The organism is Roseateles sp. P1_C1_2 (assembly GCF_056406535.1).
This window is the reverse complement of the sequence record NZ_JBFUAB010000019.1, coordinates 1-113,649: the sequence shown is the minus strand read 5'-3', so window position 1 is coordinate 113,649 and position 113,649 is coordinate 1. Positions and strand designations below refer to the sequence as shown.

The window sequence follows — 113,649 nt, the reverse complement described above, 5'->3', positions numbered from 1 at the left end:
GCGGCTCACGTGTCGAAGGCTCCGATCCACCACGATGTCCCCGAAGCTGAACACCGGGTCTCCATCGTTGCCCGCGCCACCGTGCCGGCGCAGTTGCACCCTCACGCGCGCGAGCAGCTCGGCCACACCGAAAGGCTTCACGAGATAGTCGTCGGCGCCAGCGTCCAAAGCCTGGACCTTGCGCTCCTCGCCCTCGCGGGCCGAGAGCACGAGGATGGGCGCGCTCGACCAACCACGGAACTCACGGATGAAGTCCAGGCCGTCCCCGTCGGGAAGGCCCAGGTCCAGCACAACCAGCTCGGGCCGGCGAGTAGCCGAGTCGATGAGCCCGCGTTGCAGCGTCCCCGCCTCGAAGACCTCCAGGCCTTCGCTTTCCAGCGCCATGCGAACGAAACGCCGGATCTCCGGCTCGTCTTCGATCATCAACACGCGTGCCGCAGCCATTCATGCCTCCTTCACTGATGCCGGAGGCTGGCCGAGAGGAAGCTCGACCCGCACGCAGGCGCCGCCACGGGCGACATTGTGGGCAGTGATACGCCCGCCGTGTGCTTCGACAATGGCTTTGCAGATGGCCAGCCCCAGGCCCACGCCGGGCGTCGCGCTCTCGCGGTCGCCACGCTCGAACTTGTCGAAGAGCTGAGTCTCGCGGCCGGCAGGGAAGCCCGGACCGGAGTCCGCCACGTCGATTTCCAGTTGTCGGCCCGCGACGCGAGCGCCAATACGGATGGGGCTGCCCGGCGGTGTGTACTTGGCCGCGTTCTCCAGCAGGTTGACCAGGACGCGCTCGATCAGCACCGCATCCAACTGGACCAACGGAAGATCCGTCGGCAGATCAACTGCAACCTCACGACCCGCAAGCACTTCGTCCAAGCTCGCCAACGTCGTGCCGACGACTTCCTGCAGTGGCATCCACTGGCGATTCAACTGCACGCTGCCGGACTGGAGCCTGGCCATGTCGAGCAGGTTGCTGACCAGCGCACTCATGCGCAAGGATGAACGGCGCATGGCCTCGGCCACCTCGGCCTGGGCTGGGCTCAGGGTGGGCGGAGCGAGCTTGAGCGCGTCCGCGAGGCCCACCAGGGCGGCCAGTGGTGTGCGCAGGTCGTGGGAAATGGCAGTCAGCAGCGAATTGCGCAGCCGCTCGGATTCGATCTGCAGCGTGCTGTGCTGAGCCACCTCGATGTAGTGGATGCGCTCCAACGAAATGGCCAACAGCGAGGCGCAGGTATCCAACAACTCTCGCTCATCCGGCAACCAGCGCCGGCCCGTGCTTTCCACGGCAAGCACGCCACGCAGCCGCATCGGGGCCGTCAACGGCAGCATCAGGCAGGCGCTGGCGGGCAAGGTGTCCGTGCCCTGTCCCGCGGGCTGGCCATGATCAAAGGCCCACTGGGCAACGCCCAGATCCGGCTGGGCGCTGGCGCCAGGCAGCACGGCCAGCACCTCGCGCCCGGTCGATGCCACCAGCGGCGGCGCCAGCACCGCTGAGGCGATGCCAAACTCCGCGCGCAGGAATCGCGCCGCGATCTCCGCCACCTGTTCGGGGACGAGGGCGGCGCCCAGGTCCCGCGACATGGCGTACAGCCCGCGCACACGGCGCTCGCGCTCCTGGGCCGCCTTGGCCTGGGCCTGCAGTCCAGCCGCCAGTTGACCGATGACCAGGCCGACGAGCAGCAGCACTGCGAAGGTGACCAGGTACTGTGCATCGGTCACGGCGAAAGACCAGCGGGGCTCGACGAAGACAAAGTCGAAGGCCGCCACGCCGAGAAGCGCCGACAGCGCGGCCGGCGCTCTACCGAACCTCAGAGCAACGCCAACGACGTTGAGCAGATACAGCATCGCGATGTTGGTCGGCGCGATGAACTCCAGCAACACCTGCACGATCAGCGTGGTCAAACCAACACCGACGAAGGACGCCGCATAGCCCCGCAGCGCGTGCGGTGCCAACCACCCACGCGCCTGCTGTACGGGTGCTTCACGCTCGCGCGTCGCGGTAGGCAGCGCCACCTGCAGCACGTCCATCTCTTGCGCTTGCCGATTCAAAGCCTCGGCCAACGAAGGCCGGCCGGGCCAGCGCCAGGCGTTCTCGCGGCGCCCGACGACCAGGCGCGACAGGTTGTGCTCGCGCGCATAGCCGACGAGGGCCGCCGCGACCTCGGGCGCCGAAAGCACGGCCGTGCGGGCACCGAGAGATTTGGCCAATTCGAGCGTCCGCTGCACCCTGAGCCGCGCCGCGTCGCCCAGCGCACGTGCCGTCTCCACATGCACGGCGTGCCAATCCAGCCCGAGCTGCTGGGCCAGCCGCGCGGCACTGCGCACGACCTTGTCGCTCGCGGCGCCGGGGCCGACACAGGCCAACAGCGATTCGCGATTGGGCCAGACCGCAGCAGCGCTGTGCTCGCGCCGGTAGGCCTGCATCTGGTCGTCCACGCGGTCGGCCGTGCGGCGCAAGGCCAGCTCTCGCAGCGCGAGCAGGTTGCCCTTGCGGAAGAAGTTCCTCGACGCGCGCTCGGCCTGGGCCGGCAGATAGACCTTGCCCTCCTTCAGCCGCTGCAACAGCTCGTCAGGCGGCAGGTCGACGACGACCACCTCATCGGCTTCGTCGAACACCTTGTCCGGCAAGGTCTCCCAGACGCGGATGCCGGTGATGCCGCCCACGACGTCGTTCAGGCTCTCGAGGTGCTGGACGTTCAGGGTGGTCCAGACCTCGACACCCGCCTCGCGCAGCTCCAGCGCGTCCTGCCAGCGCTTGGCATGGCGAGAGCCGGGTGCATTGCTGTGCGCGAGTTCGTCCAGCAGCAGCACGCCACCGGGCTCCTCGTGCCCCCAGGCCAGAGCGGCGTCGAGGTCGAACTCGCGCAGCGTCTGGCCGCGGTGTTCAATCTCCTTCAGCGCCAGGCGCTGCAGATCCCGCGCGATGGCCTCGGTGTCGGCACGGCCATGCGTCTCCACGACGCCCACCCGCACCGGCCGGCCCTGCAGCTTGGCCGCGTGGGCCGCTGCCAGCATGGCAAACGTCTTGCCGACGCCCGCATTCGCCCCGAAGAAGATCTTCAGCCGGCCACGCTTCGCGGCGGCTTCATCGAGCTGCACTTTGGCCAGCAAGGCATCAGGGTCGGGGCGCGTATCGGTCACGGCAGGGTCACAGCCTTTTTGGCGGCTCGGGGCGCTCGAAGCCCCGGGAAATCGTTGTTCATGACGCGCGTGAAACGCGCTTCTTCCTGGCACGAACGTCGCGTCGTGCCATCCATTCCATCACCCCCCAGACCGCTGCGAGCGGGAGGGCAACGACGCCCATCGCCAGCAGCGCGTACAGGTAGTCCACCGTCGCGCCTCAGCGAGCGGCCGCCGGTGCAGCCAACGCATCCAGTGCGAGGTTGAGTCGCAGCACGTGGACGCGCGGTTCGCCAACGAAGCCCAGCCAGCGGCCCTCGGTGTGCAGTTCCACGAGTGCCTGCACCTTCTCGACCGGCAGACCGCGCACACGGGCCACGCGGGCGACTTGATAGTCCGCTGCGGCGCGGCTGACGTGCGGGTCCAGGCCGCTGGCCGACGTCGTCACCAGGTCCACCGGCACGGGCTTGGTGTTGCCCGGGTCGGCGGCGCGCAGCGCTTCCACGCGCGCCTTGACGGCGTCCACCAGGGCCGGTGCGGTCGGCGAAAGGTTGGACCCGCCCGAGTTGCCGGCGTTGTAGGGCATGGGGCCGGTGGCCGACGGGCGGCTCCAGAAGTGGCCGGGGTCGGCGAAGGTCTGGCCGATCAGCGCTGAGCCGACGGTCTTGCCGTCATGGACGATGAGGCTGCCGTTCGCTTGACTCGGGAAGATCGACTGGGCCACGCCGGTGACAACCAGCGGGTAGGCCAGGCCGGTCACCAGGCTCAGCACGACGAACAGCGTCAACGCGGGGCGCCACAGCGGCACTTCCGTCGTGGCGGCCGTGGTGGCGGGAGTGGAAAGAGTCGTGGTCATGACGAAACTCCTGTTCAGAAGGTCTTCTTCAGGCCGACCACCAGCGTGGTCTTGCCCAAGAACTTGCCGTTGGCCGGGCTGGCGTAGAAGGTCTTGTCGGCATCGGTGCCGACGACGGCACCGCTCAGCACCAGACCAGAGAAGTCCTTGGCCAGCGTCAGCGAGTAGTCCGTGTACGAGCCCACCGCCAGATGCTTGATGGTTTGATGGCCGACGTGGGGCGACAGCGTGATGCCCTGAATGCCCACGTCCGCGAGGTCGAAGTTGGCCGTCACGTCGAAGTAGCCGCTGTTCTTGCTATTGACGTTGCCGAACAGGTTGGTCGTGCTGTGCGAGTACTTGGCCGTGACGGGGCCGTAGGTCAGCGCACCGTAGACCTCGAAGGTGTTGGCATTGGCGAAGCCGGGCACGTTCTTGAGCTTGTTGCTCGGGTAGAGGTAATACAGGCCACCGACGTCCAGCGTCAGGCCCTTGGCCACCTCGGTCTTGTAGCCGCCGTAGAGGTCAATCTCGACATCGCCGCCGCCGCCGGGGATGTCCTTGATCCACTTGATGGTCGACGCCCAGGTGCCGACGTAGAAACCACTCGGGGCCGCGTAGTCGATGCCGCCCTGCAGAGCAGGCTTCAGGCGGGTCTGGGAAATGCCGCGGTAGCGGTATTCGCTGACGGCGCCGACGTTGAACGACAGCGGGTCAGCCGGCGCCGCGGCCTCCTCGGCAAAGGCGGGACCGGCGGCGGCGAGGACGAGCAGGGAAACGAGAGTTTTCATGATGGGGGGAGAGAGATAGCGACGCTCAGGCAAGGCCGAGCGCAACAAGGATGAGGTCGATGGCTTTGATGCCGATGAAGGGCACGATGACGCCGCCCAGGCCGTAGACCAGCAAGTTGCGGCGCAGCAGCGCAGCGGCGCCGATGGCGCGATAGCGCACGCCCTTGAGGGCCAGCGGGATCAGCACGACGATGATCAACGCGTTGAAGATGACCGCGCTCAAGATGGCCGAGTTGGGGCTGGCCAGGCGCATCACGTTGAGCGCCGCCAGTTGCGGGTAGGTCGACACGAAGGCCGCCGGCAGCACGGCGAAGTACTTGGCCAGGTCGTTGGCGATGGAGAACGTCGTCAGCGAGCCGCGCGTCATCAGCATCTGCTTGCCGGTCTCGACAACCTCGATGAGCTTGGTCGGATTGCTGTCGAGGTCGACCATGTTGCCGGCCTCCTTGGCAGCCTGTGTGCCGGTATTCATCGCCACGGCCACGTCGGCCTGGGCCAGGGCCGGCGCGTCGTTGGTGCCGTCGCCCGTCATGGCCACGAGGCGGCCCTGGGCCTGGTACTCGCGGATCAGTGTCAGCTTGGCTTCGGGTGTGGCTTCGGCGAGGAAGTCGTCCACGCCGGCCTCGGCGGCTATTGCCGCGGCCGTCAGCCGGTTGTCACCCGTGATCATGACGGTCTTGATGCCCATGCGGCGCAGTTGCGCAAAGCGCTCCTTGATGCCGGGCTTGACGATGTCCTTCAGCTCGACGACGCCAAGCACCTGAGCATCGTCGGCGACGACCAGCGGCGTGCTGCCGCGGCGTGCGGCCTCGTCGACCGCGGACTGCACGCTGGTGGGCCAGCGGCCGCCCAGGGCCTCGACGTGGGCACGAACCGCGCTGCCGGCGCCCTTGCGGATCTGCCGGGCGCCGAGGTCCACGCCGCTCATGCGCGTCTGGGCCGTGAAGGGCACGAAGACGCTGTGCTCTGCAGCTGCGGCCTTGGCACCGAACTTGCGCTCGGCGAGCGCCACGATGCTGCGGCCCTCGGGCGTTTCATCGGCGAGCGAGGCCAGCCGAGCCACCTCGGCCAGTTGGGCTTCACTGGCGCCGTCCACGGGCCAGAAGGCATCGGCCTGACGGTTGCCGAGCGTGATGGTGCCGGTCTTGTCCAGCAGGAGCACATCCACGTCACCGGCAGCCTCGACGGCGCGGCCCGAGGTCGCGATGACATTGGCCTGCAGCATGCGGCTCATGCCCGCCACACCCACGGCCGACAGCAGGCCGGCAATGGTCGTCGGGATCAGGCAGACCAGCAGCGCGACCAGCACGACGAGGCTGACCGGCTGGCCCGCACCCGCCACGGCCACGCTGAACTGCGAGAACGGCAGCAGCGTGGCGCAGACGCCCAGGAACACCAGGGTCAGCGCGACCAGCAGGATGGTCAGCGCGATCTCGTTGGGCGTGCGCTTGCGCTGCGCGCCTTCGACCATGGCGATCATGCGGTCGACGAAGGTCTCGCCCGGGTTGACGGCGACGCGGGCAACGACCCAGTCCGACAGCACGCGGGTGCCGCCGGTCAGCGCCGAGAAGTCGCCGCCGCTCTCGCGGATGACGGGGGCGGATTCACCGGTGATGGCGCTTTCGTCCACTGACGCCACGCCGTCCACGACCTCGGCATCGGCCGGCACGACGTCACCGGTCTCGATGATCACCCACTCGCCCTTGCGCAGCGTGCTGGCCTCGCGGGGATGCCATTTCAGGCCTTCGCGGGCCGTGCCGGGCTTCCAGCCGTCGATGACCTTGGCCCAGGTCTCCTTCTTCAGGCCGCGCAGCGACGCGGCCTGGGCCTTGCTGCGCCCCTCAGCCAGCGCTTCGGCGAAGTTGGCAAACAGCACGGTGAACCACAGCCACACCGTCACGGCGATGACGAAGCCGTTCGGTTGCGCGATAGACAGTGCCGTCGTCAGCAGGCTACCCAGGTAGACCACGAACATGACTGGGTTGCGCAGCTGCGTGCGCGGGTCCAGCTTGGCAAAGGATTCGCCCAAGGCCTGGCGAGCCAGCTTGGAATCGAACAGGGAAAAACCAGCGCGACTCTCAAGAGAGCGACGGGCCGCTCCCGAGCTCTCTTGACCCCCTTGGGGGGCCTGGCGCGCAGCGACAGGTTTGGGGGCACTCATGACTTGCTCCAAAGGATCAGGTGATCGACGACGGGCCCCAGGGCCAGCGCCGGCACGTAGTTCAGAAGGCCGACCAGCAGCACGACGCCGATCAGCAGCGCGATGAACAGCGGGCCATGCGTGGGCAAGGTGCCCTCGCCGGGCGCCAGGCGCTTCTTGCCCACCAGCGAGCCGGCCATGGCCAGTACCGGCACGATGACGCCGAAGCGGCCGATCCACATGACGAAGCCCAGCAGCAGGTTGTAGAAGGGCGTGTTCGTCGACAGGCCTCCAAAGGCGCTGCCGTTGTTGTTGCCGGCGGACGAGAGCGCGTACAGCACCTCGCTGAAGCCGTGCGCGCCAGGCGCCGCGATGCCGGCCTTGCCGGGTTCCATGATGACGGCCAGGGCCGTGCCGATCAGCACCGCCAGCGGCGTCAGCAGGATGGCCAGCGACACCATCTTCATCTCATGGGCTTCGATCTTCTTGCCCATGTATTCCGGCGTGCGGCCGATCATCAGCCCCGCGACGAAGACGGACAGGATGGCGAACACCAGCATGCCGTACAGGCCCGCGCCGACGCCGCCGAAGACCACTTCGCCGAGCTGCATCATGACCATGGGGACGGCGCCGCCCAGCGGCGTGAAGCTGTCGTGCCAGGCGTTGATGGCGCCGCAGCTCGCCGACGTCGTGATGACGGCAAAGAGCGACGAGGCCTCGATGCCGAAGCGCACTTCCTTGCCTTCCATGTTGCCGCCCGACTGGCCGGCACTGGCCACGGCATCGACGCCCAGCTTCGTGAATTGCGGGTTCCCGGCCTGCTCAGCTGCCGTCGCGATGACGACCGCGACGACGAAAATCGCCGTCATCGCGCCCAGCAGCGCCCACCCTTGGCGCATGTCGCCCACCTGGCGGCCCATGACGAAGCACAGCGCGGCCGGAATCAGGAAGATCGACAGCATCTGCAGCGCATTCGTCGCCGCGCTCGGGTTCTCGAAGGGATGAGCCGAGTTGGCGTTGAAGAAGCCGCCACCGTTGGTACCCAGCATCTTGATGGCGAGCTGGGAGGCGACGGGGCCGACGGCGATGCTCTGGCTCTGGCCGGACTTGTCCTCCATGACGGGTTGGCCGTCGGCGCCCTTGAGCGGTTGGCCGGCCTCGTCGAGCTTCGGCTCCTGCCAGCTCTGCGCCTCGACGGTCGTCACGTCCTGGTAGGGCTTGAACGTCTGCACGACGCCCATGCCGGCCAGCACGAGAGCGAAGACGAGGGACAGCGGCAGCAGCACCCACAGCGTCGCGCGGGTGAGGTCGGTCCAGATGTTGCCGATGGCCTTGCCGCTGTGACGGGCAAAGCCCCGCAGCAGTGCGATGACGACGGCGATGCCGGTGGCTGCGGAGAAGAAGTTCTGCACCGTCAGCGCGAGCATCTGCGTCAGATAACTCATCGTCGTCTCGCCGCCATAGCCCTGCCAGTTCGTGTTGGTCACGAAGCTGACGGCGGTGTTGAAGGCCGAGTCCGGCGTGACCGCGCCCATGGCCTGCGGGTTCAGCGGCAGATACTGCTGCAGGCGCTGCAGCGCATAGACGGCCACAACACCCAGCCCGTTGAAGATCAACAGGCCCAGCGTGTAACGCAGCCAGCCCTGCTCGGCGTCGGCATTCACGCCGGCCAGCCTCAGCAGGCCGCGTTCGGCGCGGCGCAGCCACTCTATGCGGCCTTCCATGGCCGCATGAATCCAGCGCGCGAGCGGCCAGGCCAAGGCCAGCAGCACGACGAGGAAGGCGATCAGTTGAATCCAGGCGGAGGTGTTCATGTCAGATCCTCCGGAAACAGCAGGGCCCAGAACAGGTAGATCACGAGCACGATCACCAGTCCAGCCGAAACCCATTCAAAAACGCTCATGCGCGGCCTCCGTTGCGTTGACCGCGAAGACGCTCGCAGCCCCAAGCCGCCAGCGCCGTCACGAGGGCGAGGGCGACGCCCAGACCCAGAAAAACGATGTCCATGACACCTCCTATTGATGGGAGGAATTCTGGGAAATAGGACGTCAAAACGCTGAATAGATCAGCGCCGTCCATATCAAGATCGCATCAAGAAGCCGCCGGCAACCCTGTCCGTCAGAGCAGAAATCGGGCCGAGAGCCTCAAGAGGACAGTCGCGCACGACCACACGCGGTCGGGCACGCCGTGCCCATGCCTCAGCGTGCTTGATGCGAACTTGATGCGGCAAGCCAAAGTCTTGATCCGACTTTGACGCGCGCGGCGCTGCAATGCCTCCATCGCCAAAGCGCTTGCAGGAGGTGTTGCGATGAAAGGCTATCGAATACAACGCGTCGAAGACGCCGATCCCGTGATCGACCTCAGGTCGATGCTCCGGAGTGTTTTCGGCGGGAACCCGGAGGTGCGGCAACAGCAGCAGCAGCGCAGCATCAGCTTCGAAGCGATTGCAGACAGGCGGATGGTCGGGTCCATCACCCTGCAAAAGCCCGAGCTGCCGGCCACAGGCGACAGCCGCTGGCGCCCCGAGGTGGCAACGCTGCAGCGTCTGGAGGTGGAGCCCACGCACCAGGAGCTGGGCTGCAGTGAAGCCCTGCTCGACGTGGCTCAGCAATGGGCCCGAGCCAACGAGTACGCCGCGCTGGACGTGGTGGTTCCCTCCATGCCGGCGAGTGGCGCTGACTTCTACCTCGCGAATGGCTTTCACATCGTGGGCGGCACGCAGGAGTCCGGCTCCGACGCATTGAGCGTCGTGTTGAGCCTGCCGCTGGCCGAAGCGAAGCCGCACACCGACGCCTGGTACTCCAAGCACCACGGCGCCTGGTTCGCGTCCATGGCTTCCCATTGAGGCGGAACGTGAGCGGGCCGGGCCTCTCGTCACCTTCGCCGCTCGGGCTGACGCAGCCTGCGCGCTGCAGGAGGCCTTCCACCCCACTTACGGCCAGTCTCGGTCTTGAAGCTGTACAGACCCACGGTCGCTTCCAAACAGCAACCTGCAGCTTGGTCTGGGCCAAATAGGATCAGACGGTAGCGCTGGCGCTGTACGGCCTGCCGGCGCGACCGACCATACAAGGGCGCCTCGCATCGCAAGCAGCTTGGACCTCGGGTCCACTTCCAAACTTTGACATTCAACGCGGCCCACTGTTGCGCGCACCCGCGCAGAGACTTCGACACTTTGCGCGCCTGCCGTATCGAGGCGCCGACTCAGTCGTCATAGAGCGCCGAGTTCGAAACTTTGTTGTTAGCTCCCTCCGGCTTGTCCTTGCCCTCTTGCGGCGTCTTGGCCAGCGTCCAGCGGCCGCCGCCGGTCAGCTTCAACACATGGCGGTGGAAGCCCGCCACGGCGGCGCGGTGGGCGATGCTGATCAGCGTCGTGCCGCGTTCGCGCAGGCGCTCGTAGAGGCGCTTCTGATTGGCGTCGTCCAGCGCGCTGGTGGCCTCGTCCAGGATGGCCAGGCGCGGCGCATGCACCAGCAGTCGCGCGAAGGCCAGGCGCTGCTGCTCGCCGCCGCTGAGCAGCTTCTCCCAGTCCTCGCTGCGGTCCAGGCTGCCCTCGCCTTCGGCCAGATGGCGCAGCTGCACCTCGTCCAGCACCTTCAGCAGCGCGTCGTCGTCGAGCTTGGTCTGGGTGCTGGGGTAGATCAGCTGGCTGCGCAGCGTGCCGACCTGCAGATAGGGCCGCTGCGGCAGGAAGAAGACGTCCTCGCGCGGCGGATGCGAGACCTGGCCGCTGCCTTGCGTCCACAGCCCGGCGATGGCGCGCAGCAGCGAGCTCTTGCCGCAGCCGCTGGCGCCGGTGATGAGCAGCGAGCCGCCCTCGGGCACGCGCAGCGACAGCTTCTCGACCAGCACGCGGTCGCTGCCCGGCGCGTTCACGGTGAGGTCCTTGATGTCCAGCTCGTGCCCTTCCTGGCGGTCAATGCCAGGCTCGGGCGGCGCGGCGTCCAGCACCACCGCCATCACATGCAGGCGGTCGATGCCGGCAACGAAGCGCGAAAGGCTCTCGAAGTTGTCGATGATCAGCGACACCGCGCCCAGCACCGCCGCGAAGGCGCCGCCGGCCTGCACGGCCTGGCCCACTTCCAGCCGGCCGCCCAGCACATCGGCGGCCAGCACGACGGCGGGCACCAGCAGGCTGATCTGGCTGAAGCCGCGCTGGAAGAGGTTGAGACCGAACTGCGCGCGGATGAGCCTGCGCGTGTTCAGCAGCGTCGCGCGCAGGCGCTGCTGCAGTTGGTGGCGCTCCTGGTCCTCGCCGCCGTAGAAGGCGATGGACTCGGCGTTCTCGCGCACCCGCATCAGCCGAAAGCGCAGGTCCGCCTCGCGCTTGAGCTGCCAATAGTTCAGGCGGATCAGCGGGCGGCCGAACAGGCCCAGCGACAGCAGCGTACCGGCCAGCGCATAGGCCACCAGAAAGCCCACCAGCGTGTGCGACAGCGACCACAGCACCGTGCTGAAGGCCACCAGCTGCATCAGCGAGCCCAGCAGGATCAGCAGGAAGTGCAGGGAGCGGCCGGTGAAGGTGTTGATGTCCTCGGCGATGCGCTGGTCGGGGTTGTCGATCTCGTCGCCAGCGATGTGGAAGTAGCGCCGCTCGCGCAGATAGCCGTCCAGGAAGCGGTTGGTCAGCCAGCGGCGCCAGTCGTTGGCATAGGCGTCGCGGGCGTAGTAGTAGATGGCAAACACCGGCACCGCGAAGGCCATGATCCACAGCATGGCGCGCACCGCGGCCCAGAAGCGCGGCTCGTCGCGGGCGGCCAGTGCCGACGTGAGCTCGCCGGTCTGGTTGTTCAGCATGACGGCGAACTGCGTGTCCGCCAGCATCAGCACGATGAGGCCGACCAGGAAGGTCCAGGCCCAGACGCGCCGGTCGCCCACCCAATAGGGCTTGGCCACGGTCAGGAAACGTTGCAACGCGGACACGGGAGCGGCGGCCATGAGAGAAGGTGTGAGTTATGTAATCAAGGCTAGCGAGGGCGGCATGGCCAGCCTGTCGGACGGCATGCCGAGCGGGCAAAGCAAAGGCGCCCTCGTGGGGCGCAAAGCAAAGGCGCCCTCGTGAGGGCGCCTTGCGATGGAGCGGCGGCGATCAGCCGTTGCGCGTGACGACCAGCTGGTTGTTGACCTGCTTCACGCCGTCGACGGCGGACGCCAGCGTCGTGGCGCGTTCGCGCGACTTCGCGTCGGGCGCCTGGCCGGACAGCGTCACCTGGCCGTCGCGGGTGTCGACGTTGATCTGCGTCGCCTTGAGCTGGTCATCGGCCACCAGGGCGGCGTTGACCTTGGCCGTGATGCCCATGTCCGCCGTCACCTGGGCCGTCTTGTCGGCGGCGTCGCGGGCGGACATGCGGGCGTCGGCCATCAGCTCGCGGCTCTCGCGCTTGGTGTCGGCCGCGGCCTTGTCGACGCGCTGGCCGGCGCTCAGTTCATCGTCGGGTTGCTGGCGGCTGCAGGCGCCGAGGGCGGCGGCCAGGGCAAGCGCGGCCAGCAGGGGCAGTCGGGCGGTGGTGTGCGGCTGTTTCATCGGGAGGTCCTTTCCGGTGCAAGGCCATGAAGGCCGGTCCCCCTACTCTGGGCGCTGGTGGGCGCAGCGGCCTTCGGTGCAGGCGCCAATCGCCTGTCGGACCGAGCCGACAAGGCCGGTGTCAGCCCGCGTCCTACAGGCTCGGGACCCCTCGTCCCACGCTCGCGGAGGCCTGCGACCCCGAGCATGGCCGCATGAGAGTCGCCGTCACCATTGCCGGCGCCGTCGTGCTGGTCGTCGTTGCCGTCGTGGGCATGGACCTGGCCGGTTGGCCCGGGCTGGCACCCCGCCTTGCCGCTCAGGCCGAGCGTGGCCTCGACATGGACGACGGCGCCCGCCTCCACCTGCTTTGGAAACCCCGGCTCGAGGCGCCCCGGTTGCGCGTCAGCGGCACGCACGGCGAGGCTTTGGCCGATGCCCAGGACGTGCTGCTGAACTGGCAATGGGGCGACATCTGGGCCTGGCGCCGCGGCGCGCCTTTGCGGCTGCGGCTGGTGCAGGCCGAATCGCTGTCGCTGAACTGGCAGCGCGACGCTGCCGGCCACACGGCCTGGCCGGTGCAGCCCTCGGGGGCCCGCGACGAACCGGCCGAGATGCCGCAGATCGATCACCTCGTCGTCCGCCACGGCAGCGCCCATCTCGACGATGCCCCGCTGCTGCTGCAGGGCGACGCCAACTTCGCAACCCAGGCCGACGGCCACTGGACGGCCGACCTGAAGGGCAAGCTGCGCGGCCAGCAGCTGGCGCTCAAGGCCGAGGCCGGCGCCGGGCTGGCCCTGCTGGCCCCGGCCGACGCCGGCCTGCCGCCCGTGAAGCTGCGCGCCGAGCTGACCCAGCGCGACGGCCGCATCGCTTTCGACGGCACCGCCGCCTCGCTGCTGGACGCCCGCGCGCTGGACGGCCAGCTGCAGGTGCGCGGCAATTCACTGGCCGACGTCGGCCGGCCCTTCGGCATCGCCCTGCCCAGCACACCGCCCCTGGAGCTGTCGGGGCGGCTGCAGCACGCCTCGGGGGTCTGGCAGCTGGGCAACGCCAAGGCCCGCGTGGGCCGCAGCCAGCTGGCCGGCGACTTCAGCTACGACATGCGCCAGAAGCGCCCCCTGCTCAGCGGCATGCTGCGCGGCGGGCCGCTGCGCCTGGCCGACCTCGGGCCGGCCGTCGGCACGGACGCGCCGCCCAGCCGCCCGGGCCGCGTGCTGCCGGACCGACAGCTGGACCTGCCATCGCTGAACACGATGGACGCGCGCGTCGCCATCTCGCTGAGCCAGCTCGACCTGGGCACAGCCAAGCTCGCGCCGCTGGCGCCGGTGAACACCAGCGTGGTGCTGGAAGGCGGCGTGCTGACGCTGGAGAACTTCAACGCCGGCGTGGCCGGCGGCGAGCTGGCCGGCTCCCTGCGGTTGGACACCCACCCCAGCCCGCCGGCGTGGCAAGTGCACGCCAACGTGCGCGGCGTGGCCATCGAGCAGTGGTTCAAGTTCCAGGCCAAGAGTCTGAGCGACCATCCCATCACCGGCCGCATGCGCGGCGACGTCGATGTACAGGGCCACGGGCGCAGCACGGCCGAACTGCTGGGCAGCCTGAACGGGCCGCTGCGGCTGCAGCTCGACAAGGGCAGCATCTCCCATCTGCTGACTGAAGCCACCGGCCTGGACCTGGCCCAGGGCCTGGGGCTGCTGCTGCGCGGCGACAAGAACCTGGCGCTGAACTGCGCGCGCGTGGATGGCAACTTCAAGGCCGGTGTACTGAGGCCGCGCTCGGCCGTGGTGGACAACCGCGACAGCCGCATCGACATCGACGGCCGCGTCAGCCTGGCCGACGAAACCCTGGACCTGCGCCTGGTGGCCCGACCCAAGGACTTTTCGCTGCTGACCTTGCGCTCGCCGGTGCGCGTGCAGGGCACGCTGGGCGACCCGCGAGTCGCGCTGGAGGGCAAGGCCCTGGGTGGCAAGGCCATTGCCGCCATCGCCCTGGGCGCGCTGGCGCCACCAGCCGCCCTGCTGGCCTTCATCGACCCCGGCGAAGACCTGCCGCCCGTGAGCTGCGACGGCCCCGCTCCGGCAACGCGTGCCGATGCGGCGAGGCCAGCTGTAACGGCGTCGGCGCCTTCCTACCCGGCAGCGCGGCCGGGGCCGGCACCCCGGCAACAGGCCACGCCCTAGATTAGCGATGCCAACAGTCCAAGGAGAAACCTCATGCTGCGTTACGCGATCATCTTCTTCGTCGTCGCCCTCGTGGCGGCCCTGTTCGGCTTTGGCGGCATTGCCGCCAGTGCCGCAGGCATTGCCCAACTGCTGTTCTACGGCTTCATCATCCTGGCCATCATCAGCCTGGTGGTGGGCCTGATCCGAAGGTAGATGTGAAAACGGCGCGGCTTCAGGGCCGCGCCGTTTTTTTTCGTCCGTACTTTTCAGTCAGCGGCCACGGTGGGGTTGCTCATGGACCGCGTCGAGGAACTCGCGCAGGGTGCCGACGCAGGGGCCCTGCGGGCACAGGAACAGCCCTTCGGCCTCGGCCGGCACATCGGCCGGGAAGCCCAGCGTGCCCAGGGAGTTCATCGCGTCCCCACACAGGGCAACGGTGCGGCCGCAGCGCCAGGCCATCTTCAGCAGGGCCTGCAGCCGGGCGCAGCCGGTGGGTGCGGCCCAGGCGTCGGAATTCAGCACGATGAGGCCGTCGGCCCAATCGGCCTCCACGGGCGGCTCGCCGAACTCATCGTCCAGCCGCCAGTCCACGCGGCTGACGCGGGCATCTCCGCCCAGCACCGACAGATCATCCTCGCTCGCCTGCATCACCTCGGCCGTGCCGACGACGCAGATCATGACCTCGGGGGCCCGAGGTGCGGTTTCCTGAAGTTCGGGCGGGCAGTCCGTCGTCGCATTCATGATGCAGCTCCGCGGTTGAGGATGCTGCAACTCTGGCGCCGCCATGCCGGCCACGTCGTGAGCCTGCGGCGCAACCCCGTGTAGGACACCGCCTAGGGCTCCAGTCGCCGCACCACCATGTCGTCGACGTTGTCGGCCAGCCGTGCCAGCAGGCCGGCCAGGACCTCCACCTCCGCGTCGCTGAAGCCCTCCAGGGCCTCGGCGCCGAGCGCCTGCATGACAGCGCGGGCCTTGGGCATGCGATCGCGACAGGCGGCGGTCAACGAGATGAGGCGGCTGCGGCCGTCCTCGGGGTCGGGCAGGCGCTCGACGAGGCCGTCCCTTTCCATGCGGTTGAGCAGTTGCGCCATGCTGGGCTGCTCGACGTTCGCCAGGCGCGCCAGCTCAGCCTGCGAGCGCGGCCGGCCGTCCTTGAGTGCCATCAGCACCGGCAGCTGCCCGAGGGCGAAGCCCTGGTCGCGCAGCAACTGGTCGGCCACGCGCTGGAAGGCGCGGTGCACATGGCCTATCAACTTCAGCGGGGGCATGGACGGGCGGGGTTCGGACATGGCTGTCTCGCAATGAACGCTCAGGAATCGTCGACGAACAGGCATTGACTTTACATAGGCTCCTATCTTAATATGAATAGGAGCCTATTCAATTCGTCGCGCCTGCTGCCATCCCTGGACACCCGCCTGACGACACTGCTGCCGCGCCGGCCCCCCGCCCATTCCCCTGCCCCGCCTGCCAACCGAGCCCTCCATGCCCGAAGCCACCACCGCCACCGCCCCGCCACCCGCCTTCACGCCCTATCAGCGCTTCGCGACGGGGCTGCTGACCCTGCTGCAGTTCGCCGTCATCCTGGACTTCATGATCATGTCGCCGCTGGGCGCCATGATCATGCCGGCGATGGCCATGACGGCCCAGCAGTTCGGCCTCGTCGTGTCGGCCTATGCCTTCAGCGCCGGCATCTCGGGCCTGCTGACGGCCGGCTTCGCCGACCGCTTCGACCGCAAGAAGCTGCTGCTGTTCTTCTACGGCGGCTTCCTGCTGGGCACGCTGTGGTGCGGCCTGGCCACCAGCTTCGAGTCGCTGCTGATGGCGCGCATCGTGACCGGCCTGTTCGGCGGCGTCATCGGCTCCATCGTCATGGCCATCGCGGCCGACCTTTTCGAGCCCGCGCTGCGCGGCCGCGTCATGGGCCTGCTGCAGGGCGGCTTCGCAGCCAGCCAGGTGCTGGGTCTGCCCTTCGGCCTGTATCTCGCCACGCATTGGGACTGGCACGCGCCCTTCATGGTGCTGGTGGCCTTCGGTGCCGTCGGCGGCCTGCTGATCGCCTGGAAGATGCAGCCGGTGGATGCCCACCTGAAGCTGCAGAACGACCGCAGCGCCTTCGCCCACCTGTGGCACACCGTGGCCAAGGCCCGCCATCTGCACGCCTTCGCCATCACGGCGCTGCTGACGACGGGTGGTTTCATGATCATGCCCTTCGCCAGCGCCTTCTCGGTGAACAACGTCGGCATCGACCTGGCCCATCTGCCCGTCGTCTACCTCGTCACCGGCATCAGCACGATGTTCGTCGCGCCGCTGGTGGGGCGCCTCACGGACCGCCTCGGTCCGCTGCCGGTGTTCTTCACGGGCAGCGCCATCACCATCGCGATGGTGGCGCTTTACACGCGGCTGGGCCCCTCGTCGCTGACGACGCTGGTCGTCGTCAACGTGGTGCTGTTCGCCGGCATCTTCTCGCGCATGGTGCCCTGGCAGGTCGTCGTGGCCGGCATCCCGGCGCCGGAGCAGCGCGGCGCCTTCACCGCCATCAATGCGGCCCTGCAGCAGCTGGCCGGCGGCCTCGCCGCCCTGGTGTCCGGCCACATCGTGACCATTGCCGCCGACGGCAAGCTGCAGCACTTCCCCTGGGTGGGCAACGTGCTCATCGGCACGACCTTGATCGTCTGCGTGCTGCTGTGGCAGCTGCAGAAGGATGCGCCTAGGAAAACTGCACGGTGACCAGCAGGCCGCGGCCATCGGGCCCGGCATCCAGGCGCAGGCTGGCGCCATTGCGCGCCGCCGCCCGTTCCGCGATGGCCAGGCCCAGGCCGCTGCCGCTCTGGGCCTGGCCGGGGATGCGGTAGAAACGTTCGAAGACCCGCTGGCGCAGCGCCTCGGGGATGCCGGGCCCCTGGTCGCTGAAGCTCAAGGAGCAGCCGCCATCGACGCCCGGCTTCAACAGCACGGCAATGCGGCCGTGCTCAGGCGAGTACTTGATCGCATTGCTGATGAGGTTGTCGACCAGCGCCCACACGGTCTCCTGGTGCAGGGGCCGGTCGCAGCCGCCCTCGGCATGGAAGTCGATCTCGATGCCGCGTTGCACCGCCAGCGGCGCGGCGGCGGCGAGGCGGTCGCGCACCAGGGTCTCCAAAGACAGCAGGGGCAGCACCGCGTCATCGCCCGCATCCGAGCGCGCACGCTCCAGCGTCAGCAGCTGCTGCACGAGATGGTTGGCGCGCGCCACGCCATCGCGCAGCCCGGCGCTGACCTCGGCGTGGCGCTGTGCGTCGCCATTGGGCGTCTGCAGCAGATGGGCGTTGATCTGGATGGCGGCAAGCGGCGTCTTCAGCTCATGGGCCGCGTCGGACAGGAACTCGTGCTCGTGCTCGATGCGCCGCCTCAAGCGCGCCATCAGGTGGTTGATGGACGCGACCAGCGGCGACAGTTCGCGGTAGGTGGACACGGGCAGCGGCGTCAGGTCCTGGTCGGAGCGGCTCTCGATGACCGCGGCGATGGAGCGCAGCGGCTTCAGGCCGATGCCGACGATGAGCCAGGCCGGCAGCAACAGCAGCGGCAGGCTGAAGATGCTGGAGCGCAGCAGGAAGCTGACGCCCGAGAAGCTCTGCATCCAGCGGTCGTCCACCTCATGGCTGCGCTCGACGACCAGGCCGGTGGCCTCGTCCTTCTCGATGGCCCGTACCCAGGCGTTGGCATCACGCGCCTCGGCGCTGTCCGGCATGGGCAGGGCGTCGGGCAACGCGGGCATGGAGTTGTAGAGCAGGCTGCCGCGCTGCCAGACCCTCACCCGCACATGCGAGTGGTAGTCCAGCTGGCGGAACATCTCCGCACGCACGGCCTCCAGCTCCTTCGCGGCCTGGGCGACGCGCTCGGGCTGCGCGGCGATCTCGGTCAGGTGCAGCAGCAACTCGCGCGCGTGCGCGCCGTTCTCGCTGGCGGTGCGCGAGCGCTGGGTGATCTTGGCCTCCAGCGCGACGTAGAGAAAGCCGCCCAGGGCCACCACCAGGATGACGGCGCTGAAGCCCAGCATCAGACGCCGGAACAGCGATGACTGCTGTTCAGCCTGCACGGCCGCTCTGCATCATGTAGCCGACGCCGCGCACGGTGCGGATGTGGCCGTCGCCGATCTTCTTGCGCAGGTTGGAGATGTGCACGTCCAGCGTCGCACCGTCGCTGAAGGGCAGCACGCGCCGCTCCAGCTCGGCCCGCGTCAGCACGCGGTCGCTCTGCTTCATCAGCGTCAGCAGCAGCGCGTACTCGGTCTTGGACAGCGTGATGGCCGAACCATCCAGCGTCACGCGCATGCGCTTTTCCTCGAGCGCCAGGTTGCCGAAGTTCCACAGCGCCTCGGCCTCGCCATGGGCGCCGCTGCGGCGCAGGATGGCGCGCAGCCGCACCAGCAGCTCGGGGATCTCGAAGGGCTTGATGAGGTAGTCGTCGGCGCCGTTGTCGAAGCCCTTGAGGCGGTCCTGCAGGCCGTCGCGGGCGGTGATGATGAGGACGGGCACCGTCAGGCCGGCGGCACGCAGGCGCTTGAGCAGCTCGTTGCCGTCGCCATCGGGCAGGCCGAGGTCGAGCAGCACCGCGTCGAAATCCTCGGCCTGCAGCCGCTCGACGGCGTCGTTCGCCATGCGCACCCAGACGACCTCATGGCCTTCATCCTTGAACACCGTCAGCAGGGCCTGGCCGATGTTCAGGTCGTCTTCGATCAGATAGATCTTCACGCGGAGAAGTCTAGCGGCGCATGCCCTGACTGTGGCTTGGGCGAAACGCGCACGCCGTCACGGAATCGGCCGGGAGTGCCGATGGATAAAGGCCAAACCTGAAATCTTCAGGATTTCTTCAGCGCCGTTTGAAAGTTGTCTATAGAGATCCTTCAGCGGCTCACGCTCCGGATTGCGCGGCCTCTCGTCAAAACGGAGCATCGCGGCCGTTCGCTCACCGAACCGGGCTTGAGACCCCGTCGGCGCAGCAGAACCGGAACCGACCACTACAACATTCGAGAGGCAAACCCATGGCTCATCCGACAGCCGCACGAGCACCGCGCCAGCCGCGAGCACGCGGGCTCCACACCACCCTCCCCCGTCTTCTGCCGATCACGCAGGCCTGCACTCTGCTGCTGCTCGGCGCCCAGGTCGCGCAAGCCCAGGAGGCTGCGCCGCAGACGCTGGAAACCGTCGTCGTCACCGGCATCCGCAAGAGCGTCGAAGACTCCATCGCCACCAAGCGCAACAACAGCTCCATCGTCGAGGCCATCTCGGCCGAAGACATCGGCAAGCTGCCCGACGTGACGGTGGCCGAGTCGCTCGGCCGCATCAGCGGCATCGCCGTGCAGCGCAGCAAGGTCAACGGCAAGGCCGCCGGCGTCAGCGTGCGCGGCATGGCGCCGGCCTTCGGCGGCTCGCTGTTCAATGGCCGCGAGCTGGCCTCCACCAGCGATGCGCGCAGCCCCGAGTTCGACCTCTTCCCGGCCGAGCTGCTGAGCAGCATCCTGATCTACAAGACGCCTGACGCCGGCCTGGTGGGCCAGGGCCTGTCGGCCACCGTCGACCTGCGCACCATCCGCCCGCTGGACTACGGCAAGCGCACCATCGCCGTCAGCGCGCGCAAGGAGCGCATCGGCGAGGACTCCGGCGTGGAGGTCGGCTCGGGCAATCGCACCAGCCTGGTCTATGTCGACCAGTTTGCCAACAAGACCCTGGGCGTGGCCGTGGCCCTGAGCCGCTCACGCGAGGACAACGGCGGCGAGCAGCGCTTCGACAGCTGGGGCGGCTGGGCGCCGCAGATCGACGTCAACGGCCAGCAGATCACCGTGCCGGGCGGCTTCAAGTACGAGACGCAGCGCCGCCAGAGCACGCGTGATGGCGCGACGCTGACGCTGCAATACAAGCCGAGCAGCGAGTTCAAGACCACGGCCGACGTCTTCTACGGCGCCGGCACCGAAAAGACCAAGCAGACCGGCCTGGAAGGCGCCATCGCCTTCGGCGCAGGCGTCTACGACCCCAACGGCCAGCTCAGCAACGCCACCATCGCCAATGGCGTCGCCACCAGCGGCACCCTCAACAACTACAAGGGTGTGGTGCGCAACCACATGTTCTCGAACAAGGACCGTCTGCTGGCCCTGGGCGTGAACAGCGAGCTGAAGACCGGCGACTGGCGCTGGGAGGCCGACCTGTCGCGCTCCCATGGCGTCAAGAACATCAGCAACTTCGAGACGACGGCCGGCCAGCCGGGCAACACGCCGCAGGCCCAGTTGGCCACCATCAGCTGGACAGGCTTCAACGGCAGCAACTTCGCCGACGTGAAGTACAAGACCAGCGGCAACTTCGCCGATCGCAACTTCGCGCTGCTGACCGACGTCGACGGCTGGGGCGGTGGCCCCGCCACGCCGCAGGCCGGCTATGCGGCATTGCCCACCATCGACGACAAGCTGACCAGCCTGCGCCTGACGGCCCACCACGACCTGGAGTGGGGCCCCATCGTCGGCGGCAAGGTCGGCATCAACCTCAACAAGCGCGACAAGGCCCGCCTGGGCGACGAGGGCCGCTTGTCCATCCTCAACGGCAGCGACGGCTATGCCAGCGCCAAGATCCCCGGCACGGCCACGGCGCTGGCCGGCGCCTCGGGCATCGAGGTCGCGTCCTGGGACCCGACCGGTTCGCTCGGCAGCATCTACGCCATCAACCGCTGGGTGGACGCGACCGTGCTGTCGCGCAACTGGACCGTCGGCGAGAAGGTCGCCACCGCCTTTGCGCAGGCTGACCTGAGCGGCGACCTCGGCGGCATTCCCTACAGCGGCAACATCGGCCTGCAGCTGGTGCACACCGACCAGAACGCCACCGGCAACCAGGTCGACCTGGCCAAGTGCACGGGCATCACGGTGGACACCTGCCCCTATGTCGTGCGCACCGACGGCACCAGCTACAACCATCTGCTGCCTTCGCTGAACCTGACTTTCGACCTGGGCGACCAGCAGCTGCTGCGCCTGGGCGCCGGCAAGCAGGTGGCGCGCGCCAACCTCGACAACATGAAGGCCAGCCTGGACTTCGGCGTGCAGAACGCCACCGCGGTGTCGCCGGCCTTGACGGGCTTCTCGGGCAACCCCCAGCTCAAGCCCTATGCGGCCAAGGCGCTGGACGTGTCCTATGAGAAGTACTTCGGCAAGCATGGCTACGTCAGCCTGGCCGGCTTCTTCAAGAAGCTGGACAACTACGTCATCAACGCGCCGCGCGAGTTCGACTTCAAGCCCTACACCAGCGCCACGACGCCGCTGCCGGACAAGGGCCCCTACAAGGGCTCGACCGTCGGCTTCCTGACCCAGCCCGTCAACGGCCAGGGCGGCAATATGCATGGCTTCGAGCTGTCGGTGAACCTGCCGGCCAGCATGCTGTCCAGCTGGCTGGACGGCTTCGGCACCCAGCTCAACCACTCGCACACCGCGAGCTCCATCCGCCTGCCCACCAGCGGCTTCGTGTCGCCGCAGAACGGCCCGGTGTTCAAGGACTCGGTCAGCGAGATCGGCCTGCCCGGCCTGTCCAAGAACGTCACGACGCTGCGCCTGTACTACGAGAAGCACGGCTTCCAGCTCGCCTGGGCCGCGCACAAGCGCTCGGACTTCATCGGCCAGATCCTGGACTACCGCAGCGACTCGCAGTTCACCTTCATCAAGGGCGAGACCATCGTCGATGCGCAGGTGGGCTATGAGTTCCAGGAGGGTTGGCTCAAGGGCCTGTCGGTGCTGCTGCAGGGGCACAACATGACCAACACGCCCTTCCAGGAGTACACGACGGACCGCAACATCATCACCAACAAGGTGGTCTACGGGAAGACGTATCGACTGGGCTTGAACTACCGCTACTGATAGCGCCCGCGCCGCGCCCGCCGTCACCGGCTGGGCGTGGCCTTCTTTGCTTCGACCCGCCTCATCGTGACCTCCTCACTCCGCGCACTCGCGCACCTCCTGCTCGCGCTCGCCTGCGCTCCGGCCTTCGCGGCACCGCTCACCACGTATCAGCCCAAGTCATACGTTCACGTCCAGCACCCTGCCTGGGCACGCAACGCGACGCTCTACCAGATCAACACGCGCCAGTTCACGCCCGAGGGCACGCTGCGCGCCGCCGAAGCCCAGCTGCCGCGGCTCAAAGACCTCGGCGTGGACATCCTGTGGCTGATGCCCATCCACCCCATCGGCGAAAAGCAGCGCAAGGGCAGCCTCGGCAGCCCCTATGCCGTGAGCGACTATCTGGCCGTCAGCCCCGAGCTCGGCACACTGGCCGACCTGAAGCGCTTCGTCGCCACCGCCCATGCGCTCGGGCTGAAGGTCATCCTCGACTGGGTCGGCAACCACACCGCCTGGGACAACGTGCTCGTGAAGAGCCACCCCGACTGGTATGCCCGCAACGAGCGTGGTGAATTCACCCCCACGCCCTGGTACGACTGGGACGACATCATCGACCTCGACTACGACCAGCCCGCCTTGCGTCGCTACATGACGCAGGCGCTGACTTACTGGGTGCGCGAGGCCGGTGTCGACGGCTACCGCGTCGATGCGGCCGGCCTGTCGCCGCTGGACTTCTGGGAGCAGGCCGCCAGGGAACTGCGCGCCATCAAGCCCGTCTTCCTGCTCGCCGAATGGGAAAGCCGCGACCTGCACGCCAAGGCCTTCGACGCCACCTATGCCTGGAGCTGGTGGGACGCGATGAAGCTGATCGCCGAAGGCCGTGCCGACGCGACCTCGCTCTACCCCTACTACGCGTGGAACCGCAAGTTCTACCCACGCGAGGCCTATCGCCTGCTCTACACGACCAACCACGACAAGAACGCCTGGGAGGGCACCGAGCACGAGATCTTCGGCGCCGCCGTGGACGCGGCGACCGTGCTGAGCTTCATCAGCGAAGGCCTGCCGCTGATCTACAACGGCCAGGAGGCCGGCAACCGGCGGCGCCTGGCCTTCTTCGAGCGCGACCCGATTCACTGGAAGGACGCACCTGAAGGTGAGCTGCTGAAGCGCCTCATCGCGCTGAAGAAGCGCAACACGGCGCTGTGGAATGGCGCGGATGGCGCCGTCATGGAGCCGGTCGCCAACAGCGCAGCCAAGCAGGTCTTCAGCTTCGTGCGCGGCAATGGCAAGGACAAGGTGCTGGCGGTCTTCAATCTGTCCGCAAAACCCGTCGACGTCGCGCTCAAGGGTGCACGCCACGCTGGCCGCTATGTCGACTTCAACGGCGGCGCCGAGGTCAGGCTGGAAGACGGCGCCACGCTGAGCCTGCCCGCCTGGGGCTGGCGCGTCCTCGTGCAGTAGGGAGGCTCCATGCAGCAGCAGAACCTGAACACCGTCGTCATCGTCGGCGGCGGCACGGCCGGCTGGATGACGGCGGCCGCACTCGCCAAGGTGACGAACGGCCGCGTGACGATCAAGCTGGTCGAGTCGGAGGAGATAGCCACCGTCGGCGTTGGCGAGTCGACGATCCCGCTGATCCGGCAGTTCAACCAGCTGCTGGGCTTGGACGAGAACGAATTCATGCGCGAGACGCAGGCCACGTTCAAGCTCGGCATCGAGTTCCGCGACTGGGGCGCCATCGGCGACCGCTATCTGCACGCCTTCGGCCAGATCGGCCACCGCTCCAGCATCCTGCCCTTCCACCATTACTGGCTGCGCATGCACCAGGCCGGCCGCGCGCCAGACCTGTGGGCCTATTCCATCAACGGCTCGGCAGCGCGCGCCCACCGCTTCATGCGCGCGGACGCCAGCCTCGGCCATTCGCCGCTGGCCGAGATCGTCCATTCCTTCCACATCGACGCCGGCCTCTACGCCCGCAGCCTGCGCCGCCATGCCGAAAAGCTCGGCGTGCAGCGCACCGAAGGCCGCGTGCTGGATGCGCAACTGCAGGAGAACGGCCATGTGCGCAGCGTTCGCCTGGCCAGCGGCGCGACGCTGGAAGGCGAGCTCTTCATCGACTGCTCGGGCTTTCGCGGCCTGCTCATCGAGCAGACGCTGAAGACCGGCTACGAGCACTGGAACCATTGGCTGCCCTGTGACCGCGCCGTCGTCGCGCCGAGCGCTTGCGGTCCCGACCTGCTGCCCTTCACCCGCGCCACCGCGCGCCCCGCGGGCTGGCAATGGCGCATCGGCCTGCAGCACCGCGTGGGCAACGGCCATGTCTATGCCAGCCAGGCCATGAGCGACGACGAGGCCGCGGCGCTGCTGCTGCGCAACCTCGACGGCGAGGCGCTGGCCGAGCCGCGCGTGCTGCGTTTCGAGAGCGGCCGCCGCCGCAAGGTCTGGAACCGCAACGTCATCGCCATCGGCCTGTCGTCGGGCTTCATGGAGCCGCTGGAGTCGACGTCCATCCACCTCGTGCAGTCCGCCATCTCGCGCCTGATCCAGTTCTTCCCGGACCAAGGCTTCAACGCGGCACACATCGCCGAGTTCAACCGGCAGAGCAACTTCGAGACCGAGCGCATCCGCGACTTCCTGATCCTGCATTACCACGCCACCACCCGCAGCGACAGCGCCTTCTGGAACCACTGCCGAACGATGGACCTGCCCGGCACGCTGCAGGACAAGCTCGACCTCTGGCGCGCCAGCGGCCGCATCGTGCGCCACGGCGACGAGCTGTTCTCCGAGGTGGGCTGGCTGCAGGTGCTGCATGGCCAGGGCATCAAATCCCAGGGCCATCACCCGCTGGCCGAAGCGCTTTCCGAGAGCGAGATCAGCGACTATCTGGACGACACCCAGGCCGTCATCCAGCGCTGCGTCGCGCAGATGCCGGGTCATGCCGAATACATCGCGGCCCATTGCGCCGCTGTCCAGGAAACCGAGACATGCTGACCCGCTGCCTGTTTGCCCTCCTTTCCCTCGTCCTCTGCGCCGGCGCCCACGCCGACGAAACGCTGGCCACCGTCACCTCGCCCGACAAGCAGCTCGTCGTCACGCTGCAGCTGACCGGCGAGGGGCGCCTGGCCTACCGCGTGGACCGCGCTGGCAAGCCACTGATCAACACGTCCCGCCTGGGCCTGCTGCTGACCAATGCCCACCAGCTCGACGGCGGCTTCAGGCTGGTCGGCCAGAAGACGACCGATCACGACGACACCTGGGAGCAGCCCTGGGGCGAGAGCCGCCGCGTACGCAACCACTACCGCGAGCTGATGGTGGAGCTGTCGCAGCCGGCCCAAGGCGGGCGCGGCATGGGCCTGCGCTTTCGCGTCTTCGACGACGGCTTCGGCTTTCGCTACGAGCTGCCCGAGCAGGCGCAGCTGCCCATTGCCCGCATCAGCGACGAGCTGACCGAGTTCGACATCGCCGAGCCCGCCACGGCCTGGTGGATCCCGGCGGGCGAGGCGCTGGTGCTGGAGTACCCGGTGCAGCGCACGCCGCTGGCCGAGGTGGGCCTGGCCAACACGCCGCTGACGATGCGCACCCGCAGCGGCCTGCATCTCGCGCTGCACGAGGCGGCGCTGGTGGACTACGCCTCGATGTGGGTGCGCAAGGTGGGCGGCCAGAAGCTGCGTGCGCAACTGGCGCCCAGCGCCAGCGGTGCATCGGTCTTCAAGCACGGCGCCTTCGCCACGCCCTGGCGCACGCTGCGCGTGGCGGCTTCAGCCGGCGCTCTCTACGAATCCAATCTCGAACTCAACCTCAACGAGCCCAACAAGCTCGGCGACGTGAGCTGGTTCCAGCCCGGCAAATTCGTCGGTGTCTGGTGGGAGATGCACCTGAACAAGTCGAGCTGGTCCAGCGGCGCCACGCATGGTGCGACGACAGCCAACACCAAGCGCCACATCGACTTCGCAGCCAAGCACGGTTTCCGCGGCGTGCTGGTGGAGGGCTGGAACCTCGGCTGGGACGGCAACTGGGTCGGCAGCGGCTCGGCCTTCGACTACGTCAAGTCCATGCCCGACTTCGACCTCGAAGCCGTCACGGCCTACGCCAGGTCCAAGGGCGTGCACCTGGTCGGCCACCACGAGACCGGCGGCAATATCGCTCGCTACGAGGCGCAGATGGACGCGGCCTATGCCCTGTACGCCAAGCTGGGTGTCGACGTCGTCAAGTCCGGCTATGTGACCGACGCCGGCACGGCCCAGTTCGCCAATGCCAGCGGTGGCGGCACCCACTTCGGCTTCACCGAGTCGCAGGAAGGCGTGCGCCATTTCGTCAAGGCGGTGCAGGAGGCGGCCAAGCATCGCATCGCCATCGACACGCACGAGCCCGTCAAGGACACGGGCCTGCGCCGCACCTACCCGAACTGGGTGTCGCGCGAGGGCGCGCGCGGCCAGGAGTTCAACGCCTGGGGCGACCCCATCAACGCGGTGGACCACGAGGTCAACCTCGTCTTCACGCGCATGCTCAGCGGCCCGATGGACTACACGCCGGGCATCGTCAGCCTCAACGGCGCCGGCGACCGCAGGCTGAACTCCACGCAAGCCAAGCAGTTGGCCCTCTATGTCGCGCTGTACTCACCCGTCGTCATGGCGCCCGACCTGCTCGAGCACTACGAGCGCTGGCCGGCCGCCTTCAAGTTCATCAAGGATGTGCCGACCGACTGGGAGACGACGAAGGTGATCCACGGCGAGCTCGGCGAGGTCGCGACCATCGCCCGCAAGGACAGACGCAGCGAGGACTGGTATGTCGGCGCCATCACCAATGGCGACGGCCGTCGGCTGACGCTGCCGCTGGGCTTCCTCACGCCCGGCCGCCGCTACCGCGCCGAGATCTATCGTGACGGCGACAACGCCGACTACCGCGACGCGCAGCACCGTTTCGATCTCGTCACCGAGCAGGTCACCGTGCAGTCCACCGACACGCTGCCGCTGCGCCTCGCGCCCGGCGGCGGTCAGGCCATCCGATTCGTTGCCCTAGCCCCCTGAGCCCATGTCCGTCCCCTCCTCCGCCCTGCCACTGCCCGCCCAGAGCCGCGCACCGCTCGCCATCGTCACGCTGCTGTTCTTCATGTGGGGCCTGCTGACGGCGCTCAACGACGTGCTGATCCCGCACCTGAAGGCCCTCTACACGCTGAGCTATCTGCAGGCCATGCTGGTGCAGTTCTGCTTCTTCGGCGCCTACTTCCTTGTCTCGCTGCCGGCCGGGCGATTGATCAAGCACCTGGGCTACCAACGCAGCGCCGTCGCCGGGCTCGTCGTCGCGGCCATCGGCTGCCTGCTCTTCCTGCCGGCTGTGAGCGCCGGCTACGCCCTCTTCCTGTTCGCCTTCTTCGTGCTCGCCGCCGGCATCACGGTGCTGCAGGTCGCGGCCAACCCCTATGTCACGGCGCTGGGTGACCCGCGCACGGCGTCGGCCCGGCTCACGTTGACGCAGGCCTTCAACTCTCTCGGCACGACCGTGGCCCCCTCGCTCGGCGTGCTGATCCTGCCCGCGGCTGCCACAGATGCCGGCGGTGACGTCAAAGGCCCCTACCTCGCATTGGCCGCCACGCTGCTGGTGCTCGCCGGCCTGTTTGCCATCGCCCGCCTGCCGCGCATCGCCGACGAAAGCGCACCGACGACCGAGTCGGCCGTCGCCGTGGCGCGCGCCCACGCGCACCTGTTCTGGGGCGTCGTTGCGATCTTCCTGTACGTCGGCGCCGAAGTCAGCATCGGCAGCCTGCTCATCAACTTCATGCAAGAGACCGCCGGCCTCAGCGCCGCGCAGGCTTTCCCCTACCTGAGCCTCTACTGGGGCGGCTCGATGGTCGGCCGCTTCGTCGGCGCGGGCCTGATGCGCTTCATGGCGCCGGGCCGCCTGCTCGCCGTGCATGCGCTGCTGGCCGTCGCGCTGATCGCCGTGGGCATGACGGCCCACGGTACCCTCGCGATGTGGGCGCTGCTGGCCGTGGGCCTGTGCAACTCCATCATGTTCCCGACCATCTTCAGCATGGCCGTGCACCGCCTGGGCGCGCAGGGGCCCCAAGGTTCGGGCCTGCTGTGCATGGCCATCGTCGGCGGCGCGCTGCTGCCGCTGCTGCAGGGCCACGCGGCCGATGTCATCGGCCTGCAGGCGTCGTTTGGCGTGCCGGCACTGTGCTACGCCGGCATCGCCTTCTATGGCTGGCGCTTCGCCGGTCTGTTCAAGAGCTGATGGACACCCAACCCTGGCCGCGGCTGCTTGCCTGCTGGCGCGACGGGCGGCTGCACACGCTGCTGCTGCACGCCGACGGCCGCCGCGCCCATGTGCGCGACGAGCCCGTGCAGGACGGTGCCCAACTGGCACCCGCCCTCGCCGATGCCCTCGCCGCGCTGCACCGGCCGGTGCACCACGCGGTGCTGATGACGGACACCGAACTGGCGGCCGATGCGCTGGGCAAGCGACTCGGGCTGGCCACGCTGTGCACAGTACCTTGGGCACGCGCCCTGCGCCTGGCGCCGGAAGACAGTTCCGGCTGGACGGGCGCCGCCCGTGCCCTGGACCTGGCCCTGCACACACCCGCCACCACCGGCGCCGTGTGTGCGCAGATCCGCGCCGCCTATGCGCGGCTGACGCGCTGCGAGCGCCGCGTCGCCGACGTCGTGCTCGCCAACCCCCGGGTCGCCCTGGAAACGGCCACGGCACGCCTGGCCGAGGCGGCTGAGGTCAGCCAGCCCCAAGTCATACGCTTCTGCCGCGCCCTGGGCTACGACGGCGTGAAGAGCCTCAAACGCGCGCTGGCCGAGAGCCTGGCCGCCGGTGGTGACGAAGTGCCCGTCGGTCACCCGTTGCTCGCGCGCAGCACCCAGGCCCTGCGCGGGCTGAACCCCGCCACCCTGATGCTGGCCACCGCGACCTTGGCCAGCGCCCACCAGATCGACGTGCTGGCCGACACGGCCCATGCGCCGTTGCGCGACTTGGCCCTGCAGGCGCTGTGGCGGGCCGGCATCCCGGCGCGGCCGCTGCTGCCGGGTGAGCTGCCGCCGGCCACGCCCGCCGTCTGTCTGGCCCTGGGCAGCGCCGCGACGCCAAGCCCCGGCACACCCGGCGTCTGGATCACCGAGGGCGCCCAGGCCGGCAGCACGGCCGTGCAGCTCGTCACCGGACTGGAGGCCGAGCTGGCACCTGCCCTGCTCGCCACGCTGGCCCTGCAACTGCTGCTGGCCGACGTGGCCGCATCAAGGCGGCGCCGGCCGCAGCGTCTGCGCGAAGAAGCCCAGCACAGCCTCGACGGTCCGCTCGTGCGTGGCCCGCCGCGGCGGGCCGGCCTCAGCGCAGAGTAGCGGCAACATGCCGCGCCCGGCCGGCGTGCACAGCGACAGGAAGTCGTAGTGCCCGACACCGGGCAGTACCTGCAGCCGCGACCCCTTGATCTGCGGCTGCAGCCAGGCCGCATTGGTCGGCGTCGGCACGACGACGTCGGCGTCGCCCGCGATCTGCAGCACCGGCACCGTGATGCGCGCGAGGCTGTCCGGCGCCAAGGCTTGGGCCAGGGCCGGCGCCAGCAGCACGCCGGCCTTGATGCGCGCATCGCGATAGTCGCCGGGCTCCCCCAGCAGCAGGCGCTCGGCGCCAACGCGCCTGAGCTCCTCGTGCTGGCGCAGGTAGTTCAGGTCGAACTCGACCTGCGGGTCGCAGATGCTGTCGCGCTGCGGGCTGCTGCAGAAACTGCGAAAACGCGCGAAGTCGGCCTTGGCGCCAAGCAACAGTGAGGCCGTCCAGCCACCGATGGAAAAGCCCGCCACCCCGATGTGCTCGCGGTCGATGCGCGGGCTGAGGGCGGCGTCGCTCAACAGGCGGTCCAGGGCGAGGCGCAGGTCGGCGGCGCGCTCCCACGGTGCGTAGGCGCCGGCCGGCGTCACGCCGTCGATGCCGTTCGTGCCGGGATGGTCGACAGCCACCGCCACATAACCCGCGCGCGCCAGCGCCTCGCCCAGCCAAGTCAGCTGGCGCGCCGCGCCGCCAAAACCATGGGACAGCAGCACCAGCGGGTGGCTGGCCTCGTCGACCCAGGGGGCCCGCGCCGCAACGCGGCCGGCACTGAAGGCCGGCCCGGCCATGACATCGGCCTCCTTGGCATCGGCCCGCGCCGGATACCAGACCAGGGCTCGCAGTTCGGGCGTGGCGGCGCCGCTGCGCAGCGCGGCCGCGGCATAGGGCCAGCTCAGGCTCAGCTCGCCGGCCTTGGGCGGCGTGGGGCCATCGGCAGCACGGGCAATGCCAGCCATGGCAAGCAAGCAGGCCGCCAGGCCGAGGGTGAGTTTTCGGGTCATGACGAAGCAACTGAGGGCAGAGCGCCCAGGCTAGCTGTACCGGTGAAATGAGTCGTTCGTCACGGGTTCTCGTCCGGCACCACACCTCACCCGGGCTTGCGTTGCCCCCGCCCGGTCGCTGCGTTATCGTCGAGCGACCAGGACACCGTTGGGAGGGTGCATGGGACTGTCGCCGGGCCGGGCATGTTGCATTGCAGCAGCCGCGCTATGGGCGGGGCCAGTGGGGGCCCGGGCAACGCAGGCGGCCCTGGTGGACCTGAGCCTGGAGGAACTGGGCAACGTCACCATCACCTCCACCGCCAAGCGTGAGCAGCGCCTGGGCGACGCGGCGGCCTCCCTCTTCGTCATCACGGCCGACGACATCCGCCGCTCCGGCGTCACCCGCCTGCCCGAGGCCCTTCGCCTGGCGCCCAATCTGCACGTCGCCGAGACCTCCAGCGGCGACTATGCGATCAGTGCACGCGGCTTCAATGCCAGCTCGGCCAACAAGTTGCTCGTCCTCATCGACGGGCGCTCGGTCTACACACCGCTGTTTGCCGGCGTGTTCTGGGACGTGCAGGACGTCGCACTGGAGGATATCGATCGCATCGAGGTCAGCAGCGGCCCGGGCAGCACGCTGTGGGGCGTCAACGCGGTCAACGGCGTCATCAACATCATCACGCGCAGCGCCGCGGCCACGCGCGGCACGCTGGCATCCCTGGCCGCCGGCAGCAAGGAACGCGCCGCGGTGCTGCGCCATGGCTGGTCGCTCGGCAATGACGGCGACATGCGGCTGTACGTCAAGCACACCAGCCAGGATCGCACCGAAACGGCGGCCGGCGCGCCCGTGGAGGACGCGGGCCACATGCTCAGGGGCGGCTTTCGCGCCGACTGGGGCCGCAGCAACGACCGCGTCACGCTGCAAGGCAATGCCTACCGCGGCAACCACGGCCAGCCGCTGCCGGGCAGCATCGACGTCACGGGCGTGAACTTCGCGCTGGACACCATCCGGCTCTCCGGTGCCAACCTGCTGGCGCGCTGGGAACGGCCGGTCGGCGGCGGCGAGCTCACCATGCAGGGCTATCTGGACCGCACCGCGCGCGTCAACCCGCCCACCTTCGACGAGACGCTGCAGATCGCCGATTTCGAAGTGCAGTACACATTGCGGCCCACGCCCGACCACACCGTCGTGCTGGGCGCCAACCATCGCCGCTCGCAGGACCGCGTCGGCCACGGCGCACCTGAGTTCGCCTTCCTGCCCGAGCGACTGAACCAGGCCTGGACCAGCCTGTTCGTTCAGGACGAGGTCGCGGTTGCCGAAGGCCTGCGCGTGACGCTCGGTGCGCGTATCGAACGCAATGACTACACGGGCAACGAGTTCCTGCCCAATCTGCGCCTGGCATGGAAGCCTTCGCCCGGCCAACTGTGGTGGGCTTCAGCCGCACACACCGTGCGTGCACCGTCGCGGCTGGACCGCGACATCTACATCCCTGCGCAGCCGCCCTTCCTGCTCAACGGCGGCGCGGGCTTTCGCGCCGAGACGGCCAATGTGCTGGAGCTCGGCTACCGCGGCCAGCCACTGCCCGCACTGACGCTGTCGGCCACGGCCTTTCATGGCGACTACGACCATCTGCGCACCCAGGAGTTGGCGCCCAGCCAGACCTCCGTGTACTTCGGCAATGGCATGCGGGGCCGCGTCAGCGGGCTGGAGGCCTGGGCCAGCGTGCAGGCCGCGCCCTGGCTGCGCCTGCATGGCGGCCTCACGCTGCTGGAGCCGCACCTGCGGCTCAAGCCCGACAGCATCGACACGGCCAACTCCGTGGCCGCCGCTGAGGGCGCCATGCCGCGCCAGCTGTGGCGGCTGCGCGCTGCCTTCAACCTGCCGCGCGACGCCGAGCTGGACCTGATGCTGCGCCATGTTGCTGCGCTGCGCGCACCCGATGTGCCGGCCTACACGGCCCTGGACCTGCGGCTGGGCGGGCGCTTTGGCCCCGACGTCGACATCGCGCTGACGGCGCAGAACCTGTTCGGCAGCCACGGCGAATTCACCGCCGTGCAGACACGCACCGAGTTCCGCCGCAACGTGCTGCTGCAGATGCGAACGCGCTTCTGATGACGGCCTCCGTACTCGCTCGCCGAACGCTGCTGCTCGCGGCGCTGGCTGCCGCCGGTGCGGCGCATGCGGGCGAGGACGACGGCCTGGTCGAATACCAGGTCAAGGCCGCCTTCGTCTGCAAGTTTGGCAACTACATCGACTGGCCGCCGCAGACGCTGGGCGCGGCCGGCGAGCCGTTTCGCATCGGCGTGCTGGCCAGCGAGGCGGTCGTCGAGGAGTTCCGCCGCACCGCCGTGGCGACTTCTGTGGCCGGGCGGCCCGTTGAAGTGCGCCGGCTCGCGCGCGGCGAGGTGCCTGAGGGCGTCCACGCGCTTTTCGTGTCACGCGGCATGGCCTCGCATGCCCCCGGCCTGCTCACGGCCCTGCTGGGCCGGCCGGTGCTAACTGTCACGGAGCTTGACCCCGGCGCAGCAACAGGCATGATCAATTTCGTGCTCGTCGACGACAAGGTGCGTTTTGACATCCTGTTGCCCCTGGCGACGCAAAGTGGCCTCAAGATCAGCGTGCGCCTGCTTGGCGTCGCGCGTCGGGTTGAAGGCAGGTCATAGATGTTCAGGCTCTCACTCCAGCGAAGACTGCTCGGCGTCACGATGTTGACGGCCCTGGTCGCTTTGCTCGTCGCGCTGGGCGCGATGGTGGTCTATGACCTGCGGGCCTATCACGAAGGCTGGGTGGCCGATCTCAAGGCTCAGGCCGAGTTGCTCGGCCATTCGACGGCACCGGCGCTGGAGTTCGACGACGTCAAGGTCGCCAGCGAGAACCTCGCACTGCTGCGCTTGCAGCCGCGTGTGCGGGCCGCCGCCATCTACGGTGCGCAGGGCGAACCTTTCGCGTCTTACACGGCCCCAGGCGCCGATGCTCCGCTGCCCGTCCGTGCCGGCAAGAACGGCGTGCACCGTGCCGACCGCGACATCGCCGTCGCCCTGCCCATCGTGCAGGATGGGCGCTCCATCGGCAGCGTCTATCTGCGGGCCGAGTACGCGCTCTACGACCGCGTGCTGACCTATCTGGGCATCGCCGCCGTCGTCGCGCTGGTCGCCCTGGGCATCGCCTTCCTGCTGTCCATGCGGCTGCAGCGTGCCGTCGTGCGGCCCATCCTGGCCATCAGCGACGTGGCACGCGATGTCATGCAGCGCCAGGACTACTCGCGCCGCGCGCCCAAGCTGACCGACGACGAGGTCGGCGTGCTGGCCGATTCCTTCAACGGCATGCTGGGCGAGATCGAGAGGCACGCCCAGGAAGTCATGCGGCTCAACGAGCAGTTGGAGGCGCGGGTGCGTGAACGCACGGCCCAGTTGCAGTCCTCCAACGAGGAGCTCCAGCTCGCCACCGCCGTGGCCGAGAAGGCCAACCTCGCGAAGTCCGAGTTCCTGTCCAGCATGAGCCACGAACTGCGCACGCCGCTGAATGCCATCATCGGCTTCGGCCAGCTGCTGGGCACCAACATCGCCGATGCCAAGCCCGAGCGGCGCCAGGAGTTCGTCGACCACATCGTCGGCGCGGGCAAGCATCTGCTGACGCTGATCAACGAGATCCTCAACCTCGCCCGCATCGAGAGCGGCCATGTGGAGTTGTCGGTCGAGCCGGTGCCGCTGGACGATGTGCTGGCCGAATGCCGCAAGATGATCGAGCCCCTGGCCAACCAGCGCGGCATCGCCGCGGCCTTCGCCAGCAGCAGCGGCTGCGTCGCGCTGGCCGACCGCATGCGGCTCAAGCAGGTGGTGCTCAACCTCGTCAGCAACGCAATCAAATACAACCGCCCGGGCGGGTCCGTGCACGTCGACTGCGACCGGCCCGATGCCCGGCATGTGCGCATCTCGGTGAGGGACACCGGCGCCGGCCTCGAGCCCGAGCAGGTCAAGGCGCTGTTCCAGCCCTTCAACCGCCTCGGCCAGGAGGGCGGGCCCGAACAGGGCACGGGCATCGGCCTGGTCGTCACCCAGCGCCTCGTCGAGCTGATGGGCGGCCATATCGGCGTGCGCAGCGTGCCCGGCAAGGGCAGCGTATTCTGGGTCGACCTGCGCGCCAGCGAACTCCCCGCGGTGCCGCACGCCGAGACCGACTGGGGCGACCTCGCGAGCCTGACGGCTGCGCCGCGTGCGGGCGAGGCGCCGGCGACCGTGCTCTATGTGGAGGACAACCCCGCCAGCCGCCAGCTTGTCGAGGAGCTGCTGGCGGCGCGTGGTGACATCCGGCTGCTGACGGCCCACGACGGCCAGCTCGGCGTCGAGATGGCCCGCCAGCACCTGCCCGATGTCATCCTGATGGACAACAACATGCCGCGCATGACCGGCCGCGAGGCCCAGTCCATCCTGCACATGGACCCGCGCACGGCCCATATCCCCATCATTGCACTGACCGCCAATGCCATGCCGGACGCCGCGGCGGCCGGGCTGGCGGCGGGCTTCTTCCGCTACCTGACCAAGCCCCTGGAGCCACGCCGGCTGCTGGAGGCGCTGGACAGCGCGCTCGCCTCGGCGCGGGCGCGCCGCTAGGCGGGCGCCGCGAGGCCCTGCTGCTGCTGGGCGCGAAAGCGCCGCTGCGCCAGCACCAGCATGCGGCCGAAGGAGACGGCCGGCCGTGGCGCCGGCTGCAGGGCCTGGGGCGGCTGAGGCGGTTGGGGTGAGGTGTTCATCCGAAGTCCTCTCAGAGGTCAACCGAAAGTGAAGGCATAGGCCCGCGCACCGGGCGCCTCGAAGCGGATCTCGAAGGTCCGCTCGCGCACCGGCCCGCGCTGGCGCACCAGCTGATAGAGGCGTTCGCCGCTGGCCATGCCGCGGCCATCGGCATCGACGTCCAGGCCCGCGTCGGGGCCGGGCGGCCTGCCGTCCAGCGTGATGCGAAACGGCAGCGGCCGGCCATCGGCCGCCGGCCCCAGCACGAGGTGCAGGTCGCGCGCGTGAAAGCGCAGCGTCACGCTGCCCGCTTCACCCGACAACTCGGCGTACTCGGGCCGCACGGTCCAGTCGCCGGCGAGGCGCCATTCGTTGAGCCGCGGGGCGCCCCCGCCATAGCGCTTGAGGCGGTCGGGCAGGACGCCAGGGCCCGCGCCATGCGCATGGCCCAGATAGGTCTCGGGTGAGCGCACATTGGCCAGATCGGGGGCGGCGCCTATGCCCTGGAGCGCGACCTGGGCCATGCCGGCTTCCGGCGGCTTGCCGCTTTCACGCAGCAGTTCGCGGATGAGCTGCTCGGCGCGCTCGTAGTCGCCCTCGCCGAACTGCTGGTGGCGCACACGGCCCTGGGCGTCGAGGAAGTAGAGGGCCGGCCAGGCCTGGTTGCGAAAGGCCCGCCATATGGCGAAGTCGTTGTCCAGCACGATGGGGTAGTCGAGCCTGCCGTCCATCGCCGCTTGGCGCACGCGCTTCACATCACGCTCGAAGCCGAACTCCGGCGCATGCACGCCGACGACGACCAGGCCCTGGGGGCCGTATTTCTGGGCCCAGGCACGCAAGTACGGCAGGGTGCGCTGGCAGTTGATGCAGGAATAGGTCCAGAAGTCGACCAGCACGACCTTGCCGCGCAGGTCTGCCAGCGTCAGCGGCGGCGAGTTGATCCATTCGCCGCCGCCCTGCAGGCTGGGCTGGGCGGCGATGGAGCCCGTGAGGAGCAGGGCCAACAGGGTGGCGAGGAAGCGCTTCATGCTCAGGCCCGACCGACGTCGATGACGGCCTGCGCAAAGGCGGCCGGCGCCTCCTGCGGCAGGTTGTGGCCGATGCCGCCTTTCAGCTCGCGGTGCTCGTACTTGCCGGTGAAGCGCTTCGCGTACGCAGCAGCGGGCGGGTGCGGCGCGCCATTCGCGTCGCCTTCCAGCGTGATGGCCGGCATGGCGACGCCCTGCACCGCCGCGAGCCGCGCTTCGAGCGCGTCATAGCGCGCCTCGCCTTCGGCCAGGCCCAGCCGCCACCGGTAGTTGTGCACGGTGATGGCAACGTGATCTGGGTTGTCGAAAGCCGGCGCCGAGCGTTCGAAGGTGGCGTCGTCGAAGCGCCAGTCGGGCGAGGCCTGGCGCCAGATCAGGCGGGCGAAGTCGCGATGGTTCTTCTCGTAGCCGGCACGGCCGCGGTCGGTGGCCAGATAGAACTGGTACCACCAGGCCAGTTCGTCGCCAGGCGCCAGCGGCTGCGGGCCGGCCTTGACATTGGTGACCAGATAGCCGCTGACCGACACCAGCGCCTTCACGCGCTGCGGCCACAGCGCCGCCATCACGCAGGCGGTGCGGGCGCCCCAGTCGCAACCGGCAACGACGGCTTGCTGGATGCCCAGTGCATCCAGCAGCGCGATGGCATCGGCGGCGATGGCCGTCTGCTGCGCGTTGCGGGGCGTCGCGTCCGACAGGAAGCGCGTCGAGCCATAGCCGCGCAGATACGGCACGACGACGCGATAGCCCTGGGCCGCCAGCAGCGGCGCCACTTCTTCATAGGTGTGGATGTCATAGGGCCAGCCGTGCAGCAGCAGCACCGGCGGGCCGTTGCGCGGGCCGAGGTCGGCATGGCCGACGTTGAGCACGCCGGCATCGATCTGGCGCAGCGCGCCGAAACCGCGCGGGGCGGAGGCGAACGTCGGCAGGGAAGTCGAGCCGGCCACGGCAGCTGCGGCGGCAAGGAAGGAACGGCGGTGGAGATGCATGGGCGTGGACTGCGGGTGGCGAATTCGATGGAAGCCATTATTCTTGACTGATCGTTCAAAAACAAGTCCAATTCGATTCATGGCAAGACCTTCCGAATTCGACAGAGACGAAGTCCTTCATCGTGCGATGGAGGTTTTCTGGTGCCAGGGCTTCGAGGCGACGGGGATGCCCCATCTCGTCGAGGCCATGGGCATCGGCCGCCAGAGCCTCTACAACGCCTTCGAGAGCAAGCGCGGCCTCTTCCTGGAGGCGCTGCGCCTCTACCAGGCCGAGCGGTCCAAGTCGCTGCAGAAGGTGCTGGCTTCCGCGCCGTCGCCACTCGCCGGCGTCGAGACGCTGCTGACCTCGATCGCGACCTCCAGCGGCGTGGCGCGCACGCGCGGCTGCATGTCGGTCAACACCGCGGCCGAGATCGGCACCCGCGACGAAGAGGTCGCCGCCATCCTGCGCCAGGGCGCGCAAAGGTCCAAGGCGGATCTGGCCGCCACGCTCGCCCAGGCCAAGGCGCTGGGCGAACTGCCGGCCACGCTGGACGAGGCCGCTGCCGCCGACTTCGTGCTGACCGTCATGCGCGGCCTGCGCCTGAGCGCCAAGGCCGGGGCGAGCGTCAACGAAACCCGCAATGTCGTGCGCATGGCCCTGTCGGCCCTGCGCCATTTCCAACCCGAGGCCTGATCACCATGCGCACCATCGACAAAGTCGTCTACACCGCCCACACCCACACCGCCGGAGGCCGCGACGGCTGGGGCAAGTCCAGCGATGGCGCCCTCGACGTCAAGCTCAGCCCGCCCGGCTCCAACAAGCCCGGCACCAACCCCGAGCAGCTCTTCGGCATCGGCTACTCGGCCTGCTTCATGGGCGCGATGCGACGCGCCGGCGCGCCGCTGGGCATCCGGGTGCCGGACGAGGTCAGCGTCGATGCCGATGTGTCCCTCGGCACGACGGCCGACCAGGGCTTTGCGTTGGCGGTCAAGCTGACCATCAACCTGCCGGGCCTCGACGCCGAGCAAAAGAAGCAGCTCGTCGACGGCGCCCATCAGATCTGCCCCTATTCGCACGCGACGCGGGGCAATATCGACGTGCGCTTCGAGATCCTCTAGGCGCCGAGCAGGAAGTCGACGAAACACCTGACCCGCAGCGGCACATGCCGCTGGTGCGGGTAGAGCAGGTTGAAGGGCCGCGAGCGGCCGCCGAAGGGCTTCAGCAGCTCGACAAGGCGGCCCTGGCGCAGCTCTTCCTCCACCGTGAAGCGATAGGCCTGGAAGATGCCGGCGCCATGGCGCGCCAGCGTCACGCCGGCCAGCACATCGTCGGAGCAGCTGCTGCCGCCGGTGGTCTGGCGCTCGAAATCCTGGTCGCCGTCACGGAACAGCCAGGGGATGGTGCGGCCGCTGCTGGGCAGTTCGAACTGGATGCAGTCGTGCCGGGCCAGGTCATCGGGTGACTGCGGTTCGCCGCGACGGCGCAGGTAGTCAGGCGCGGCGACGAGCACCAGCTCCGCGTCTTCCAGGTGCCGCGCAATCAGCGTCGAGTCGGCCGGCGCACGCACGCGCACGGCCAGGTCATAGCCCTCGGCCGCGAAGTCGATGTTGCGGTTGCTGACGTGCACGTCCACACGGATGTCCGGGTAGCGCTCGCGGAAGGCGGGCAGGCGCGGCAGCAGGCGATGGTGGCCGTAGGTTGTCGGCACGCTGATGCGCAGCAGGCCGCTCGGCGCCGCCTGACGGCCGCTGACCTCGCGCTCGGCCTCCACCAACTGGTTCAGCACCTGCCGGCATTGCTCGTAGTAGGCCTGGCCCGCGTCGGTGAGGCGGATCTGGCGCGTCGTGCGCACGAACAGGCGCACCCCCAATCTCTCCTCCAGCCGCGCCACCGTGCGGCTGACGGCCGCCGGCGTCACGCCCGCCGCGGTGGCTGCGGCCGTGAAGCCACCGAGCTCCGCCGCCGTGCAAAAGAGTTCCAGGCTGCCCAGCATCAGGTCGTCGAACTGCCGATTCATGGATTACATGACGTAAATACTGAAGTGGTCTGGATCTTATTTATTGATTTCGACGTCGCCAATAGATTTGAGTCCATCGCAACCCAACGGAGTCCTCCATGAACCACTCTCCCCGTACCGTCATCGTCACCGGCGCTTCCAGCGGCATTGGCCTGGCCATCGCCGCCGCCTTCCTGAAGCAGGGTGACAAGGTCGTCGCCAACGGCCGCAGCGCCGAGCGCCTGCAGCAGGCCGCCGACGAACTCGGCAAGCCCGACAACCTACTCACCGTCGCCGGCGACGTGGCCGACCCGGCCACCGGCACGGCCCTCGTGCAGCACGCCATCGAACGCTTCGGCCGCGTCGACGTGCTCGTCAACAACGCCGGCATCTTCAACGCCAAGCCCTTTGTCGACTACACGCCGGCCGAGCTGGATGCCCTCGTCGACACCAACCTCAAGGGCTTCGTCTACCCGTCCCAGGCCGCCGCTCGTCACATGGTGGAGCGCAAGGCCGGTCACATCATCAACATCACGGCCGCCATCGCATCGCAGCCCATCCAGGGCGTGCCGGCGGTGTTGCCGGTGCTGATCAAGGGCGGCATCAACCAGGCCACCCGCGCCCTCGCCCTGGAACTGGCGCCGCACAACGTGCAGGTCGCCGCCGTCGCCCCCGGCATCGTCGACACGCCGATGTACACGGCCGACATGCATGGCTTCCTGAACACGCTGCAGCCGGCCGGCCGCATCGCCACCGTGCAGGAGATTGCCGACGCGGTGCTGTATCTGGCCGGCGCTGCCTTCACGACCGGCGTCGTGCTGCCGGTGGACGGTGGCATGAGCGCGGGCAAGTGGTGAGGTGGCCGACATGAACGACCGCGAGGAGTTGCTGGCGCTGTTGCAGCGCTATTTCGACGGCCTCTACCGCGGCGACGTGGACCTGCTCGCGCAGGTCTTCCACCCGCAGGCAAGGCTGTATGGCGAGGTCGGCGGCCAGGTGCTGCTGCGCGACGTCGAGCCCTATCTGCAGGTGGTGGCGACCCGGGCCAGCCCGCAAAGCAGGGGCGAGGCGCAGCGCATGGAGTTGGTGGCGCTGCGCATCGACGGCGCCGTCGCGCTGGCCACGGCGCGCTGCGACATGCTGGGCTTCAACTACCTCGACCAGCTCAGCCTGCTCAAGCACGACGGCCGCTGGTCCATCGTCGCCAAGCTCTACACCCATCTGGAGAACTGACCATGCCCTATATCCGCATCGAGGTCACGCGCGAAGGCGTGACGCTGGCGCAGAAGAAGCAATTGATCGCCGAGGCCACGGAGATGATGATCCGCGTGCTGGACAAGGACCCGGCGGCCACCTTTGTCGTCATCGACGAGGTCGATACCGACAACTGGGGCGTCGCCGGCCGCACCGTCACGGAACTCCGGCAGGCCCAAATAAAAAGATGAGGGCTGCGCCTCGGCCGGCGAAGACCCTCATCGAACCCCCAGCGGGCCACACCCGGACCGCTGGCGGAGACACACACGATGAATCAGAAGCTGGCGCGCAGACCCACCTGGTAGGTGCGACCCAGCTCGTAGATCGCATAGGGCGCGTTGGCGAACTGGAAGTTGGTGCGCTGCGAGGCACGCGTCAGGCGGAAGACGTCGAACATGGCCTGCCTCTGGTCAGAACTTCATCTGAGCGGTCAGCTGGTAGGTACGGCCCGGATCCCAGTAGCCACGCACGGCGAGCTCTTCCTGGATGTAGGACTTCTGCGTGGCCTTGTTCAGGTTGGCAACGTCAAAGTTGAGCGACACGCCCTGCTTCCAACCTACCCAGTCGCCGATTTCCAGGCGGGTCGAGAGGTCCGCCTGGTAGTAGGCCTTGTTGTACTTGAACATGGTGCCTGCCGGGATGGAATCCGTGTTCTTCGACTCAAACGGAGTCCGGGCCTGATAACTGTTGCTCAGGCGGATGGAACCGCGGCTGTTTTCGAAGTACACGGTCAGGTTGGCGGTATACGGCGCAGCGCCAACCGGCACCTGGCCACTGGTGCCGGCGTCCTGCTTGCTGCGGGTGTAGTTGGCGTAGAAGCCGAAGCCGTTGATCGGCAGGAAGCGGTCCAAGGACTGCGCCCAGCTCAACTCCCAGCCCTTCAACTTCATGACGTCAGCCGTGTTGACCGGCTGCGACAGCGGAATGTTGAACTTGTCGGGGCCGCCGGCCGCCGTCACCGCCAGGTCGATCGCGCTGCCTGCCGTGTACTGCAACGAGTCGGCACCGAACTCTTGGCGGATCTGCGTCAGCGTCATCTGGCGCACGACCGTGCGCGGGAAGTTCTTGATCTTCTTCTCGAAATAGGCCGCCGCGACATAGCTGCCCTTCTTGTCCGTGTACCACTCCCAGCCCAGGTCCATGTTCTTGGACTCGAAGGGCTTCAGCCCGGGGTTGGTGGCGTTGGCATTCGACAGGGCCACGTCATTCGACGAAGCCCTCAGCGGCTGCAGCGCCTTGGGATCAGCACGGGTGATGGCCTTCGAAGCCGCCGCGCGGACAATCATGTCGTCAGCCAGGTTGTAGGCCAGCGTGCCGCTGGGCAGGTTGTTGCTGTATGAAGTCCGGCCCGTCGTCTCCGTGACGAGGTAGGGGTACAGGCCACCGTTGGTCTGGCCTGCACTGCGCGGATCGACGATGTTGCCGGTGTACGCGCCGACGGTCTGCATCGTGTGCGCGCGACGCAGGCCCAGGTCATAGCGCAGCAGGCGATCGAAGATGCGCGTCTGGCCGGCCACCTCGATGTAGCTGCCGAAGACCTCTTCACTGAAGTCCTGCGGGGACGCACCGCTGAGGCCGTTGCTGCCCGCGCTCTGGGCCATGCTGGCGGTGATGCTTTCGTAGCCGGTGGCCCCGGCGAAGCGGTTCCAGTCAATCACCACGAAGCCGTTGGGGCCGGGTACCAGGTACTTGGAAATGTCCGGCACGGCCGAGCCCTGATAGGCCAGCGGGGGGCCACCGGCCGTCGCGCCCTGGCCGTAGCCAGGGTATTGCGTCGCCGGGTTGGCCGTGATCGGAATGATCGCGCAGCCATTCGGGTTGGTGGTGTTGGGCGAGAACATGCGGACGTTCAGGTTGCCGCCGCAGACGACGTTCTGCAGACGGCCATCGTCGGTGTACGGCGTGATCAGGCGGTGGTAGGTGTCATAGGCCATGCCGCCCTTGACGGTCAGGCTGTCGTCACCCCAGGCCAGGTTCCAGCGTGCCCCCCTCGTCTTGATCAAGCGGTCTTCGCGATTGATGCTGATCTGGGCGCCCGTCGCGTTGCCGTGGTGGTCCCAGGTGTAGCCGGCCGGGCTGTTGGGGTCGAAGCCGTTGGGCGTGTAGACCGGGAAGTTGGCGTTGGAGCCGATGCTCACCGTGAACGGCTTGGCCGCGTCAGTCGGGACCAGGAGAGTGGGTGCGAGGCGGCTGAATCTGCTGCTGGCCTGATTGGCCTGAGCGTCCAGCGTCCACTTGTCCGAGATGCGCCATTCGAAGCCCGGGTTCAGGGACGTGAAGCTGCTCCTCTCGTCCATCCGGCGGTATTCAAGGAAGCCGGTGCCGTTGAGGAGAGTGCCGCCCGTCACGAAGCAGTAGACCGCGCAGTCGCTGCGGTCATAGGTCATTGCCGTAGGGATGACGGCGCTGTTGCGAACGTTGATGTCGAAGTCGACCCGCTCCTGCTTGCTGGTCTTGCTGCCAGTCAGCAAATCAAGGTAGGCATCGAAATCGTCGGTCGGGCGGAACTCGAAGCTCAGCAGGCCATTGTTGCGGTTGCGCTCACCCGTGAAGTTCACCGGGCGCGGCAGGCGCGGCAGATAGCCGTTGTCCAGTTGCTGGATCGTGGTGCCCGGGTTCAGTTGCTGCAGCAGGGCCCTGTCGACGGGCTGGCCGGCCGTCAACGTCGTCGAACCATAGGTGCCTGCAGCCGCAGCAGGCACGGCCGTCGGGATGCCCCAGGCACCATTGGTGGTTGAGGTACCCGCGCCGGTCTGCAAAGGGTTGGTCAGACGGGGCGTGACCCAGTCGGTACCGTCTTCGAAGCCGCGCGTCGTGATCTTGTTGCGGGCGAAGGACACGCCGGCCAGCACGCCAAAGGTGCCGCCGAAGGTCGTGCTGTAGAGCGCCGTGCCGCGCGTGCTGGGATCGGGCGCAGGATCGTTCTTGGCCAGTTGCAGCTTGACGGTGCCGCGCGTGCCGGGCTTGTCGAACGGGCGGGCGTTGCGCATGTTCACGACGCCTGCAACACCGCCTTCCAGCATCGCGGCCGTGGGGCTCTTGGACACGGTGATGCGCGAGAACAGGTCACCCGGCATGAAGTCCAGGTCGACTTCGCGGTTGGCGCTACCGGCGCTGCTGAAGCTCGTGGAGGCCGATGCGACGGGGTTTCCGTTCATCAGGATGCGCGTGAAGTTGGAACCCAGGCCGCGGACCTGGATGTTCAGGCCTTCGCCCGTCACGTCGCGGTTCACCTGGACGCCGGGGATGCGCGAGATCGACTCGGCCAGGTTGTTGTCCGGGAACTTGCCGATGTCTTCGGCGTGGATCGAGTCCGACAGGCCGATGTTCTCGCGCTTCGAAAGCGCCGAGGCAGCCAACGAGCTGCGGATGCCGGTCACGACGACCGTCTCCAGTTGTTGGCTCGTTGCCGCCGGCGCGGTCTGCGCATAGGCCTGCGTGATCAGGCTGGCCAGCAGCGTGGTGCCCAGGGCCAGCTGTCGATCCAGACGGGCGCGGCGGCGCGGCGTCGAAGTGGTCTTGCTCATCTTGTCTTTGTCTCCTGATTGGTTCTATGACGCCTCCACCATCAAAATGGTAGCGCGCACATTTTCAATTTACGCCCGCAGGAAACCCCAGTCAACGAGGGTGTGTACTAATGTATTAGTGACTCGTCGCACGGAAAGTCCGCTTGGAAATTGCCGTCCAATCGAAAACCGGATAGCGCTCTCAAGGGCGGCGGCCGGCTGTCAATCCATCGATGGCAGTACGGCGGCAGCCTGGCGGCCGGAGCACCTTTGTCATATGCAGCAGATCAGCCATGCCCGCCGAGAGGGCCAGGCCTATTCGGCGCGGCACGGTTGGCTCGAACCCCATGCGCCGGACGCTTCCAGCCCGCGATGACAATGCCCCCTGCACCCGCGCAACAGCGGCAGATTTGGCCTTCAACCTGAGATGAACTTCACGCTAGATCCCACCCGCCACGCGGCACCCCAGGTCGTCGAAGCACTTAGAGCGGCCATCATTTCCCTGGAGTTGGCGCCCGGGAGCGCCCTTGACCGCGGTGAACTGGCGCAACGCTTCGGCGTCAGCCAGACGCCGGTGCGCGACGCGCTCATGCGCCTCAGCGAAGAAGGCCTGGTGCTCATCCGCGCGCAGTACACGACGCAGGTCAGCCGGATCGACGTGCCGGCGGCCCGCGAAGCGCATTTCTTGCGCCGATCCATCGAAATCGAAATCGCGCGCCTGCTGGCTCTCTCCCATGACCAGGCGGTGATCGCCGACCTGCACACGCAGTTGTCGCGCCAAGCGGGGCTCGCCGCCAGCAAGGACTATCCCGCCTTCATCGCCGCCGACAAGGAGTTCCACCGGCTGATGTATGCGGCCGCCGGGTTGCCGCGGCTGTGGTCGGTGGTGACGCGCATGTCGGGCCACATCGACCGGCTGCGCCTGCTGCACGCGCCGGCGCAGGGGAAGGTTGAGTCCATCCTGGCCGGCCACAAGGCCATCCTGGAGGCCATCGAATCGGGCGATGCCGAGGTGGCCCAGCAAGCCGTTCGCGAACACCTGTCGGGAACCCTGGCCTCGGTGGACGAGATCCAGCAGCGCTATCCGGAGTACCTCATCCTTTCCTGATCAGGAAGGTGCTGCGGGGGCCGCCCGGCTTGGCAGCGTGTTAGGTAGCGCTCACAATTTGGGACCGACACCCGCCCAGGCCGCCCCCGCCGCATGACCCAGATACACGACACCTTCCTTCCCGCCGACGCCGACCGTGCGCTGCTGCTCGGCCGCGTCTGGCGCACCGAAACCAACGGTCCGGCCCTGGTGGCCGTGCGCCACGGCGAGTTCGTCGACCTGTCGGCCCACGCGGCGACGATGGCCGAGCTGCTGGACCACCCCGAACTGCTGCACATCGCCCGCAACGCGCCCGGCCAGGTGCTCGGCCCCGTTCAAGCCCTGATGCAAGCAGCGCTGGCCGACCCGGCCAGCCCTCAACTGCTCGCCCCCTGCGACCTGCAAGCCGTCAAGGCCTGCGGCGTGACCTTCGCCGTCAGCCTGCTGGAGCGCGTCATCGAAGCCCAGGCCGGTGGCGACGCGGCCCGCGCCCACGCGCTGCGCGAGCAGCTGAAGGCGACGCTGGGCGGCGACCTGTCTGCCATCCGCCCGGGCTCGCAAGCCGCGCAGAAGCTGAAGGCCGAGTTCGTCGCCCGCGGTGCCTGGTCGCCCTATCTGGAGGTGGGGCTGGGGCCGGATGCCGAGGTCTTCACCAAGGCCCAGCCCATGTCGTCCGTCGGCTTCGGCGCGGCGGTCGGCCTGCACCCGGACTCGCAGTGGAACAACCCCGAACCCGAGGTCGTGCTCGCCGTCAACGGCCGCGCCGAGGTCGTCGGCGCGACGCTGGGCAACGACGTCAACCTGCGCGACATCGAGGGCCGCAGCGCCCTGCTGCTCGGCAAGGCCAAGGACAACAACGCCTCCTGCGCCATCGGCCCCTTCATCCGCCTGTTCGACGAACACTTCACGCTGGACACGGTGCGACAGGCCGAGGTCAGCCTGCGCATCGAGGGCGCGGACGACGGCTTCGTGCTCGACGGCGTCAGCCGCATGCAGGAGATCAGCCGCGACCCGCTGGAATTGGTGGGCCATGCCTGCGGGCCGCATCACCAATATCCCGACGGCTTCATGCTCTTCCTCGGCACGATGTTCTCGCCCATCCAGGACCGCGGCGCGCCGGGCGCCGGCTTCACGCACCGCCTCGGCGACCGCGTGACGATTGCCAGCCCTGCCCTCGGCGCCCTCGTCAACACCGTGCAGCGCAGCGATGCGCTGCCACCGTGGACCTACGGCGTCGGCGCGCTGATGAAGCATCTGCGGAGCCGCGCTCGATGAAGCGGCTGCGCTCCCAGGACTGGTTCGACAACCCCGACCACGTCGACATGACGGCCCTCTATCTGGAGCGCTTCATGAACTACGGCCTGACGGCGCAGGAGCTGCGCTCGGGCCGGCCCATCATCGGCATCGCGCAAAGCGGCAGCGACCTGAGCCCCTGCAACCGCATCCATCTGGAACTCGCCAAGCGCGTGCGCGACGGCATCCGCGACGCCGGTGGCATCGCGATGGAGTTCCCGCTGCATCCCATCTTCGAGAACTGCCGCCGCCCCACCGCGGCGCTGGACCGCAACCTCGCCTACCTCGGCCTGGTCGAGATCCTGCACGGCTACCCGCTCGACGCCGTCGTGCTGACGACGGGCTGCGACAAGACGACGCCGGCCCAGGTCATGGCGGCCTCCACGGTCGACATCCCCGCCATCGTGCTGTCCGGCGGGCCGATGCTGGACGGCTGGTTCGAGGGCCAGCTCGTTGGCTCGGGTGCCGCCATCTGGGCGGGCCGCCGGCGCCTCGCGGCCGGAGAGATCGACGAAGAGACCTTCATAGCGATCGCCGCCGCCTCGGCGCCCTCCGCCGGCCACTGCAACACCATGGGCACGGCGTCGACGATGAACGCGCTGGCCGAGGCCCTGGGCCTGTCGCTGACCGGCTGCTCGGCCATCCCCGCGCCCTACCGCGAGCGCGGCCAGATGGCCTACGAGACCGGGCGGCGCATCGTCGCGATGGCGCGCGAGGACCTGCGACCGTCGAAGATCCTCAGCCGCGACGCCTTCCTCGACGCCATCGTCGTCAACGCGGCCATCGGCGGCTCGACGAATGCCCAGCCCCATCTGATGGCCATGGCGCGCCACGCCGGCGTCGAGCTGACGGCGGCCGACTGGACCGAGGTTGGCCAGCGCGTACCACTGCTGCTGAACATGCAGCCCGCCGGCCAATTCCTCGGCGAACGCTTCCACCGCGCCGGCGGCGTGCCGGCCATCATGTGGGAGCTGCAGCAGGCCGGCCTGCTGCGCACCGCGCGGCCGACGGTGACCGGGCGCACGATGGCCGCCAATCTCGAGGGCCGCGAGACGCAGGACCGCGAAGTCATCTTCCCGGTCAGCGCGCCACTGAAGGCCGAGGCCGGTTTTGTCGTGCTGCACGGCAACCTCTTCGACTTCGCCATCCTGAAGGCCAGCGTCATCTCGCCGGCCTTCCGCTTGCGCTATCTGAAGGACGGCGCGTTTGAGTGCCGAGCCATCGTCTTCGACGGCGCCGACGACTACCACGCGCGCATCAACGACGCCACGCTGGAGATTGACGAGGGTTGCATGCTGGTCATGCGCGGCGCCGGCCCGGTGGGCTGGCCGGGCTCGGCCGAGGTCGTCAACATGCAGCCCCCCGACGCACTGATCCGCCGCGGCGTGATGAGCCTGCCGACGCTGGGCGACGGTCGCCAGTCCGGCACGTCCGACAGCCCGTCCATCGTGCACGCCTCGCCCGAGAGCGCCATTGGCGGCGGGCTGGCCTGGCTGCGCACGGGCGATGTCATCCGCGTCGACCTGGACGCGGGCCGCTGCGACGTGCTGCTCAGCGACGAGGAACTGTCACGCCGCCGCTCCGAGGGCCTGCCAGCGATGCCGGCCAGCCAGACGCCGTGGCAGCAGATCTACCGTTCGACGGTGGGGCCGCTGTCGACAGGCGCCTGTCTAGAGTTGGCCGTGCCCTATCGCGGCGTGGTGGACACGCCGCCGCGGCACAACCACTAGCCACCGCGCGGTCAGGTCTCCAGCCGGCCCTTCAGCGCGGCGTGGTCGGCGGCCAGCGGCAGCACCCGGGCCGCAGCCGCCAGTGCGCCCAGCGCCTGCTGGCGCAGCGCCTCGCCATCGGCCGGCTTCAGCGCCACCAGCCAGGCGGCCGCCTCGGCCCAGGCCAGCCGCGCCGGGCGGCCCAGGTTGGGGTCGTCGAACAGCGGCTGCAGCCGGGCCAGCACCTCACGCAATTCCGCTTGCGCGCCAGGCTTGTGAAGCTCGGCCAGCAGGGCGCCGTGCACGGCTTGCAGGGCACTCAAGCGCAGGTCGGCCGCGGGACTGGGCGCCGCGCCGGGCGCTGCCTTGTGTGCGGCCAGGCCCTGTTCGACCACCGCCAGCGCCTGGACAGGCTGGCCATTGCGCCACAGCGCGAGCCCATGCTGGGTGGCCAGCGTCCGCGGCATCTGGGCCCACTTGCTCTTGGGGCCCTCCTGCCGGGCCAGGCGCTCGTTCTCGGTCCAGGCCAGCGTCGAGGCCTCGAGCGCCGCGGCCCATTCGCCGCGGCGCAGCTGCACCAGCGACAGGTTGTTGGCCTCCTGCAGCAGGCCATCGTGCCAGGCGATGTTGGCGGGCTCGGCCTCGACATTGGCGCGGCGCAAGGGCATGGCGGCCTGCAGTTGGGCCAGGGCGTCGTCGAGCCGGTCCAGGCGCAGCAAGGTCTTCGCGCGGGAAGCCAGCGCGACGCCGAGCTGGTGGCGCAGGTAGACCTCGGTCTTCATCTCGCCGGGTGCAGCGCGGGCGTCGCTCTCGGCCTGCATGGCGGTGTCGGCCAGCAGCTCGCGGTAGACCGGTTCGGCCTTGGCGTACAGGGCCAGGGCTTCATCCAGCTGGCCGGCCGCGCTCAGCGTCTGGCCGAGGCTGAGGGTGGTGTTGGCCAGCTCCACGCCCAGGGCGGCGCGGCCCAGCACGTCACCGCTGGCGAACGGGCGGGCCTCTTCAAGGCGCTGGATGGCGAGCCGGATGTTGGCCACCGCACGCTCGCTCTGGCCGGCGTTGCGCAGCCGGACCGACTGCACCTGGAGCACCCTGGAATGCCACTGCGCAAAGCGCCAGTCGCGATGCTGGCTGGCCCACAGGCGTTCGCCCAGCTCGATGGCGCGCTGCGCCATCGCATCGGTCTGGGGACCGAGTTCGGCCGTGCCGTTGGTGTCGTTGCCCAGCAGATCGGCGCGGCGCGCGAGGATGGAGGCGCTCAGCGCCTGCAGGTCGCCATCGGGCTGTTCGCCCTGCACCAGCGGGTCGAGCGCGGCGAGGGTCTGCGCCAGCAGCGCATCCTGGGCCTTGCGGCCGCCAGGCAGGTAGGTGATCGCATCGCCGAAGCGGAACACCAGGTCGGCCGTGATGCCCTTGACGGCCGCCAGCCGCAGCTCGGCCGCCGCGCGAGCCTGCTTGGCCACGTGCGCCTGCCAGGATGCCGCCGCCAGGCCCCCGGCCAGGGCCAGCACGACGCCCAGGCCCAAACTCACCGGCAGGCGATTGCGCCCCACGAACTTGGCGAGCAGATAGCCGCGGCTGGGCGCGCGGGCGCTGACCGGGTAGCCCGCCAGCGTGGCGCGCACGTCGGCGGCGAACTGGTCGACGCTGGCGTAGCGGCGGTCCACATCCTTCTCCAGCGCCTTGAGCAGGATGTTGTCCAGGTCGCCCTTGAGGCGCTGCCGCGTGGCCAGCCAGGCCTGGGCATCGGGCGCCGCAGCGTCGGGACTGCTGAGTTGCGAGGGGCGGGTCGGTGCTTCGTCCAGCACCGCGCGCGCGGCCTCGGCGGGGCTGCGCGCGCTGCGGCCGTAGGGGCGCTGGCCGGTCAGCAATTGGTAGAGCAGCACGCCCAGCGAGTAGACATCGGTAGCCGTGCCCACCGGCTCGGCGCGCACCTGCTCGGGGCTGGCGTAGTTGGGCGTGAAGGGGCGGGCCGCGCCCAGGGTGCTGTCGTTGCCATGGCTGCTTTCGGCCTCGGCCGGGTCGAGGGCCTTGGCGATGCCGAAGTCGAGCAGCTTGACCTGCCCGTCGCGCGTGACGAGCACGTTGCCGGGCTTGAGGTCGCGGTGCACGAGCAGGTTGCGGTGAGCATGCGCGACGGCGTCGGCCAGTTGCAGGAAGAGCGCGAGGCGCTCCTCGATGCGGCGTGGGCGCGCGGCTTCGTCGATGGGCAGGCCATCGATGAACTCCATGACGAAATAGGGCAGCCCGTCGGCGCTGAGACCAGCGTCGAAGAGCTGGGCGATGTGCGGGTGATGCAGCCGTGCCAGCGCCTGGCGCTCCTGCGCGAAGCGCTGCAGCACGGCGTCGCTGTCCATGCCGCGCTTGATCACCTTGATGGCCGCGCGGCCCTCGAAGCTGCCGTCGGCGCGGCGTGCCTCGTAGACCTCGCCCATGCCGCCGCTGCCGATGCAGCGCACCACCGCCCACGCGCCGAAGCGCTCGCCGTCGCGGGACAGGCTGGCGGCCACGCTCTCGGCGATGGGCCGCGACAGCAAGGGCTCGCCGTCGGTGTCATCGGCGTGGTGGGCCAGCAGCGAGTGCAGCTCGGCCTTCAGCGCGGCACTCACGGCCAGCCCGTCGACATGCGCCGCACGCTCGGCCGCGGGCAGTGCCAAAGCCTCGTCGAAGAGGCTTCGCAGGGCGGCCCAGTCGGCTGGCGTGGGAGTGGGGGTGGTCATCGGCGGGCTCGGGTGGGCGGTGGCGACGCGACTGTAGTGACGGGGTGGCAGGTCCGGGAGCGGGGGAACCGCCCCCGTGCCATCACTGCTTGACGAGGCTGTTGCACTGCGCGAGCGACTTGACCGGTCGCGGCGCGCGGTGGCTGGCGTCGGCGCTGTACGAGGCCGGCACGTTCAGCGCCGCGTTGGCCGGCTGGTAGGCCAGCGTCACCCAGGTCTGTTCACCAGCGGTGAAGTAGTCCTGCGCCTGCACCGCCACGCTCTCGCCAAAAGTGACGATGACGTCGTCCTCGTCGCCGGCGAGGCGCGTCGTCACGTCGACATTGCCGCTCACCAGGTGGAAGACGCCGCTGCTCGACACGTCCAGCGTGCAGCTGCTGCTCGTGTAGTGGCCGACGAGTGCCGCCGACATATTGGCCGCGGTGGCGCCGTTCAGCGTCGCGACGTTGGCGCTGCCTGCGCTGGTCGGGTTGGGGTTGGTCAGCCAGCACTCCACCCGGTCCGTGGCGTCGCTGAAGCCGAAGCCACCCTGGCGCGCCACGCCCTGCGCCATCACGCCCTTGACGAGGGTGAGCTGGGCGTAGCGGTCGTTCGGTACGTCGCTGGCCTGGACCCGCGTGAGGCTGACGACGTTGAGGATGAGGTCGCCCACGTCGCCGTTGACGGCGGCCTGCAGGCTGCGTCCACCGGCCGAGACGGTCAGCATGCCGTCCTTGGCCACGGCGATGCTGCAGGAGGTGGTCTCCTGCGTCGCCTGGCCCGGCGTGAAGACGCGGCCCAGCTGCCCCTGCCACGTGCCGATGGCCGGCGCGACGTCTGCAGCCACCGCCTGCCCCTTGGGCGTGAGCACGATGGCATGCGGCGCCGGTGGCGTGGGATCGTTGCCCGTCAGCGCGGGCGGCAAGCGGTAGATGCCGCCGGTGGCGGCGCTGAAGTCGGCGATCAGGTCGATGTAGGTCTTGTGGCTGGCGAGCGCAGCGGCCATGACGCTGTCCAGCAGCGCGTCCGTAGCGTCGCCGGCCCTGGCGTCGAACACGACGGTGAAGGGGTCGAACGGCCCGGTGGGCAGCACGTAGCTGCCGGCGGTGAGGGCGGCAATCAACTGGGTGAGCGCTCCGGCGGTGTCGAGCCGGGTGCCCACCGGTGCGGCGGCCAGGCCCGCGAACCAGGTCGCGGGCGGCATGCCGGCAGCGCGCGCAATCGTCAGGTCGGTGAGCGTGGTGATGTTCACGCGCCCGGCGGCCACGGCAATGCTGTGCAGCGAGAGCGCATTCGGCGCGCCACCCACCGTGCCGCCCGACACCTGCAAGGCGCAGGGCAGCGTGTTGGCCGGCACGTCGACGGTCCAGGTGCCGGTGGCGCTGGTCGGCAGCGAGACCGTGGCCGGCCCGCTGGTGCAGGTGGCCGTGACCGTGCCGCCGACCACGGGCGCGCCGCGCGCGGCCACGCCGGTCAATGTGGCCTTGATGACCGCTGGAGCGGGCGCTGGGACAGGCGCCGGCGCTGGTGCGGGCGCGGGGGTGGGCGCAGGCGCCGTGGGGACCGGTGCAGGGGCCGGTGCTGCGGGCGCCGTGCTGCCACCCCCTCCGCAGCCGGCCAAGGTGGCAACGGCCACGGTGGCCGCCGCGATCACGAGGCCGCGCAGGCCGTGGGGAGTTGGGCAAGGGGTCGATGTCATGGTGGAGTCCGGTGTGAGGGGGTCGCGCCCCTCGCCGATTCGAGAGGCATGCCGGGGTACGCCGTGCGGCGCGGCCAAAAGGCTCATCGGGCGTGAAAACAGGCACGCCTCAACCGAGCAATCCCTCGCAGGCGTGTCGCGGCGCCGCGCGCAAAATGCGCTCGCCATGACTGCCGCTCCCGCTTCGAATCCCGCCGCTGCCGACGTCACCGAGTGGCTGCGCCGGCTCGACACGGACGCGGCCGGCGCATCGAACCAGCTCTTCGAGCTGCTGTACGGCGAGCTGCACCGCATAGCGCGCGCCCACATGGGCCGCGAGGCGAACGCCCACACCTTGAGCCCGACGGTGCTCACGCACGAGGCCTGGTTCCGCATGGCCGAGCAGACGCGCACGCAGTGGGCCAACCGAGCGCATTTCCTGTCGGTGGCGTCGACCATGATGCGGCGCATCCTGGTGAACCACGCGATGGCCAAGCGCACCGAGAAGCGCGAGGCGCAGCTGGTGTCTCTGTCGATCACCGATGCACCGGAAATCGGCGTTCAGGCCGAACCCGACGTGGTGGCCGTGCATGAGGCCATCCTGGCCCTCGAAGCCGTCGACCCGCGGGCGGCCCGGGTGGTGGAGCTGAAATTCTTCGGCGGGCTCGAAAACGACGAGATCGCGCAGGCGCTGGACCTGTCGCTCGCCACCGTCAAGCGCGACTGGACGCTGGCCCGCGCCTGGCTGCGCCGCGAACTGGGCGCCGCGCCACTCGCCTGACCCTCTCGACTTCCTTGAGCTGGCGGTGGCTTGCCGCGACGTGGTGGACACGCCACCAAGGCACAACCATTGGCGCGCCAACCGAGCGGAGTCGCTGCGATCTGAGCGAAGACCAGAATGGGGCATGTCCGCTCCAGGCTGGCTGCTGTCACCCACGTTTGGTGGTTAGATGGCCGCTGCCGCCGGGACCGGTCATTCGGACGCTGCGGACAGAGTGGCCGCTGCTCATCCAGGAACTAACGCTCGGCGGAACTCGTTCCTGCGTCGGCTGAAGTCCAACGCCCGACGCCGTTCAACGGAAGCTCTGGCCCTTCACGGTGCGATGGTTGCGCTGACGCGACTAGGCCCTTCCGGTACGGCGTGAAGCACGATGAGCAACCAGCGCCAACCCGGCAAGAGCGAGCATCGCGGACCAGGGTTCAGGGACGGGACCCGCCACGTCGCGCTACGGTGGTCGTACCGTAGTCGGCACGGGCCAGTACCGTAGGACACCGATTGGGCCACGGCGGCTAAGGCCAGCAAACTGACCTCACTTTAAACGGAGGTCACATGGAGATTGCCACCGCGCTCCGTCGCTGGACGACACCAGGCCCGTTTGCACTCATGTTCACGCGCAGCCCGAACGCGCAGCTGGCCTCACGGCGCGTACCGCAGCAGCAGCGCCTGGCTCGCCATGCAACGCTGCGGCTGCCAAATCACGAATCGGTGCTTCAGGTCATCAGCGGCTGCGTTTGGGTCACCCGCGACGGCTGTGCGACCGACTGGGTACTGGAAGCCGGTCAGGTGTTCATGCAGCAGACGGGTGCTCCGGTCCTGGTGCATGCACTCCGGGATGCGGACCTAGTGCTTGCGGGGTGGCATGCTGGCGAACAGAATGGCTGACGCCGTGCTGCACGTGCGCCGGGGATCACCTTCTCATGAACCCTCACCAGGACTTGCACTTCTGCATGACCCCGGACCACGTCACGCTTGCTTGTGCAACGACAGGCAGCGGCCCCAAGCTCGTGAGGGCGGGAACCTGGATGAGCCATCTGGAATGCGACCTGCGCGAGCCGCACGGCTGGCCCACGCTGGAGGCGCTGAGCCAACACCACACCCTGGTGCGCTACGACCCGCGCGGCTGCGGCTTGTCGACCCGCCAGGTAGAGCGCCTGGACTTCGACACACTGGTGGCTGACTTCGAGGTGGTGATGGATGCGCTCGCACCCGAACCCGCGGCAGTGATGGCCCTGTCCTGCGGCGCGCCGGTCGCCATCGCCTATGCCGCGCGGCATCCCGAGCGCGTCAGCGCCCTGGTGATCATCAACGGCTTCGGGCGGACCTACTTCAGCGCGCGCAACACGCCGCCGCACCTGCTGGAAGAGGCGAACCTGTTGCTGGCATCCGCGCGCCAGGGCTGGGCGCATGAGAGATCGCCGTTCCGGCAGATCTTCATCGCGCAACTGCTGGGGGATGCCGCGGCCGACCCGGCCGCGCGCGAGCTCATCAGCGAGCGCATGCGCCTATCGATGACGCCGGACATCGCGGAGCGGCACATGCGCATCAACTACAGCATGGATGTCAAGGCGCAGTGCGCGATGGTGCAGTGCCCGACGCTTATCTTCCATGCCCGAGACGATCAGATGGTGACCCTGGACCAGGGCCACAAGCTGGCCGCATGGATACCGGGCGCGCGCTTCATACCGCTGGACGGCGACAGCCACATCCTGCCCCTCGGCAACGACGCCAGACGAACGTTCATCGAAGAGACCCTGGCCTTCCTGGGTGGGGGCCGTTCGAACAAGCCCCGCCTGAGCCGTCGGCAGTCGGAAATTCTTCAGTTGGCTGCGCAAGGAATGACGGACAAGCAGGCCGCGCGCAATTTGGGCCTGAGTCCTCGCACCGTGGAAATGCACATGGCTTTGGCGCTGCGCGCCCTCAACTGCAGCAACCGCACCGAGGCGGTCCACCGGGCCACGATGGAAGGCCTGTTGAAGCCCGCCGTATAGGGCGAGTCGCTCATCTCAGCCGGTGCCGACGCTGGCCCTGCGGGGCCGCCGCGACCGGTTCGCCTCACCACCCATCTTTCGACGAAGAAGGACTCACGGTCATGATCACCCTGCCTCAAGGATCGGTTGAATACCAGGAGAGCGGCGACGGGACGCCCCTGGTGTTCGTGCCCGGGTCATTTTCCACGGGCGCGTCGTGGCGCGGCATCAGCACGCCGCTCTCCGAGCGCTACCGCACCATCACGACCAGCTTGTCGGGCTACGGAAAGACGCAGGAGCGGCGCAGACCGGAAAGTGACCACCTGAAGGATCAGATGGATGTGCTCGAAGCCGTTCTGGCGCAGGTGGGCATGCCGGTGCATCTCGTGGCCCACTCCTTCGGCGCCTGGGTGGCCTTGGCGCTGGCCATGAATCGCAGCCCCAGGCTGCTCAGCATGACGCTGTTGGAGCCCACCGTCTTCAACCTGCTCTCGCTAGGCGGTGAGACGCCGTTGAGGCAGCAGGTGCAGGCCATGACCTCGCGCTATGTGGCCGACTGGCAAGGCGGGGATCAAGAGGCTGTCCGGCACGTGATCGATTTCTACGGTGGGGACGGGACATTTGATGCCTACCCGCCTGCGGTCAAGGAAAAGCTTATCGCCCAGACGTACACCAACATCCTCGACTGGGAAACTGGCGACTCGGTGCATCCCACGCCGGCCGACTTCCGCGCTGTCCAGGTACCGGTTCTAGTGATCTACGGCGGCACGAGCCATATGGCAATGCAGCGTTGCAACCAACTGCTGGCTGGCTACCTGCCTCAGGCACGGGTCGTGGCATTGGAGGATGCGAGCCACTTCATGATCGGAACCCATGCCGCGCCCTTGATGCAGCGGATCGAGGAGCACGTTCGCGCAGCATCGTAAGCCGTACATCCGGGCTGCGGAGGCCAGCCTTCTGAAGGTAGCTTGGTGTCACCCGTCAGGCGACGCTTACTCATCTTCGGGAGGGATGTGCCAAATCAGCGCTTCAAGCAGCAGACGTTCGACGACGACTGCCGCGGACAGCCAGGCTAAACGACCGCAGCACCCTCGACACCGGTCGTTGAACCCGTCAGCCGGCCAGGTGCGCCGACGTCTGCTTCATACCAGAGAGCGCGAATTCGGCGGCTGATCGCAGATGACGGCAACCGCTGCAAAGCGGTCGGCCGCAGGCCAGTGCCCGCATCGGGCTCGACGTGGTCGTCTCATCGGACTTGGCTGCGCTCAAATCTTCATGTGGGGAGCGCACCAGCCGTTCAGGAAGTCCATCACTTCCAAGATCACGTCTTCTGCGCGGCCCGGTCGAAGTTGCCGAAGTCTCTCCAACTCCTCATGCAGAGCTTTTCGATCGACACCACCAGTGACACGCCGCGCAACAGCCTGCCGCAGATGGAGTGCCGGCGCATCGTTGCTAAGTGCAGCGGTCAGGTCTTCGTCCAGTGTGTTCAAGATGGGACGCGTCAGGCGGTGCGGACAGATCGCGAAAGTCTACGGGTGAGGGGCTGGTTTCGCTGCAAAGCCGCCCCCGCCAGCTTTGCCCCGTCACCCGCCAAAGTACCGCCAGTTGCCCTCCGACACGACTTCGGCCTTGCCGTCCACCACCTGGATGGCGGTCTGGTCGTCGATGGCGTAGGACGGGCCGCCGATGTCGGCGGCCCAACGCTGCGCACAGGCCATGGTGTTCTCGTCGAAACCCGGGTGGTCCAGGTGCGGAAAGATGGAGAAGTCGACGAGGCCGAGCGCCTTGTCGTCACCGGTGATCGGCGGCCTGGTTTCCACGAAGGCGTCGCCCACGCGCGGCGTCATCACCATGCTGCCGGCGCTCAGCCCCACCCACACGGTGCGCTCCAGCGACGGCAGCACGGCCGCGAGCCCCGACTGCCGCATCCAGTGGCACAGGTACAGGGCATCGCCGCCCTCCACCAGCAAGGCGTCCGCCTCCCGCACCCAGGGCAACCAGCGCGCTTCACCGATGGTGGGCAGCGCGGTGAGCTCCAGCACGCCCAGCGACTTCCATCCCAGTTCCGCCATCGGGCAGCCGGACTGTCCCGTGATGAAGCGCCACGCGCCAGCGGGGGTGCCCTGCGGGTGCCCGTACAGCGCGGTGGGGATGATCAGAGCGCTGCAGTCGGCGATGGGCTTGCCCAGCAAGTCCACCAGCGCCTTGCGAATGCTGGGGTTCCTGACGCCCCCTGAAGTGAGAAGCAGCTTCATCGCGCGAGTTCCTTTTCGTCCAGTCAGTTATGTGACCCCACCTGCGACGATCCGACCCGCCTGGAATCGACAGGAAAAGACAAGGACAAACCCGCCATCGCTGCAAAGCGCCCAGTCCCATTGTCTTTGCGCCCCCTGCTGGGCATCATCAGGCAGCAGCGCTCGTCGCTCGCTGGCGAGTGCAGCCACCAATGCCGGGAGGTCTCCATGGGAATGCATGTCGCAACGCTGCAAGGCAGCGCAGAACCCGAAGCCCTGATGGACGTCAACACGACGCCGCTGATCGACGTGATGCTGGTGCTGCTGGTGATGCTCATCATCACCATCCCGACCCAGTTTCACGCCATCAAGCTGGACATCGGGCTGAGCAAGCAGCAGACGCCGGCCTCGGTCGTGCATACCGTGGCCATCGACTTCGACGGCAGTGTCTATTGGGATGGCCAGGCCTTGGACGGCCGCGCCGCCGTCGACGCCAAGATGCAGGCAGTGGGCGCCCTGGCCGAGGCCGAGCAGCCCGAAGTGCATATCAAGCCGAACAAGCTGGTGGACTACAGCGCCGTCGCCGCCGTGATGGCCTCGGCGCAGCGCTACAGCGTCAAGAAGATGGGCGTGGCCGGGAACGAACAGTTCGGCAGCTGACTGCCGGTCGGCCCGGCGGGCTGGCCAGTTTTGGGCCAATACCGACAACTTAGGGATGTCGGACTTCCTTACATCGCTGAAGGCCCAGCGCAAGCAAATCACTGTGGCACCAGGGTTTTCTCTGATGGCACGATGCTTGCTCATACCTGCCGGTCTTTCTTTGGGAGTAAATATGTTGAAGTCTCTTGCCTTGGCCTCCGTGCTGTCCTTGGGCAGCCTCGCGGCTCAGGCTACCCCCTTCGTGCTGGGCACCGGCACGCTGGGCGCTACAACCGTCAATAGCGGCAACGTCGCCGTCGTGCCCGGCCTGGTGAACGACACCTTCACCTTCTCGCTCGCATCGGCATCGGCCGTGCAGAGCAACGTGACCACGTTCTTCGGCGGCCTGACGCCGGCGTTCTACAGCATCGTCAGCACCGGCGCCGATCACGTCGTGGGCGGCACTGATGACACCGTCATCACCGGCTTTGCCTTCACGTCCACGTCGACCGCTCATTTCACGAATCTGAGCGCCGGCAACTACTACTTCAACGTGTTCGCCCTGGCCACCCAGGCGCCGTCGGCCTACGCGATTTCGGCGTCGGCCACCGCGCTGCCGGTTCCGGAACCCGAGACCTACGCCATGCTGGCCGCCGGCCTCGGCGTCATCGGTTTCGTGGCTTCGCGCCGCCGTCGCGATCTGTAATCGAACTTGATCCGGGCGCACCTCGCGGTGCCCCGGATGCTCAAGCCCCCAAGCCCCGGCGCTTCAAGCACCGGGGCTTTTTTTGTCCTCAGCGCTGCGCGCTCCGCGGGAGCCGCTAGGCCACCGCGCCGCGCGTGTTGACGTACAGCGCGTACAGCGAATGCGTGCTCGCCATGAAGAGGCGATTGCCCTTGGCGCCGCCGAAGCAGAGGTTGGCACAGCGCTCGGGCAGGTGGATATGGGCCAAGGGCTTGCCCGTCGCGTCATAGACCTTGACGCCGTCGAGCCGCGACGCCTCCGCGCCCGCGCTGCCATCGCTGCCGAAGCCGCACCAGAGATTGCCCTGCACGTCGACGGCCATGCCGTCGAAGGCGCCCGGGCAGCCCGGGTCGATGAGCAGGCGCTTGTTGCTCAAGGACGCGCCGTTGACGTCATAGGCCCAGATCAGCCGGTGCGGCTGGGCGCGGCTCTCGATGACGTAGAGGGTTTTGCCATCCGGGCTGAAGGCCAGGCCGTTGGGGCCCTTGAGGTCGTCGATCTGCAGCGTCAGCTCGCCCGTCGCGCCGTCGATGCGGTAGACGGCCGGGGTCAGCTCCGACTCGGCCTTCTCGCCTTCGAAATCGCTGAGGATGCCGAACAGCGGGTCGCTGAACCACAGGCTGCCGTCGGCATGACAGGTGATGTCGTTGGGCGAGTTCAAGCGCTTGCCGTTGAAACCATCGGCCAGCACGGTGATGCGGCCGTCGTACTCGGTGCGCGTGATGCGCCGTGTCAGGTGCTCGCAGCTGACGAGTCGCCCCTGCCGGTCCCGCACATGACCGTTGGCGTTGTCGCTCGGGTTGCGGAACTCGCTAACGGCGCCGGTCGTCTCGTCCCAGCGCAGGATGCGGTTGTTGGGGATGTCGGAGACCAGCAGATAGCGGCCGTCGCCGAACCACACCGGCCCCTCGGCCCAGGCCAGGCCGGTGGCGAGCTGCTCGACGCCGGCGGCAAACAGGCGCAGCGCCAGGAAGGCCTCGTCCAGCACCTCGATGGCCGGGTCGGGCCGGCGCGCATTGGGCGTGAAGGCGATCTTCATTCCTTGGGCGCCTTCTCGAACGGCCCGAGGGTGACGAACTGGCCGCCCTGGCAGCGCACTTCGGGGCGGCTGGGGTCGACATAGGGCTGGGCCGCCTCGACCTCGGCGCGCCAGGGCTCGGAACTGTCCTGGGGCTTGAAGCCGATGTGGTTGGACTTGCTGTTGTCCCACCAGGTTGAGCGGTTGTCGCTCATGCCGTAGATGACGCTGTGGCCGACGACGGGCGCGCTCAAGGCGGCGACGAGCAGGCGCTCCAGGTCGTCGAAGCTGAGCCAGCTCGACAACATGCGGCGGTCGGTCGGCACGGGCCAGCTCGAGCCGATGCGCACCGACACCGTCTCCAGGCCGTAGCGGTCGAAATAGAACTGCGCCAGGTTCTCGCCAAAGGCCTTGGACAGGCCGTAATAGCTGTCCGGCCGCGGCGCGGCCTGGGGCGTCAGCGTCTCGCCCTGGCTGTAGAAGCCGGTCACATGGTTGGAGCTGGCGAAGACGATGCGCTTCACGCCACGCTGGCGCGCCGCCTCGTAGACGTTGTAGGCGCCGACGATATTGGCCGGCAGCACGACGTCGAAGGGCTTCTCGATGGACACGCCGCCGAAGTGCAGCACGGCGTCGACGTCCTTCAGCAGGGCCTGCATCGCGGCCAGGTCTTCCAGCGGCGCCTGCACGACCTCCTCGCCGTCGCCGGCCGGATCCATGCCCGCGAGGTCGGACAGGCGCAGCACGTCGCAGTAGTGCTTCATGCGCGGTCGCAGCACACGGCCGAGGTTGCCGGCGGCGCCGGTCAGCAGCAGGCGCTTGAAGCGCGGGGCGGAAAGTGGCGTCATGAAAAAAAGGCCCTCGACGGGCCGGAGTCAGGCTTCACGCACCCTTGCGCAGCGGCGGGCGCAAACGCGGGGCGGCGTCGGACTGGCGTCGGACCAGTTCGAAATCCTTGAGCTCATGCTCGCAGGGCAGAGGCTCGCCACTGCGGCGCGCACGGATGTGGCGCACCAGCAGGTCAACAGCGGCGCCGGCCATCTCCATGATGGGCTGGCGCACGGTGGTCAGTTCGGGCCAGATGGTGGTGGCCAGCGGCGCATCGTCGAAGCCGACGACTGTCAGGTCGCTGGGCACGTCCAGGCCCATGCGGTGGGCAATGGCGACGGTGGCCGCGGCCATGTCGTCGTTGCTGGCGAAGATGGCCGTCGGCCGCTGCTCCTGCGACAGCAGGAACTCGGCCGCATCCAGGCCCGAGCGGTAGGTGAACATGCCCTGGGCCACGACCTCTTCCTCGGCAATGTTCAGGCCGGCGTCGGTCATCGCGGCATGAAAGCCGGCAAGGCGGCGCGAGCTGCTGCTCTGGTAGGGGTCGCCGATGATGAAGCCCAGGCGGTGGTGGCCCAGGTTCAGCAGGTGGCGCGTCATCTCGTAGGCGGCCTGGTAGTCATCGATGCCGACGGCGCAGACGTCCTCGGGCGGCTGGCCGGCGGAGACGACGACGGCCGGTGTGTCGGTCTCGGCCACCAGCTTGAGCAAGGGCTGGGAATCGCAGAAGGGCGGCGGCAGGATCAGCCCATCGATGCCATTGGCGATCATCTCGGCGACCGGTTTTTCCTCGCCCTCGCGCGCGGCCTCGCAGCGCTGCACGACCAGTTGCACGTGGCGCAGGCTGGACTTGTTCAACAGGCCGATCAGGAACTCGTTGAGGTAGCCCGCCGTCGGGTCGATGTAGAGCATGCCGATGCGGATGGGCTCCGAGCCGGCCAGGTGGCGGGCCGCCTGGTTGGGCATGTAGTTCAGCTCGGCGACGGCAGCCTGCACCTTCTCGCGCGTGCCGGGGCGCACGTTCTGCTCGCCGTTGATGACCCGCGACACCGTCATCGGCGACACCCCGGCGAGCTGGGCCACGTCGGCGATGGTGGCGACCTTGGTGCTGCGTCCAGCACGTGCGGATGGCTTCAAAGGTTTATTTCCTCGAATGATGGTCGGGCTGTTTGCGCAATCATATTTGGTGAGGGTCTAGCCCCCACGGCCCGGTGCGAAATTGAAACGCCGGGCCTTGTACTCGTCCAGGGGGTGTGCAGGCGCCCGCGTGCCGGCGGGCAGCGGCAGGCCCGAGGCGGACTGGAAGTAAGCCACGCAGGCGTCGCGCCACCAGCGCGCTTCGGCTTCCTGCACGGCGAGATAGGCAGCGACGTCGGCATGGCGGGCGGGATCGATGTCTGCTTTCAGCGCGGCCCACCGCGTGCGCGTGTCAACGACGCTGGCGACGCCACGGTCGTAGCGCGCAACCAGCTCGGCCCACAGCGTGCGGCCCGAGGCCATGCGGTAATCCCAGGGCAGCTGATGGAACCACAGCAGCCAGTCCTCGGGCGTCGTCTCGGGCCTGGCCAGGCGGGCGGCCCAATCGGGCGCGTATTGGGCCACGGCATTGCTGCCGGTCGGGCTGCGGTCGAAGCCGATGCCGTCGCGCCCGGCGCGGTGGAAGTAGACCGGGTTCCAGTCGGCACGCTCGAGGTTGTCGACCCAGGGCGCCGGACCGTGGTGATGGCCGGTGCCCATCAGATGGTGCAGCCCCAGCGGCGTCATGTAGTCGACGACGGCCTCGCGCGAGGCCAGCATCAGCGCGACGATGGGGTCGACGGCGCGCGGTGCGGTGGTGAAGGTCTGCTGCACCCACTCGCGGGCGACGCGGCCTGCGGCCAGGTCGGGGTCCCAGGCCAGGCGGCCGAAGGCGTACCAGTTGGCCTGGTCGAAATGCGATCCGCTCCAGTTGCGGTCGCTGCCGATATTGGCAACGCCGGCGATGGCCTTGACGTGCTGCGCCACCGTGGCGCCGTCGGGCCGGGCGCGCAGCACCTCCTCGAACAGCGGGCCCAGATAGACCAGGTGGGTCGAGAAGCCCAGGTACTCCTTGGTGATCTGCAGTTCCAGCGCCAGCGGCGTCTTCGGCATCGCGCCGAACAGCGGGTGGAAAGGCTCGCGCGGCTGGAAGTCGATGGCACCGTTCTTGACCTGGACGATGACGTTGGCGGCGAACTGACCGTCCAGCGGCTGGAACTCGCTGAAGGCCTGTTTGGCGCGGTCGCTGGCGTCGGGCGCATAGACAAAGGCCCGCCACATGACGAGGCCGCCGTGCGGCGCCAGGGCTTCGGCCAACATATTGGCGCCGTCGGCATGGTTGCGGCCATAGTCCTGCGGCCCCGGCTGGCCCTCGGAATTGGCCTTGACGAGGAAGCCGCCGAAGTCGGGAATGAGCTTGTAGATCTCGTCGGCCTTGGCCTTCCACCAGGCGCGCACGGCCGGGTCCAGCGGGTCGGCGGTCTTCAGCCCGCCCAGATCCTTGGGCGCCGAGAAGCGGGCGGACAGGTAGACCTTGATGCCATAGGGCCGCAGCACGTCGGCCAGCGCCGCGGCCTTGGCGAGGAAGGGCGCGGTCAGCGAATCGGCCTTGGCGTTGACGTTGTTCAGCACCGTGCCGTTGATGCCCAGCGACGCGTTCGCCCGCGCATAGTCCACATAGCGGGCGTCGCGGATGTCGGGCAGCTTCCACCAGTCCCAGATCGACGCGCCCGCATAGCCACGCTCCACCGTGCGGTCCAGGTTGTCCCAGTGGTTGAGCAGGCGCAGGCCGATCCTGGGCGCGGAGCGCTGGTCCAGCGTGGCCAGATCGGCGCCGGTGCTGGCCGCGCGAAGCCAGGCGAAGCTGCCGTAAAGCAGGCCGATATCGGTGTTGGCCGCGATCAGCGTCACCGCCCGGCCGCCCAGCTTCAGGCTGCGCAGCGCATAACCCTCCCGGCCCAGTTCGGCCCAGGGCAGATCGACACCGGCGGGCGCATGGGCCGGCGTGACCAGCATCAGCGCCGCGTCCGCAGGCCTGGCCGACGACGCCGGCTCCCGCCCCGTCAGCCCGGCCACGCCGCGCTTCAGTTCGGCGACGGCGACCTGCAGCGTCGGCGATGCCGGCTCCGCATACGCGATGCTGCGCGCATGGGCCAGCGTCTGCGTGGGCTTGGGCAGGCCGCGGTAGCGCAGCCACAGGTCGTGACCGTCCTCCACCGGGGCGCTGCCGGCGGGCAGCAGCAAAGCGGCCAGCATCAAGCCGGCCAGGGCTCGGGCCCATATCTTCATTCGGTCTCCTGTCGCGGGCCCAACCGGGTCATGGCAACCCCGGAAATGCGGGAATGTTAGAGATTTCTCGCTTGCGCAAAGCAAAATGGTAGCGCTACATTTGAGTCCATAGCAAGCCTGAAAAGAGGCGCCACCGAGCGCCGCGCCCCTGGAGACCCCACGTTGAACCCTGACCTCGCCATCCTGGCTCCCGCGACCACCGCCCGCGCCACCGCGCCTGGGGCGGCTGAGTTCAAGGGGGCGTGATGGCCGGGGGGATCGCCGCGCCGCTGGGCCGCCAGCGCTGGGTCATCTGCGCCCTGCTCTTCGTCGCGACGACCATCAACTACATCGACCGCAATGCGCTGTCGGTGCTCAAGACCAGCCTGCAACAGCCTATGGAGGCCGGCGGCCTGGCGCTGACCGATGCCGACTATGGTTGGATCACCTTCGCCTTCACGGCCGCCTATGCCGCCTTTCCGCCGCTGATCGGCATTGGCATCGACCGCTTCGGCGTCAAGCGCAGCCTGGCCGCGGCCCTGCTGCTGTGGTCGGCCGCCGCCGCGGCCCATGGGGTGGTGGCTTCGGTGCTCGGCCTGGTCGTCGTGCGCTTCCTGCTCGGCATGGCCGAGGCGGCCCATTTCCCGGCGGCCATCAAGGCGGTGGCGATGTGGTTCCCGCAGCAGGAGCGGGCCCTGGCCACGGGCATCTTCAACTCGGGCACGGCGCTGGGCGTCATCGCCTCGCCCATCACGGTCTGGCTGGCGGTCACTTTTGGCTGGCAGTTCGCCTTTGTCGCCATTGGCGGCGTCGGCCTGGCCTGGCTGGTGTTCTGGGAGCGCGGCTTCCAGGCGCCCGAAAGACATGCACGGGTATCAGCGGACGAGCTGGTCTTCATCCAGGCCGGCCAGCCCGCCCAGCAGACGGTGATCAAGCTGCCGTGGACGACGCTGCTGCGCTTCAAGGCCATCTGGCCCTTCCTTACGGCCAAACTGCTGACCGACCCGGTCTGGTGGTTCTTCCTGTTCTGGCTGCCGTCCTATCTGGAGCGCGAGCGCGGCCAGAACCCGCTGAAGAGCGCCGGCCTCGTCGCGCTAATCTACCTCGGCTCCAGCGTCGGCTCCATCTTCGGCGGCTGGCTGTCGAGCACCCTGGTGAAGCGCGGCTGGCCGGTCGGCCGCGCCCGCATGACGGCCATGGGCCTGGCCGCCGCCTGCATGCCCGGCGCCATCCTGGCCTACACCAGCGACAGCTTTGCGCTGTGCATCGCGCTGATCACGCTGGCCACCGCCTGCCACCAGGCCTGGTCAGCCAATCTGCTGACGTCCGCCACCGACCTCTTCCCGACCAAGGTGTCCGGCGCCGTCGTCGGCCTGGGCGCCACGGCCGGTGGCATCGGCGGCATGTTCATCGCGCTGCTGGCGGCCCTGGCCGTGCAGTGGACGGGCACGCAGCAATGGGTCTTCGTGTTCGCCGGGCTCATGCACCTGACCAGCCTCGGCATCTTCTGGCTCTGGTTCCGCGGCCGCTTCGAGCGCGTGGATGTCGATGCCGGCATGGACATCCACCAGCCCCACCGGGCGCTGCTGGTCGCTGGCGGTGTGCTGACGGCAGTTGGCGCGACGCTGGCATGGGTCATCACGGCGAACTGGGAAGCCTGTGTCGCCGCTGCCAAGTTCTCCGGCGCCGCGCAGGCCCTGACCGCCGCCATCGGCCTGGCCCTGATCGGCCTGGTCCTGCTGCATGCCGGCAGCCCCCGCACCGGTGCCGTTCTCCAGGTGGCCTGACATGCAATTCACCGCCGATCAGCACCTGCTCAAGGACCTCAACCGCATGGCCATCGTGCGGCAGCTGAGCGCCTGGCCGGGGCAGTCGCGCGCGGCCCTGGCCGAGTCGCTGCAGCTGACCAAGTCCACCGTCAGCACCTTGACCAAGGAGCTGATCGCCGAGGGTTGGCTGCTGGAGCGCGACGTCGTCGCCACCGGCGAGCTCGGCCGCCGCCCCACCCCGCTGTTCGTCGATCCCGGCCGCCTCGTGCTGCTGGGCGCGGAACTGGGCGTGGACGGCGTCAATGTCGTCGCCACCTCGCTGACCGGCGACGTGCTGGCCCGCGCCCGCTCGCCGCTGGATGCCAGCCGCGATGCCCACCTCGCCCTGGTGCGCGCGGCCAAGCTGCTGATGCAGGTGCATGCGCGCCTGGACACGCCGGCCCAGCGCGTCATCGGCATCGGCATCGGCCTGCCCGGCGGTGTCGACGAGCAGCGCGGCCATCTGCACTTTGCCCACAACCTCGGCTGGCGCGACCTGCCCGTCGGGCACCTGCTGGCCGAACATCTGCGCACGACGGCCCTGCAGGGCGTGCCGCTGTTCGTGCAGAACGAGGCCGATGTCGCAGCACTCGGCGAGCTGGAGTTCGCCACCGACAGCCGGCAAGACCCGCTGATCTACCTGAGCTTGGGGCTGGGCGTGGGCGCCGGCATCGTCGTCGAAGACCGTCTGCTGACGGGCGCCCATGGCCTGGCCGGCGAAGTGGGCCACATGACGCTGGAACTCGACGGCCCGCGCTGCAGCTGCGGCCGCCGCGGCTGCGCCGAGGCCTTGATCGGTTTTCGTGCCATGGCCCCCGAGCATCCGAGCAGCGGCCTGGGCGTGGTCCAGGACCTGCTGCGCCACAAGCAGGCCGACAGCATCGAAGCCGTCGCCAGCGCCGGCCGCTATCTCGGCCTGCTGCTGGGCAATCTCTGCGCGGCCTATGACCCCGGCCGCATCGTGCTCGGCGGCCCCGCCGTCGAGATCGGCGCGCCCTTTCTCGAGCCCGCCTTCCGCACCCTCGAAAGCCAGGCCGCCTGCGCCAACGTGGCGCCGCCCCTGGTCACCCTCTCGCGCTTCGGCGCCGACGCCGTCCCGGTCGGTGCCGCCGCCCTGGCCCGCTACCGACTCACCCGCCCCCTGATCGCCGCCAGCCGCCTGGCCGCGGCCGCTTGAATCCCATGATCACCAATCCCATCCTGCCGGGCTTCCACGCCGACCCCTCGATCTGCCGCGTCGGGGACGATTACTACATCGCCACCTCCACCTTCGAATGGTGGCCCGGCGTGCGCATCCACCATTCGCGCGACCTGAAAAACTGGCGCCACCACAGCTATGCCTGCACGCGCAAGAGCCAGCTCGACCTGAGCGGCCACCCCGACTCGGCCGGCGTCTGGGCGCCCTGCCTGAGTTTTGCTGCCGGCCAGTTCTGGCTGATCTACACCGATGTGCGCTCCACCATCGGCGCCTTCAAGGACACGCACAACTACCTCATCACGGCGCCCAGCATCGACGGCCCCTGGAGCGAACCCATCTACCTGAACAGCTCGGGCTTCGACCCCAGCCTCTTCCATGACGAGGACGGCCGCCACTGGCTGGTCAACCAGCAATGGATACACCAGCCCGGCAAGCACCACTTCAACGGCATCCTGCTGCAGGAATACGACCACGAAGCCCGGTGCCTGGTCGGCCCGGTGAAGAACATCTATGCCGGCACCGAGCTGCAGGTCGTCGAGGGCCCGCACCTCTACCGCCGCAAGGGCTGGTACTACCTGCTGACGGCCGAGGGCGGCACCTTCTACGAGCATGCCGTCACGCTGGCTCGTTCGCGCAAGCTCGACGGCCCCTACGAGACCCTGCCCGGCAACCCGTTGCTCACTGCATGGAAGCAGCCCACCGACGGCCTGCAGCGCAGCGGCCATGCCAGCCTGGTGCAGACGCAGAACGGCGACTGGTATCTCGCCCACCTCTGCGGCCGGCCGCTGGAATGGAGCGGCCCGAATGCCGACAAGCAGAACGGCGTTTATGAAAACCTGCACTGCCCGCTGGGCCGCGAGACCGGCATCCAGCGCATCCACTGGCGCGACGACGACTGGCCCGAGATCGAAGGCGGCGGCAATGCGCCGCGCCTGCAGGTGGCCGAACCGGGCCTGCCCGAGCATGTCTTCCCGGCCGAGGCAGCCCGTGACGACTTCGATTCGACAACGCTCAACCCTCACCTGAACTCGCTGCGTGTGCCCTTCGACGAGAGCTGGATCTCGCTAGCCGAGCGCCCCGGTTTCCTGCGCCTCAAGGGCCGCGAGTCGCTGATGAGCCTGTTCGACCAGAGCCTGGTCGCGCGCCGCCAGCAGCACTTCAACTGCCGCGTCGAGACGCGCCTGGAGTTCGCGCCCGAACTGTTCCAGCAGATGGCCGGCCTGGTGGCCTACTACAACACCAGCAACCACGCCTATCTGCATGTCAGCCGCGATGTCGACTCGGGCCGGCGCGTGCTGCGCCTGACCGTCAACCGCGACGCGGCCCTGAGCGAACCGGCCACGGCTGCCGAGTTGAAGGACGGCCCGGTCGACCTGGCCGTCGAGTTCAAGCACGATCGCTACCAGTTCCAGTTTGCTCAAGGCGGCGCCTGGCAGGACATCGGCCCGGCCCTGGACGCCGCCATGCTCAGCGACGAGTTTGCGACCCAGTTCGTCAACGGCTTCGCGCGCAGCTTCGGCTTCACCGGCAACTTCATCGGCATCGCCTGCCAGGACCTGTCGGGCCAGCGGCTTGCCGCTGACTTTGACTACCTCTCCTACGAAGCGCGGCCCTGAGATCGCGCCCTAGAAAACCAAACGAGACAAATCCATGGCCACCACCCATCAGCCCCTGTCCTTCGTGGAGAAGGCCGGTTACAGCTGCGGCGATGCCGCAGCGAACCTGGTCTTCATGTCCATGATCCTGTTCCAGCTGAACTTCTACACGGACGTGTTCGGGCTGAGCGCCAGCACGGCCGCGGCCATCCTGCTGTGGCCCAAGCTGTGGGACGCCTTCTTCGATCCCATCATGGGCGTGCTGGCCGATCGCACCAACACGCGCTGGGGCAAGTTCCGCCCCTGGGTGTTGTGGACCTCGGTGCCCTGGGCCATCGTCATGGTGCTGGCCTACACGGCGCCCGACCCGAGCTGGGGCTGGAGCACCGGCATGGTGGTCGCGTATGCGGGCATCACCAACACGCTGCTGATGACGCTGTACTCGATGAACAACATGCCCTACTCGGCCATGAGCGGGGTCATGACGGCGGACCTGAACGAGCGCACCAAGCTGAACTCCTACCGCTTCGTGTCGGTCAACGCGGCGCAGTTCATCGTCGGCGGCTTCACCTTGCCGCTGGTAGCCAAGTTCGCGCAGGGGCATGACCGCGCCCACGGCTGGCAGGTCACCATGACCATCTGGGCCGTGGCCTGCCTGGTGCTCTTCCTCGTCACCTTCTTCACGACGCGGGAGCGCGTCAAGCCCCTCGTCGAGACGCACAGCTCGCCCAGGCAGGACTTCTCGGACCTGCTGAAGAACGGCCCTTGGATCACGCTGGTCCTCTACACGCTGTTCCAGTTCGGCATGCTGGCCCTGCGCGGCGGCGCCCACTACAACTACTACCACCACTACGCCGACAAGGCGGCGATGTTCGACTTCGTCGCAGCACTCGGCCTGACGACGCCGGATGCAGCCGGTACCGGCAGCCTGGCCGACACCCTGGGCTACATCGTGCACGGCACGCGCGACAACATCGCCGGCTCCAACGCCGCCGACGTGTTCAACAGCATCATCAACATGGCCGGCTTCGCGACGACCATCATCGTCATCATGGCGTCCATGGGGCTGTCGGCCCGCTACGGTCGCCGCGCCATCGGCATCGCCAGCTTCGGCCTGTCGACGCTGACCGCCTGCGCGCTGTACTTCCTGCCGCCTGACGCCGTGTGGCTCATGCTCGCTCTGCACGTGCTCGGCGCCATCGTCTACGCGCCCAGCGTGGCCGTCATGTGGTCCATGTATGCCGACGCCGCCGACTACTCCGAATGGCAGACCGGCCGGCGTTTCACGGGCATGGTGTTCGCCACCATCGGCTTCTCGCTGAAGGTGGGCCTCGCCCTGGGTGGTGCCGGCTTCCTGTGGATCCTCGCCGGCCTGTTCGGCTACGACACCCAGCTGCCCTCGGCGCCCAACGCCATCGAGGGCTACCGCGTGGCGTCCAGCTTCGTCGTCGGCGGGCTGTTCGCCGCCTGCACGCTGTGCCTGCTCGTCAACAAGCTGGACAAGCAGACCACGCTGCGCATGTCCGACGAACTCGCCCAGCGCCGCCGCCAGGCCGGCGCCGATCCCGGCGACGGCAGCGGCCCGACCCACGCCGTACCGGCCACCGCCTGACTTCCATTCCCACACCCATCTTTGTTGATCCCGCAGTAAGGACCCCGCCATGAGCACCGCCTATTCCGACCTCCCCACCGTTCAATACGAAGGCCCCCAGTCCACCAACCCGCTGGCCTACCGCTGGTATGACGCCAAGCGCGTCGTGATGGGCAAGACCCTGGCCGAGCACCTGCGCCCCGCCGTCTGCTACTGGCACAACTTCTGCTGGAAGGGCGAGGACATCTTCGGCCTGGGCGCCACCGCCCATCAGCGCAACTGGTTCGCCGAGCAAGACGCCGTCACGGCGGCCAAGATCAAGCTGGACGCCGCCTTCGACCTGTTCGGCAAGCTCGGCCTGCCTTACTGGTGTTTCCATGACCGCGACGTGGCCCCCGAAGGCGCCAGCCTCGCCGAGTCCAACCGCATCCTCGACGGCCTGCTCGAAGCCGCCGCCAAGAAGATGCAGGATCAGAAGATCGGCCTGCTCTGGGGCACGGCCAACCTGTTCAGCAACCCGCGCTTCATGAGCGGTGCTGCCACCAACCCCGACCCCGAGGTCTTCGCCTATGCCGCCGCGCAAGTGAAGCATGTGCTGGAGTGGACGAACCGCCTGGGCGGCCAGAACTATGTGCTGTGGGGCGGCCGCGAAGGCTACGAGACGCTGCTGAACACCGACCTCAAGCGCGAGCTGGCGCAGTACGGCCGCTTCCTGTCCGCCGTCGTCGAGCACAAGCACAAGATCGGCTTCAAGGGCGCCATCCTCATCGAGCCCAAGCCGCAGGAACCCACCAAGCACCAGTACGACTACGACAGCGCCACGGTCTATGGTTTCCTGAAGACCTACGGCCTGGAGAACGAGGTCAAGGTCAACCTCGAGGTGAACCACGCCACGCTGGCCGGCCACAGCTTCGAGCATGAAGTGGCCACCGCCTGCGCCCTGGGCATCTTCGGCTCCATCGACGCCAACCGCGGCGACGAGCAGCTGGGCTGGGACACCGACCAGTTCCCCAACAACCACGCGGCGCTGGTGCCGGCCATGCTGGAGATCATCCGCGCGGGTGGCTTCACGACCGGTGGCACCAACTTCGACGCCAAGGTGCGCCGCCAGTCCATCGACCCGACCGACCAGCTCGAGGGCCACATCGGCGGCATGGACACCATGGCCCGCGCCTTCCTGAGCGCGGCGGCGCTGTACGAAAGCGGTCAGCTGGAGAAGGCCGTTGGCGATCGCTACGCGGGCTGGAACGGCGAGCTGGGCCAGAAGATCCACGCGGGTGCAAGCCTCGACGATCTGGCCGCCGTCGTGCACGCCCAGGGCATCTCGCCGCAAGCCCGCTCGGGTCGCCAGGAACGCCTGGAAAACGTCGTCAACGCTTTCATCTGAGCATGTTCCTGGGCATCGACCTCGGCACCTCCGAGCTGAAGCTGCTGCTGCTCGACGAGCAGCACCACATCGTCGCGACCACCGGCGTGGCACTGACCGTGCAGCGGCCGCAGCCGCTTTGGAGCGAGCAGGACCCTGCCGCCTGGTGGGCCGCGCTCGACGAAGGCATGGCCAAGCTCGGCCAGAGCCACGCGGCGGCCCTGGCCCGCGTGCGTGGCATCGGGCTGTCGGGGCAGATGCATGGCGCCGTGACGCTGGATGCGGAAGACCGCGTGCTGCGGCCGGCCATCCTGTGGAACGACGGCCGCAGCGCCGCCCAATGCGCCGAGATGATGGCCGCCTGCCCCGAGCTGCCGGCCATCACCGGCAACCTGGCGATGCCGGGCTTCACCGCCCCCAAGCTGGCGTGGATGCGCCAGCACGAGCCCGAGCTCTTTGCCCGCGTGGCCAAGGTGCTGCTGCCCAAGGACTGGCTGCGGCTTGGCTTGAGCGGCTCCTATGTCAGCGAAATGAGCGACGCCGCCGGCACGCTGTGGCTGGACGTGGCCAGGCGCCGCTGGTCGCCCGAGGCGCTGGCGCTGACGGGGCTCGATGAAAGCCAGATGCCGCGCCTCGTCGAGGGCAGCGACCCGAGTGCCGGCCTCAAGCATGAGCTGGCCGAACGCTGGGGCCTGAAGGCCGGCATCCCCATCGCGGGTGGCGGTGGCGACAACGCGGCCAGCGCCGTCGGCATGGGCGTCGTCAAGCCGGGCCAGGGCTTTCTGTCGCTCGGCACCTCGGGCGTCATCTTCCTGTGCAACCCGGCCTTCAGCCCCAACCCAGCGAGGGCGGTGCACGCCTTCTGCCACGCGCTGCCCGACACCTGGCACCAGATGAGCGTCATGCTCAGTGCGGCCAGTGCGCTGCGTTGGGTCACGCAATTGCTGGGCGAGCCCGGTGAGGCCGAACTGATCGCCAAGGTCGCCGCGCTGAGCGCCACGCAGCGCCGGCAGGCACCGATCTTCCTGCCCTATCTGAGCGGCGAACGCACGCCGCACAACAACGCCAATGCGCAGGGCGTGTTCTTCGGCCTGACGCACGAGCATGACGCGGCGGCCCTGGGCTATGCCGTGCTCGAAGGCGTGGGCTTTGGCCTGCTGGATGGCTGGCAGGCCTTGCAAGCCGGCGGCGGCACGGCGGAGTCGCTGTGGCTGGTGGGCGGTGGCGCGCGCAGCGAATGGTGGGCGAAGGTGCTCGCCTCGCTGCTGAACGTGCGCCTCGTCAACGGTGTCGGTGCCGAAGCCGGTGGTGCCCTCGGCGCGGCCCGCCTGGCCTGGCTGGCCTGTGGCGGCAATGTCGACGAGGTCTGCCGCACGCCCGAGATCGCCCGCGTGGCCGAACCCGATGCCGCCCTGGCCGCCGAACTGCGGCCGCGCTTTGAGCGCTTCAAGCGCCTGTACGAGGCGCTGCGCGCCGAGTTCTCCTGACCTTCCTCACTCCAGGCCATGCCGTTCGCGCGGCAGGCCCCGTCACGCCCATGAACAGCCTCGACCAGCTCCGCCAACACACCACCGTCGTCGCCGACACCGGCGACTTCGACCAGCTCGCGCAATTCCGACCGCAAGATGCGACGACCAACCCGTCCCTGGTGCTGAAGGCCGTACAGCAGCCGCGCTACCGGCCGCTGCTGGAGCAAGCCGTCGCTGCCCACCCCGGCGCCTCGACAACGACCGTGGCCGAGCATCTGCTGGTGGCCTTCGGCGTCGAGATCCTCAAGCTCGTGCCCGGTCGCGTGTCGACCGAGATCGACCCACGCCTGAGTCATGACACCGCAGCTTCCGTCGCGACGGCGCAGCGCCTCATCTCTCTCTATGCCGCCGCCGGTGTGCCGCGCGCCCGTGTGCTGATCAAGCTGGCCTCGACGTGGGAAGGCATCCAGGCGGCGCGCCAGCTGGAGCAACAGGGCATTCACACCAACCTCACGCTGCTGTTCTGCCTCGCGCAGGCGAGGGCCTGTTCCGACGCCGGCGTGCGGCTGATCTCGCCCTTCGTCGGTCGCATCTACGACTGGTTCAAGAAGACAGCGGGCTCGAGCTGGGACGAGGCGGCCATGGCCGGCCCCAACGACCCCGGCGTGCGCTCCGTCGAAGAGATCTACCGCCACTACAAGCGCCACGGCATCCGCACCGAAGTGATGGCCGCGAGCTTTCGCAACACCGGCCAGATCGTCGCGCTGGCCGGCTGCGACCTGATGACCATCAGCCCGGCGCTGCTGGCCGAACTGGACAAGGCAGTCACCCCCGTCGAACGCCGCCTCGCGCTGAACGAGGGCCACATCGAGGCACCACCGCCCGCATTGACGGAGGCCGAGTTCCACGCCGCCCTGGCCGCCGATGCCATGGCCCGCGACAAGCTCGCCGAGGGCATCGCGCAGTTCATCGCCGACACCGAGACCCTCGAACAACTGATCCGCGCCACCCAAGCATGAGCACCGACCTCACCCTCGCCGCCAATGCGCTGCGCATGCTCGCCGTCGATGCCGTGCAGCAGGCCAACTCCGGCCACCCCGGCATGCCCATGGGCATGGCCGACATCGCCGCCGTGCTGTGGAGCCAGCATCTGCGCCACAACCCGGCCGACCCGGCGTGGCCGAATCGCGACCGCTTCGTGCTGTCCAATGGCCATGGCTCCATGCTGCTCTACGGCCTGCTGCACCTGAGTGGCTACGACCTGCCCATCGAAGAGCTCAAGGCCTTCCGCCAACTTCACAGCAAGACGCCCGGCCATCCCGAGGTGGGCCTGACGCCCGGCGTCGAGACGACGACCGGCCCGCTCGGCCAGGGCATCGCCAACGCCGTCGGCATGGCCCTGGCCGAGCAGCTGCTCGCGGCCGAGTTCAACACCGCCGAGCACCCACTCATCGATCACCGCACCTTCGTCTTCTGCGGCGATGGCTGCCTGATGGAAGGCATCTCCCACGAGGCCTGTTCGCTGGCCGGCACCTGGGGCCTGCACAAGCTCGTCGTCATCTACGACGACAACGGCATCTCCATCGACGGTGACGTGCAGGGCTGGTTCAGCGACGACACACCGGCCCGCTTCGAGGCCTATGGCTGGCGCGTCATCCGCAACGTCGATGGGCATGACTTCGCCGCCATCGACGCCGCACTGCGCACCGCCACGGCCTCCTCCGACAAGCCGGTGCTCATCTGCGCCCGCACCCAGATCGGCCGCGGCTCGCCCAACAAGGCCGGCGGCCACGACGTGCACGGCGCGCCGCTGGGTCCCGCCGAAGTGCAGGCCGTGCGGGAAGCGCTCAACTGGCCGCATGCACCCTTCGTCGTGCCCGAGGGCGCGCGGCGGGCCCTGGATGCGCGCGAACGTGGCGCCGCGCTGCAGGCGCAATGGCAGGCCGCGCTGGAGCGTCGTCGCCAGGCCGAACCCGCGAGCACCGCCGAGCTGGAGCGCCGCCTGCGTGGTGAGCTACCCGCCGACTTCGACGCCCGCTGCGGTGAACTGCTGGCCGCCACCGCCCAGCGCGGCGACACGCTGGCCTCGCGCAAGGCCTCGCAGAACAGCCTCACCGCCCTGGCCGCGCTACTGCCCGAACTGCTGGGCGGCTCGGCCGACCTCGCGCCGTCCAACCTGACGCAGTGGCAGGGTTGCCGCTCGGTGACCCAAGCGGCCGGGGGCGGCAACTATCTGCACTACGGCGTGCGCGAGTTCGCCATGGTGGCCATCCAGACCGGTGTCACGCTGCACGGCGGCCTGCGGCCGTTTGCCGGCACCTTCCTGATGTTCTCGGAGTACGCCCGCAACGCCATCCGCATGGCGGCGCTGATGCGCATCAACCCCATCTACGTCTTCACCCACGACTCCATCGGCCTGGGTGAGGACGGCCCCACCCACCAGCCCGTGGAGCAGCTCGCCACGCTGCGCCTCGTGCCCAACCTGGATGTCTGGCGCCCTGGCGACGCGGTCGAGACCGAGGTGGCCTGGCAGACCGCCGTGCGCCATCTGCACACGCCCACCTGCCTGATCCTGTCGCGCCAGAACCTGGCCCACCAGCCGCGCGATGCGGACACGCTGGCCGCCATCGAGCGTGGCGGCTATGTGCTGGTGAAGGAGTCCCCCGACCGGCCGCTGCAGCTCGTGCTGATCGCCACCGGCTCTGAACTCGGCCTGGCCGTCGACGCGCACAAGACCCTGGCCGCACGCGGCGTCAACGCACGCGTCGTGTCCATGCCCTCCTGCTTCGCCTTCGAGCAGCAGGACGCCGCCTGGCGCCGCGCCGTGCTGCCGCTGGGCGTGCCGCGCGTGGCCGTCGAAGCGGGTGTCACGGCGGGTTGGCGGCAGTACGTCGGCCTGGAAGGCGCCGTCGTCGGCATCGACAGCTTTGGCGAGTCGGCACCGGCGGCCGCCCTGGCCCGGCACTTCGGCCTGACGGTGCAGGCCGTGGTCGACGCGGGACTGAGCTGCCTGAGGCTGTAGGCCAACAAGCAGGCATCGCAATTGCTTAATCTGGATATCAAAGCGTTACAGATCCAGAGGAGAAGCGCCATGGCTAGGGAGGACATCAGGCTCGTGCTGGTCGACGACGACCTGGATGCCTGCGAGGCATTGAGCGAGCTGTTGCGGGAAGACGGCTACAGCGTGCGCTTCGCCACCAACGCCAAGGACGCCGTCACCGCGGTGCAGGAGTACCAGCCCGTCTGTGCCCTCGTCGACCTCGGCCTGCCCGACCTCGACGGCGTCGAGCTGTCCAAGCGCCTGCGGGCGAGCTATGGCCCCGACCTCGTCCTCATCGCCGTGACCGGCCGCACGGGCGTGAAGGCCCACGACGAAGCGATGCGTGCCGGCATCGATCACGTGCTGAGCAAGCCGCTGTCGGTGGAAAGACTGAGGCGTTTCTTTCCCCCGCGCGGATGAGTTGACGGCAAATTTTGCCGATTGCCAGTTTGCTCTGCGCTGAGCCGGCCCGGCTCGAGCCGACGCCTCCATGGGCGGACACCCGCTTCGCTCGCGGCATGCGTCTTGCGTTTTGTTCCGGCTTTGCATGAGGCCGATGAGGCACTCGCGACAACTCAAAGGCAGGCGATGACCGGCACCGGTGCTGAAGACACGAGTCAATTCAATCGCATCCTGACGCGCAACCTCGCCATCCCGCTGGCGATGGGACTGGGCAGCGTCATCGTTTTCGTCGGCCTGCTGTGGCACCTCGCGGGCTTGCTCAACTGGGTGGACCACACGCATCGCATGGTCGCCAAGGGGCATGAACTGGCGGCACTGATCGTCGATCAGGAAAGCGGCATGCGCGGCTTCGCGATCGCCGGCGACGAGAGCTTTCTGGCGCCCTATGTGCTGGGCCAGTCCAAGTTCGGCGCGGAACTGCAGGGCGCCCAGGCGCTGGCCGCCGACAACCCGACCCAGGTCGACCGGCTGCGTCGCGTCGGCGCGCTGGCGCAGCGCTGGAACGAGTTCGCGCAGAAGATCATCGACATGCGCCGTCGCGGTGAGACGATCGAAGACTCCATCCGCCTGCAGACCGGCAAGCAGTTGATGGACGAGATCCGCCGCGAACTGCGGGCCTTTGGCGAGAACGAACTGCGTCTGCTGCGCGAGCGCAACGAGGACGCGCAGAACGGCTTGTGGACGGCCGTAGGCGGCTATATCGCGCTGCTGCTGGTGGCCAGTGCTGCCATCGCATGGGCCGGCCGGCGCGACGTGCTGGCCCTGTCGCGCGAATACGGCGAGGCGCTGTCCGCCGCGCGCGCGACCGCGCGTGACAACGAGGCACGCGCCTGGCTGCAAGGGGCCCAGGCCGAGTTGAGCCAGCAGTTGGTGGGCGAGCGCGCGATGGCCGGCATCGGCAACCGCACGCTGGCCTTCCTCGCGGAGCGCGTCGGCGCCGTCGTGTCGGCGGCCTTTGTGCGCGGCGAGGACGGCCGGCCCTACCGCATGGCCACACACGGCCTGGCGTCGGACCGCGCCGAGCCGGTCGACGCCGAGGGCGGCCTGCTGGCCCAGGTCTGGCGCGACGGGCGGCCCTTGCGCCTGCCCGGCCTGAAGGCCGACTTCCTGAAGGTGGCCACCACCCTGGGCGAGGCCACGCCGCAGGAAGTCGTGCTGGTGCCGGCCCTGAACGAAGGGGCCGTGAACGGCGTCTTCGAACTGGGCTTCATGGACGCCCCCGACAGCCGCACGCTGGAGCTGCTGGAGCAGCTCCAACCCATGCTGGGCACGCTGCTGGAGGCGGCCCATTTCCGCCACAAGCTGCAGCTGTCCATCGAGGAAACCCGCCAGCTCAACGAGGAGCTGCAGGTGCAGCAGGAGGAGCTGCGCTCGGCCAACGAGGAACTCGGCGAGCAGGCCCGCGTGCTCAGCGAATCGCAGCTGAACCTGGAGGAGCAGCGCGCCGAGCTGGAGCAGACCAATGTGCAGCTGGGCGAGCAGGCCGAGACGCTGTCGCGCCGCAATGCGGCCCTGGGCCAGGCCCAGGCCGAGCTGAAGGAGCGCGCCCTGGAGCTGCAGCGCGCCAGCCGCTACAAGAGCGAGTTCCTGGCCAATATGTCGCACGAGCTGCGCACGCCGCTGAACAGCTCGCTGATCCTGTCCAAGCTGCTGGTGGAGAACCGCCCAGGCAACCTCAGCGCCGAGCAGCTCAAGTTCGCCACCACCATCCACTCGGCCGGCCAGGACCTGCTGACGCTGATCAACGACATCCTGGACCTGTCCAAGGTCGAGGCCGGCAAGCTGGAGGTCGCGCCACGCGCGCTGGACCTGCGCGCCCTGGCCGAAGCCATGCAGCGCACCTTCCAGCCGCTGGCCCAGGACAAGCAGCTGCGCTTCGACATCCACCTCGCGCCGGGCCTGCCCGCCGCCATCGTCAGCGACGGCCAGCGCGTCGAGCAAATCCTGCGCAACCTGCTGTCCAACGCCATCAAGTTCACCGAGAAGGGTTCGGTGACGCTGGCCATCGAAGCTCGCGAGGGCGGCCGTATCGGCTTCGTCGTCACGGACACCGGCATCGGCATCCCGGCCGGCCAGCAGCAGCGTGTCTTCGAGGCCTTCCACCAGGGTGACGGCGCGCTGAACCGACGCTTCGGTGGCACCGGCCTGGGCCTGTCCATCTCGCGCCAGCTTGCGGGCCTGCTCGGCGGCGACCTCCACCTGAGCAGCGTCGAAGGCCAGGGCAGCCAGTTCACGCTGACCCTGCCCGCGCAACTGCCCGTCAGCGCCGCCACCGAGCCGCCACCGGCCGCCCCACCGGCACCCGCCGCCTGGCTGGCACCCGCCGATGACGCGACACCGGCGCCGCCCGCCTTTGCCGACGACCGCCCCGAGCTGACGCGCGACGCCGCACCGCGCCGCCTGGCCCTGGTGGTGGAGGACGACACCAACTTCGCCGGCATCCTCTACGACCTGGCACACGAGATGCAGTACCGCTGCCTCGTCGCCACCCACGGCCGCGAGGCGCTGGAGCTGGCCACCACCCACCTGCCCCAGGCCATCCTGCTGGACGTGCGCCTGCCCGACGGCTCGGGCCTGTCGGTGCTGCAGCGCCTGAAGGAAGACCCGCGCACCCGCCACATCCCCGTGCACATCATTGCCGGCGAGGACTTCCGCGAGGTGGCCCTGCCCATGGGCGCCGTCGGCACCGCCATCAAGCCGATGACGCGGCAGGAGCTGGTCGACATCTTCCACAAGCTGGAGCGCCACGGCGCCGAGCAGGTGCGCCGCCTGCTGCTGGTGGAGGACGACCAGCGCCAGCGCGAGAGCGTCGCCCATCTGATCGCCGACGACGATGTCGAAGTGGTGGCCGTGGAGCGCGGCGAGCAGGCGCTGAAGCTGCTGGACGAACAGCACTTCGACTGCATGATCATCGACCTCAAGCTGCCCGACATGGACGGCACCGAGCTGCTGTCGCGCATGGCCGCGCGCAGCGGCGAGAAGACGCCGCCGCCCGTCATCGTCTACACCGGCCGCCACCTCAGCCGCGAGGAGGAGGCCGAGCTGAACCGCTACTCGCGCTCCATCATCATCAAGGGCGCCCGCTCGCCCGAGCGGCTGCTGGACGAGGTGACGCTGTTCCTGCACAAGGTGGAGTCGCGCATGTCGGGCGAGCACCGTGACATGCTGCGCACGGCGCGCAACCGCGAGCTGGTGTTCGAGGGCCGCAAGGTGCTGCTGGTGGACGACGACGCGCGCAACATCTTCGCGCTGACCAGCGTGCTGGAGCAGCGCGGCCTTACGGTGGAGCCGGCCCGCAACGGCGTCGAGGCGCTGGAAAAGCTGGCGGCTCACGACGACATCGACATCGTGCTGATGGACGTCATGATGCCCGTCATGGACGGCCTGGAGGCCACGCGCCGCATCCGTGCCGACGCGCGCTGGCAAAAGCTGCCCGTCATCGCCATCACCGCCAAGGCCATGCGCGACGACCAGGAGCAGTGCCGCCGCGCCGGTGCCAACGACTACCTGGCCAAGCCGCTTGATCCGGACCGGCTGATGTCGCTGCTGCGCGTCTGGCTGCCCTCGATATGAGGGCCTATCTTTTGCGGGCCGAGCGCCGGGCCGCTCCCAAGCCGGCCCGCCTTGGGCGATGTGCTTGCGGCTCATTGCAGCAAGCATCGCCGTCCCCTCGGGGGCTGAGGCCGGACACAGGGCGTCCGGTGGACGGCCTGTGCCTGCCGAAGCTCTGCGGCTGCCGGCCGCAGAGCGGTCCCGGCCAGCGGCGCCCGCGTTCAGCGGCGCGACGCTGGACGAGGGGCGCGTAACCATGCCGCAGGCCGTCATCGACCTGGAGGTGCGCCTGCTGATGGAGGCCATCTACACGCGCTACAGCCATGACTTCCGCGAGTATTCGGGGGCCTCGCAGAAGCGCCGCGTGCTGCATGCCATGGCGCAGCTGAAGTGCGATTCGGTCTCGGCCCTGCAGGGCCTGGTGCTGCGCGACGCCGCTGCCTTTGCCCAGCTGCTGCAGATGCTGACCATCCCCTTCACGGAGATGTTCCGCGAGCCGGAGTTCTTCCTCGCGCTGCGCCAGCACGTCATGCCCGTGCTGCACACCTACCCGTCGCTGAAGATCTGGGTGGCTGGCTGCGCCAGCGGCGAGGAGGTCTATTCGCTGGCCATCCTGCTGCAGGAGGAAGGCCTGCTGGAGCGCAGCCTCATCTACGCCACCGACATCAACCCCGCCGCGCTGGAGCGCGCCCGCCAGGGCATCTTCCCGCTTGCCGAGCTGCAGCAGTACACGCGCAACTACCAGGCGGCCGGCGGCAAGGCGGGCTTCTCGAACTACTACACGGCCGCCTACGACGCCGCCCGCTTCGACCGCGAGCTGTGCCGCCACGTCACCTTCGCCGACCACAGCCTCGCCACCGATCACGTCTTTGCCGAGACCCACCTGATCTGCTGCCGCAACGTGCTGATCTACTTCAACCGCAAGCTGCAGGATCGCGCCCTCGGCCTGTTCTCGCAGTCGCTCTGCCATCGCGGCTTCCTCGGCATCGGCAGCAAGGAGAGCCTGGACTTCTGCCCGCGCGGCCAGGACTTCGAGCCCGTGGCGCTGCGGGAACGGCTGTTCCGAAAACGCTGAAGATGAAGCAGCCCGCTCCTATCGAACTCATCGTCGTCGGCGCCTCGGCCGGAGGCGTCGCGGCCCTGCTGGCCCTGCTGGCGCCGCTGCCCGCCGGATTTCCCCTGCCCATCATCGCCGTGCTGCACCTGCTGCCGCACCACAAGAGCCGGCTCGAAAACGTGCTCGCCCAGCATCTGTCCCTGCCGGTTCGCGAGCCCGCGGACAAGGAGCCCATCCAGCCAGGCACCGTCTATGTCGCCAGCGCCGACTACCACCTGCTGGTGGAGGCGGACCGCAGCTTCGCCTTCAGCAACGAAGCACCGGTCAGCTTCGCGCGGCCCTCCATCGACGTGCTGATGATGTCGGCCGCGGACGCCTATGGTCGGAACCTGGCGGGTGTGCTGCTGACCGGTGCCAACATGGACGGCGCCGAAGGCATGGCCGCCATCCATGAGCGCGGCGGCCTCACCTTCGTCCAGCAACCCGCCGAGGCCGACGTGGCCACCATGCCCGAGGCGGCCATCGCCCGCTGCCCACCCGATCACATCCTGCCCTTGAAAGACATCCACCAAATGCTGCTGCGCCTGGGGGGTGGTTCATGACCATCGCCAAGCTCCTCCTCGTCGACGACCTGCCCGAGAACCTGCTCGCGCTGGAGGCGCTGCTGCGCGACGAGCGCCTGCAAGTGCACACCGCCACCTCGGGCGAAGAAGCCCTGTCGCTGCTGCTCGAGCACGAGTTCGCGCTGGCCCTGCTCGATGTGCAGATGCCCGGCATGACGGGCTTTGAGCTGGCCGAGCTGATCCGCGGCAGCTCGCGCACCATGCACCTGCCCATCGTCTTCGTCAGCGCGGCGGACCGCGAGCCTTCCTACACCTTCCGCGGCTATGAGAACGGCGCCGTCGACTTCCTCTACAAGCCGCTGGACCCGCATGCGGTGAAGAGCAAGGTGCGCGTCTTCACCGAACTGCACCTGAAGAGCCGCGAGCTGCGCCACCGGCTCGTCGAACTGGAAGCCGCGCGTGCCGAGCAGGAGCGCCTGCTGGCGACGTTGCAGCACACGCAGGGCGAGCTGCAGCGTGCGCTGGCGATGCGCGACGAGTTCATGTCCATGGTGTCCCACGAGCTGCGCACGCCGCTGAGCGTGATGACCCTGGACGCGGTGATGCGCCAGGAAAAACTCAAGAAGGATGACCTGGCCTGGTTCAGCCGCGAGCGCCTGCAGTCCATGGTGGCCCGCGACGACCGCCAGCTGCGCAGCATGACCCGCCTCATCGACGACATGCTCGACATCTCGCGCATCCAGCATGGCAAGCTGTCCATCCGCCCGCGCCGCACCGATCTCGGCGAGCTGGTGCGCCACGTCGTGGCCGACTTCGACGTCCACTACCGCGACGTGCCCCTGCAGGTGGAATCGGCCGATGGCGTCGTGGGCGACTGGGACGACAGCCGCATCGGCCAGGTCCTCATCAACCTGCTCAGCAACGCGCTGCGCTATGGCGACGGCAAGCCGGTGCGGGTCGACGTCAGCCGCACCGCCGACGGCATGGCGCTGTTGGCCGTCACGGACCAGGGCGCGGGCATTGCCGCCGACGAGCAGCAGCGCATCTTTGAACAGTTCGAACGCGGCGCCGCGGCCCGGAACTCGCCGGGCATGGGCCTGGGCCTGTTCATCAGCCGCTACTTCGTGCAGGCCCATGGCGGCAGCCTGACGGTGAAGAGCGCGCCCGGCGAGGGCGCGCGTTTCGAGATCAGGCTGCCAATGCTTCAGTGACCGCGGGCGCGGGCCTCGGCATTGCGCTTGCGCGTGGCCGCGGCCTTCTTGGCCGACGCTGAACGTTCCGCCGCGCTGCGGTTCGCCGCGGCCTGGCCACCGAGGCGCCCGCCTTTGCGAGACGGCTCGTGGTTCTCGGGCTGGCCCCGGCCTGAGCCCGATTTCTTGCCGCCACCGGTCTCCTTGTTCACCGTGGCCCAGGCGCGCGCCTCTGCTTCCTTCTTGGGTACGCCGCGGTCCTCGTAGCCTTCCTCGATGTGCTCGGCCTGGCGTTTCTGCTTGTCGGTGTACGACGACTTGTCACCGCGGGGCATGGCGGTCTCCGGCAGTTGCGATGGCCACACCTTGCGACGCTCCGGAATGCCGGGTTGTAGGACACCGTCCTGCTTACATCCCGTCGAGGCCGTTCAGAAGTTTTCCCAGTTGCTGCCGCCCTCCTCGGCCGCCATGGCCGGTCGGGCCGGCTTGAGGGCGGGTCGCGGCGCGGCCGCGCGGGCCACCGCGGGCGCTCGCCGTGGCGGCGGCGGCGCCTGCACCTCCGCACCGAGCTTGAACTGATCGACCACCTCGGCCAGGCGCGCCGCCTGATGCTTCAGGCTCTCGGCCGCGGCAGCCGATTCCTCGACCAGGGCGGCGTTCTGCTGTGTGACCTGGTCGAGTTGGTTGACGGCTTCGCTGACCTGGTTGATGCCCTTGGCCTGTTCGCCACTGGCCGCGTCGATCTCGCCGATCAGGTCGGCCACGCGCTTCACATGGGCGACGATCTCGCCCATGGTGCTGCCGGCCTCGGCCACCAGTTGGGAGCCCGCGTCGACCCTCTCGACGCTCTGGCTGATCAGGCTCTTGATCTCCTTGGCGGCCTCGGCGGAGCGCTGTGCCAGCACGCGCACCTCGCCGGCCACGACCGCGAAGCCGCGCCCCTGCTCGCCGGCGCGCGCGGCTTCCACCGCCGCGTTCAGTGCCAGGATGTTGGTCTGGAAGGCGATGCCATCGATGGTCGCGATGATGTCGACGATCTTGCGCGAGCTGGTCGTGATCTCGTCCATGGTGCTGACGACACGGCCCACCACCTCGCCGCCCTTGGACGCCACGCCGCTGGCGCTGCTGGCGAGCTGGGTGGCGGTGCGCGCGATGTCGGCGTTCTGCTTGACCGTCGCGCTCATCTCCTCCATCGACGCGGCCGTCTGCTGCAGGTTGGCCGCCTGCTCCTCGGTGCGCTGCGACAGGTCGGCGTTGCCGGTGGCGATCTCGGACGAGCCGGTGGCAATCGAGTCCGAGCTGTGCCGCACCTGGCTGACGATCCGCGCCAGGTTGTCGTTCATCCTCGCCAGCGCGCGCAGCAGTTGCGCCACCTCGTCCTGGCCGCGCACCGTGATGCTCTGGCGCAGGTCACCCGCCGAGACGGCTTCGGCCAGTTGCACGGCGACGGCGACCGGCTGCGTGATGGAGCGCGTGATCAGCCAGGCCAGCACCGCACCCATGGCGACGGCGAACACGGCGGCCGACAGCGTGATCCATTCGGCGCGATGCTGGATGGCCTGGGCTGCGTCGTACTCCTCCTTGGCCACGCGCACCTGCAGGCGCTGCAGCTCGCCCAGGGTGTCGGCCACTTGCGGCGCCATCTCGGCGACCTTGCCGTCGTAAAGGGCCCGTGCGGCCTCCATCTCGCCCTTGAGCAGGGCGGCGCGCGCCGGCGCCAGGCCTTGTTGGGCATAGCTGCTGCGCGCGGCGACGAAGCGGTCGGCCAGCTGCTTTTCCTCAGGGGTCAGCTTGGTCGCCAGGTATTGCTTGAGCAGCTCGTCGATGGACTTGATGTTGGCCGCCATCTCCTGCGTGTGTTTCTCGATGACCGCGGGCTCGGCCTTCAGCATCATGTCGGCGAGCAGGAAGCGGTTGCGTATCGTCAGTCGGCTGATGTCACCGAGCTGGGCCAGCGGCACGGTGCGGTCTTCATAGACCGTCTCCAGGCCCGCAGCCACCTGGGCCAGGCTGGCCCGTCCCAGCAGGGCCACGGCGGCCAGCAGGCACAGCACGACACCAAAGGCCAGACCCAGACGCGGGCCTATCCTGACTTGTTTCAACCAGTCCATCTTGTGCTCCCGTTAGGTGGGGCAACTCTAGGCAGGGCCCGGCTGCGCTGTCAAAGGATTTGTGCGGCGCAGCATGCGAGCAAGTACCGGGTTCGCCGGCCCGGGCGTCCGGCAAACTGCGCCACAGCCATGCGTCCGCCATCCCCACAGCCCCAGCCGCCCACCCTCTCCTTGGAACGCCGCCGCTGGACGGCCGTGTTCTCACTGCCCTTTGCCTTCGTCATGGCATTCAGCGGCCTGTATTCCTTGCTGTGGCTGCCGCAGCTGCTGGGCCCGAAGCTGGGTTGGGCGATGGGTCTGCTAGGTGCGCTGACCTGCCTGGCCCTGGCGGCCAGCCTGGCTGTTCCGGCCTGGAAAGCGCTGCGTCAAACAGGCCCGGCCCTGGTCGTCGATGCGCGCGGCATCACCGACAACTTCCACCTCAACACCCACCTGCCCTGGCGCGTCATCGCGTCCGCCAACGTGGAGCTTTACAAGGGAGGTGCGCTGGTGCTGGTGCTGCTTCCCGGAGCCCGCCTGCCCGACGGCGAGGTGGTGCGCGCGAGGTTCTGGCGCCGCCTCTTCAGTGGCGGCGATCTGAGCATCCCCCTGGGCAGCCTGGCGCACAACCCCCGGCGCCTGAGCGAGGCCTTGCAGGCCCACCTCGCGCAGCAGGGCCGCAGCGCCTCAGACAAAGCGCGTTGACAGCCTCACCACCAGCTCGGGCTCGGGCGCCACGGCCCGCGGCCGCTTGTGGGCCAGCAGGTCCAGCATGGCCGCGGCCGCGCGGCGGCCCAGTTCGGCCGGCGACAGATTGACCGTCGTGCGCGGCGGGCAGGCATGGGCCGCGGCCAGCACGTCGTCGAAGCCGACGACCGACACATCCTCGGGAATGCGCAGGCCATGGCGGTACAGGGCCTGGGCGGCACCGGTCGCCATCTGGTCGTTGGCGGCGAACAGGGCCGTGAACTCGACGCCGCGGCGCAGCAGGTCTTCCGCGCCACGCTCGCCGCTGGGTTCCTGGTAGTTGCCACGCACCACCAGGGCCCGGTCCAGCGCGATGCCGGCCTCCTCCAGCGCGGCGCGGTAGCCCTGCTCGCGCTCGACCGCATCCGGATGGCTGGGGTCGCCGGTGATGTGGGCGATGCGGCGGTGGCCGCGCTGGATCAGATGCCGTGTCGCGGCGCGGGCGCCCTCGAAGTCGTTGGAGTGCAGGCAGTGCAGGCCCGGCGCCTTCAGATCCCGGCCGGTCGCCACGACGGGCAGGTCCTGGGCCAGCTCGGTCAGGAAGTGGTCGTCCAGCATGCCGGTCAGCACGATGATGCCGTCCACGCGGCGCGCCTTCAGCGACTGCACGCAGCGCTCCTCCTCGCGACGGTCCCAATGCCCGCTGGCCACGACCAGGCCATAGCCGGCCTTGGACAAGGCCTCCTCGACGCCGCGCAGCGTCCAGGCATAGCAGGGGCTCTCGAAGTGCTGCACGACGATGCCGATGGTGCGCGAGCGCCCGTCGGCCAGCGCCCGCGCGATGGTGTTGGGCACAAAACCCAGCCGCGCGATGGCCGCCAGCACGGCCTCGCGCTTCTCGGGCTTCACATGCGGCGCGTTGTTGATCACGCGCGAGGCCGTCGTCGTCGACACCCCGGAGGCGTCGGCCACCATGCGCAGGGTGGCGGCATGAGAGGAGTTAGCTTGGCTTTTCATCAGACCCAATGACAACGCTGTCAAATCGAACGCAATCGTGCATCAAGTTCGGGCATTGGGCAAGCGAGGGCCATCAAAAAACCGGGCTTGTCGATTTGGCGGGGCGTCGTTCGTCGTGGGGTGAGGCGGCGCCATCGCTCCGCCGCACCGTGACCCGGGAGACCCGACCATGCGATTCCTTTCGATGATCCGCGCCGACGAAACCACCGGCCAAGGCCCCACCGAGCAGCTGATGGCCGACATGGGCCAGTTGATCGACGAGCTGACCCGCTCGGGGCAGCTCGTCAGCACCGCCGGACTGCGGCCCAGCTCGGAAGGCGTGCGCGTGCGCCTGCACCGCGACGGCCAGCTCTCGGTGGTGGACGGCCCCTTCACCGAGACCAAGGAGGTCATCGCCGGCTACGCCATCTTCGAGGCGCCGTCCCGTGCCGAGGCATTCGAGCTGACCCAGCGTTTCCTGCGCCTGCACGGCACCGGTTGGGACCTCGTGTGCGAATTGCGCCAGATCGACGGCCCCGGAGAGGGCTGCACCCATTCAGTTTCCTGAAGAAAGGACCGGCCATGCCCTCCTGGACAACTCCCCTGCGCGAGCACTACCGCTGGGTCATCGTCGCCGCCGGCGGCCTGCTCGGCTGCGTCGCCATCGGCGCCCTCTTTTCGCTGCCGGTGCTGCTGCGGCCCATCGCCCTGGACACGGGCTGGTCCACCACCGGCATCTCCACGGCCATGACCGTCGCCTTCGTGGCCATGGCCGCTGGCAGCATGTTCTGGGGTGCCCTGTCCGACCGCACCGGGCCGCGCCCGGTGGTGGTGGTGGGCACGCTGCTGCTGATCGCCGGCCTGACGCTGTCCAGCCTCGCCACCTCGCTGCTGGCCTTCCAGGTCTGCTTCGGCGCCGTCGTCGGCCTCAGCGCGGCGGCCATCTTTGCGCCGCTGATGGCCTGCGTCACCGGCTGGTTCGACACCCACCGCAGCCTGGCCGTGTCCCTGGTGTCGGCAGGCATGGGCATGGCGCCGATGACCATGTCGCCACTGGTCGCCTGGCTGGTGCAGGGCCACGACTGGCGCAGCACGCTGCAGATCGTCGCGGCCGTGGTGGCGGGCCTCATGCTGCCCGCCGCGCTGCTGATCCGCCGCCCGCCGGCGCTGGCCCTGGCTGCGGCCTCACCCGATGCGCCCCAGGAGGCCGGCCCCTCCGTCGCCCAGGTGGTGCGCTCGGCGCCCTTCCTGATCCTGGTGCTGACCAGCTTCCTGACCTGCGCCACCCACTCGGGACCGATCTTCCACACGGTCAGCTATGCCGTCACCTGTGGCATCCCGCTGATGGCCGCCGTGTCCATCTACAGCCTGGAAGGCCTGGCCGGCATGGGCGGGCGCCTCGTGTTCGGCCTGCTGGGCGACCGCTTCGGCGCGGCGCGCACCCTGGTGCTGGCTCTGCTGGCCCAGGCCATCGTCGTGCTCGGCTACATCTATGCCCGCGAGCTGAAGAGCTTCTACACGGTGGCTGCCCTGTTCGGTTTCACCTATGCCGGCGTGATGCCGTTGTTCGCCGTCATCGCCCGCGACAACTTCCCGCTGCGCATGATGGGCACGGTGATCGGCGGCACCGCCATGGCCAGCAGCATCGGCATGGCGCTGGGGCCGGTGCTGGGCGGGCTGATCTACGACTCGTTCTCGACCTACTCCTGGCTCTTCATCGGCGCCTTTGCGATGGGCATGGGTTCCTTCCTGTGCGCCCTGGCGTTCACGCGCCTGCCCAAGCGGCCCCTGGCCGCCGTGCCGGCATGAGCGCCATGGGTCTGGCGCTGAGAGCGGCAGCCGCCAGCCGAGCTTCTCTGCTACGGCGCGACCTTGGCCGCGAGCAGGCCGTTCACATCCAACCAGTGCATGAACACCGGAAACCAGCCATTGGCGGTGTTGCCCGGGTAGCCCAGGCCGAAGCCATGGCCGCCGTTCTGGTAGAGATGGAACTCGACCGGCCGACCGGCATCGAACCAGGACTTGACGACGCCGAACTGGCCACGGAACAGGAAGTCGTCGCTGGCGATGGCGCTGAACATCGGCGGCGCATCCTTGGGCACATCGACCGGGCCCATGCCGCCGTAGATCGGGGCGATGAAGGCCAGCTTCATGGTCTTGGAGTGCAGGGTGGCGTGCATGGTCAGGCCGGCGCCGGCCGAGAAGCCGACCATGCCCAGCCGACCGGGGTCGACACCCCAGGCCTTGGCCCGTGACAGGATGAGGGCGTAGGCGGCCTCGGCATCGGCGAGCTGGTTGGAGAGGTCGGGATTCAGCGGCGGCGGCGTGCTGCCGGTACCGATGGCTGAGAACATCCGGTTCATCGAGTCCTCCAGGCCCTGGAGCGTGTCCGGCGTTGGAATCAGGCGGTACTTGAGCACGAAGGCCGCCACGCCCCGGTCGGCCAGGGCCTTGGCCACCTTCCAGCCCTCGTTGTTGATGGACAGCCAGCGAAAGCCCCCGCCCGGCGTCACGATGACGGCCGTCCCCGTGGCCTTTCCCGGCGCCGGCAGGAAGGGCGTGAGCGTGGCGGTGCTGACGTTGCGCACCATGGGCTCGCCCCACTGGCGGAACCAGCCTTCGGCGGCGGGCTGCTTGTCGACGCCGCCGGTGCCGAGCACGATGGCCTCGGGCTCGGGCGGCGCCTGCAGGGGGTGGATGCGCCCGTCCTGGGCGCGTGCGCCGGTGGTGACAGCCAGCAGCAGGGAGAAGGACAGGGACAGCAGGGTGGAAGGCAGCGATGGCATGGGTCTGTGACTCCGTTGGGGGCGTTCAGCGCGGCAGCTGAACCTGTTGCTTGAGTGAGAACTCGGCGCTCGTCGACGGTGCAGCCGTGCCGGGCTGGCCGCCGCCCACGCTGAGTCGGTAGCTGCCCGGCATGAGCTGGCGCAGGCCGTCACGGTCCACGAAGCTGAGGTCGCGCGCATCCAGCCGGTAGCTCAGCTCGCGCCGCTCGCCGGCCTTCAGGTGCAGGCGCTGGAAACCGCGCAGCGCCAGGCGCGGGCCACCCTCGAAACGGGGTGGCAGCAGATAGAGCTGGGCGACCTCGTCACCGTCGCGGGCGCTGGTGTTGATGACGGCCGTGCGCACCAGCAGGCGGGTCTGCAGGCCGTCCTCCTGCACCTCGACGGTGGCGGGCTCGTAGCGGAAGTTCGAATAACTCAGCCCATGGCCGAAGGGATAAACCACCTCGCCACCGAAGAAGCGGTAGGTGCGGCCGGCCATGCGGTAGTCGTCGAAGGGCGGCAAGTCGGCTGCGCTGCGATAGAAGCTCACCGGCAGGCGCCCGGCCGGGTTGGCCGCACCGCCCAGCACCTGGGCGATGGCCTGGCCGCCGCCTTCGCCCGGATACCAGGCTTGCAGGATGGCTGCCGCGTGGGCCTTGGCCCAGGACAGGTCGATGGCGCTGCCGCTGAGGTTCAGCACCACCAGCGGCTTGCCGAGTGCGGCGGCGGCCTGCAGGTAGGCGCGCTGGTCGGCGGGCAGGTCGAGCTTGGTGCGGTCACCGCCCTGGAAGCCGTCGATCTTGACCGGCATCTCCTCGCCCTCGAGGTCCGACGTCAGGCCCACGACGGCCACGACCACGTCGGCATTCGCCACGCCCGCGCGCAGCTCCGCCAGCGGCTGGCGCGAAACGCGCTTCCAGACCATGCCGGGCGGCGCGCCGCCGCCCGATTCGGCCTCGAAGCGCAGCGCGACGCGCTCGCCCTTTTTCAGCTCGACCTGCGCCAGGGCGACCGGCTCGGCCCACTGCGTCGGGCGCTTCGCCAAGCTGAGGTCGCGCCCGCCGATGCGCAGCTGACCCTTGATGCCCGCCACGCCGAGCCGGTAGCTGCCGCTTTCGGGCGCGACCAGGAAACCCGTCCAGACGACGCGTGTCACCTCGCCGGCTTCGGCAAAGTCCCGCGCGTGCGATTCGAGCTGCGCCACGCCGTGGCTCGCAAAGGCCTTGGCCTGGAAGCGGCGCTTGCCCCTCTCCCTCGAAGAGCCGGCCTCCAGGTTGAAGTAGCTGGCGCGCAGCCCGGGGCTGCCGTCGGGCGCGATGAAGGCGCTGGACGGCACCGGGTCGCCGTCGGTGATGGAAGGGCCGAAGGGCAGGAGCTGGACCTGGGCCGCCGTGAACTGCTGGCTCAAGGCCTCGAAGACCGTCTGCGTCGGCCCGGTCTGGCCCGACGAATAGTTGCCGCGCATGACGCGGCGCGCATCCGCCAGCGGGCCGACGACGGCGATGCGGGCCGTGGCCGGCAGCGGCAGCACGCCGTCGTTCTTCAGCAGCACCAGGCTCTCGACCGCGGCCCGCAGCGCCAGGGCGCGGTGCCCCGCCGAGTTGATGGTCTCGGCCGCGGGGAAGCTGCGCTCCCCCAGGCCCGGCAGGTCGCCATTGCGCAGCCGCGCCGAGAACAGGCGCACCAGCGCGTTGTCGATGTCGGCTTCGCGGAGGTAGCCGCGCTGCAGCGCCTGCTTGTAGCGCTCGCCCAGGCCCGGCGTGTGCGACAGGGTCGCGCCATTGCACTCGTTGTCCATGCCGGCCTTCAGCGCCGCAGCCGCCCCGGCGGCGGCGTCGACGGCGTATTTGTGGTGGGCGCTGATGTCGATCACCGCATCGCAGTCCGACACCACATAGCCGTTGAACTTCCAGTCCTGCCGCAGCGTTTTCACCAGCAGACTCTGGCTGGCGCAGGCCGGCTCGCCGTTGACGCGGTTGTAGGCGCACATGATGGAGCCGGCCTGGGCGTCGACGATGGCCGCGCGGAAGGCCGGCAGATAGGTGTCCTCCAGGTCCTGCGCCGAGACCCACACGTCCACCGAGTGGCGCGTCGATTCCGGGCCGCTGTGCACCGCGAAGTGCTTGGGGCTGGCGATCACCTGGGGCCGTTGGGCATCCGGCCCCTGCATGCCGCGCACGAAGGCCTTGGCCAGCGTGCCGGTCAGGAAGGGGTCCTCGCCATAGGTCTCCTGGCCCCGGCCCCAGCGCGGGTCGCGGAAGATGTTGATGTTGGGCGACCAGGTGTCCAGCGAACCGCCGATGCGGTTCGGGTTGTCCTTGCCACGCCCCATTGCGTAGACGGCCCTCACCTCGGTGCTGATGGTCGCCGCGACGTCCTGCATCAGGTGGTCGTCGAAGCTGGCGGCCAGCCCGACGGGCTGCGGGAAGTTGGTCGTCGCGCCGGGACCGAAGGCGCCATGCAGCGACTCCGTCCACCAGTTGTAGGCCGGGATGTTGAGGCGCGGAATGGCGGGCGCGCCGTTGAGCAACTGCTCCGTCTTCTCGTCGAGCGTCAGCTGCGACACGATCTGGCGGGCCTTGGCTTCAGCGTCACTCTGCGGCGAGGCCGTGGCCGGCCCCATGAATGCCAGGCCCCAGGCGAGGCAGGTGGCGGAAAGCATCTTCATGTGTGTCTCCAGATTTGTTCTCGCGCGACGGCCGCCGTCCTCACCAGGCCCGGAACCGCCCCGTCACATGCAGCATGGCCATGAACTGCAGCAGGCCGTCGTAGTAGCGCCATTGGCCACCGGGCGCCTCCAGCGCCCACAGGTCGTTGACGAAGCGCTCGGCCAGCGACTTGTCGACGAGCAGGGACGCGACGGCATTGCTGGCCATCAGGCCCGTGGACGCTTCGGGGTTCAGCGGCTTGCCGTCCAGCGTGTAGAGATGGGGATAGGGCTTGCCGCCCTGACCCTGTGACGCGAAGAAGCCCAGCAGCCGGCGGCTCAGGCCCGCAGCTTCCGGGTTCTTGTCCCACCAGGCCTGGTCGACGCTCCAGTTCACCGCCGTGCGGAAGGCGTCATAGCGGAAGTCCTCGTGACCCTCGTGCTTGTGCGGGCGGCCATCGAACTCGGCGTAGTCGGGCGTGAGGCCGGTCTTGGGATGGGCCGCGACGGAGAAATAGGCGCGGCTGATGTCGGCGATCTCGGCCCAGCGCTTGCGGTCCTCCGGCTTGTCGGCGCGACGAGCCCAGATCTCGTAGAAGGCCGGCAGGTGATAGGACGGATCGCTGAAGTCAGCCGCCTCGCCAATCGGCACGAAGACGACCTGGCCGCGGTCGGGCGAAAACATGGACCGCACGCCGGCCACGACACCGCCGTTCAGGGCCTCCTTGTGCAGCATGGTGCTGAGCAGGGCCTGGGCCTGGGCGTTGTAGTCGTAGAGGCCAGCGCCATTGCCCCAGCGCGAAGCCGCCATCAGCAGCGCGGTCGCGAAATACTCCTCGCCATCGGAGGCCGGCACGGCGTCCTTGTCGCAGCCCTTGGGCTGGCACTGCCAGCGGAAATAGCCGGCGCGCGGGCCGGTGCGGTAGCGCATATGCGTCGCGGCCCAGTTCCACAGCGCGTCGAACTCGGCCTTGCGGCCCATCTGCACGGCAATCATCATCCCGTAGGACATGCCCTCGCTGCGCACATCGGCGTTGTTGACGTCCAGCACATAGGCGGCCGGGCCGTCGGGCGTCGCGGCGGCGGGGTAGACGACGCGGTGCTCGGCATCGCCTTCAAAGAGCGACTTCCAATAGCCGGCCAACTTGGCGTCGATGTTGGCCTCGCTGATGTCGGGGCGAATCTCGCGCAGCAGGTTGCGGTAGTTGCCGGTGATGGCCGCACCGCGCGGCGGGACGGTGACCGAGGCCAACGGCGCCAGCACCAGCTTGTGCAGCACCGCGTTGTCATCCAGGCGCCAGACCTTGATGACATGGCGGCCGGGCTGCAGGCTGGTGAAGCGCGCGCTGAGAACAAAACTGTTGTCCTTGACGGCCCGGGCCCAGTCCTTCTCCTGGCGGCTCAGCTCGGCACCCGGCGTGGGCACCAGGTCGAGCTTGAGTTCCTGAGGCGCCAGGTCGTCGATGGCCACGGCCAGGCGGATGCCGCCGGCGTTGCGCGTGTCCAGCGTCGGCACCATGTGCAGGCTCAGCAGCATGTCGCCGCTGTAGGTGGTGTCGACGTCGTACTCCAGCCGCACGCCATCGCCCAGCGTCGTCGCCGTGCGGCCTTGCGGCAGCGTCGTCACGGCGCCCAGGCTTTGGCCGAGGTTGGGAATCGCGGTCCAGGTCAGCCCCTGGCCATTGACGGCACGGCTGAAGCGCGGCGCTTCGATCGTGATCGCGTTCGAGGCTGCGGCCGTGGCACGTTCCAGCTGGCGCTGCACCTCGGTCGCATCGGCGCTACCTGCCACACGCTTCACGGTCGGCATGACGTTCTTGTCCGGCTGCTGCCAGCTCGTGTAGCCGATATGGGTCTGCAGCATCATGCCGGCCCATTTGCCGCCGGCAATGGCGTGGTACTGGTCGGCAATCGCCTCGTCCCGCGCGAACGCGGCCTCGGCGCGGTCGGCGAAGACATTGGCCCGCGCATCGCCGGCGGCGGCCAGCTTGCGGTTCCAGGCCGTTGCATAGTGCAGGCGGTAGAGGTTGGCCATCGCCAGCACCGGGTGCTCGACGAGCTGGAAGTAGGCGTCGAGCTGGTCGGCCCGCAGCCCGGCCTTGATGCTGGCGACTCGCGCCTCCAAAGCGGTCCACTCGGCGACGCGCCGCCCAAAGTCGCCGCCGTCCAGCGTGTCGGCCGAAGCGCCGCCAAGCGGGAAGCTGCCCGCATCGATCAGCTCGGGCTTGCGCCGCGCCGCGTACTGGCTGTAGCGCGTGACCAGCTCGCCGATCTCGGCCGCGTTGGCTGCGCCGAAGGTCTGCGCTGCCCAGTCTTTCGGGTAGGTGGCCAACGCCGCCGGCGTCATGGCCTTGGGCGACCAGGCCATGTCGAGGAAGAAGCTGATCGGAAACTCCATCGGCTTGATGTCGCCGACGTTGACGATCCACAGCGCATCCGCGCCGCGCTCGTGCGCGAGGTTCATCTGCTGCCAGGTCTTCTCGATCTGGTTGGTGTTGAGCCACTTGTAGTTGCGCGGCCCGCCGACGTAGTCGAAGTGGTAGTAGACGCCGTAGCCTCCCTTGCGCTTCAGGTCCTGCGTCGGCAGGCGGCGGATCTGGCCCCAGTTGTCGTCGCAGAACAGCAGCAGCACGTCGTCGGGCACCTGCATGCCCTTGTCGTAGTAGTCCTGCACCTCCTTGTAGAGGGCCCACATCTGCGGCGTCCTGTCGGCGGGCTGGCGCGTCACGTCGGCCAGGATCTGGCGCTGGTCCTTGACGATGCCTTCGAGCAGGCCGATGGCCGTGCCCTCGCTCATGGCTTCGTCGCCGTCGCCACGCATGCCGACGGTGACGAGACTGTCGAAGGCGCCGCCATCGGGCCGGCCCATCATGCGCTGGGCGCCCCCGCGCCAGAACTCGCGCAGCTTCTCGCCGTTCTTCGCGTAGTCCCAGCGGCCACCCTTGAAGCGAGTCCACTCGTCGTGGGCCCGCATCATGGGTTCGTGATGGGAGGTGCCCATGACGACACCCATCTCGTCGGCCAGGGCCAAGTTCTTCGGGTCGTCGGCACCGAAAGCACGCGGCTGCCACATGGCCGGCCACAGGTAGTTGCCGCGCAGGCGCAGGATCAACTCGAAGACATGTTCATAGAAGGCCGCGTTGGTGCCGCCGAACTTGGCTTGCGCCCAGGTGGAGAGGGCCGGCGCCTCGTCGTTGATGAAGATGCCGCGGTACTTGACGCCCGGCCGATCGCTGCGCGCGCCGGCGGCGAGATAGACATTGGCCTGCTTCTGCACCGGCACATCGGCCCACCAGGCCCAGGGGCTGACGCCGATGCGGGCAGACAGGTCATAGGTGCCAAAGACGGCGCCGCGCCGGTCCGCGCCGGCAATCACGAGGGCGCGTGCAACGCCTGGCCAGGGCTGTTCGACGACGACCTGGCGGTAAGCCTCCCACTGGCCCTTGAGGTCGTCGAGCAGCAGCTTGCGGCGGGCCACGAGGTCATCGAGCACGGCGCTGCGACCCAGCTCGGCGATGACGACGACCTCGCCGCGCGCATCGTCAATGCGGTTCAGCAGCGCCGCCGGCTGGCCCGACACACGCCCGAGGTCGGCCGCGAAATTGCGGCTGGCGTGCTTGAGCGCCGGGTCCGCTCCGGCGTCCACATAGACGGCCGCCGGCTGGCCGGCCTTCACCAGGGCCAGGCCACGGCCGGGGTCGCGGGAGCAGGTGGAGACAGGCGCCTCGCAGGCGCTCGCAGGCGTGGCGCCGAATGCCGTGACCACCACCGCGGCCAGCCAGGCCATGCATAGCGAGTTCATGTCCGAATGTCTCCGGGTCGGGCGCGCAAGGGCGCCTTTCCTGTCATTTGAATGGTTACGCAATCAGGAAGGTTTGCCCTGAGTGCGAATTGCTTTGTTTTGATTTATGGTAGCGCAATCTTTTTGCTTGGATGCAGGGGTTGACCCGCTCCTCAGTGCTGCGCCCATGATCCGCAATCCCGTGCTGCCCGGCTTCAACCCGGACCCTTCGTTCTGCCGCGTCGGCGACGACTTCTACATCGCGACCTCCACCTTCGAGTGGTACCCGGGCGTGCAGATCCACCATTCGCGCGACCTCGTCAACTGGACGCTGGCGTGCCGCCCGCTGAACCGCAAGAGCCAGCTCGACCTGCGCGGCAACCCCGACTCGTGTGGCGTGTGGGCGCCCTGCCTGTCGTACGCCGATGGCCAGTTCTGGCTGGTCTATACCGACGTCAAGCGCTTCGAAGGCAACTTCAAGGATGCGCACAACTACATCGTCACGGCACCCCGCATCGAGGGGCCGTGGAGCGACCCGGTGTATGTGAACTCTTCGGGCTTCGACCCTTCGCTGTTCCACGACGACGATGGCCGCAAGTACTTCGTCAACATGCTCTGGAACCACCGCACCGGCTCCATCGGGGGCCAGCCCAAGGCGCCGGCCTTCGACGGCGTCCTGCTGCAGGAATGGAATGCCGCCAGCGGCAAGCTCGTCGGCCCCGTCACCAATATCTACAAAGGCACCGCCCTCGGCCTCGTCGAGGGGCCCCATCTCTTCAAGCGCAAGGGCTGGTACTACCTCGTCACGGCCGAAGGCGGCACCGGCTACAGCCACGCGGTGACGATGGCGCGCTCGCGCCATCTGCTCGGGCCCTACGAGACGCATCCCAATCAACATGTCGTCAGCAGCAAGGACGCGCCCGAGGCGTCGCTGCAGCGCGCCGGCCATGGCCAGGTCGTCGAACTGCTTGACGGCAGCACCTATCTCGCCCACCTCTGCGGCCGGCCTCTGGCTGGCACGCGGCGCTCGCCGCGCGGCCGCGAGACGGCCATCCAGAAATGCGTGTGGGGCGATGACGACTGGCTCTATCTCGAACACGGCGGCATGGTGCCGGCAGTCGATGTGCCGGCGCCGGTCGCCGACGTCGAGCCCGCGCCACGGCAGGCCATCCGACGCAGCTTTGTCGACTGCCCGACGCTGCCGCCCGAGTTCCAGTGGCTGCGCACACCCGAGCCTGACCGCCTGTTCAGGCTGACCGGCGGGGCGCTGCGGCTGACCGGCCGCGAGTCGGTCGGCAGCTGGTTCGAGCAGAGCCTGGTGGCGCGCCGCCAGGAGGATGCGAGCTTTCGCGCCGAGACCGTGGTGGCCAGCTTCGCGCCCGACACCTACCAGCAGGCGGCGGGCTTGACCCACTACTACAACCGCCACAAATTCCATGCCCTGGTCGTGACCTGGCAGGACGGTGTCGGTCGCGTGCTCAGCATGCTGTCCTGCCCTGGCGATTGGCCGGACAACCGGCTGCAGTTCCCGCTGACCGAGGCCGTGCCGCTGCCCGCCATCGGCCCGGTGCGACTGGCCGCCGACATCGACGGCGCGGCTCTGCAGTTCCATGCCGACTGGGGCCTGGGCTGGCAGAAGGTCGGCCCGGTGCTGGACGCCAGCGTCATCTCCGACGAAGGCGGCCGTGGCGAGCATGGCAGCTTCACGGGCGCCTTCGTCGGCATGCTGGCCTTCGACACCAGCGGCGGCGCTCGCACGGCCGACTTCGAACGCTTCGACTACCTGCCGAAATGAAGGCCGAAGTCTTCCGACTCGGCACGGCCGACGGCCTGCAGATAGCAGTCAGCAACTACGGCGCGCGCTGGCTGTCCTGTCTGGTGCCCATGCCGGACGGCAGCGTGCGCGAGGCCATCCTGGGCCACGCGACGCTGGCGGATCACGCGCGCGAGCCGGGCTTCTTCGGCGCCGTAGTCGGTCGCTATGCCAACCGCATCGGTGGCTCGACTTTCACGATCGATGGACGCACACACCGCCTGGTGCCGAACGAAGGCGCCAACCAGCTGCACGGCGGCCCCGAGGGCTTCGACCGCCGCAGCTGGACCGTCGTCGACCAGGGCCCCCTGCATCTGCGACTGGCCCTGCATTCACCGGACGGCGACCAGGGCTATCCGGGTGCGGCCGGCGTCGACGTCGAATACCGCGTCGACCCGGTGCACCAAGCCGTCACGCTGCGCTTCGGCGCCTGCACCACGGCGCCATGCCCGGTCAACCTGACCAGCCATCCGTATTTCAATCTCGACGGCGGCACGGCTCCGGTGCTTGACCACCGCCTGCATGTCGCCGCCGCGCAGATGCTGCCGGTGAGGGCCGACATGATCCCGACCGGTGAGGTCGCCGCGGTGGACGGCACGCCGTTCGACCTGCGCCAGCCACGCCGCATCGGCGACGGCCTGGGCCAGGGCGAGCAGCAACGGTTCGGCAGCGGCTATGACCACTGCTTCGTGCTCCACGACGCCGCCGCGCGCGGCGAGCTGGCTGCGGCCGGGCTGACGTCGACCGACGGGCGCCTGGCCATGCGACTCTTCACCGACTACCCCGGCCTGCAGGTCTGCAGCGGCAACTTCGTGCAGAACTCGCGCGGCCGCGATGGCCTGCCTTTCGAGCGCCACGCCGGCATCGCGCTGGAGCCGCAGTTCTTCCCGGATGCGCCCAATCACCCGATCTGGCGTCAGCAGGGCTGCATCGTGCGCCCGGGACAGCCGCTGTCCCGGTGGATGCGGGTGGAGTTCCAAGTCGGCTGAGAGCGGGGCCAACAGGAGGCGCGTGGCAGGGAGGTGGCGGGGCTGGGTCGGAGACTTGAGCAGGTTTCGCTGGGATGCTGCTTTGCAGCGGAAGCGGATAGTGAAGGCGAGTCAAAATATCCGCCTGGGTGGCGCATTCGCCGCGCCGTCACTTGAACTATTTGCCCAATGGACGAAGAGCTTCAGGCCATTCGAGATGCTTTTGAACAGTACCCGCCATCTGGTGCTGACTACTCCTTCGTAGACTTTTTCGTGATGCCGAACATCACGATTGGCAATGTCAAGGAGGTGCTGAAGCTACTGTCCGCTCACGCGGATCTAAATCGAGAGTTCTGGTCAATAGTCAATGACGCCCCGTACACCGACGAAGGATGGACGGCTCTGCGGTTCATTGGCAGCGGCATGAGCGATGAGGTGCTGCAGGAGAGAAGTCGGCAGCGCTTGCGGCACGCCGTCGAAATCGTGCGCAGCGCGCTTGGAGCGATTCAAGTCCGTCGCGCCGGACTCTTTCGTTCACGCTGAGGCCCGCTTCCAGCCTGAGGCGGCACTACGCGCTGCCATGCGGAATTCGGCGAGCGGGACCAGGCTATTCTTTAAATTGAGCGCTATGGTCATGTTCATATGCCGTCCCTGATCTCATCCTTGTTCATCGGCTTGCTCGTGTATGCATTCCTCTATGCCGTGATGCGCTTCGCGATGTCGACCAAGGAGTTCAAGGCGCAGCCTGCCGAAGACCAAGCGCGCACGCGCAAGGCGTTCAAGATCGCACTAGTGCTCGCGCCCATCAGCATCGTGGGTGCTTTTCTATTGATGCGCGCGCCGCCCGACATGATGAGATGGGTGCCGCTATGCCTCTACTGTTGCCTTTGGCTGCTTGCTGTGTGGCTGGCGTGGCGAGCCTACGGCCTCGGCGTGCGCAGGAACGCCACACTTGCGAAGAGCAGTACGGGCAAGCCGTTGCGCAACCCGGACAGCGTGCTCGGGTCGCTGGCGGCTTTGCACCTTTTCTCGGCACTGGGTCTGATGGCACTGCTCGTGGCCATTCCTGCCTTCAGGCTACCCATGAGCACCTGGGCGCCGCTTATTGCCGTCTTGTCTTACATCCACATGCTCTGGATGCATCGCATCGAAAAGCGCGCTGGCGCCTGACTACCGTACCGACGGCATGACCACTATTGGGCGCAAGGCGATTTACGGTGGGCCCGCGGTGTGCAGGGGTCGGTGGCTGCTTCCAGCCTGAATCAGCCGTTCAACGGCTCATTTTTCCGGCCGCTCCTTACTGAAGCACCCGGCGCAATGAAGCTCATGCCTTGTCTGCGCCGGCGCAGGCCTCGCAGCTTCAGCGCACCCGCAGCACCAGCTCCCCGCCGGCCAGCCCCTCGGCTTGCGCGCGCACCGTCAGCGTGCCCGCGCCCGTCGCCTTCACGATGACCAGCGCCTGGCCGCTGAAGGCGGGGCGCGTGGTGGACGGGAAGGGTTCGAAGCTTGTCGCATCGCCGTTGTCGGTGGCGACGATCTCGCCCGGGCCCTGCAGGCTGAAGCGCAGGCGGTGGGCGGCGCGGGGCACGGTCTGGCCGGCCGCGTCGACGATGCGCACGGTGATGAAGGACAGGTCCTGGCCGTCGGCGCGCAACGTGGTGCGGTCGGCGCCCAGGTGCAGCCGCGCAGGCTCGCCGGCCGTGCGCACCGTCTCGCTCGCCCAGGGCTGGCCGCCGCGCCAGGTCGCGATCTTGATCTCGCCCGGCTCATAGACCACCTCGTCCCAGCGCAGCCGGTACTCGAAGGCGCCCTTCTTGCGCCGCCCCTGCGAGCGCCCGTTGATGAAGAGCTCGCCCTCATCGCCGCTGGTGAAGACATGCACCGGCGTGACCTGGCCGACGCGCTCGGGCCAAGTCCAGTGCGGCAGCAGATGGGCCATCGACAGCTCGGGCCGCCAGCGCGACTGGTAGAGCCAGTAGCGGTCCTTTGGGAAGCCGGCCAGGTCGACGATGCCCGAATAGGAGCTGCGTGAGTCGTAGTACGGCGTGGGCTCACCGAGGTAGTCGAAGCCCGTCCAAACGAACTCGCCGGCGACGAAGGGGTGGCGGTCCAGCGCCGCGAAGACCTTGTCGGCCGAGGCGCCGAAGTCCACCGCATGCAGCTCGTAGCCGCTGACCTGCCGCGCCACCGAGTCGCCGCCGCGGCCATCGCGCGTGATCGAGCTGTGGGCCGGCGTGACCGGGAAGAGATAAACGCCACGGCTGCTGAAGGCCGAGGCGGTCTCACTGCTGAAGACCAGCTTGCCCGGGAAGCGCGCATGGAAGGCCGGGTATTGCGGCGGCGTGCGGATGCGGTCCGTGCCCTCGAACTCGGCGTCCTGGCGTATGCCCTCGCCCTGGTAGTTCAGGCCGATGGCATCGACCTCGGCCGGCAGCGGCATGTCGGCCTTGGCGAAGTTCATCGCCGTCGTCGTCGGCCGCGTCGGGTCTTCCTCGCGGGCGATGGCTTGCAGCTGCCGTGCGACGGCGGCACCCGCCTCTCCCGTGTACTGCTCGCCCACTTCGTTGCCGGTGCTCCACATGACAACCGACGGGTGGTTGCGGTCGCGCCTGAGCATGGCGCGCAGGTCGGGCTCGTGCCAGTCCGGAAAGATCAGGTGGAAGTCCAGCGGCGTCTTCCTGCGCTCCCAGGCGTCGAAGATCTCGTCAATGACGAGCAGGCCCATGCGGTCGGTCAGCTCCAGCAACTCGGGTGCCGGCGGGTTGTGGGCCAGGCGGATGGCATTGGCGCCCATGGCCTGCAGGATCTCCAGCTGGCGCTCGGCGGCGCGCATATTGAAGGCGGCGCCCAGGGCGCCGAGGTCGTGGTGCTGGTTGACGCCTTGCAGGCGAACGGGCTGGCCGTTGACGTGCAGGCCGGTGTCGGGATCGAAGCGCACCGAGCGGATGCCAAAGCGCGTTTCGTAGCGGTCGATCACGCGGCCGCCGCGGGACAGCGTCGTGCGCGCCAGGTAACGATGAGGGTGCTGCCGAGGCGGCGGGCCCCAGAGCTGAGGTCTGGGGATGACAGCAGAGCCCACGGTGCTGGCCTGGCCACGTGCCGGCAGGGTCAGACCCTTGCGCGGGATACGAGCCACGACCCGGCCGTCAGGAGCGAAGACCTCGGTCAGCACGTCAACGCGGACTGGCTTGTCGCCGTCGTTGTCGAGGGTCAGCGAGAGCTGGACCGTCGCCTTTGTCGCCGACACCTCGGGCGTGCGCACGACGCTGCCCCAATGGCCGACATGCACGGCATCCGTCTTGGTCAGCCACACCTGCCGATACAGGCCCGCGCCTGGATACCAGCGCGCCGACTCAGGCGGGTTGTCCATGCGGATGACGAGCTGGTTCACGCCGCCGGGCACGGCATGCGGCGTCAGGTTCAAGCGCCAGGAGTTGTAGCCATAGGGCCAGCCCCCGACGAGATGGCCGTTGAGCCAGACCGTCGCATAGGCCATCGCGCCGTCGACATCGAGAAAGATGGCCCGCCCGCGGTCGCTCGCCGGCAGACTCAGCTTGTTCCGGTACCAGACCGGCCCCCAGGTCTGCAGCCGGCCCATGCCGCCAAACGGGCCCGTCTCGAGAAAGGGGCCTTCGATGGCCCAGTCATGCGGCAGCGCGACGGCGCGCCAGCCGCTGTCATCGAAGCCGGCCTGCATGATGGGCAGATCACCGCCGGGGTTGCCCGCCGGCCGCGTGTGGCGGCGCGCCGGGTCGCGGATGAAGGCATTGCCGCTGGGCAGTATCCAGGGCTTGAGCACCGCATCGCCACCCGGCTCGATTCGCGCCGCCACCTCGGGCTGCGCGTCGGCCACCCGGCCATCGGCCGACTGCTTCACCTCGGGCCGGCGGTCATAGACCAGCGCGGCCGATGCGGCATCCGGGTCGCCACGCCGAAACCGCCAGCCGGTATCCAGCGCGATGCGCTCGCGCGGCGCCAGTTGCTCGGTCAAGCGGTCGGGCACAAGCCGCTGGGCTGCTGCGGGGACGCAGAGCAAGCTCGCCAACAGCACGATGCCCAGGCGGCTGGTCAAAGCTGGTGCGGAATGCGCATCCTTCTGGTGAAAACGCTGAGCGCCCGTGGCCATCATGGTTTTATGATAGCGCTCCCATTGAAGCTATCGCGACCGGCCCATGAATCTCACCGACAGCACCGCAGCCCAGGCCAGGGCCGCCCCGGTCCATGCCCACCTCTCGGTCGGGCTGCGCGCCCTGGCGGATGCGCTGCAAGATGCGCCGGGTTGGCTGATCCAGCATCGAGGGCAAGCATGAGCAAAGAGGTGGGTGACCTGCGCAGCGCGCGCTGGTTCGCCAAGGACGATTTCCGCAGCTTCGGCCATCGCAGTCGCGTGTTGCAGATGGGCTACGCGGCCGAGGATTTCATCGGCAAACCCGTCATCGCCATCGTCAACACCTGGAGCGATGCCAACCAGTGCCACACCCACTTCAAGCAGCGGGTCGAGGACGTCAAGCGCGGCATCCTGCAGGCCGGTGGCTGGCCGCTGGAGCTGCCGGCAATCTCCTTGAGTGAAAGCATGGTCAAGCCGACGTCCATGCTCTATCGCAACTTCCTCGCGATGGAGACCGAGGAGCTGCTGCGCAGCCATCCGGTCGACGGCGCCGTGCTGATGGGTGGCTGCGACAAGACCACGCCGGGCCTCTTGATGGGCGCCATCAGCATGGGCCTGCCCTGCATCTATCTGCCGGCCGGCCCCATGCTGCGCGGCAACTGGCGCGGCCAGGTGCTGGGCTCAGGATCCGACGCCTTCAAGTACTGGGATGAACGCCGTGCCGGGCGCCTCAGTGACCAGGCCTGGGCCGAGATGGAAGCCGGCATCGCGCGCAGCCACGGCACCTGCATGACCATGGGCACGGCGGCCACCATGATGGGCATTTCGGAAGCGCTCGGCTTCACGCTGCCGGGTGCCAGCAGCATCCCCGCTCCCGATGCGAACCACATCCGCATGTCGGCCGAATGCGGTCGGCGCATCGTGCAGATGGTGTGGGAGGACCTGACGCCGGCCAAGCTGCTCAGCGCCGGCAGTTTTGCCAACGCCATTGCCGTTGCGATGGCCATGGGCTGCAGCACCAATGCCATCATCCATCTCGTCGCCATCAGCCGCCGCGCCGGCCTGCCTGTCACGCTGGATGACTTCGACGCGGCCAGCCGGCATGTCGGCGTCATCGCCAACATCCGGCCCAGCGGCGATGCCTATCTGATGGAAGATTTTTTCTACGCCGGCGGCCTGCCGGCGCTGATGAACGTCATGCGGGACAAGCTGGACCTGTCGGCGATGACGGTCAATGGCCGCACATTGAGCGAGAACATCGCCGGCGCCGAGGTCTTCAACGACGACGTGATCCGGCCGCTGCACAACCCCATCTACGCCGAAGGTGCGCTGGCCGTGCTGCGCGGCAACCTCGCACCCGACGGCGTCGTCATCAAGCCCAGCGCCGTGGCGCCACACCTGCTGCAGCACACCGGCCGCGCGCTGGTGTTCGACGACTACCCCAGTCTCAAGGCCGCGGTGGAAGACCCCGACCTCGACGTGACGGGCGACGACATCCTGGTGCTGCGCAACGCCGGCCCCAAGGGCGCCGGCATGCCGGAGTGGGGCATGCTGCCCATTCCCACCAAGCTGCTCAAGGCCGGCGTGACGGACATGCTGCGCCTGTCCGACGCGCGCATGAGCGGCACCAGCTATGGCGGCTGCCTGCTGCACTGCAGCCCCGAGGCCTTCATCGGCGGCCCGCTGGCGCTGGTGAAGACGGGCGACCGCATCACCGTCGACGTGCCGGCGCGCAGCATCCACCTCGAAGTCAGCGACGCAGAACTGGCCGCCCGCCGTGCCGCCTGGACGCCGCCGCCGCCGCGCTACGAACGCGGCTATGGCTGGATGTTCGGCCGCCACATCCTGCAGGCCCACGAAGGCTGCGACTTCGATTTTCTGGAAACCCAGTTCGGCGCGCCGGTGCCCGAACCGGTCATCTACTAGGACCGTCATGAATCCCGACACCCGCAAGAAGCTGATGGGCGTCAGCACCGCCACCCTGTGCACCGCCCTGTTCAAGCGCGGCCTGCGCGGTCAGTTCATCCAGGACGTCAGGCCGCTCAACCCCGGCCTGCCCAATATGGTCGGCCCCGCCTACACGCTGCGCTATATGCCCGCTCGCGAGGACCTGAACGACATCAGCGTGTTCAAGGACCGCGCCCACCCGCAGCGCAAGGCCGTCGAGGAATGCCCCGAAGGCGCGGTGCTCGTCATCGACAGCCGCAAGGATGCGCGTGCGGCCTCGGCCGGCGGCATCCTGGTGGCGCGGCTGATGGTGCGCGGCGTGGCCGGTGTCGTCACCGATGGCGGCTTTCGCGACAGCCCGGACATCGCCAAGTACGCCTTCCCGGCCTACCACCAGCGCCCCAGCGCGCCGACCAACCTGACGCTGCACCAGGCCATCGCCATCAACGAGCCCATCGGCTGCGGTGACGCACCGGTCTTCCCCGGCGACATCGTCGTCGGCGATGCCGAGGGCGTCATCGTCATCCCGGCGAACATCGCCGACGCGATCGCCGACGAAGCCGTCGAGATGACCGTCTTCGAGGACTATGTGCAGGACAAGGTCATGGGCGGCCGCAGCGTGCTCGGCCTCTACCCGCCGACCGACACCGACGTGGCCGCGGATTTCGCGGCCTGGCGGCAGCTCAAGGGGCGCTGACGCAGCGGCGTTCCAGCACCTCGACCGGAAAGGCCTCGGCCATCACGCGATAGCCGGCCAGCGAGGGGTGCAGGCCGTCGTTGTCGACCTCGGCGCGCAGATAGGCCGGTCGCGCCGGGTCGCGCATCAGCGCGTCGAAGTCCAGCAGCGCATCGAAGCGGCCCGGCTCGCGCAGCCAGGCATTCAGCGCCTGGCGGTCGGCCTCATTCTCGGCCTGGGGCGCGTAATAGCCGCTGCCCGAGTAGGGCATGACGGTCGAGGCGATCAAGCAGACGCCGCGGGCGCGAGCACGTCGCGCCAAGTCGGTGAAGCCCGCCTTCAGCTCGGCCAGCAGGGTGGCGCGCGACTCGGCGGTCGTCGGTCGGCCGCGGTGGCTGATGCCGAAGTCGTTGACGCCGATCAGCACCACGGCATGGGTCGCGCCACTGCGCGCCAGCACATCGCGCTCGAAGCGCGACACGAGGTTGGGGCCGAGGCCATCGCGCAGCAGGCGACCACCGCCGATGCCGGTATTGACGACGCTGGCTTCGCGCTTCTCGGCGGCCAGGCGCCGCGACAACATGTCCGTCCAGCGCTGGTAGCTGCCCGAGGGCACGCCATAGCCGTCGGTGATGGAGTCGCCCGTCGCGACGAGCACGGGCGCGGGCTTGGCGGCGCGCACATCGACGGCAGCCAGATGCCACCAGCCCTCCTGCGCGACGGCCTCGGGCCAGTCCGCCAGGCCCACGCGGTTGCCCTCGACGGCCCAGCTGCGGATGCGCGAACCCGGGTGGACGGTAGCCACCGCCGGGCCGGCTTGCACATGCATCTGCACGGCGATGTCGGCCTGGCGCGGGATGGCGAACTCGAGAGGGTCGCTCCAGATCTCGGCATGCGCCGGCACGTCGATCTGGCGGCGGCCGCCAAAGCTCAGCGAGCGAAGACTGGCACCGTTCAACACCACCCCATCCACCAGAGCCACGCTGACCGCGCCGAGGCTCAGCGGCTCGTTGCCGAACAGGTTGCTGATGCGCACGCGCAGCGCGGGGCCGGCGGCGTCCACGCGCATAATCTGGCGCAGGCTGACGTCGCGCATCGGCTGGCGCCACAAGGTTGGCGCAGTGGGCGGCGGCGCCTGCTCCAACTGGGCGCTGCCCCAGGCCGCCTGCCACTGTCCATCGCCGCGGGGCGCGCTGGCGCAGCCCGCCAGCATCAGGGCCACGGCCAGCAGACCTGCCATCAAGGATTTGTTCATTCGAAAATGGTATCGCAACCATTCCTGATGTCATCCGGGCGATCCCGAGTTCAGGCCGCCCAGCCGAGACCTTGGGAGATGGCGCCGCTGGCAGCGCGCAGCCGTGTCGCCAGTTGCGCCGTGGTGCTCGCGTTGAAGCGCACCGCCGGCACATGTACAGCCAGGCCGGCGATGGCCTGGCCGCCACGGTCGAAGATGGGCGTGGCGATGCTGTGCACCTGCAAGGCGTTCTGCTCGCTGAAGCCGCGCCGCCGGATGTGCGCGAACGCTTCGTCATCGCCGCGCCAGGCCAGCAAGGCCCGGCCGATGGCCGAGCCATGCAGCGGCAGGCGCTGGCCGATGGACAGGCTCAGACCCAGGGCCTGGGTGGAGTCGATCTTGTGCAGGCAGACGACCTCGCCTTGCTCCAGCGCGCCGAGCTGCACGGCCTCGCCCAGGGCTTCGGCCACGGCGCGCATGGCAGGCTTGGCAGCGTCCACAAGGTCGGGCAGTTGCAGGGCACGCGCCCCAAGCTCGAAGGTGTGCGCGCTCAGCACCCAGCTGCCTTCAAGCTCATCCACATAGCCCAGGCCGGCGATGGTCTGCAGCAGGCGCCGTGCGACATGCGGAGCGAGGCCGGTGCGTGCCGACAGCTCGGTCAGCGTTGCCACACCGTGGTGGCCGACGGCCTCCAGCAGCGCGAACACCTGCTGCACGGCAGCGACCGAATCCTTGGACATGGCATCACCGCGCCAGCCAGCCACCGTCGACGGCCAGCGTGTGGCCATGCACATAGTCGGCCGCACGCGAAGCCAGGAAGACGACGGCGCCGGCCAGGTCCTCCGGCCTGCCCCAGCGGCCGGCCGGGATGCGGCCGAGGATGGCCTCGTTGCGTTCCTCGTCGGCGCGCAGCTCGGCCGTGTTGTTGGTGCTCATATAGCCCGGCGCGATGGCATTGACGTTGATGCCCAGCGGTGCCCATTCGTTGGCCAGCGCCCGCGTGAGGCCAAGCACGCCGCTCTTGCTGGCCGTGTAGGAGGCCACGCGCAGCCCGCCCTGGAAGCTCAGCATGGACGCGATGTTGACGATCTTGCCGCCGCCGCCCTGGCTCATGAAGCGGCGCGCGGCCGCCTGGCTGAGCTGGAAGACGGCGCGCAGGTTGACGTCGACGACGTCGTCCCAGTCCGTCTCGCTGAACTCCAGGGCCGCGCGGCGGCGGATGATGCCGGCGTTGTTGACGAGGATGTCGACGCGGCCGGTGAGCTCGGCGGCCGCGGCCAGCAGCTCGACGGAAGGGCTGTGGGCCAGGTCCACGCGCAGGTCGAGGAAGCGCCGGCCGCAACGGGCGATCTCCTCACCCAGCCCGGCGGCTTCGCTGCGGTTGAGGCCGACGATGTCGGCCCCGGCCTCGGCGAGCGCCACGGCCATGGCCCGACCGAGGCCGGTGTTGCAGCCGCTGATGACGGCCGTGCGCCCTTCCAGGCTGAATGCTGCTGTGCTGCCCATGTTGTTCAGAACTTCACATCGAGGCGAACCGCCGAGTAGCTGAAGGCGTCGCGGGCCGGCGTCCACGTCGTGTGCGCATACGACGAGCCGCTGTTGGTCGGGTTCACGCGCCAGGTGCCCAGGCCGCTGTAGCCGGTGTTGGCGTAGTGGTGGTCGAACAGGTTGTTGACGTAGAAGCCCAGCTGGTATTTGCCGGCCTTGTCCTTGAAGCCGAAGCCGACGTTGACGATGGTCACGGCCGGGGAGGCCAGCGTCGGGTCCTGGTTGATGTTGGTCAGCACCGAGGTGCGGCGGCGCAGATTGCCGCTGAAGAAAACGTTGAACGGCGCATCCGGCAGCGCCAGGTCGTAGCGGCCGGACATGCCCAGCTTCCACTTCGGCGCATTGGGCATGACGCCGCCCGTCACGTCCTGGGTGTTCTGCCCGCCATAGATGGGGTTGGCGCGCACGCACTCGAGGTTGAAGCCGCCATTGGGCGAGCCTGCCACGTTGTAGCAAGGCGCGTTCGGCCAGTCGGACACGGTGGCCTTGGTGTAGGCCACGTCGGCGTTGACGATGAAGTTGGGCGTGACGAGGGCCGCCACGTCCAGCTCCACACCGCGCGTCTGCACGCCACCGATGCTGTTCAGCCGCGTCACATAGGTCGACGTGCCGGGCAGGAAGCTGCCGGAGTTCTGCTGGTAGTCCTTGAACTTGGTGTTGAAGACGGCGAGGTTGACCGTCAGCCGGTTGGCGAAGAAGTTGCCCTTCAAGCCCAGCTCATAGTGCTTGGCCGATTCGGACGCCACCGGCTGCTGGGCGGCGGTGGCAGCGGTCAGGCCGCTGGTGATGTCATAGGCCTTGCCCTTGTAGCCGGTCGACGTCATCACATAGCCCATCAGGCTGGGCGTGAACTGGCGCTGCAGACTGAGCTTGCCGGTCGTCGAGTCTTCCTTGTTGCCGCGGCTGGAGTAGGTGGCCGTCGGCGTGAAGACGGCCGGCAGCGGGTTGCTCAGCGTCAGGGAGTAGCCCGAGACCTGGCGATTCTGGCGCAGGCCGGCCACCAGCGTGGTGTCGGGCAGGAACTCCCAGGTGGCCTGGCCGTAGATGGCGGTGTTGCGGTTGGAGGTGTCGCCGACATAGGCGATGGGCGTGGACAGCGCGATGCCGTCGAAGCCGCGATTGAAGAAGCGGTCGATGGCGTTGCTGGCCCACCAGAGGCCGGCCACATAGCGGAAGTTGCCCTGGTCGGCCGACGTCAGGCGCAGCTCCTGCGTCTTGGAGTCGATGACGTAGGTGCCGTACTGCACATAGCCCGCGTCCCGGCCCTCGACGGACTTGCCGGCCGTGATGGGGTAGGACAGCAGCGTGTGGACGTCGGTGAAGTCCTGGTCGCGGTAGTCGTTGGCGGTGTAGCGCTGGGCCGACGTGATCGAGGTCAGCGCCATGCCATTGGGCAGGGCCCAGTTCACGCGCAGGGCCGCACCCTTGATCTCGGACGCTATGCCGGTCGGCGCATCCATGCGGATGTCGCGGTTGTTGGGGCCGGGCGTGATGCCGGCCAGCAAGAGCGTGGCGGGCAAGGCCGCGACGCCGTTCTGGTAGCCGGCCAGCTGGTTGTTGGTGCCGAAGCTGGTCAGCGCGAAGGTGCAGCAGTCGTTGCGGGTCTTGTTGTAGGTCGGCGTGAACTCGACGTCGATGTCGTCGGTCGGGTGCCAGGCCAGCTTCATCATCAGCGTGCGGTCCCTGCTGCCGTTGACCTTCTTGCCGGTGCTGAGGTTGTTGAGGTTGCCGTCGAACTGGCTGGCGGCCGCCGCGACGCGAATGCCCAGCCGGGGCGCGATCTCGCCGCCCACCGAGAAGCGCAGCCGCTGCTCGCCGTCGTTGGTCACATAGGCGCTGGCATCGCCGCGGATGGCGCTGCCGATGGGCTTCGTGGTGATGAGCATCGCACCGGCGATGGCGCTCTTGCCGAACAGCGTGCTCTGCGGCCCCTTCAGCACCTCGACGCGCTGCACGTCGGCCAGGTCCTTGAAGGCCATGAACTGGGCACCCATGGGGATGTCGTCGATGATGACCGAGACATCGGACTCGACACCGATGCCGATGGACGAGGTGCCGATGCCGCGCATGTTCAGGCCGTTGTTGGCCGGCGTCGTGCCATAGGTGACGCTCAGTGCCGGCGTCAGCTCGATGACGTCCTCCAGCGAGCGCACATTGCTGCGCTCCAGGCGCTCAGCAGTGAACACCGACATCGCCAGCGGCACGCTCTCCAGCTTCTCCACGCGCTTGTTGGCGGTGACTTCGACGCGCTCCAGCTGGTTCCTGTCGGGAGCCGCCTCTTCCTTGGGCTTGGCAGCCTGCTGTGCCAGCGCCGACTGCGCGGCCAGGGCCAGCAGCGCCGCGGCGATGGGCGTCACGCGCCTGGATGTGACCTCGTTCATTTGTCTTGTCTCCGTTTTATTTGATGGCTTGGTGGGCTAGCGGTAGATCAACGTCCACCGGACTTGAAGCGGGCCGGCCCTCTGCGGAGCTGTTCCCGAGAAATGAAGATGCGTGCGCGACGGGCCGCTAGTCAGGCCCCGCAGGGCGCTGGCGGGCGGCTCCTGCACATCGAGGCGCTCATAGCCCTCGGCCTCGAAGCAGGCGACGACGCCGGCGTCGAAGTCCACGACTAACCCTTGAGTGCCGGCGCCTGACGAGAAGCAGGCGAACTCCAGGCTCAGCGAAGCGATGGCCAGCGATGCCGCGGGGCGCAGCACGTCGGTGCGGCAGATGCGGCCGGGGCCGAAGCGGTACTCGGTCGTCAGCGTCACACGGGTGTCGAGCACGGGCTGGCGCGCGCCCACGCGGTTCAGCCCGGGCTGGCTGTAGCTGACGACGTGGTCGTCGCCATCGCGCCAGCTCTTGATGTCGGTGATGAAGGAGGTCGGCAGCAAGGTGCTGCCGTCGGCCAGCAGCAGGCGCGGCAGCAGCTGAGCATGGGCGGCACCGCTCTCGGGCCGGCCCTCGATGAGTCGCGGCGAGAAGGGAATCGGGTAGTAGGGCGCGTTGTCGTGCTGGCCCACGCCGCCGTTGATCAGCGGCAAGGTGAAGACGAGGCCGCGATCGCGCCGCGTCACCAGGGCGCGCTCGTAGCTGCCGCGCGCGAACCAGTTCAGCTTGAAGTCGGGCTGGCTCCGCTCCAGCCAGGCATCGAGGTCCGCGGGCGGTACCTGGTCGGCCATGCCGATCTCGTCCCACAGCTCGCAGGTCGACAGCAGCTGGTGAATGATGGAGAAGTTCTCGCCCAGCATGCGGTGCGGGCCGCGGTAGCCGTCGGTGCTGCGGCCGTGCTTCCACAGGTTGACCGAGTTCAGCGCGGGGTCGAACCAGAAGTCGACGTACTTGGCCGCCGCGCGCACGCAGAAGGCATAGGCATAGCGGCTCTCTTCCGCATCGAGCACGCCCAGGCGCGCCGCGGTGGCGAGGATCTCGACGACGCCCGTGTCGCCGTAAGGGCCGATGCTGCGGCCGAAGCCGAAGCCGTCGCCGCCTGAGCCGGCGCATTGCAGGGCCAGCTGGGCAGACTGGGCCAGCAGGCTCTTGAGACGCGGCGTGACGGGCAGCTCGGTCTCGATGAAGCGCTCGCAGAACTCCGCGGCGAGCAGGATGCTGTAGCGGTCGAAGCGGCCCTCGCCCTCGGTCTCGTCGGAGAAGCCGAACTCGCCCGAGTAGCGCTCGTAGTGATCCAGCGTCTTGGCCAGCAGGGCCTCGCCGGCGCTGGCGTCCTCCCAACCCATCAGCATGCGCAGCCGCGCGATGCCGAAGGCGACGCCGTAGTAGTTGGTCGGCAGGGCCTTCAGGCGCAGCGTCTTCTCATCGACGAAGACACGCCAGTCCAGCCGTTCACGAAAGCGCACCAGGCTCGCGGCATCGACGGCGGCGTCCAGCAGGCCGGCCTTGCGCAGGCGGTTCAGCGCCATCAGCGCGTAGTAGATGCCCCAGCTGTCGCTGCGCATCTCGCTGAGCAGCGCCATCAGGCGGCGCGTGCCGGCGACATAGCCGGGGAACGCTGCATCCTCGCGCGGCGTCAGCGTCAGCAGGTGTGCCAGGCCTATGGCGACCTTGCCGGGCAGGAAGACATCGCCCTGGCCGAACACCGGCGCGCCGTTGAAGCGCGTGTCGACGCCGTCCGCGGCCAGCAGCGCGAAGTAGCCCGCGAGTTGCGGCAGCAGCTGGCCGCGCACCAGCGCGTTCAGCGGCATGGCCTTGAGCGGCGGCTCGTAGCGATCAGTGCGCATGGCGGCTCCGATCGCTGTGGCCTTGGTAGAGAATCCGCGCCAATCCAGCGCCGCCCACAAGCCCATCATGCCTCCGCCCAAGTCTCCAGCCACCCTGCGCGATGTCGCCGAGCTGGCCGGGGTGTCGACGGCAGCGGTCTCCAAGTACGTCAACGGCAAGCAGCGCTTCACGGCGGCCGTCGAGAGCCGCATTGCCGAGGCCATCGAGCAGGTCGGCTACCGCTCCAACCTGGCGGCACGCAGCATGGTCACGGGCCGTTCCGGCGCCATCGCGGCCCTGGTCTACGGCGTCGAGAACCCCTACACCGCCGCCGTCATCAAGGGCGCCAGCCGCGCCGCCACCGCCCTGGGCTACGACCTGCTCTTCGTCGACCTGCTGCAGAGCGAATCGCCCGAGCGCGAGCTGGCCCGCGTGACCGGCATGCAGGTCGACGGCATCGTGCTGGCCGCCGCGCTGCCTGCTGCCGCGCGCAAGCTGCTGGCCAGCTATGGCCGGCCCTTCGTGGATCTGGGCCGCGCCAGCGAACCCTCGGAGGCGCCGAGCGGCGACGAGCAGGCCGCGGCCATGCTGGGCCGCTATCTGCTGAGCCTGGGACACCGCGACATCGCCTACATCGCCTGCGAGGCCCAACCCGGCAACGCCGAGCGGCTGCTGGGCATGAAGCGTTCGCTGCAGGCGGCCGGCGTCGAGCTGGCCGTGCATCAGGTGGTGAACCCGACGGCAGAAGATGGTGCGAAGCTGGCATCCAGCCTGCTGCTCGGCCAGAAGCGGCCGCAGGCGATCGCGACCTGCAACGACCTCATCGCGATGGGCCTGATTTCCGAGGCGCGGCACCTGGGCCTGACGGTGCCGCAGGACGTGTCGGTGGCCGGCATCGAGAACATGCCCTTCGGCCGCTTCCTGAGCCCGCCGCTGACCAGCGTCGACCTGCATGCGGATGCGCTGGGCGAATGGGCCATGCGCGACCTCATCGCGGCAATAGACGGCGAGGCCGCACCGGCGCGCGCCCACGACATGACGCCGCGACTCGTCGTGCGGGGCTCGACCCGAGCCGCCGCCTAGGAGCCTGCGCGGCCAAGGGCGTAGCCCGCGTTGGGCCTGGCAGGGGCACAGGCAAGGCGCGAGGAGGC

The 113,649-nt window shown here is 68.6% G+C and carries 92 protein-coding genes (1 of these 92 only partly in view); 51 read left to right on the top strand and 41 right to left on the bottom strand.

The genetic code is table 11. The features are described 5' to 3' along the window. The 7 genes from AC1D2H_RS19590 to AC1D2H_RS19560 form a co-directional block, all read right to left on the bottom strand. Positions 1-444: the 5' portion of a response regulator gene (locus AC1D2H_RS19590; RefSeq protein WP_478012131.1), read on the bottom strand. 249 nt of this gene lie to the left of the window's left edge; 444 of the gene's 693 nt are visible here — the first part of the coding sequence; the start codon lies at positions 442-444; the stop codon falls past the left edge of the window. Further along, entirely contained in the window at positions 445-3,135 is a 2,691-nt protein-coding gene (locus AC1D2H_RS19585) for a DUF4118 domain-containing protein (protein ID WP_478012130.1), read from the bottom strand. A gap of 199 nt (positions 3,136-3,334) precedes the next feature. Then, positions 3,335-3,970, bottom strand: coding sequence for a potassium-transporting ATPase subunit KdpC (kdpC, locus tag AC1D2H_RS19580; RefSeq protein ID WP_478012129.1), 636 nt, complete (start codon positions 3,968-3,970; stop codon positions 3,335-3,337). A gap of 14 nt (positions 3,971-3,984) precedes the next feature. Beyond that, positions 3,985-4,740 (bottom strand): TorF family putative porin, encoded by a 756-nt coding sequence (locus tag AC1D2H_RS19575; RefSeq protein WP_478012128.1) that lies wholly within the window; start codon positions 4,738-4,740, stop codon positions 3,985-3,987. A gap of 25 nt (positions 4,741-4,765) precedes the next feature. After that, positions 4,766-6,901 (bottom strand): potassium-transporting ATPase subunit KdpB, encoded by a 2,136-nt coding sequence (gene kdpB / locus AC1D2H_RS19570; RefSeq protein WP_478012127.1) that lies wholly within the window; start codon positions 6,899-6,901, stop codon positions 4,766-4,768. Next, positions 6,898-8,694 (bottom strand): potassium-transporting ATPase subunit KdpA, encoded by a 1,797-nt coding sequence (gene kdpA, locus AC1D2H_RS19565; RefSeq protein WP_478012126.1) that lies wholly within the window; start codon positions 8,692-8,694, stop codon positions 6,898-6,900. Before kdpA ends, kdpB begins: the two co-directional genes overlap by 4 nt. Then, a complete protein-coding gene (locus AC1D2H_RS19560) occupies positions 8,691-8,783 on the bottom strand; it encodes a potassium-transporting ATPase subunit F (RefSeq protein ID WP_477931875.1) in 93 nt (30 codons plus the stop codon). The genes kdpA and AC1D2H_RS19560 overlap by 4 nt, the downstream gene beginning before the upstream one ends. Before the next feature lie 405 nt (positions 8,784-9,188). On the opposite strand from AC1D2H_RS19560, the gene AC1D2H_RS19555 reads away from it, so the two are divergent. Continuing rightward, on the top strand, positions 9,189-9,725 hold the full coding sequence (locus tag AC1D2H_RS19555) for a GNAT family N-acetyltransferase (protein WP_478012125.1): 537 nt from the start codon (positions 9,189-9,191) through the stop codon (positions 9,723-9,725). 356 nt (positions 9,726-10,081) lie between these two features. On the opposite strand, the gene AC1D2H_RS19550 is transcribed toward AC1D2H_RS19555, so the two are convergent. Together AC1D2H_RS19550 and AC1D2H_RS19545 are read right to left on the bottom strand one after the other, a co-directional pair. Continuing rightward, positions 10,082-11,815: an ABC transporter ATP-binding protein/permease gene (locus AC1D2H_RS19550; RefSeq protein ID WP_478012124.1), complete on the bottom strand. Its 1,734-nt coding sequence runs from the start codon at positions 11,813-11,815 to the stop codon at positions 10,082-10,084. Between the two features lie 151 nt (positions 11,816-11,966). Beyond that, positions 11,967-12,401: a BON domain-containing protein gene (locus AC1D2H_RS19545; RefSeq protein ID WP_478012123.1), complete on the bottom strand. Its 435-nt coding sequence runs from the start codon at positions 12,399-12,401 to the stop codon at positions 11,967-11,969. Positions 12,402-12,595: 194 nt separating this feature from the next. Between AC1D2H_RS19545 and AC1D2H_RS19540 the strand changes: the two genes are divergently transcribed. Both AC1D2H_RS19540 and AC1D2H_RS19535 read left to right on the top strand, forming a co-directional pair. Further along, positions 12,596-14,563: an AsmA family protein gene (locus tag AC1D2H_RS19540; protein ID WP_477931879.1), complete on the top strand. Its 1,968-nt coding sequence runs from the start codon at positions 12,596-12,598 to the stop codon at positions 14,561-14,563. A 33-nt stretch (positions 14,564-14,596) separates the two neighbouring features. Then, positions 14,597-14,758, top strand: coding sequence for a DUF1328 domain-containing protein (locus AC1D2H_RS19535; RefSeq protein WP_310264112.1), 162 nt, complete (start codon positions 14,597-14,599; stop codon positions 14,756-14,758). A 57-nt stretch (positions 14,759-14,815) separates the two neighbouring features. On the opposite strand, the gene AC1D2H_RS19530 is transcribed toward AC1D2H_RS19535, so the two are convergent. Together AC1D2H_RS19530 and AC1D2H_RS19525 are read right to left on the bottom strand one after the other, a co-directional pair. Continuing rightward, positions 14,816-15,286 (bottom strand): hypothetical protein, encoded by a 471-nt coding sequence (locus AC1D2H_RS19530; protein WP_477931880.1) that lies wholly within the window; start codon positions 15,284-15,286, stop codon positions 14,816-14,818. 92 nt (positions 15,287-15,378) lie between these two features. Continuing rightward, a complete protein-coding gene (locus tag AC1D2H_RS19525; protein ID WP_478012122.1) occupies positions 15,379-15,834 on the bottom strand; it encodes a MarR family winged helix-turn-helix transcriptional regulator in 456 nt (151 codons plus the stop codon). 193 nt (positions 15,835-16,027) lie between these two features. Here AC1D2H_RS19525 and AC1D2H_RS19520 point away from each other — a divergent pair, with 193 nt between their 5' ends. After that, complete coding sequence (locus AC1D2H_RS19520; RefSeq protein ID WP_478012121.1) at positions 16,028-17,272, top strand: MFS transporter; 1,245 nt, start codon at positions 16,028-16,030, stop codon at positions 17,270-17,272. Here AC1D2H_RS19520 and AC1D2H_RS19515 read toward each other — a convergent pair. Both AC1D2H_RS19515 and AC1D2H_RS19510 read right to left on the bottom strand, forming a co-directional pair. Next, the gene (locus AC1D2H_RS19515; RefSeq protein ID WP_478012120.1) at positions 17,253-18,620 is read right to left on the bottom strand and encodes an ATP-binding protein; all 1,368 of its coding nucleotides are present in this window, start codon (positions 18,618-18,620) and stop codon (positions 17,253-17,255) included. The genes AC1D2H_RS19520 and AC1D2H_RS19515 overlap by 20 nt on opposite strands. Continuing rightward, the gene (locus AC1D2H_RS19510; RefSeq protein WP_477931884.1) at positions 18,610-19,275 is read right to left on the bottom strand and encodes a response regulator transcription factor; all 666 of its coding nucleotides are present in this window, start codon (positions 19,273-19,275) and stop codon (positions 18,610-18,612) included. The genes AC1D2H_RS19515 and AC1D2H_RS19510 overlap by 11 nt, the downstream gene beginning before the upstream one ends. 290 nt (positions 19,276-19,565) lie before the next feature. On the opposite strand from AC1D2H_RS19510, the gene AC1D2H_RS19505 reads away from it, so the two are divergent. The 6 genes from AC1D2H_RS19505 (at position 19,566) to AC1D2H_RS19480 (ending at position 29,734) form a co-directional block, all read left to right on the top strand. Beyond that, positions 19,566-22,412 (top strand): TonB-dependent receptor, encoded by a 2,847-nt coding sequence (locus tag AC1D2H_RS19505; RefSeq protein WP_477931885.1) that lies wholly within the window; start codon positions 19,566-19,568, stop codon positions 22,410-22,412. A gap of 66 nt (positions 22,413-22,478) precedes the next feature. Then, on the top strand, positions 22,479-23,852 hold the full coding sequence (locus tag AC1D2H_RS19500) for an alpha-amylase family glycosyl hydrolase (RefSeq protein ID WP_478012119.1): 1,374 nt from the start codon (positions 22,479-22,481) through the stop codon (positions 23,850-23,852). Positions 23,853-23,861: 9 nt separating this feature from the next. Continuing rightward, positions 23,862-25,382 carry a tryptophan halogenase family protein gene (locus tag AC1D2H_RS19495; protein ID WP_478012118.1) on the top strand — a complete coding sequence of 507 codons (1,521 nt, stop codon included), beginning with the start codon at positions 23,862-23,864 and terminating at the stop codon, positions 25,380-25,382. After that, complete coding sequence (locus AC1D2H_RS19490; RefSeq protein WP_478012117.1) at positions 25,376-27,418, top strand: glycoside hydrolase family 97 protein; 2,043 nt, start codon at positions 25,376-25,378, stop codon at positions 27,416-27,418. Before AC1D2H_RS19495 ends, AC1D2H_RS19490 begins: the two co-directional genes overlap by 7 nt. 4 nt (positions 27,419-27,422) lie before the next feature. Then, positions 27,423-28,625 (top strand): sugar MFS transporter, encoded by a 1,203-nt coding sequence (locus tag AC1D2H_RS19485; protein WP_478012116.1) that lies wholly within the window; start codon positions 27,423-27,425, stop codon positions 28,623-28,625. Further along, a complete protein-coding gene (locus AC1D2H_RS19480; RefSeq protein ID WP_478012115.1) occupies positions 28,625-29,734 on the top strand; it encodes a MurR/RpiR family transcriptional regulator in 1,110 nt (369 codons plus the stop codon). Before AC1D2H_RS19485 ends, AC1D2H_RS19480 begins: the two co-directional genes overlap by 1 nt. Here AC1D2H_RS19480 and AC1D2H_RS19475 read toward each other — a convergent pair. Continuing rightward, the gene (locus tag AC1D2H_RS19475; RefSeq protein ID WP_478012114.1) at positions 29,630-30,724 is read right to left on the bottom strand and encodes an alpha/beta hydrolase family protein; all 1,095 of its coding nucleotides are present in this window, start codon (positions 30,722-30,724) and stop codon (positions 29,630-29,632) included. The genes AC1D2H_RS19480 and AC1D2H_RS19475 overlap by 105 nt on opposite strands. Positions 30,725-30,974: 250 nt before the next feature. On the opposite strand from AC1D2H_RS19475, the gene AC1D2H_RS19470 reads away from it, so the two are divergent. Genes AC1D2H_RS19470 through AC1D2H_RS19460 form a run of 3 tightly spaced genes read left to right on the top strand, consistent with a single transcriptional unit; the run spans position 30,975 to position 35,314 of the window. Beyond that, on the top strand, positions 30,975-32,816 hold the full coding sequence (locus tag AC1D2H_RS19470; RefSeq protein WP_478012113.1) for a TOL_0244 family TonB-dependent receptor: 1,842 nt from the start codon (positions 30,975-30,977) through the stop codon (positions 32,814-32,816). Next, positions 32,816-33,367, top strand: coding sequence for a TOL_0243 family YfiR-like periplasmic protein (locus AC1D2H_RS19465; RefSeq protein ID WP_478012112.1), 552 nt, complete (start codon positions 32,816-32,818; stop codon positions 33,365-33,367). The genes AC1D2H_RS19470 and AC1D2H_RS19465 overlap by 1 nt, the downstream gene beginning before the upstream one ends. Continuing rightward, positions 33,368-35,314: a sensor histidine kinase, YfiR-like protein-associated gene (locus tag AC1D2H_RS19460; protein ID WP_478012111.1), complete on the top strand. Its 1,947-nt coding sequence runs from the start codon at positions 33,368-33,370 to the stop codon at positions 35,312-35,314. It begins immediately after the preceding gene. On the opposite strand, the gene AC1D2H_RS19455 is transcribed toward AC1D2H_RS19460, so the two are convergent. From AC1D2H_RS19455 to AC1D2H_RS19445, 3 genes are read right to left on the bottom strand one after another with little or no spacing between them, the layout of a single operon-like run. Then, positions 35,311-35,454 carry a hypothetical protein gene (locus AC1D2H_RS19455; RefSeq protein ID WP_477931895.1) on the bottom strand — a complete coding sequence of 48 codons (144 nt, stop codon included), beginning with the start codon at positions 35,452-35,454 and terminating at the stop codon, positions 35,311-35,313. The two genes, AC1D2H_RS19460 and AC1D2H_RS19455, sit on opposite strands and share 4 nt — an antisense overlap. Positions 35,455-35,472: 18 nt before the next feature. Next, the gene (locus AC1D2H_RS19450; protein ID WP_478012110.1) at positions 35,473-36,462 is read right to left on the bottom strand and encodes a thioredoxin family protein; all 990 of its coding nucleotides are present in this window, start codon (positions 36,460-36,462) and stop codon (positions 35,473-35,475) included. A gap of 2 nt (positions 36,463-36,464) precedes the next feature. Then, positions 36,465-37,448 (bottom strand): alpha/beta fold hydrolase, encoded by a 984-nt coding sequence (locus tag AC1D2H_RS19445; RefSeq protein ID WP_477931897.1) that lies wholly within the window; start codon positions 37,446-37,448, stop codon positions 36,465-36,467. On the opposite strand from AC1D2H_RS19445, the gene AC1D2H_RS19440 reads away from it, so the two are divergent. Continuing rightward, positions 37,447-38,124 carry a TetR/AcrR family transcriptional regulator gene (locus AC1D2H_RS19440; RefSeq protein ID WP_478012109.1) on the top strand — a complete coding sequence of 226 codons (678 nt, stop codon included), beginning with the start codon at positions 37,447-37,449 and terminating at the stop codon, positions 38,122-38,124. The genes AC1D2H_RS19445 and AC1D2H_RS19440 overlap by 2 nt on opposite strands. Positions 38,125-38,129: 5 nt before the next feature. Continuing rightward, positions 38,130-38,549, top strand: coding sequence for an organic hydroperoxide resistance protein (locus tag AC1D2H_RS19435; protein ID WP_478012108.1), 420 nt, complete (start codon positions 38,130-38,132; stop codon positions 38,547-38,549). Here AC1D2H_RS19435 and AC1D2H_RS19430 read toward each other — a convergent pair. Then, positions 38,546-39,448 carry a substrate binding domain-containing protein gene (locus AC1D2H_RS19430; RefSeq protein ID WP_478012107.1) on the bottom strand — a complete coding sequence of 301 codons (903 nt, stop codon included), beginning with the start codon at positions 39,446-39,448 and terminating at the stop codon, positions 38,546-38,548. The two genes, AC1D2H_RS19435 and AC1D2H_RS19430, sit on opposite strands and share 4 nt — an antisense overlap. Before the next feature lie 98 nt (positions 39,449-39,546). On the opposite strand from AC1D2H_RS19430, the gene AC1D2H_RS19425 reads away from it, so the two are divergent. Genes AC1D2H_RS19425 through AC1D2H_RS19415 form a run of 3 tightly spaced genes read left to right on the top strand, consistent with a single transcriptional unit; the run spans position 39,547 to position 40,872 of the window. Further along, positions 39,547-40,284 carry an SDR family NAD(P)-dependent oxidoreductase gene (locus AC1D2H_RS19425; protein WP_478012106.1) on the top strand — a complete coding sequence of 246 codons (738 nt, stop codon included), beginning with the start codon at positions 39,547-39,549 and terminating at the stop codon, positions 40,282-40,284. A 10-nt stretch (positions 40,285-40,294) separates the two neighbouring features. Then, positions 40,295-40,660 (top strand): nuclear transport factor 2 family protein, encoded by a 366-nt coding sequence (locus AC1D2H_RS19420; protein WP_478012105.1) that lies wholly within the window; start codon positions 40,295-40,297, stop codon positions 40,658-40,660. A 2-nt stretch (positions 40,661-40,662) separates the two neighbouring features. Further along, a complete protein-coding gene (locus AC1D2H_RS19415) occupies positions 40,663-40,872 on the top strand; it encodes a tautomerase family protein (protein WP_478012104.1) in 210 nt (69 codons plus the stop codon). A gap of 83 nt (positions 40,873-40,955) precedes the next feature. On the opposite strand, the gene AC1D2H_RS19410 is transcribed toward AC1D2H_RS19415, so the two are convergent. After that, the gene (locus tag AC1D2H_RS19410) at positions 40,956-41,078 is read right to left on the bottom strand and encodes a hypothetical protein (RefSeq protein WP_477931904.1); all 123 of its coding nucleotides are present in this window, start codon (positions 41,076-41,078) and stop codon (positions 40,956-40,958) included. Positions 41,079-41,091: 13 nt separating this feature from the next. After that, positions 41,092-44,208 (bottom strand): TonB-dependent receptor, encoded by a 3,117-nt coding sequence (locus AC1D2H_RS19405; protein WP_477931905.1) that lies wholly within the window; start codon positions 44,206-44,208, stop codon positions 41,092-41,094. A gap of 406 nt (positions 44,209-44,614) precedes the next feature. Here AC1D2H_RS19405 and AC1D2H_RS19400 point away from each other — a divergent pair, with 406 nt between their 5' ends. The 3 genes from AC1D2H_RS19400 to AC1D2H_RS19390 all read left to right on the top strand — a co-directional run bounded on the left by AC1D2H_RS19400 (position 44,615) and on the right by AC1D2H_RS19390 (position 48,297). After that, entirely contained in the window at positions 44,615-45,295 is a 681-nt protein-coding gene (locus tag AC1D2H_RS19400; protein WP_478012103.1) for a GntR family transcriptional regulator, read from the top strand. 93 nt (positions 45,296-45,388) lie between these two features. Further along, entirely contained in the window at positions 45,389-46,549 is a 1,161-nt protein-coding gene (locus tag AC1D2H_RS19395) for a fumarylacetoacetate hydrolase family protein (protein WP_478012102.1), read from the top strand. Beyond that, positions 46,546-48,297 (top strand): IlvD/Edd family dehydratase, encoded by a 1,752-nt coding sequence (locus AC1D2H_RS19390; RefSeq protein ID WP_478012101.1) that lies wholly within the window; start codon positions 46,546-46,548, stop codon positions 48,295-48,297. The genes AC1D2H_RS19395 and AC1D2H_RS19390 overlap by 4 nt, the downstream gene beginning before the upstream one ends. An 11-nt stretch (positions 48,298-48,308) precedes the next feature. Here AC1D2H_RS19390 and AC1D2H_RS19385 read toward each other — a convergent pair whose 3' ends face one another. Together AC1D2H_RS19385 and AC1D2H_RS19380 are read right to left on the bottom strand one after the other, a co-directional pair. Continuing rightward, positions 48,309-50,993 (bottom strand): serine/threonine-protein kinase, encoded by a 2,685-nt coding sequence (locus tag AC1D2H_RS19385; RefSeq protein WP_478012100.1) that lies wholly within the window; start codon positions 50,991-50,993, stop codon positions 48,309-48,311. Between the two features lie 82 nt (positions 50,994-51,075). After that, positions 51,076-52,671, bottom strand: a complete 1,596-nt coding sequence (locus tag AC1D2H_RS19380) for a hypothetical protein (RefSeq protein ID WP_478012099.1) — start codon at positions 52,669-52,671, stop codon at positions 51,076-51,078. Positions 52,672-52,837: 166 nt separating this feature from the next. Between AC1D2H_RS19380 and AC1D2H_RS19375 the strand changes: the two genes are divergently transcribed. Continuing rightward, on the top strand, positions 52,838-53,431 hold the full coding sequence (locus AC1D2H_RS19375; protein WP_477931911.1) for an ECF-type sigma factor: 594 nt from the start codon (positions 52,838-52,840) through the stop codon (positions 53,429-53,431). A gap of 340 nt (positions 53,432-53,771) precedes the next feature. Here AC1D2H_RS19375 and AC1D2H_RS19370 read toward each other — a convergent pair whose 3' ends face one another. Next, on the bottom strand, positions 53,772-53,870 hold the full coding sequence (locus AC1D2H_RS19370; protein ID WP_477898376.1) for a PEP-CTERM sorting domain-containing protein: 99 nt from the start codon (positions 53,868-53,870) through the stop codon (positions 53,772-53,774). A gap of 110 nt (positions 53,871-53,980) precedes the next feature. Between AC1D2H_RS19370 and AC1D2H_RS19365 the strand changes: the two genes are divergently transcribed. The 3 genes from AC1D2H_RS19365 (at position 53,981) to AC1D2H_RS19355 (ending at position 56,324) form a co-directional block, all read left to right on the top strand. After that, the gene (locus AC1D2H_RS19365; RefSeq protein WP_477898374.1) at positions 53,981-54,313 is read left to right on the top strand and encodes a DUF2917 domain-containing protein; all 333 of its coding nucleotides are present in this window, start codon (positions 53,981-53,983) and stop codon (positions 54,311-54,313) included. Between the two features lie 140 nt (positions 54,314-54,453). After that, entirely contained in the window at positions 54,454-55,419 is a 966-nt protein-coding gene (locus AC1D2H_RS19360; RefSeq protein ID WP_477898372.1) for an alpha/beta fold hydrolase, read from the top strand. A 101-nt stretch (positions 55,420-55,520) separates the two neighbouring features. Further along, entirely contained in the window at positions 55,521-56,324 is an 804-nt protein-coding gene (locus AC1D2H_RS19355; RefSeq protein ID WP_477898370.1) for an alpha/beta fold hydrolase, read from the top strand. Positions 56,325-56,663: 339 nt separating this feature from the next. Here the strand turns inward: AC1D2H_RS19355 and AC1D2H_RS19350 are convergent, their stop codons facing one another. Together AC1D2H_RS19350 and AC1D2H_RS19345 are read right to left on the bottom strand one after the other, a co-directional pair. Beyond that, on the bottom strand, positions 56,664-56,888 hold the full coding sequence (locus AC1D2H_RS19350) for a hypothetical protein (RefSeq protein ID WP_478012098.1): 225 nt from the start codon (positions 56,886-56,888) through the stop codon (positions 56,664-56,666). Between the two features lie 93 nt (positions 56,889-56,981). Next, positions 56,982-57,653: a Type 1 glutamine amidotransferase-like domain-containing protein gene (locus AC1D2H_RS19345; protein ID WP_478012097.1), complete on the bottom strand. Its 672-nt coding sequence runs from the start codon at positions 57,651-57,653 to the stop codon at positions 56,982-56,984. A 207-nt stretch (positions 57,654-57,860) separates the two neighbouring features. On the opposite strand from AC1D2H_RS19345, the gene AC1D2H_RS19340 reads away from it, so the two are divergent. Together AC1D2H_RS19340 and AC1D2H_RS19335 are read left to right on the top strand one after the other, a co-directional pair. After that, entirely contained in the window at positions 57,861-58,292 is a 432-nt protein-coding gene (locus AC1D2H_RS19340; protein WP_477931927.1) for an ExbD/TolR family protein, read from the top strand. A gap of 172 nt (positions 58,293-58,464) precedes the next feature. After that, on the top strand, positions 58,465-58,977 hold the full coding sequence (locus AC1D2H_RS19335) for an FxDxF family PEP-CTERM protein (protein WP_477931928.1): 513 nt from the start codon (positions 58,465-58,467) through the stop codon (positions 58,975-58,977). 115 nt (positions 58,978-59,092) lie between these two features. Here the strand turns inward: AC1D2H_RS19335 and AC1D2H_RS19330 are convergent, their stop codons facing one another. From AC1D2H_RS19330 to AC1D2H_RS19315, 4 genes are read right to left on the bottom strand one after another with little or no spacing between them, the layout of a single operon-like run. Further along, the gene (locus AC1D2H_RS19330; RefSeq protein ID WP_478012096.1) at positions 59,093-60,055 is read right to left on the bottom strand and encodes an SMP-30/gluconolactonase/LRE family protein; all 963 of its coding nucleotides are present in this window, start codon (positions 60,053-60,055) and stop codon (positions 59,093-59,095) included. Continuing rightward, a complete protein-coding gene (locus tag AC1D2H_RS19325; RefSeq protein ID WP_478012095.1) occupies positions 60,052-60,882 on the bottom strand; it encodes an NAD-dependent epimerase/dehydratase family protein in 831 nt (276 codons plus the stop codon). The genes AC1D2H_RS19330 and AC1D2H_RS19325 overlap by 4 nt, the downstream gene beginning before the upstream one ends. Positions 60,883-60,916: 34 nt before the next feature. Further along, positions 60,917-61,999 carry a LacI family DNA-binding transcriptional regulator gene (locus tag AC1D2H_RS19320; RefSeq protein WP_477931931.1) on the bottom strand — a complete coding sequence of 361 codons (1,083 nt, stop codon included), beginning with the start codon at positions 61,997-61,999 and terminating at the stop codon, positions 60,917-60,919. Positions 62,000-62,056: 57 nt separating this feature from the next. Next, a complete protein-coding gene (locus AC1D2H_RS19315; RefSeq protein ID WP_478012094.1) occupies positions 62,057-64,168 on the bottom strand; it encodes an alpha-glucuronidase family glycosyl hydrolase in 2,112 nt (703 codons plus the stop codon). 245 nt (positions 64,169-64,413) lie between these two features. Between AC1D2H_RS19315 and AC1D2H_RS19310 the strand changes: the two genes are divergently transcribed. The 13 genes from AC1D2H_RS19310 to AC1D2H_RS19250 all read left to right on the top strand — a co-directional run bounded on the left by AC1D2H_RS19310 (position 64,414) and on the right by AC1D2H_RS19250 (position 83,059). Then, positions 64,414-65,934 carry an MFS transporter gene (locus AC1D2H_RS19310; protein ID WP_478012093.1) on the top strand — a complete coding sequence of 507 codons (1,521 nt, stop codon included), beginning with the start codon at positions 64,414-64,416 and terminating at the stop codon, positions 65,932-65,934. Position 65,935: 1 nt separating this feature from the next. Continuing rightward, positions 65,936-67,132 carry an ROK family protein gene (locus AC1D2H_RS19305; protein ID WP_477931934.1) on the top strand — a complete coding sequence of 399 codons (1,197 nt, stop codon included), beginning with the start codon at positions 65,936-65,938 and terminating at the stop codon, positions 67,130-67,132. 5 nt (positions 67,133-67,137) lie between these two features. Beyond that, entirely contained in the window at positions 67,138-68,769 is a 1,632-nt protein-coding gene (locus AC1D2H_RS19300) for a glycoside hydrolase family 43 protein (protein ID WP_478012092.1), read from the top strand. A gap of 34 nt (positions 68,770-68,803) precedes the next feature. Continuing rightward, the gene (locus AC1D2H_RS19295; RefSeq protein ID WP_477931936.1) at positions 68,804-70,360 is read left to right on the top strand and encodes an MFS transporter; all 1,557 of its coding nucleotides are present in this window, start codon (positions 68,804-68,806) and stop codon (positions 70,358-70,360) included. 49 nt (positions 70,361-70,409) lie between these two features. Beyond that, complete coding sequence (gene xylA, locus AC1D2H_RS19290) at positions 70,410-71,726, top strand: xylose isomerase (RefSeq protein ID WP_478012091.1); 1,317 nt, start codon at positions 70,410-70,412, stop codon at positions 71,724-71,726. A gap of 2 nt (positions 71,727-71,728) precedes the next feature. After that, entirely contained in the window at positions 71,729-73,192 is a 1,464-nt protein-coding gene (gene xylB / locus AC1D2H_RS19285) for a xylulokinase (protein WP_478012090.1), read from the top strand. A 50-nt stretch (positions 73,193-73,242) separates the two neighbouring features. Further along, positions 73,243-74,193: a transaldolase gene (tal, locus tag AC1D2H_RS19280; protein WP_478012089.1), complete on the top strand. Its 951-nt coding sequence runs from the start codon at positions 73,243-73,245 to the stop codon at positions 74,191-74,193. Then, positions 74,190-76,196, top strand: coding sequence for a transketolase (tkt, locus tag AC1D2H_RS19275; protein ID WP_478012088.1), 2,007 nt, complete (start codon positions 74,190-74,192; stop codon positions 76,194-76,196). The genes tal and tkt overlap by 4 nt, the downstream gene beginning before the upstream one ends. Positions 76,197-76,265: 69 nt before the next feature. Continuing rightward, the gene (locus AC1D2H_RS19270; protein ID WP_477931941.1) at positions 76,266-76,634 is read left to right on the top strand and encodes a response regulator; all 369 of its coding nucleotides are present in this window, start codon (positions 76,266-76,268) and stop codon (positions 76,632-76,634) included. Between the two features lie 168 nt (positions 76,635-76,802). Beyond that, on the top strand, positions 76,803-80,249 hold the full coding sequence (locus AC1D2H_RS19265) for a response regulator (RefSeq protein ID WP_478012087.1): 3,447 nt from the start codon (positions 76,803-76,805) through the stop codon (positions 80,247-80,249). Between the two features lie 235 nt (positions 80,250-80,484). Continuing rightward, on the top strand, positions 80,485-81,303 hold the full coding sequence (locus tag AC1D2H_RS19260) for a CheR family methyltransferase (RefSeq protein ID WP_477931943.1): 819 nt from the start codon (positions 80,485-80,487) through the stop codon (positions 81,301-81,303). A gap of 2 nt (positions 81,304-81,305) precedes the next feature. Then, on the top strand, positions 81,306-81,887 hold the full coding sequence (locus tag AC1D2H_RS19255) for a chemotaxis protein CheB (protein ID WP_477931944.1): 582 nt from the start codon (positions 81,306-81,308) through the stop codon (positions 81,885-81,887). Continuing rightward, positions 81,884-83,059, top strand: a complete 1,176-nt coding sequence (locus AC1D2H_RS19250; RefSeq protein WP_478012086.1) for a hybrid sensor histidine kinase/response regulator — start codon at positions 81,884-81,886, stop codon at positions 83,057-83,059. Before AC1D2H_RS19255 ends, AC1D2H_RS19250 begins: the two co-directional genes overlap by 4 nt. Here the strand turns inward: AC1D2H_RS19250 and AC1D2H_RS19245 are convergent. Further along, positions 83,053-83,373 carry a plasmid stabilization protein gene (locus AC1D2H_RS19245; RefSeq protein WP_477931946.1) on the bottom strand — a complete coding sequence of 107 codons (321 nt, stop codon included), beginning with the start codon at positions 83,371-83,373 and terminating at the stop codon, positions 83,053-83,055. The two genes, AC1D2H_RS19250 and AC1D2H_RS19245, sit on opposite strands and share 7 nt — an antisense overlap. A gap of 93 nt (positions 83,374-83,466) precedes the next feature. After that, positions 83,467-85,149 (bottom strand): methyl-accepting chemotaxis protein, encoded by a 1,683-nt coding sequence (locus AC1D2H_RS19240; RefSeq protein ID WP_478012085.1) that lies wholly within the window; start codon positions 85,147-85,149, stop codon positions 83,467-83,469. A gap of 171 nt (positions 85,150-85,320) precedes the next feature. Here AC1D2H_RS19240 and AC1D2H_RS19235 point away from each other — a divergent pair, with 171 nt between their 5' ends. Continuing rightward, on the top strand, positions 85,321-85,833 hold the full coding sequence (locus tag AC1D2H_RS19235; protein WP_477931453.1) for a hypothetical protein: 513 nt from the start codon (positions 85,321-85,323) through the stop codon (positions 85,831-85,833). Here the strand turns inward: AC1D2H_RS19235 and AC1D2H_RS19230 are convergent. Further along, positions 85,816-86,832, bottom strand: coding sequence for a LacI family DNA-binding transcriptional regulator (locus AC1D2H_RS19230; protein WP_478012084.1), 1,017 nt, complete (start codon positions 86,830-86,832; stop codon positions 85,816-85,818). The two genes, AC1D2H_RS19235 and AC1D2H_RS19230, sit on opposite strands and share 18 nt — an antisense overlap. A gap of 169 nt (positions 86,833-87,001) precedes the next feature. On the opposite strand from AC1D2H_RS19230, the gene AC1D2H_RS19225 reads away from it, so the two are divergent. Together AC1D2H_RS19225 and AC1D2H_RS19220 are read left to right on the top strand one after the other, a co-directional pair. After that, entirely contained in the window at positions 87,002-87,379 is a 378-nt protein-coding gene (locus AC1D2H_RS19225) for a YciI family protein (protein ID WP_457324161.1), read from the top strand. Between the two features lie 14 nt (positions 87,380-87,393). Next, positions 87,394-88,620 (top strand): MFS transporter, encoded by a 1,227-nt coding sequence (locus tag AC1D2H_RS19220; protein ID WP_477931451.1) that lies wholly within the window; start codon positions 87,394-87,396, stop codon positions 88,618-88,620. 50 nt (positions 88,621-88,670) lie between these two features. Here AC1D2H_RS19220 and AC1D2H_RS19215 read toward each other — a convergent pair whose 3' ends face one another. The 3 genes from AC1D2H_RS19215 to AC1D2H_RS19205 are packed head-to-tail and all read right to left on the bottom strand — an operon-like array spanning position 88,671 to position 96,025. After that, positions 88,671-89,597: an alpha/beta hydrolase gene (locus tag AC1D2H_RS19215; RefSeq protein ID WP_478012083.1), complete on the bottom strand. Its 927-nt coding sequence runs from the start codon at positions 89,595-89,597 to the stop codon at positions 88,671-88,673. 25 nt (positions 89,598-89,622) lie between these two features. Next, positions 89,623-92,244: a glycoside hydrolase family 3 C-terminal domain-containing protein gene (locus AC1D2H_RS19210; protein ID WP_478012082.1), complete on the bottom strand. Its 2,622-nt coding sequence runs from the start codon at positions 92,242-92,244 to the stop codon at positions 89,623-89,625. A 40-nt stretch (positions 92,245-92,284) separates the two neighbouring features. Then, complete coding sequence (locus AC1D2H_RS19205) at positions 92,285-96,025, bottom strand: glycosyl hydrolase family 8 (protein ID WP_478012081.1); 3,741 nt, start codon at positions 96,023-96,025, stop codon at positions 92,285-92,287. A gap of 166 nt (positions 96,026-96,191) precedes the next feature. Between AC1D2H_RS19205 and AC1D2H_RS19200 the strand changes: the two genes are divergently transcribed. The 4 genes from AC1D2H_RS19200 (at position 96,192) to AC1D2H_RS19185 (ending at position 99,955) form a co-directional block, all read left to right on the top strand. Continuing rightward, complete coding sequence (locus tag AC1D2H_RS19200; RefSeq protein ID WP_478012080.1) at positions 96,192-97,799, top strand: glycoside hydrolase family 43 protein; 1,608 nt, start codon at positions 96,192-96,194, stop codon at positions 97,797-97,799. Continuing rightward, positions 97,796-98,806, top strand: coding sequence for an aldose epimerase family protein (locus AC1D2H_RS19195; protein WP_478012079.1), 1,011 nt, complete (start codon positions 97,796-97,798; stop codon positions 98,804-98,806). The genes AC1D2H_RS19200 and AC1D2H_RS19195 overlap by 4 nt, the downstream gene beginning before the upstream one ends. A 168-nt stretch (positions 98,807-98,974) precedes the next feature. Next, complete coding sequence (locus AC1D2H_RS19190) at positions 98,975-99,328, top strand: hypothetical protein (RefSeq protein WP_478012078.1); 354 nt, start codon at positions 98,975-98,977, stop codon at positions 99,326-99,328. A gap of 99 nt (positions 99,329-99,427) precedes the next feature. Next, positions 99,428-99,955 (top strand): hypothetical protein, encoded by a 528-nt coding sequence (locus tag AC1D2H_RS19185; RefSeq protein ID WP_478012077.1) that lies wholly within the window; start codon positions 99,428-99,430, stop codon positions 99,953-99,955. A 190-nt stretch (positions 99,956-100,145) separates the two neighbouring features. On the opposite strand, the gene galB is transcribed toward AC1D2H_RS19185, so the two are convergent. Continuing rightward, a complete protein-coding gene (gene galB / locus AC1D2H_RS19180) occupies positions 100,146-102,911 on the bottom strand; it encodes a beta-galactosidase GalB (protein ID WP_478012076.1) in 2,766 nt (921 codons plus the stop codon). A 46-nt stretch (positions 102,912-102,957) separates the two neighbouring features. Here galB and AC1D2H_RS19175 point away from each other — a divergent pair, with 46 nt between their 5' ends. From AC1D2H_RS19175 to AC1D2H_RS19165, 3 genes are read left to right on the top strand one after another with little or no spacing between them, the layout of a single operon-like run. After that, positions 102,958-103,095 carry a hypothetical protein gene (locus AC1D2H_RS19175; RefSeq protein WP_478012075.1) on the top strand — a complete coding sequence of 46 codons (138 nt, stop codon included), beginning with the start codon at positions 102,958-102,960 and terminating at the stop codon, positions 103,093-103,095. Further along, positions 103,092-104,819: an L-arabinonate dehydratase gene (araD, locus tag AC1D2H_RS19170; protein ID WP_478012074.1), complete on the top strand. Its 1,728-nt coding sequence runs from the start codon at positions 103,092-103,094 to the stop codon at positions 104,817-104,819. The genes AC1D2H_RS19175 and araD overlap by 4 nt, the downstream gene beginning before the upstream one ends. Positions 104,820-104,826: 7 nt before the next feature. Then, a complete protein-coding gene (locus tag AC1D2H_RS19165; RefSeq protein ID WP_478012073.1) occupies positions 104,827-105,537 on the top strand; it encodes a ribonuclease activity regulator RraA in 711 nt (236 codons plus the stop codon). On the opposite strand, the gene AC1D2H_RS19160 is transcribed toward AC1D2H_RS19165, so the two are convergent. Genes AC1D2H_RS19160 through AC1D2H_RS19140 form a run of 5 tightly spaced genes read right to left on the bottom strand, consistent with a single transcriptional unit; the run spans position 105,524 to position 112,518 of the window. After that, positions 105,524-106,771 carry an SGNH/GDSL hydrolase family protein gene (locus AC1D2H_RS19160; protein WP_478012072.1) on the bottom strand — a complete coding sequence of 416 codons (1,248 nt, stop codon included), beginning with the start codon at positions 106,769-106,771 and terminating at the stop codon, positions 105,524-105,526. The genes AC1D2H_RS19165 and AC1D2H_RS19160 overlap by 14 nt on opposite strands. Before the next feature lie 50 nt (positions 106,772-106,821). Beyond that, on the bottom strand, positions 106,822-107,538 hold the full coding sequence (locus tag AC1D2H_RS19155) for an IclR family transcriptional regulator domain-containing protein (protein ID WP_478012071.1): 717 nt from the start codon (positions 107,536-107,538) through the stop codon (positions 106,822-106,824). Next, the gene (kduD, locus tag AC1D2H_RS19150; protein WP_478012070.1) at positions 107,495-108,256 is read right to left on the bottom strand and encodes a 2-dehydro-3-deoxy-D-gluconate 5-dehydrogenase KduD; all 762 of its coding nucleotides are present in this window, start codon (positions 108,254-108,256) and stop codon (positions 107,495-107,497) included. Before kduD ends, AC1D2H_RS19155 begins: the two co-directional genes overlap by 44 nt. 5 nt (positions 108,257-108,261) lie before the next feature. Next, complete coding sequence (locus AC1D2H_RS19145; RefSeq protein WP_478012069.1) at positions 108,262-110,679, bottom strand: TonB-dependent receptor; 2,418 nt, start codon at positions 110,677-110,679, stop codon at positions 108,262-108,264. 36 nt (positions 110,680-110,715) lie between these two features. Then, on the bottom strand, positions 110,716-112,518 hold the full coding sequence (locus tag AC1D2H_RS19140; RefSeq protein WP_478012068.1) for a hypothetical protein: 1,803 nt from the start codon (positions 112,516-112,518) through the stop codon (positions 110,716-110,718). A 67-nt stretch (positions 112,519-112,585) separates the two neighbouring features. Here AC1D2H_RS19140 and AC1D2H_RS19135 point away from each other — a divergent pair, with 67 nt between their 5' ends. Then, positions 112,586-113,581 carry a LacI family DNA-binding transcriptional regulator gene (locus AC1D2H_RS19135; protein ID WP_478012067.1) on the top strand — a complete coding sequence of 332 codons (996 nt, stop codon included), beginning with the start codon at positions 112,586-112,588 and terminating at the stop codon, positions 113,579-113,581. Positions 113,582-113,649 lie beyond the last annotated feature (68 nt).

Bases quoted from the DNA above. Each gene is read 5' to 3' on its own strand.
- kdpC (WP_478012129.1), bottom strand. From the start codon at position 3,970: ATGACCACGACTCTTTCCACTCCCGCCACCACGGCCGCCACGACGGAA.
- AC1D2H_RS19575 (WP_478012128.1), bottom strand. From the start codon at position 4,740: ATGAAAACTCTCGTTTCCCTGCTCGTCCTCGCCGCCGCCGGTCCCGCC.
- kdpB (WP_478012127.1), bottom strand. From the start codon at position 6,901: ATGAGTGCCCCCAAACCTGTCGCTGCGCGCCAGGCCCCCCAAGGGGGT.
- kdpA (WP_478012126.1), bottom strand. From the start codon at position 8,694: ATGAACACCTCCGCCTGGATTCAACTGATCGCCTTCCTCGTCGTGCTG.
- AC1D2H_RS19560 (WP_477931875.1), bottom strand. From the start codon at position 8,783: ATGAGCGTTTTTGAATGGGTTTCGGCTGGACTGGTGATCGTGCTCGTG.
- AC1D2H_RS19555 (WP_478012125.1), top strand. From the start codon at position 9,189: ATGAAAGGCTATCGAATACAACGCGTCGAAGACGCCGATCCCGTGATC.
- AC1D2H_RS19550 (WP_478012124.1), bottom strand. From the start codon at position 11,815: ATGGCCGCCGCTCCCGTGTCCGCGTTGCAACGTTTCCTGACCGTGGCC.
- AC1D2H_RS19545 (WP_478012123.1), bottom strand. From the start codon at position 12,401: ATGAAACAGCCGCACACCACCGCCCGACTGCCCCTGCTGGCCGCGCTT.
- AC1D2H_RS19540 (WP_477931879.1), top strand. From the start codon at position 12,596: ATGAGAGTCGCCGTCACCATTGCCGGCGCCGTCGTGCTGGTCGTCGTT.
- AC1D2H_RS19535 (WP_310264112.1), top strand. From the start codon at position 14,597: ATGCTGCGTTACGCGATCATCTTCTTCGTCGTCGCCCTCGTGGCGGCC.
- AC1D2H_RS19530 (WP_477931880.1), bottom strand. From the start codon at position 15,286: ATGAATGCGACGACGGACTGCCCGCCCGAACTTCAGGAAACCGCACCT.
- AC1D2H_RS19525 (WP_478012122.1), bottom strand. From the start codon at position 15,834: ATGTCCGAACCCCGCCCGTCCATGCCCCCGCTGAAGTTGATAGGCCAT.
- AC1D2H_RS19520 (WP_478012121.1), top strand. From the start codon at position 16,028: ATGCCCGAAGCCACCACCGCCACCGCCCCGCCACCCGCCTTCACGCCC.
- AC1D2H_RS19505 (WP_477931885.1), top strand. From the start codon at position 19,566: ATGGCTCATCCGACAGCCGCACGAGCACCGCGCCAGCCGCGAGCACGC.
- AC1D2H_RS19495 (WP_478012118.1), top strand. From the start codon at position 23,862: ATGCAGCAGCAGAACCTGAACACCGTCGTCATCGTCGGCGGCGGCACG.
- AC1D2H_RS19490 (WP_478012117.1), top strand. From the start codon at position 25,376: ATGCTGACCCGCTGCCTGTTTGCCCTCCTTTCCCTCGTCCTCTGCGCC.
- AC1D2H_RS19485 (WP_478012116.1), top strand. From the start codon at position 27,423: ATGTCCGTCCCCTCCTCCGCCCTGCCACTGCCCGCCCAGAGCCGCGCA.
- AC1D2H_RS19480 (WP_478012115.1), top strand. From the start codon at position 28,625: ATGGACACCCAACCCTGGCCGCGGCTGCTTGCCTGCTGGCGCGACGGG.
- AC1D2H_RS19475 (WP_478012114.1), bottom strand. From the start codon at position 30,724: ATGACCCGAAAACTCACCCTCGGCCTGGCGGCCTGCTTGCTTGCCATG.
- AC1D2H_RS19465 (WP_478012112.1), top strand. From the start codon at position 32,816: ATGACGGCCTCCGTACTCGCTCGCCGAACGCTGCTGCTCGCGGCGCTG.
- AC1D2H_RS19460 (WP_478012111.1), top strand. From the start codon at position 33,368: ATGTTCAGGCTCTCACTCCAGCGAAGACTGCTCGGCGTCACGATGTTG.
- AC1D2H_RS19455 (WP_477931895.1), bottom strand. From the start codon at position 35,454: ATGAACACCTCACCCCAACCGCCTCAGCCGCCCCAGGCCCTGCAGCCG.
- AC1D2H_RS19450 (WP_478012110.1), bottom strand. From the start codon at position 36,462: ATGAAGCGCTTCCTCGCCACCCTGTTGGCCCTGCTCCTCACGGGCTCC.
- AC1D2H_RS19440 (WP_478012109.1), top strand. From the start codon at position 37,447: ATGGGCGTGGACTGCGGGTGGCGAATTCGATGGAAGCCATTATTCTTG.
- AC1D2H_RS19445 (WP_477931897.1), bottom strand. From the start codon at position 37,448: ATGCATCTCCACCGCCGTTCCTTCCTTGCCGCCGCAGCTGCCGTGGCC.
- AC1D2H_RS19435 (WP_478012108.1), top strand. From the start codon at position 38,130: ATGCGCACCATCGACAAAGTCGTCTACACCGCCCACACCCACACCGCC.
- AC1D2H_RS19430 (WP_478012107.1), bottom strand. From the start codon at position 39,448: ATGAATCGGCAGTTCGACGACCTGATGCTGGGCAGCCTGGAACTCTTT.
- AC1D2H_RS19425 (WP_478012106.1), top strand. From the start codon at position 39,547: ATGAACCACTCTCCCCGTACCGTCATCGTCACCGGCGCTTCCAGCGGC.
- AC1D2H_RS19420 (WP_478012105.1), top strand. From the start codon at position 40,295: ATGAACGACCGCGAGGAGTTGCTGGCGCTGTTGCAGCGCTATTTCGAC.
- AC1D2H_RS19415 (WP_478012104.1), top strand. From the start codon at position 40,663: ATGCCCTATATCCGCATCGAGGTCACGCGCGAAGGCGTGACGCTGGCG.
- AC1D2H_RS19410 (WP_477931904.1), bottom strand. From the start codon at position 41,078: ATGTTCGACGTCTTCCGCCTGACGCGTGCCTCGCAGCGCACCAACTTC.
- AC1D2H_RS19405 (WP_477931905.1), bottom strand. From the start codon at position 44,208: ATGAGCAAGACCACTTCGACGCCGCGCCGCCGCGCCCGTCTGGATCGA.
- AC1D2H_RS19400 (WP_478012103.1), top strand. From the start codon at position 44,615: ATGAACTTCACGCTAGATCCCACCCGCCACGCGGCACCCCAGGTCGTC.
- AC1D2H_RS19395 (WP_478012102.1), top strand. From the start codon at position 45,389: ATGACCCAGATACACGACACCTTCCTTCCCGCCGACGCCGACCGTGCG.
- AC1D2H_RS19390 (WP_478012101.1), top strand. From the start codon at position 46,546: ATGAAGCGGCTGCGCTCCCAGGACTGGTTCGACAACCCCGACCACGTC.
- AC1D2H_RS19385 (WP_478012100.1), bottom strand. From the start codon at position 50,993: ATGACCACCCCCACTCCCACGCCAGCCGACTGGGCCGCCCTGCGAAGC.
- AC1D2H_RS19380 (WP_478012099.1), bottom strand. From the start codon at position 52,671: ATGACATCGACCCCTTGCCCAACTCCCCACGGCCTGCGCGGCCTCGTG.
- AC1D2H_RS19375 (WP_477931911.1), top strand. From the start codon at position 52,838: ATGACTGCCGCTCCCGCTTCGAATCCCGCCGCTGCCGACGTCACCGAG.
- AC1D2H_RS19365 (WP_477898374.1), top strand. From the start codon at position 53,981: ATGGAGATTGCCACCGCGCTCCGTCGCTGGACGACACCAGGCCCGTTT.
- AC1D2H_RS19360 (WP_477898372.1), top strand. From the start codon at position 54,454: ATGAGCCATCTGGAATGCGACCTGCGCGAGCCGCACGGCTGGCCCACG.
- AC1D2H_RS19355 (WP_477898370.1), top strand. From the start codon at position 55,521: ATGATCACCCTGCCTCAAGGATCGGTTGAATACCAGGAGAGCGGCGAC.
- AC1D2H_RS19345 (WP_478012097.1), bottom strand. From the start codon at position 57,653: ATGAAGCTGCTTCTCACTTCAGGGGGCGTCAGGAACCCCAGCATTCGC.
- AC1D2H_RS19340 (WP_477931927.1), top strand. From the start codon at position 57,861: ATGGGAATGCATGTCGCAACGCTGCAAGGCAGCGCAGAACCCGAAGCC.
- AC1D2H_RS19335 (WP_477931928.1), top strand. From the start codon at position 58,465: ATGTTGAAGTCTCTTGCCTTGGCCTCCGTGCTGTCCTTGGGCAGCCTC.
- AC1D2H_RS19330 (WP_478012096.1), bottom strand. From the start codon at position 60,055: ATGAAGATCGCCTTCACGCCCAATGCGCGCCGGCCCGACCCGGCCATC.
- AC1D2H_RS19325 (WP_478012095.1), bottom strand. From the start codon at position 60,882: ATGACGCCACTTTCCGCCCCGCGCTTCAAGCGCCTGCTGCTGACCGGC.
- AC1D2H_RS19315 (WP_478012094.1), bottom strand. From the start codon at position 64,168: ATGAAGATATGGGCCCGAGCCCTGGCCGGCTTGATGCTGGCCGCTTTG.
- AC1D2H_RS19310 (WP_478012093.1), top strand. From the start codon at position 64,414: ATGGCCGGGGGGATCGCCGCGCCGCTGGGCCGCCAGCGCTGGGTCATC.
- AC1D2H_RS19305 (WP_477931934.1), top strand. From the start codon at position 65,936: ATGCAATTCACCGCCGATCAGCACCTGCTCAAGGACCTCAACCGCATG.
- AC1D2H_RS19300 (WP_478012092.1), top strand. From the start codon at position 67,138: ATGATCACCAATCCCATCCTGCCGGGCTTCCACGCCGACCCCTCGATC.
- AC1D2H_RS19295 (WP_477931936.1), top strand. From the start codon at position 68,804: ATGGCCACCACCCATCAGCCCCTGTCCTTCGTGGAGAAGGCCGGTTAC.
- xylA (WP_478012091.1), top strand. From the start codon at position 70,410: ATGAGCACCGCCTATTCCGACCTCCCCACCGTTCAATACGAAGGCCCC.
- xylB (WP_478012090.1), top strand. From the start codon at position 71,729: ATGTTCCTGGGCATCGACCTCGGCACCTCCGAGCTGAAGCTGCTGCTG.
- tal (WP_478012089.1), top strand. From the start codon at position 73,243: ATGAACAGCCTCGACCAGCTCCGCCAACACACCACCGTCGTCGCCGAC.
- tkt (WP_478012088.1), top strand. From the start codon at position 74,190: ATGAGCACCGACCTCACCCTCGCCGCCAATGCGCTGCGCATGCTCGCC.
- AC1D2H_RS19270 (WP_477931941.1), top strand. From the start codon at position 76,266: ATGGCTAGGGAGGACATCAGGCTCGTGCTGGTCGACGACGACCTGGAT.
- AC1D2H_RS19265 (WP_478012087.1), top strand. From the start codon at position 76,803: ATGACCGGCACCGGTGCTGAAGACACGAGTCAATTCAATCGCATCCTG.
- AC1D2H_RS19260 (WP_477931943.1), top strand. From the start codon at position 80,485: ATGCCGCAGGCCGTCATCGACCTGGAGGTGCGCCTGCTGATGGAGGCC.
- AC1D2H_RS19255 (WP_477931944.1), top strand. From the start codon at position 81,306: ATGAAGCAGCCCGCTCCTATCGAACTCATCGTCGTCGGCGCCTCGGCC.
- AC1D2H_RS19250 (WP_478012086.1), top strand. From the start codon at position 81,884: ATGACCATCGCCAAGCTCCTCCTCGTCGACGACCTGCCCGAGAACCTG.
- AC1D2H_RS19245 (WP_477931946.1), bottom strand. From the start codon at position 83,373: ATGCCCCGCGGTGACAAGTCGTCGTACACCGACAAGCAGAAACGCCAG.
- AC1D2H_RS19240 (WP_478012085.1), bottom strand. From the start codon at position 85,149: ATGGACTGGTTGAAACAAGTCAGGATAGGCCCGCGTCTGGGTCTGGCC.
- AC1D2H_RS19230 (WP_478012084.1), bottom strand. From the start codon at position 86,832: ATGAAAAGCCAAGCTAACTCCTCTCATGCCGCCACCCTGCGCATGGTG.
- AC1D2H_RS19225 (WP_457324161.1), top strand. From the start codon at position 87,002: ATGCGATTCCTTTCGATGATCCGCGCCGACGAAACCACCGGCCAAGGC.
- AC1D2H_RS19220 (WP_477931451.1), top strand. From the start codon at position 87,394: ATGCCCTCCTGGACAACTCCCCTGCGCGAGCACTACCGCTGGGTCATC.
- AC1D2H_RS19215 (WP_478012083.1), bottom strand. From the start codon at position 89,597: ATGCCATCGCTGCCTTCCACCCTGCTGTCCCTGTCCTTCTCCCTGCTG.
- AC1D2H_RS19210 (WP_478012082.1), bottom strand. From the start codon at position 92,244: ATGAAGATGCTTTCCGCCACCTGCCTCGCCTGGGGCCTGGCATTCATG.
- AC1D2H_RS19205 (WP_478012081.1), bottom strand. From the start codon at position 96,025: ATGAACTCGCTATGCATGGCCTGGCTGGCCGCGGTGGTGGTCACGGCA.
- AC1D2H_RS19200 (WP_478012080.1), top strand. From the start codon at position 96,192: ATGATCCGCAATCCCGTGCTGCCCGGCTTCAACCCGGACCCTTCGTTC.
- AC1D2H_RS19195 (WP_478012079.1), top strand. From the start codon at position 97,796: ATGAAGGCCGAAGTCTTCCGACTCGGCACGGCCGACGGCCTGCAGATA.
- AC1D2H_RS19190 (WP_478012078.1), top strand. From the start codon at position 98,975: ATGGACGAAGAGCTTCAGGCCATTCGAGATGCTTTTGAACAGTACCCG.
- AC1D2H_RS19185 (WP_478012077.1), top strand. From the start codon at position 99,428: ATGCCGTCCCTGATCTCATCCTTGTTCATCGGCTTGCTCGTGTATGCA.
- galB (WP_478012076.1), bottom strand. From the start codon at position 102,911: ATGGCCACGGGCGCTCAGCGTTTTCACCAGAAGGATGCGCATTCCGCA.
- AC1D2H_RS19175 (WP_478012075.1), top strand. From the start codon at position 102,958: ATGAATCTCACCGACAGCACCGCAGCCCAGGCCAGGGCCGCCCCGGTC.
- araD (WP_478012074.1), top strand. From the start codon at position 103,092: ATGAGCAAAGAGGTGGGTGACCTGCGCAGCGCGCGCTGGTTCGCCAAG.
- AC1D2H_RS19165 (WP_478012073.1), top strand. From the start codon at position 104,827: ATGAATCCCGACACCCGCAAGAAGCTGATGGGCGTCAGCACCGCCACC.
- AC1D2H_RS19160 (WP_478012072.1), bottom strand. From the start codon at position 106,771: ATGAACAAATCCTTGATGGCAGGTCTGCTGGCCGTGGCCCTGATGCTG.
- AC1D2H_RS19155 (WP_478012071.1), bottom strand. From the start codon at position 107,538: ATGGCCACACGCTGGCCGTCGACGGTGGCTGGCTGGCGCGGTGATGCC.
- kduD (WP_478012070.1), bottom strand. From the start codon at position 108,256: ATGGGCAGCACAGCAGCATTCAGCCTGGAAGGGCGCACGGCCGTCATC.
- AC1D2H_RS19145 (WP_478012069.1), bottom strand. From the start codon at position 110,679: ATGAACGAGGTCACATCCAGGCGCGTGACGCCCATCGCCGCGGCGCTG.
- AC1D2H_RS19140 (WP_478012068.1), bottom strand. From the start codon at position 112,518: ATGCGCACTGATCGCTACGAGCCGCCGCTCAAGGCCATGCCGCTGAAC.
- AC1D2H_RS19135 (WP_478012067.1), top strand. From the start codon at position 112,586: ATGCCTCCGCCCAAGTCTCCAGCCACCCTGCGCGATGTCGCCGAGCTG.